The sequence below is a fragment of the Streptomyces fragilis genome, assembly GCF_003112515.1.
Classification (GTDB): Bacteria; Actinomycetota; Actinomycetes; order Streptomycetales; family Streptomycetaceae; genus Streptomyces; species Streptomyces fragilis.
This window is the reverse complement of sequence record NZ_BEVZ01000008.1, coordinates 57,672-171,323: the sequence shown is the minus strand read 5'-3', so window position 1 is coordinate 171,323 and position 113,652 is coordinate 57,672. Positions and strand designations below refer to the sequence as shown.

Annotated in this window: 96 protein-coding genes and 4 tRNA genes (2 of these 100 running past the window's edge); 39 read left to right on the top strand and 61 right to left on the bottom strand. The window is 72.7% G+C overall.

The annotated features are described in order from the left end of the window. On the bottom strand, positions 1-1,826 hold the 5' portion of the coding sequence (locus tag Sfr03f_RS25315; protein ID WP_108956443.1) for a DUF6049 family protein. It extends 517 nt beyond the left edge of the window; only the first 1,826 of its 2,343 coding nucleotides appear in the window; the start codon lies at positions 1,824-1,826; the stop codon falls past the left edge of the window. 257 nt (positions 1,827-2,083) lie between these two features. Between Sfr03f_RS25315 and Sfr03f_RS25310 the strand changes: the two genes are divergently transcribed. Next, the gene (locus tag Sfr03f_RS25310) at positions 2,084-3,526 is read left to right on the top strand and encodes a CCA tRNA nucleotidyltransferase (RefSeq protein WP_108956440.1); all 1,443 of its coding nucleotides are present in this window, start codon (positions 2,084-2,086) and stop codon (positions 3,524-3,526) included. A 108-nt stretch (positions 3,527-3,634) separates the two neighbouring features. On the opposite strand, the gene Sfr03f_RS25305 is transcribed toward Sfr03f_RS25310, so the two are convergent. The 3 genes from Sfr03f_RS25305 to Sfr03f_RS25295 all read right to left on the bottom strand — a co-directional run bounded on the left by Sfr03f_RS25305 (position 3,635) and on the right by Sfr03f_RS25295 (position 6,871). Then, positions 3,635-4,945: an MFS transporter gene (locus Sfr03f_RS25305; RefSeq protein WP_108956439.1), complete on the bottom strand. Its 1,311-nt coding sequence runs from the start codon at positions 4,943-4,945 to the stop codon at positions 3,635-3,637. A 118-nt stretch (positions 4,946-5,063) separates the two neighbouring features. After that, the gene (locus Sfr03f_RS25300; protein WP_108956437.1) at positions 5,064-6,146 is read right to left on the bottom strand and encodes an inositol-3-phosphate synthase; all 1,083 of its coding nucleotides are present in this window, start codon (positions 6,144-6,146) and stop codon (positions 5,064-5,066) included. Between the two features lie 41 nt (positions 6,147-6,187). Continuing rightward, on the bottom strand, positions 6,188-6,871 hold the full coding sequence (locus tag Sfr03f_RS25295; protein ID WP_108956435.1) for a PadR family transcriptional regulator: 684 nt from the start codon (positions 6,869-6,871) through the stop codon (positions 6,188-6,190). A 373-nt stretch (positions 6,872-7,244) separates the two neighbouring features. Here Sfr03f_RS25295 and Sfr03f_RS25290 point away from each other — a divergent pair, with 373 nt between their 5' ends. Together Sfr03f_RS25290 and Sfr03f_RS25285 are read left to right on the top strand one after the other, a co-directional pair. Continuing rightward, positions 7,245-9,902, top strand: coding sequence for a transglycosylase domain-containing protein (locus Sfr03f_RS25290; protein WP_108956433.1), 2,658 nt, complete (start codon positions 7,245-7,247; stop codon positions 9,900-9,902). A 98-nt stretch (positions 9,903-10,000) separates the two neighbouring features. Further along, positions 10,001-11,656: a glycosyltransferase family 87 protein gene (locus Sfr03f_RS25285; RefSeq protein ID WP_108956431.1), complete on the top strand. Its 1,656-nt coding sequence runs from the start codon at positions 10,001-10,003 to the stop codon at positions 11,654-11,656. A 16-nt stretch (positions 11,657-11,672) separates the two neighbouring features. Here Sfr03f_RS25285 and Sfr03f_RS25280 read toward each other — a convergent pair whose 3' ends face one another. The 3 genes from Sfr03f_RS25280 to Sfr03f_RS25270 form a co-directional block, all read right to left on the bottom strand. Further along, positions 11,673-12,704 (bottom strand): alanine racemase, encoded by a 1,032-nt coding sequence (locus Sfr03f_RS25280; protein WP_108956429.1) that lies wholly within the window; start codon positions 12,702-12,704, stop codon positions 11,673-11,675. Positions 12,705-12,804: 100 nt separating this feature from the next. After that, on the bottom strand, positions 12,805-13,926 hold the full coding sequence (locus Sfr03f_RS25275; protein ID WP_108956427.1) for a lipid II:glycine glycyltransferase FemX: 1,122 nt from the start codon (positions 13,924-13,926) through the stop codon (positions 12,805-12,807). A gap of 209 nt (positions 13,927-14,135) precedes the next feature. Next, on the bottom strand, positions 14,136-14,462 hold the full coding sequence (locus Sfr03f_RS25270) for a hypothetical protein (RefSeq protein WP_108956425.1): 327 nt from the start codon (positions 14,460-14,462) through the stop codon (positions 14,136-14,138). A gap of 266 nt (positions 14,463-14,728) precedes the next feature. On the opposite strand from Sfr03f_RS25270, the gene rpsF reads away from it, so the two are divergent. The 4 genes from rpsF to rplI all read left to right on the top strand — a co-directional run bounded on the left by rpsF (position 14,729) and on the right by rplI (position 16,434). Beyond that, complete coding sequence (gene rpsF, locus Sfr03f_RS25265) at positions 14,729-15,019, top strand: 30S ribosomal protein S6 (protein WP_023548633.1); 291 nt, start codon at positions 14,729-14,731, stop codon at positions 15,017-15,019. A 77-nt stretch (positions 15,020-15,096) separates the two neighbouring features. Further along, complete coding sequence (locus Sfr03f_RS25260; protein ID WP_108956423.1) at positions 15,097-15,687, top strand: single-stranded DNA-binding protein; 591 nt, start codon at positions 15,097-15,099, stop codon at positions 15,685-15,687. Positions 15,688-15,732: 45 nt separating this feature from the next. Further along, on the top strand, positions 15,733-15,969 hold the full coding sequence (gene rpsR / locus Sfr03f_RS25255; RefSeq protein WP_006381652.1) for a 30S ribosomal protein S18: 237 nt from the start codon (positions 15,733-15,735) through the stop codon (positions 15,967-15,969). Positions 15,970-15,987: 18 nt separating this feature from the next. After that, on the top strand, positions 15,988-16,434 hold the full coding sequence (rplI, locus tag Sfr03f_RS25250) for a 50S ribosomal protein L9 (RefSeq protein WP_108956422.1): 447 nt from the start codon (positions 15,988-15,990) through the stop codon (positions 16,432-16,434). A 187-nt stretch (positions 16,435-16,621) separates the two neighbouring features. Here the strand turns inward: rplI and Sfr03f_RS25245 are convergent, their stop codons facing one another. Beyond that, a complete protein-coding gene (locus Sfr03f_RS25245; RefSeq protein WP_108956420.1) occupies positions 16,622-17,959 on the bottom strand; it encodes an MATE family efflux transporter in 1,338 nt (445 codons plus the stop codon). A 471-nt stretch (positions 17,960-18,430) separates the two neighbouring features. Here Sfr03f_RS25245 and dnaB point away from each other — a divergent pair, with 471 nt between their 5' ends. Next, positions 18,431-19,912 (top strand): replicative DNA helicase, encoded by a 1,482-nt coding sequence (gene dnaB / locus Sfr03f_RS25240; RefSeq protein ID WP_108956418.1) that lies wholly within the window; start codon positions 18,431-18,433, stop codon positions 19,910-19,912. 84 nt (positions 19,913-19,996) lie between these two features. On the opposite strand, the gene Sfr03f_RS25235 is transcribed toward dnaB, so the two are convergent. Further along, positions 19,997-20,560: a dihydrofolate reductase family protein gene (locus Sfr03f_RS25235; RefSeq protein ID WP_108956416.1), complete on the bottom strand. Its 564-nt coding sequence runs from the start codon at positions 20,558-20,560 to the stop codon at positions 19,997-19,999. 136 nt (positions 20,561-20,696) lie between these two features. Further along, a complete protein-coding gene (locus tag Sfr03f_RS25230; protein WP_108956414.1) occupies positions 20,697-21,923 on the bottom strand; it encodes a GNAT family N-acetyltransferase in 1,227 nt (408 codons plus the stop codon). Positions 21,924-22,066: 143 nt separating this feature from the next. On the opposite strand from Sfr03f_RS25230, the gene Sfr03f_RS25225 reads away from it, so the two are divergent. Further along, the gene (locus tag Sfr03f_RS25225) at positions 22,067-23,488 is read left to right on the top strand and encodes a serine hydrolase domain-containing protein (RefSeq protein WP_108956411.1); all 1,422 of its coding nucleotides are present in this window, start codon (positions 22,067-22,069) and stop codon (positions 23,486-23,488) included. Here the strand turns inward: Sfr03f_RS25225 and Sfr03f_RS25220 are convergent. The 5 genes from Sfr03f_RS25220 to Sfr03f_RS25200 form a co-directional block, all read right to left on the bottom strand. Continuing rightward, the gene (locus Sfr03f_RS25220) at positions 23,472-23,924 is read right to left on the bottom strand and encodes a GNAT family N-acetyltransferase (protein ID WP_108956410.1); all 453 of its coding nucleotides are present in this window, start codon (positions 23,922-23,924) and stop codon (positions 23,472-23,474) included. The two genes, Sfr03f_RS25225 and Sfr03f_RS25220, sit on opposite strands and share 17 nt — an antisense overlap. 39 nt (positions 23,925-23,963) lie before the next feature. Then, complete coding sequence (locus Sfr03f_RS25215) at positions 23,964-24,446, bottom strand: NUDIX domain-containing protein (RefSeq protein ID WP_108956408.1); 483 nt, start codon at positions 24,444-24,446, stop codon at positions 23,964-23,966. A 71-nt stretch (positions 24,447-24,517) separates the two neighbouring features. Further along, positions 24,518-25,429 carry a LysR family transcriptional regulator gene (locus Sfr03f_RS25210; protein WP_108956406.1) on the bottom strand — a complete coding sequence of 304 codons (912 nt, stop codon included), beginning with the start codon at positions 25,427-25,429 and terminating at the stop codon, positions 24,518-24,520. 290 nt (positions 25,430-25,719) lie between these two features. Next, positions 25,720-26,925, bottom strand: a complete 1,206-nt coding sequence (locus tag Sfr03f_RS25205) for a cystathionine gamma-lyase (protein WP_108956404.1) — start codon at positions 26,923-26,925, stop codon at positions 25,720-25,722. Between the two features lie 292 nt (positions 26,926-27,217). Then, on the bottom strand, positions 27,218-27,595 hold the full coding sequence (locus Sfr03f_RS25200) for a phage holin family protein (RefSeq protein ID WP_108956402.1): 378 nt from the start codon (positions 27,593-27,595) through the stop codon (positions 27,218-27,220). 60 nt (positions 27,596-27,655) lie between these two features. On the opposite strand from Sfr03f_RS25200, the gene Sfr03f_RS25195 reads away from it, so the two are divergent. From Sfr03f_RS25195 to Sfr03f_RS25180, 4 genes are all read left to right on the top strand, one after another. Next, on the top strand, positions 27,656-27,973 hold the full coding sequence (locus Sfr03f_RS25195; RefSeq protein WP_108956401.1) for a cupin domain-containing protein: 318 nt from the start codon (positions 27,656-27,658) through the stop codon (positions 27,971-27,973). A gap of 161 nt (positions 27,974-28,134) precedes the next feature. Next, on the top strand, positions 28,135-28,356 hold the full coding sequence (locus Sfr03f_RS25190; protein ID WP_108956399.1) for a DUF5326 family protein: 222 nt from the start codon (positions 28,135-28,137) through the stop codon (positions 28,354-28,356). Positions 28,357-28,541: 185 nt separating this feature from the next. After that, a complete protein-coding gene (locus tag Sfr03f_RS25185) occupies positions 28,542-29,441 on the top strand; it encodes an IclR family transcriptional regulator (protein ID WP_245967747.1) in 900 nt (299 codons plus the stop codon). 101 nt (positions 29,442-29,542) lie between these two features. After that, the gene (locus tag Sfr03f_RS25180) at positions 29,543-29,980 is read left to right on the top strand and encodes an SsgA family sporulation/cell division regulator (RefSeq protein WP_108956397.1); all 438 of its coding nucleotides are present in this window, start codon (positions 29,543-29,545) and stop codon (positions 29,978-29,980) included. Between the two features lie 143 nt (positions 29,981-30,123). Here the strand turns inward: Sfr03f_RS25180 and Sfr03f_RS25175 are convergent, their stop codons facing one another. Continuing rightward, the gene (locus Sfr03f_RS25175; protein ID WP_435841898.1) at positions 30,124-31,737 is read right to left on the bottom strand and encodes a YibE/F family protein; all 1,614 of its coding nucleotides are present in this window, start codon (positions 31,735-31,737) and stop codon (positions 30,124-30,126) included. A gap of 248 nt (positions 31,738-31,985) precedes the next feature. Between Sfr03f_RS25175 and thiC the strand changes: the two genes are divergently transcribed. After that, positions 31,986-33,773, top strand: a complete 1,788-nt coding sequence (thiC, locus tag Sfr03f_RS25170) for a phosphomethylpyrimidine synthase ThiC (RefSeq protein WP_108956393.1) — start codon at positions 31,986-31,988, stop codon at positions 33,771-33,773. Positions 33,774-33,968: 195 nt separating this feature from the next. On the opposite strand, the gene Sfr03f_RS25165 is transcribed toward thiC, so the two are convergent. The 3 genes from Sfr03f_RS25165 to Sfr03f_RS25155 form a co-directional block, all read right to left on the bottom strand. Further along, on the bottom strand, positions 33,969-34,781 hold the full coding sequence (locus tag Sfr03f_RS25165) for a hypothetical protein (protein ID WP_245967746.1): 813 nt from the start codon (positions 34,779-34,781) through the stop codon (positions 33,969-33,971). Positions 34,782-35,039: 258 nt separating this feature from the next. After that, the gene (locus Sfr03f_RS25160) at positions 35,040-36,179 is read right to left on the bottom strand and encodes a metallophosphoesterase (RefSeq protein WP_281262851.1); all 1,140 of its coding nucleotides are present in this window, start codon (positions 36,177-36,179) and stop codon (positions 35,040-35,042) included. Between the two features lie 444 nt (positions 36,180-36,623). Next, complete coding sequence (locus Sfr03f_RS25155; protein WP_108956388.1) at positions 36,624-37,736, bottom strand: LacI family DNA-binding transcriptional regulator; 1,113 nt, start codon at positions 37,734-37,736, stop codon at positions 36,624-36,626. A gap of 396 nt (positions 37,737-38,132) precedes the next feature. On the opposite strand from Sfr03f_RS25155, the gene hisC reads away from it, so the two are divergent. The 5 genes from hisC to Sfr03f_RS25130 all read left to right on the top strand — a co-directional run bounded on the left by hisC (position 38,133) and on the right by Sfr03f_RS25130 (position 47,267). Further along, the gene (gene hisC / locus Sfr03f_RS25150; protein ID WP_108956386.1) at positions 38,133-39,212 is read left to right on the top strand and encodes a histidinol-phosphate transaminase; all 1,080 of its coding nucleotides are present in this window, start codon (positions 38,133-38,135) and stop codon (positions 39,210-39,212) included. A 301-nt stretch (positions 39,213-39,513) separates the two neighbouring features. Beyond that, positions 39,514-41,025 carry a cytochrome ubiquinol oxidase subunit I gene (locus Sfr03f_RS25145; RefSeq protein WP_108956384.1) on the top strand — a complete coding sequence of 504 codons (1,512 nt, stop codon included), beginning with the start codon at positions 39,514-39,516 and terminating at the stop codon, positions 41,023-41,025. A gap of 19 nt (positions 41,026-41,044) precedes the next feature. Continuing rightward, complete coding sequence (gene cydB, locus Sfr03f_RS25140) at positions 41,045-42,052, top strand: cytochrome d ubiquinol oxidase subunit II (protein WP_108956381.1); 1,008 nt, start codon at positions 41,045-41,047, stop codon at positions 42,050-42,052. Between the two features lie 15 nt (positions 42,053-42,067). Continuing rightward, positions 42,068-45,985, top strand: a complete 3,918-nt coding sequence (gene cydD / locus Sfr03f_RS25135) for a thiol reductant ABC exporter subunit CydD (protein WP_108956380.1) — start codon at positions 42,068-42,070, stop codon at positions 45,983-45,985. 217 nt (positions 45,986-46,202) lie between these two features. Continuing rightward, entirely contained in the window at positions 46,203-47,267 is a 1,065-nt protein-coding gene (locus Sfr03f_RS25130) for a M23 family metallopeptidase (protein WP_108956645.1), read from the top strand. A gap of 161 nt (positions 47,268-47,428) precedes the next feature. Here the strand turns inward: Sfr03f_RS25130 and Sfr03f_RS25125 are convergent, their stop codons facing one another. The 3 genes from Sfr03f_RS25125 to Sfr03f_RS25115 form a co-directional block, all read right to left on the bottom strand. Then, complete coding sequence (locus Sfr03f_RS25125; protein ID WP_108956378.1) at positions 47,429-48,319, bottom strand: Cof-type HAD-IIB family hydrolase; 891 nt, start codon at positions 48,317-48,319, stop codon at positions 47,429-47,431. Between the two features lie 117 nt (positions 48,320-48,436). Further along, entirely contained in the window at positions 48,437-49,339 is a 903-nt protein-coding gene (locus Sfr03f_RS25120) for an LLM class flavin-dependent oxidoreductase (protein WP_108956376.1), read from the bottom strand. A 51-nt stretch (positions 49,340-49,390) separates the two neighbouring features. Beyond that, on the bottom strand, positions 49,391-49,936 hold the full coding sequence (locus Sfr03f_RS25115; protein WP_108956644.1) for an RNA 2'-phosphotransferase: 546 nt from the start codon (positions 49,934-49,936) through the stop codon (positions 49,391-49,393). Positions 49,937-50,267: 331 nt separating this feature from the next. Between Sfr03f_RS25115 and Sfr03f_RS25110 the strand changes: the two genes are divergently transcribed. The 5 genes from Sfr03f_RS25110 to Sfr03f_RS25090 all read left to right on the top strand — a co-directional run bounded on the left by Sfr03f_RS25110 (position 50,268) and on the right by Sfr03f_RS25090 (position 54,133). Further along, on the top strand, positions 50,268-51,203 hold the full coding sequence (locus tag Sfr03f_RS25110) for an ABC transporter ATP-binding protein (protein ID WP_108956642.1): 936 nt from the start codon (positions 50,268-50,270) through the stop codon (positions 51,201-51,203). After that, positions 51,190-52,128, top strand: a complete 939-nt coding sequence (locus tag Sfr03f_RS25105; RefSeq protein WP_245967745.1) for an ABC transporter permease — start codon at positions 51,190-51,192, stop codon at positions 52,126-52,128. Before Sfr03f_RS25110 ends, Sfr03f_RS25105 begins: the two co-directional genes overlap by 14 nt. Then, the gene (locus Sfr03f_RS25100) at positions 52,125-53,036 is read left to right on the top strand and encodes an ABC transporter ATP-binding protein (RefSeq protein ID WP_108956374.1); all 912 of its coding nucleotides are present in this window, start codon (positions 52,125-52,127) and stop codon (positions 53,034-53,036) included. Before Sfr03f_RS25105 ends, Sfr03f_RS25100 begins: the two co-directional genes overlap by 4 nt. 76 nt (positions 53,037-53,112) lie before the next feature. Further along, positions 53,113-53,793, top strand: coding sequence for an ABC transporter permease subunit (locus Sfr03f_RS25095; RefSeq protein ID WP_245967762.1), 681 nt, complete (start codon positions 53,113-53,115; stop codon positions 53,791-53,793). Positions 53,794-53,908: 115 nt separating this feature from the next. Further along, a complete protein-coding gene (locus Sfr03f_RS25090) occupies positions 53,909-54,133 on the top strand; it encodes an SGM_3592 family protein (protein WP_108956373.1) in 225 nt (74 codons plus the stop codon). A 336-nt stretch (positions 54,134-54,469) separates the two neighbouring features. Here the strand turns inward: Sfr03f_RS25090 and Sfr03f_RS25085 are convergent, their stop codons facing one another. The 9 genes from Sfr03f_RS25085 to Sfr03f_RS25045 all read right to left on the bottom strand — a co-directional run bounded on the left by Sfr03f_RS25085 (position 54,470) and on the right by Sfr03f_RS25045 (position 64,623). After that, entirely contained in the window at positions 54,470-55,306 is an 837-nt protein-coding gene (locus tag Sfr03f_RS25085) for an HAD family hydrolase (protein ID WP_108956371.1), read from the bottom strand. Continuing rightward, positions 55,303-56,583, bottom strand: coding sequence for a serine--tRNA ligase (gene serS, locus Sfr03f_RS25080; RefSeq protein ID WP_108956369.1), 1,281 nt, complete (start codon positions 56,581-56,583; stop codon positions 55,303-55,305). The genes Sfr03f_RS25085 and serS overlap by 4 nt, the downstream gene beginning before the upstream one ends. A gap of 418 nt (positions 56,584-57,001) precedes the next feature. Continuing rightward, positions 57,002-57,949, bottom strand: coding sequence for a prephenate dehydratase (pheA, locus tag Sfr03f_RS25075; protein ID WP_108956367.1), 948 nt, complete (start codon positions 57,947-57,949; stop codon positions 57,002-57,004). Positions 57,950-58,017: 68 nt separating this feature from the next. Next, complete coding sequence (gene efeB / locus Sfr03f_RS25070) at positions 58,018-59,349, bottom strand: iron uptake transporter deferrochelatase/peroxidase subunit (protein ID WP_108956365.1); 1,332 nt, start codon at positions 59,347-59,349, stop codon at positions 58,018-58,020. An 8-nt stretch (positions 59,350-59,357) separates the two neighbouring features. Then, positions 59,358-61,475 (bottom strand): copper resistance CopC/CopD family protein, encoded by a 2,118-nt coding sequence (locus tag Sfr03f_RS25065; RefSeq protein ID WP_108956641.1) that lies wholly within the window; start codon positions 61,473-61,475, stop codon positions 59,358-59,360. Positions 61,476-61,565: 90 nt separating this feature from the next. Beyond that, positions 61,566-62,075 (bottom strand): copper chaperone PCu(A)C, encoded by a 510-nt coding sequence (locus Sfr03f_RS25060; protein ID WP_372514194.1) that lies wholly within the window; start codon positions 62,073-62,075, stop codon positions 61,566-61,568. Next, on the bottom strand, positions 62,072-62,716 hold the full coding sequence (locus Sfr03f_RS25055; protein ID WP_108956363.1) for an SCO family protein: 645 nt from the start codon (positions 62,714-62,716) through the stop codon (positions 62,072-62,074). The genes Sfr03f_RS25060 and Sfr03f_RS25055 overlap by 4 nt, the downstream gene beginning before the upstream one ends. A gap of 102 nt (positions 62,717-62,818) precedes the next feature. Further along, positions 62,819-63,586 carry a YcnI family copper-binding membrane protein gene (locus Sfr03f_RS25050; RefSeq protein WP_108956361.1) on the bottom strand — a complete coding sequence of 256 codons (768 nt, stop codon included), beginning with the start codon at positions 63,584-63,586 and terminating at the stop codon, positions 62,819-62,821. Positions 63,587-63,747: 161 nt separating this feature from the next. Further along, positions 63,748-64,623: a hypothetical protein gene (locus Sfr03f_RS25045; protein ID WP_108956359.1), complete on the bottom strand. Its 876-nt coding sequence runs from the start codon at positions 64,621-64,623 to the stop codon at positions 63,748-63,750. Positions 64,624-64,803: 180 nt separating this feature from the next. On the opposite strand from Sfr03f_RS25045, the gene Sfr03f_RS25040 reads away from it, so the two are divergent. Then, complete coding sequence (locus tag Sfr03f_RS25040) at positions 64,804-65,253, top strand: ATP-binding protein (RefSeq protein ID WP_108956357.1); 450 nt, start codon at positions 64,804-64,806, stop codon at positions 65,251-65,253. A gap of 92 nt (positions 65,254-65,345) precedes the next feature. Here Sfr03f_RS25040 and Sfr03f_RS25035 read toward each other — a convergent pair whose 3' ends face one another. After that, positions 65,346-66,803, bottom strand: coding sequence for an aminopeptidase P family protein (locus tag Sfr03f_RS25035; protein ID WP_108956355.1), 1,458 nt, complete (start codon positions 66,801-66,803; stop codon positions 65,346-65,348). A gap of 161 nt (positions 66,804-66,964) precedes the next feature. Further along, positions 66,965-68,491, bottom strand: a complete 1,527-nt coding sequence (locus Sfr03f_RS25030; RefSeq protein ID WP_245967744.1) for a PP2C family protein-serine/threonine phosphatase — start codon at positions 68,489-68,491, stop codon at positions 66,965-66,967. A gap of 628 nt (positions 68,492-69,119) precedes the next feature. Between Sfr03f_RS25030 and Sfr03f_RS25025 the strand changes: the two genes are divergently transcribed. Beyond that, entirely contained in the window at positions 69,120-69,863 is a 744-nt protein-coding gene (locus tag Sfr03f_RS25025) for a bifunctional DNA primase/polymerase (RefSeq protein ID WP_108956352.1), read from the top strand. A 215-nt stretch (positions 69,864-70,078) separates the two neighbouring features. Here Sfr03f_RS25025 and Sfr03f_RS25020 read toward each other — a convergent pair whose 3' ends face one another. From Sfr03f_RS25020 to Sfr03f_RS25010, 3 genes are all read right to left on the bottom strand, one after another. Then, entirely contained in the window at positions 70,079-71,059 is a 981-nt protein-coding gene (locus Sfr03f_RS25020; RefSeq protein ID WP_108956350.1) for a DUF5926 family protein, read from the bottom strand. 174 nt (positions 71,060-71,233) lie between these two features. Beyond that, positions 71,234-71,881 (bottom strand): ATP-binding protein, encoded by a 648-nt coding sequence (locus Sfr03f_RS25015; RefSeq protein ID WP_108956348.1) that lies wholly within the window; start codon positions 71,879-71,881, stop codon positions 71,234-71,236. A gap of 85 nt (positions 71,882-71,966) precedes the next feature. Continuing rightward, complete coding sequence (locus Sfr03f_RS25010; protein ID WP_108956347.1) at positions 71,967-72,794, bottom strand: glycerophosphodiester phosphodiesterase; 828 nt, start codon at positions 72,792-72,794, stop codon at positions 71,967-71,969. A 269-nt stretch (positions 72,795-73,063) separates the two neighbouring features. Here Sfr03f_RS25010 and Sfr03f_RS25005 point away from each other — a divergent pair, with 269 nt between their 5' ends. Further along, positions 73,064-74,584: a S1C family serine protease gene (locus Sfr03f_RS25005; RefSeq protein ID WP_108956345.1), complete on the top strand. Its 1,521-nt coding sequence runs from the start codon at positions 73,064-73,066 to the stop codon at positions 74,582-74,584. 61 nt (positions 74,585-74,645) lie between these two features. After that, a tRNA-Ser gene (locus Sfr03f_RS25000) sits at positions 74,646-74,732 on the top strand. 122 nt (positions 74,733-74,854) lie between these two features. Here Sfr03f_RS25000 and Sfr03f_RS24995 read toward each other — a convergent pair. Further along, positions 74,855-76,246, bottom strand: coding sequence for an FAD-binding oxidoreductase (locus Sfr03f_RS24995; RefSeq protein WP_108956343.1), 1,392 nt, complete (start codon positions 76,244-76,246; stop codon positions 74,855-74,857). A 1,379-nt stretch (positions 76,247-77,625) separates the two neighbouring features. Here Sfr03f_RS24995 and Sfr03f_RS24990 point away from each other — a divergent pair. Further along, positions 77,626-78,165, top strand: coding sequence for a SigE family RNA polymerase sigma factor (locus Sfr03f_RS24990; RefSeq protein WP_108956341.1), 540 nt, complete (start codon positions 77,626-77,628; stop codon positions 78,163-78,165). Between the two features lie 80 nt (positions 78,166-78,245). Next, positions 78,246-79,904 carry a long-chain fatty acid--CoA ligase gene (locus Sfr03f_RS24985; protein WP_108956339.1) on the top strand — a complete coding sequence of 553 codons (1,659 nt, stop codon included), beginning with the start codon at positions 78,246-78,248 and terminating at the stop codon, positions 79,902-79,904. A 161-nt stretch (positions 79,905-80,065) separates the two neighbouring features. Here Sfr03f_RS24985 and Sfr03f_RS24980 read toward each other — a convergent pair whose 3' ends face one another. Together Sfr03f_RS24980 and Sfr03f_RS24975 are read right to left on the bottom strand one after the other, a co-directional pair. Continuing rightward, entirely contained in the window at positions 80,066-84,976 is a 4,911-nt protein-coding gene (locus tag Sfr03f_RS24980) for a hybrid sensor histidine kinase/response regulator (RefSeq protein ID WP_245967743.1), read from the bottom strand. Positions 84,977-85,196: 220 nt separating this feature from the next. Beyond that, the gene (locus Sfr03f_RS24975) at positions 85,197-85,784 is read right to left on the bottom strand and encodes a subtilase-type protease inhibitor (RefSeq protein WP_170145152.1); all 588 of its coding nucleotides are present in this window, start codon (positions 85,782-85,784) and stop codon (positions 85,197-85,199) included. 203 nt (positions 85,785-85,987) lie between these two features. On the opposite strand from Sfr03f_RS24975, the gene Sfr03f_RS24970 reads away from it, so the two are divergent. Beyond that, positions 85,988-86,078 (top strand) — tRNA-Ser (locus tag Sfr03f_RS24970). 324 nt (positions 86,079-86,402) lie between these two features. Then, positions 86,403-86,475, top strand: a tRNA-Arg gene (locus Sfr03f_RS24965). Positions 86,476-86,604: 129 nt separating this feature from the next. Here the strand turns inward: Sfr03f_RS24965 and Sfr03f_RS24960 are convergent. Beyond that, on the bottom strand, positions 86,605-87,183 hold the full coding sequence (locus Sfr03f_RS24960; RefSeq protein ID WP_108956336.1) for a hypothetical protein: 579 nt from the start codon (positions 87,181-87,183) through the stop codon (positions 86,605-86,607). A gap of 143 nt (positions 87,184-87,326) precedes the next feature. Between Sfr03f_RS24960 and Sfr03f_RS24955 the strand changes: the two genes are divergently transcribed. Together Sfr03f_RS24955 and Sfr03f_RS24950 are read left to right on the top strand one after the other, a co-directional pair. Next, positions 87,327-88,313 carry an NAD(P)-dependent oxidoreductase gene (locus Sfr03f_RS24955; RefSeq protein WP_108956334.1) on the top strand — a complete coding sequence of 329 codons (987 nt, stop codon included), beginning with the start codon at positions 87,327-87,329 and terminating at the stop codon, positions 88,311-88,313. 50 nt (positions 88,314-88,363) lie between these two features. After that, entirely contained in the window at positions 88,364-89,194 is an 831-nt protein-coding gene (locus tag Sfr03f_RS24950; RefSeq protein WP_245967742.1) for a DUF2797 domain-containing protein, read from the top strand. Between the two features lie 217 nt (positions 89,195-89,411). Here Sfr03f_RS24950 and Sfr03f_RS24945 read toward each other — a convergent pair whose 3' ends face one another. From Sfr03f_RS24945 to Sfr03f_RS24930, 4 genes are all read right to left on the bottom strand, one after another. Then, the gene (locus Sfr03f_RS24945; protein WP_108956332.1) at positions 89,412-89,885 is read right to left on the bottom strand and encodes a PPOX class F420-dependent oxidoreductase; all 474 of its coding nucleotides are present in this window, start codon (positions 89,883-89,885) and stop codon (positions 89,412-89,414) included. An 84-nt stretch (positions 89,886-89,969) separates the two neighbouring features. Then, positions 89,970-90,791, bottom strand: coding sequence for a YceI family protein (locus Sfr03f_RS24940; RefSeq protein ID WP_108956330.1), 822 nt, complete (start codon positions 90,789-90,791; stop codon positions 89,970-89,972). A 115-nt stretch (positions 90,792-90,906) separates the two neighbouring features. Then, positions 90,907-93,315, bottom strand: coding sequence for an MFS transporter (locus Sfr03f_RS24935; protein WP_108956637.1), 2,409 nt, complete (start codon positions 93,313-93,315; stop codon positions 90,907-90,909). 121 nt (positions 93,316-93,436) lie between these two features. Next, on the bottom strand, positions 93,437-93,901 hold the full coding sequence (locus Sfr03f_RS24930; protein WP_108956328.1) for a MarR family winged helix-turn-helix transcriptional regulator: 465 nt from the start codon (positions 93,899-93,901) through the stop codon (positions 93,437-93,439). A 409-nt stretch (positions 93,902-94,310) separates the two neighbouring features. On the opposite strand from Sfr03f_RS24930, the gene Sfr03f_RS24925 reads away from it, so the two are divergent. After that, positions 94,311-94,508: a hypothetical protein gene (locus tag Sfr03f_RS24925; RefSeq protein WP_108956326.1), complete on the top strand. Its 198-nt coding sequence runs from the start codon at positions 94,311-94,313 to the stop codon at positions 94,506-94,508. A 134-nt stretch (positions 94,509-94,642) separates the two neighbouring features. On the opposite strand, the gene Sfr03f_RS24920 is transcribed toward Sfr03f_RS24925, so the two are convergent. From Sfr03f_RS24920 to Sfr03f_RS24880, 8 genes are all read right to left on the bottom strand, one after another. Next, a complete protein-coding gene (locus Sfr03f_RS24920) occupies positions 94,643-95,530 on the bottom strand; it encodes an RNA polymerase sigma factor SigF (protein WP_108956324.1) in 888 nt (295 codons plus the stop codon). Between the two features lie 243 nt (positions 95,531-95,773). Beyond that, positions 95,774-96,862, bottom strand: a complete 1,089-nt coding sequence (locus Sfr03f_RS24915) for an RNA polymerase sigma factor SigF (RefSeq protein WP_245967741.1) — start codon at positions 96,860-96,862, stop codon at positions 95,774-95,776. Between the two features lie 225 nt (positions 96,863-97,087). Then, positions 97,088-97,381: a Dabb family protein gene (locus Sfr03f_RS24905; protein WP_108956322.1), complete on the bottom strand. Its 294-nt coding sequence runs from the start codon at positions 97,379-97,381 to the stop codon at positions 97,088-97,090. Positions 97,382-97,421: 40 nt separating this feature from the next. Continuing rightward, positions 97,422-97,604: a hypothetical protein gene (locus Sfr03f_RS24900; RefSeq protein ID WP_108956320.1), complete on the bottom strand. Its 183-nt coding sequence runs from the start codon at positions 97,602-97,604 to the stop codon at positions 97,422-97,424. 168 nt (positions 97,605-97,772) lie between these two features. Beyond that, positions 97,773-97,857, bottom strand: a tRNA-Ser gene (locus Sfr03f_RS24895). 98 nt (positions 97,858-97,955) lie between these two features. Next, positions 97,956-98,387 (bottom strand): tRNA adenosine(34) deaminase TadA, encoded by a 432-nt coding sequence (gene tadA, locus Sfr03f_RS24890; protein ID WP_108956636.1) that lies wholly within the window; start codon positions 98,385-98,387, stop codon positions 97,956-97,958. A 117-nt stretch (positions 98,388-98,504) separates the two neighbouring features. Then, positions 98,505-99,068: a tRNA adenosine deaminase-associated protein gene (locus Sfr03f_RS24885; protein WP_108956318.1), complete on the bottom strand. Its 564-nt coding sequence runs from the start codon at positions 99,066-99,068 to the stop codon at positions 98,505-98,507. Between the two features lie 197 nt (positions 99,069-99,265). After that, positions 99,266-100,222: a hypothetical protein gene (locus Sfr03f_RS24880; RefSeq protein ID WP_108956316.1), complete on the bottom strand. Its 957-nt coding sequence runs from the start codon at positions 100,220-100,222 to the stop codon at positions 99,266-99,268. A gap of 149 nt (positions 100,223-100,371) precedes the next feature. Here Sfr03f_RS24880 and upp point away from each other — a divergent pair, with 149 nt between their 5' ends. After that, positions 100,372-101,007, top strand: a complete 636-nt coding sequence (gene upp / locus Sfr03f_RS24875) for a uracil phosphoribosyltransferase (protein ID WP_108956315.1) — start codon at positions 100,372-100,374, stop codon at positions 101,005-101,007. Positions 101,008-101,138: 131 nt separating this feature from the next. Here upp and Sfr03f_RS24870 read toward each other — a convergent pair whose 3' ends face one another. The 5 genes from Sfr03f_RS24870 to Sfr03f_RS24850 form a co-directional block, all read right to left on the bottom strand. Continuing rightward, positions 101,139-101,771: a LytR C-terminal domain-containing protein gene (locus tag Sfr03f_RS24870; protein WP_108956313.1), complete on the bottom strand. Its 633-nt coding sequence runs from the start codon at positions 101,769-101,771 to the stop codon at positions 101,139-101,141. 116 nt (positions 101,772-101,887) lie between these two features. Beyond that, positions 101,888-102,184 (bottom strand): type II toxin-antitoxin system VapB family antitoxin, encoded by a 297-nt coding sequence (locus tag Sfr03f_RS24865; protein ID WP_108956311.1) that lies wholly within the window; start codon positions 102,182-102,184, stop codon positions 101,888-101,890. Positions 102,185-102,663: 479 nt separating this feature from the next. Beyond that, positions 102,664-103,260, bottom strand: coding sequence for an HhH-GPD-type base excision DNA repair protein (locus tag Sfr03f_RS24860; RefSeq protein ID WP_108956309.1), 597 nt, complete (start codon positions 103,258-103,260; stop codon positions 102,664-102,666). Positions 103,261-103,491: 231 nt separating this feature from the next. Beyond that, positions 103,492-104,748, bottom strand: a complete 1,257-nt coding sequence (locus Sfr03f_RS24855; protein ID WP_108956307.1) for a cation:proton antiporter — start codon at positions 104,746-104,748, stop codon at positions 103,492-103,494. A gap of 4 nt (positions 104,749-104,752) precedes the next feature. Further along, positions 104,753-105,238: a cation:proton antiporter regulatory subunit gene (locus Sfr03f_RS24850; protein ID WP_108956305.1), complete on the bottom strand. Its 486-nt coding sequence runs from the start codon at positions 105,236-105,238 to the stop codon at positions 104,753-104,755. A 207-nt stretch (positions 105,239-105,445) separates the two neighbouring features. On the opposite strand from Sfr03f_RS24850, the gene Sfr03f_RS30390 reads away from it, so the two are divergent. Further along, entirely contained in the window at positions 105,446-105,787 is a 342-nt protein-coding gene (locus Sfr03f_RS30390) for a hypothetical protein (RefSeq protein WP_159105731.1), read from the top strand. A gap of 44 nt (positions 105,788-105,831) precedes the next feature. On the opposite strand, the gene Sfr03f_RS24840 is transcribed toward Sfr03f_RS30390, so the two are convergent. The 3 genes from Sfr03f_RS24840 to Sfr03f_RS24830 all read right to left on the bottom strand — a co-directional run bounded on the left by Sfr03f_RS24840 (position 105,832) and on the right by Sfr03f_RS24830 (position 109,018). After that, entirely contained in the window at positions 105,832-107,274 is a 1,443-nt protein-coding gene (locus tag Sfr03f_RS24840; RefSeq protein WP_108956303.1) for an FG-GAP and VCBS repeat-containing protein, read from the bottom strand. Between the two features lie 224 nt (positions 107,275-107,498). Then, positions 107,499-108,368: an AraC family transcriptional regulator gene (locus Sfr03f_RS24835; RefSeq protein ID WP_170145151.1), complete on the bottom strand. Its 870-nt coding sequence runs from the start codon at positions 108,366-108,368 to the stop codon at positions 107,499-107,501. 92 nt (positions 108,369-108,460) lie between these two features. After that, a complete protein-coding gene (locus Sfr03f_RS24830; protein ID WP_108956299.1) occupies positions 108,461-109,018 on the bottom strand; it encodes a helix-turn-helix domain-containing protein in 558 nt (185 codons plus the stop codon). A gap of 75 nt (positions 109,019-109,093) precedes the next feature. Here Sfr03f_RS24830 and Sfr03f_RS24825 point away from each other — a divergent pair, with 75 nt between their 5' ends. Next, entirely contained in the window at positions 109,094-110,743 is a 1,650-nt protein-coding gene (locus tag Sfr03f_RS24825) for a bifunctional NAD(P)/FAD-dependent oxidoreductase/class I SAM-dependent methyltransferase (RefSeq protein WP_108956297.1), read from the top strand. 210 nt (positions 110,744-110,953) lie between these two features. Then, entirely contained in the window at positions 110,954-111,883 is a 930-nt protein-coding gene (locus Sfr03f_RS24820) for a calcium-binding protein (protein WP_108956295.1), read from the top strand. Between the two features lie 158 nt (positions 111,884-112,041). On the opposite strand, the gene Sfr03f_RS24815 is transcribed toward Sfr03f_RS24820, so the two are convergent. After that, a protein-coding gene (locus tag Sfr03f_RS24815) for a SpoIIE family protein phosphatase (RefSeq protein WP_245967739.1) crosses the window boundary here: on the bottom strand, positions 112,042-113,652 show its 3' portion. 438 nt of this gene lie beyond the right edge of the window; 1,611 of the gene's 2,049 nt are visible here — the last part of the coding sequence; its start codon lies off the right edge, out of view; its stop codon occupies positions 112,042-112,044.

Genomic DNA, 113,652 nt, shown 5'->3' with positions numbered 1-113,652 from the left:
CTGTGGCCGGAGAGCTTGGTCTCCGACTTGTCGATCAGCCACACACGATCGGCGAGGTCGTCCAGGTAGGCCTTGACATCGGCACGGTAGTCGCCCGCCGCACCTGCGTGTCCCCGCCAGGAGACCGACATCGCGCGGTTCATGGCCCGGCCGAAGGGGGTCACCACCCGTCCCTTCGCGCTGAGGATGACCTTGAAGCTGTCGAGCTTGTCCTGCGTCCGTGCGATCTGCTCGAAGGCCTCCCGGGGGAGTTCCTTCTTGCGCAGCGCGGAGGGGTAGGCGGAGCGAGGCGGCACCGTGGAGGAGGCGCGCGGATCGGGATCCGCCCCCGCGGTCTCGGACAGTGCCTGCGGCAGGGACCAGGACCCGTCCCGGAGGGCGGTCAGTGCCTCGGCCATGGTCTGGGCCTGGGCCGCGGACGGGGTGCGCTGCGGAGCGACGAGGATGCTGCGCTCCCGGTTGGTCTGCTGGGTGATCGCGAGACTCTGGCCGAGGAACTGCTGCACGGCCAGGGTGGAGTTCTCGGCCCGGGACAGGTCGCCCTGGAAGGCGGTCGACAGCCAGGCGTCGGCCACCACGGCGGTGGTGCCGCCGCCGATGGGGCGGGCGGCGGAGGGGGTGTACGACAGGCCGTCCTTGAGGCTGTCGCTGCGCGTGATCACCTTGTCGGCGCCGGCCGAGGTGGCCACGTTCTTGATCGCGGGGTCGAGCGCGCCGTCGACAGGCCAGGCGTACTCCGTGGAGGCGTCCACGTGGAGGACGGTCCGCACGGTCAGGGCGGCCACGTCGGTGGCGCTCTTGAGCTGGTTCAGGGTGCCGCTGACGTTGCGGCCGTTGTGTGCGATGGAGGCCAGGTCCGGGTCCCCGTACGGCAGGGCGACGACCTCTTCGTCCTTGACCGCGGCGATGAGCTTGGACAGCCAGCGGGCGGCATCCTTCTGGTGGGCGCCGCGGACCTCGCGGCCGTCCTCCGTCTTCACCTCGTAGGCGGTGTCCGCCATCGCGTCGACCGTGGCCAGCAGGTCCGGGTCCACCACCCAGGTGATGTCCAGCTCGTCGCCCAGGGAGACCATGCGGTCCAGGCGCCCACCGGGTGCGATCTCCTTGCCCAGGGAGTCGTTGAGGAACATCGGGGATCGGTCGTCGGAGGCCGTCTCGGCGGTCATGCTGACCTCCGAGGTCAACGGCCACAGGAAGGTCGTCCGGGTGGCCGTCCGGGTGTCCGGCTGCCAGGGCAGGACGGTCCGCCGGATGCCGAGCACCTGCTCCGCCCACGGCTGCTCCGCGGTCAGACCCGAGACCGAGGCGCCGAACTGGTAGACCCCCGCCTCGCCCAGGCCCAGCTCGTCGGCGGGGACCGTGATGGTGAAGACCTGCGAGACCTTCGGCTCGAGCCGCTCGAACCCGGCGGTGTACTTGCCGCCGACCGCGTTGCCGTCCACACCGGCCTGGAACGTGGTGAGCCGGGAGACGTTGTCGATGGCCGAGCGGGTCCCCAGAGCCCGCCCCAGCCGGAGGTCCACCCGAGCCTCGGTGATCGGCTTGCTGGTGGTGTTGGTGACGGTGCCCGACACGGTCAGCGTGTCGCCCTCGGACAGGACGCCGGGCGTCACCTTGTTCAGCGCGACCGTGACAGGACCGGAGGCGGCCTCGGCGGCCTTCGCGGTGGTCGGCGCGCTCGCCGGCGCCGCTGCCGCCTCCTCGGCGGAGGGCAGGAGGAAGAAGCCGGCCAGCAGAGGCGCCCCGGCCAGCACTGCGCCGGTGCGCCGCAACCACCGGCGGCCAGGTGAGGAACTCATCCCCTGGAAGTCTGCCGCCTGGGCCACGCGCTCGTCCGTCCCTCGTCGTCGGTGGTGGTCTTCGGTACCGGATTCTCGGCTGCCGGTCGTGCGCGACCGGTCGCGGATCGTGCCGCTCGTCGGCGCCTGTCCGAGTGTGCGTCCAGGCATGGTAACGAGGTGCGAGGAGCAGATGCGCCACGGACCGCTCCAGCACGATCAAGCTCACTGTGGGGACCGTCACCCGGGCGCCCGGAAATTACCGGCGAGCGGCGCCGGGGCCGGGCCACGTAGTCTTTTCTGTTGTGCCGAACGCCAACGAAGACAAGTCCAGTGCCCTGAGCCAGGCCGAGAGCCTCGCGGTCAGCGAGCTGCTCCGCGTGGCCCCCGTCGCCGATGACCTAGGACGCCGCTTCCAGGACGCGGGGTTCCGCCTCGCCCTGGTCGGCGGATCGGTACGGGACGCCCTGCTGGGGAGGCTGGGCAACGATCTGGACTTCACCACCGACGCCCGCCCCGAGGACGTTCTGAAGATCGTCCGGCCGTGGGCCGAGGCCGTCTGGGAAGTGGGCATCGCCTTCGGCACCGTGGGCTGCCAGAAGGACGGCTACCAGATCGAGGTCACCACCTACCGCTCGGAGGCGTACGACCGCACCTCCCGCAAGCCGGAGGTGTCGTACGGCGACTCCATCGAGCAGGACCTGGTGCGGCGTGACTTCACGGTCAACGCCATGGCGCTCGCGCTTCCGGAGCAGGTGTTCATCGACCCGCACGGTGGTCGGGAGGACCTGGCACGCCGGGTGCTGCGCACGCCGGGCACCCCGGAGGAGTCCTTCTCCGACGACCCGCTGCGCATGATGCGGGCCGCGCGCTTCGCGGCGCAGCTGGACTTCGACGTGGCGCCCGAGGTGGTCGCCGCGATGACCGACATGGCCGGCCGGATCGAGATCGTCTCGGCCGAGCGGGTCCGGGACGAGCTGAACAAGCTGATCCTCTCCGCGCGGCCACGCAAGGGCCTCACGCTGCTGGTGGACACCGGTCTGGCCGGCCATGTGCTGCCCGAGCTTCCGGCGTTGCGCCTGGAGCGGGACGAACACCACCGGCACAAGGACGTCTACGACCACACGCTGATCGTCCTGGAGCAGGCCATCGACCTGGAGGAGGACGGTCCCGACCTGACGCTCCGGCTCTCCGCGCTGCTCCATGACATCGGCAAGCCGCGTACGCGCCGGTTCGAGGAGGACGGCAGGGTCTCCTTCCACCACCACGAGGTGGTGGGCGCCAAGATGACCAAGAAGCGCATGACGGCGCTGAAGTACCCGAACGAGATGGTCAGCAACGTCTCCCGCCTGGTCGAGCTCCACCTCCGCTTCCACGGATACGGGACCGGCGAGTGGACGGACTCCGCCGTGCGCCGCTACGTGCGGGACGCCGGCCCTCTCTTGGACCGCCTGCACAAGCTGACGCGCTCGGACTGCACCACCCGGAACAAGAAGAAGGCAGCCGCGCTGTCGCGTGCCTACGACGGTCTGGAGGAGCGGATCGCCCAGCTGCAGGAGCAGGAGGAGCTGGACTCGATCCGTCCGGACCTCGACGGCAACCAGATCATGGCAACCCTGGGCGTCGGCCCGGGACCGGTGATCGGTCAGGCCTACAAGTTCCTGCTGGAGCTTCGCCTCGAGAACGGACCGATGGAGCACGACGCCGCCGTGGCGGCGCTCAAGGAATGGTGGGCGGGCCAGGGCTGAGCAGGCCCGACCTCTGGCGATGCGATGTTTCACGTGAAACATCCGTCTCCAGCGGTCGGTGGGCCGACGGTGGATTGATGGGCGACGTTTCACGTGAAACGTCGCCCATCACGCGTTCGAAGGCCGGTTCCTGTCCGGCACCCGGTCGGCGAACCGGAGGAGGACCAATGTGGTGAGGCCGTAGAGCGCCGCCACGGTGAGGACCAAGGGGAGGGAACGGCCGTCGTGCGGCAGCATCAGTGCCGCCAGCCCGGCCGCGGCGACGAACGCCACGTTGAAGAGGACGTCGTACAGGGAGAAGATGCGGCCCCTGAACCTGTCCTCGGTGTGGGACTGCACCACCGTGTCGGTCGAGATCTTCGCCCCTTGAGTGACGAGTCCCAGCACGAAGGCGGCCACCATGACGGACGCCGGCCGGAACGGCAGAACCAGCGCCGGTGCGAGCACCGTGGCACTTCCGGCGCAGATCGTCATCCAGCGCATCGGTCCCAGCCGGCCGGCCATCGAGGGCGTGATCACCGCGGCGACGAAGAAGCCGGCCCCCGAGACCGCGACCGCCACCCCCAGCAGGGCCAATCCGTCCCGGGTTCCTCCCGCGGTCGTCTCGTCGTTCCACGTGTGGCGGCAGAGCATGAGCACCATCACCGTCTGCGCGCCGTAGCAGAAGCGCATCAGTGTCATCGCCACCAGCGCCCAGGCCGCCTGCCGTCTGTCGGGTGCCGCCAGGTGCCGCAGACCGTCGGCCAGCCCACGAGCGGTGCCGCTGACCGCCTGGAGCATCTTCGGGGCGGTGACCCCGTCCCGGTCCGGACCCAGCAGGGAGGGCGCCATGCGGAGGGAGGCGAGTGCGGCACAGAGGTAGAGGGCGGCACCCAGCAACACCACCACGGCGTCCGAGTCCGCTCCGGCCAGACGGACCACGAAGGCCAGACCGCCTCCGAGGGTGGCTGCCAGGGTGCCCGCGGTGGGAGTGAGGGAGTTCGCCGTGACCAGCCGCTCACCGTCGACGACCCGGGGCAGGGCGGCCGAGAGGCCGGCCAGGACGAAGCGGTTGACCGCCGTCACGCACAGCGCGGAAGCGTAGAACAGCGGCCCGGGTGCACCGCCCAGCATGAGGAACGCGGTCGCCAGGGCGAGCAGTGCGCGCAGCAGGCTGCCGAACAGCAGGACCTGACGGCGGCGCCAGCGGTCGAGGAGAACCCCGGCGAACGGGCCGACGAACGAGTACGGAAGGAGCAGCACGGCCATGGCGGAGGCGATGGCCGCCGCTGAGGTCTGCTGCTCGGGGGAGAAGACCACGTAGGTGGCGAGGGCCACCTGATAGACGCCGTCCGCCGCCTGCGAGAGCAGTCGTACACCGAGCAGGCGTCGGAAGTCCCGCAGGCGGAGCAGGACGGACAGGTCGCGTACAGCGGACATGGCGCTCAGCCTCACATACGCAGGGCCGGGAACGGGGGGAGGGGCCCCGGGCGACATGCCCGGGGCCCCTCCTGAGTCCCTGTGGTGCTCCCGCCGGCCTGCGGCGAGGGGACGGGTGTCAGCGCTCGACCTCACCCGCGATGAACTTCTCGACGTTGGCGCGGGCCTCGTCGTCGAAGTACTGGACCGGCGGGGACTTCATGAAGTAGCTCGACGCGGAAAGGATCGGGCCACCGATGCCCCGGTCCTTGGCGATCTTCGCAGCGCGCAGGGCGTCGATGATGACACCCGCCGAGTTCGGGGAGTCCCAGACCTCGAGCTTGTACTCCAGGTTCAGCGGGACGTCACCGAAGGCGCGGCCCTCGAGACGGACGTAGGCCCACTTGCGGTCGTCCAGCCAGGCCACGTAGTCGGACGGGCCGATGTGGACGTTCTTCTCGCCGAGGTCCCGGTCGGGGATCTGGGAGGTGACGGCCTGCGTCTTGGAGATCTTCTTCGACTCGAGGCGGTCGCGCTCGAGCATGTTCTTGAAGTCCATGTTGCCGCCGACGTTCAGCTGCATGGTGCGGTCCAGGACGACGCCGCGGTCCTCGAACAGCTTCGCCATCACACGGTGCGTGATGGTGGCGCCGACCTGGGACTTGATGTCGTCACCGACGATCGGCACACCGGCCTCGGTGAACTTGTCCGCCCACTCCTTGGTGCCGGCGATGAAGACCGGAAGGGCGTTGACGAAGGCGACCTTGGCGTCGATGGCGCACTGGGCGTAGAAGCGGGCCGCGTCCTCGGAGCCGACGGGCAGGTAGCAGACCAGCACGTCGACCTGCTGGTCCTTGAGGACCTGGACGACGTCGACCGGCTCCTCGGCGGACTCCTCGATGGTCTCGCGGTAGTACTTGCCGAGGCCGTCGAGGGTGTGACCACGCTGGACCGTGACACCGGTACGCGGCACGTCGCAGATCTTGATGGTGTTGTTCTCGGAGGCGCCGATGGCGTCGGCGAGGTCGAGACCGACCTTCTTGGTGTCGACGTCGAAGGCCGCGACGAACTCCACGTCACGGACGTGGTAGTCGCCGAACTGGACGTGCATCAGGCCAGGCACCTTGGACGCCGGGTCGGCGTCCTTGTAGTACTCGACGCCCTGCACCAGCGAGGCGGCGCAGTTGCCCACGCCGACGATGGCTACGCGAACCGAACCCATTGCGGTGGCTCCCTGTGTGTACTCGGTGAAACCCTGTGGCTTCACGTGTTGTTGTCTTCGGGCGTCTCGGGCGGGGTGTCGACCCCACGCCGGGTCTGGCCGCCCGTCGCTCCGGATGACGTGTCCTGCTGAGCGGAACCCGAGGACGGCGACCGCTTCTGGTCACGTCCGGCCCGCTCGCTCTCGATGAGCTCGTTCAGCCAGCGCACTTCGCGCTCCACGGACTCCATGCCGTGGCGCTGGAGCTCAAGGGTGTAGTCGTCGAGGCGTTCCCGCGTGCGCGCGAACGAGGCGCGCATCTTCTCCAGGCGCTCCTCGAGACGGCTGCGGCGGCCTTCCAGCACTCGCATGCGCACGTCCCGGGAGGTCTGCCCGAAGAAGGCGAACCGGGCCGCGAACGTCTCGTCCTCGTACGAGTCCGGTCCGGTCTGCGAGAGCAGCTCCTCGAACCGCTCCTTACCTTCCGCCGTCAGCCGGTAGACGATCTTGGCGCGGCGCCCGGTGAGGGGAGCGGCCAGGGCGTCCACGGGTTCGGCCGAAGGCTCCTCGATCAACCAGCCGTTTGCGACCAGCGTCTTGAGGCATGGGTAGAGGGTTCCGTAACTGAAGGCGCGGAATACGCCCAACGATGTGTTGAGCCGTTTGCGCAGCTCGTAGCCGTGCATCGGGGACTCGCGGAGCAGACCGAGAACGGCGAACTCGAGGATTCCGGCACGCCGGCTCATCGTCGCCTCCTCTCTGCCGCGGACTGTCGGGTCGGCAGTTTATGTTCCCCCGATGTATCGAGTCGATACATCCGAACGATAGGTCCGCCTCGGGCGGCGTACAAGGGCGGCCTCGGTGAGCGGCGTCACATCGCCGATTCAGGTGGTAGCGCTATGCGTTGTTCGTACGTGAGAACCCGATTTGGCGCTGTTCGGCGATGCGTAGTCTGTGCGGCATGCAATCCGCCGGGAACCAAGTGACGTCCGTGATACGTCAACGTCCCAGGTGTAGTACGGCTGATCGAGTGACCGTCGGCCGTACGTCGGGGGGACCGGAAACCAGCCGCTGTTTCCAGGCGCTCATGTGTGCGCCTGCCCGAGGAGTAATCGTTCGATGAGCGAGCACCGTCGCAAACCGCCACAGCCGCAGGGAGGCGGACGTGCCGCGGCCCGACGCGCCCAGTCCGGTTCGTCCTCCGGCCGCCGCGCGGCTCCGAGAGGAGCCACCGGCTCCTCCGCCGGCTCGTACTACGGGCCTGAGGCGGAAGAGCGTCCGTACGGCGGCCGAGCGGAGGCCCGCCGGGCCGCGCAGAGGTCCGGTGGGGCCGGAGGGTCCGGAGGGAGTCGCCGCAGGGCGGCCCCGGCACCGGAGGGCAGGCGCGGCCGCACCGGGCCCAAGGACCGCTTCATCGACTACCCGCGTGCGGGGAAGTACGGCGCAGCACGGTGGGTGCCGTCGTGGCGCCTGGTCACCGGCGCGTTCGTCGCCTTCTTCGCCAGTCTGTTGCTGGTCGGCGGCATCGGGTACGCCATGGTGGAGGTCCCCGACCAGGACAAGGCCGCGCTGGCGGAGACCAACGTCTACTACTGGGCCGACGGGTCCCAGATGGCGTCCACGGGCGGTGGCACCACCCGCCAGAACGTGGAGATCGACGACATCCAGCCGACGCTGCGCGACGCGGTGATCGCCGCCGAGAACGCGTCCTTCGAGGACGATCGGGGCGTCGACCCGATGGGCATCGCCCGGGCGCTCTTCAACATGGCCAAGGGCGACGAGGTGCAGGGTGGTTCGACCATCACCCAGCAGTTCGTGAAGAACACCTACCTGGACCAGAGTCAGACGCTGACCCGGAAGTTCAAGGAGCTGTTCATCTCCATAAAGGTCGGCTCGAAGATGTCGAAGGACCAGATCCTCGCGGGCTACCTGAACACCGCCTACTACGGGCGGAACGCCTACGGTGTCCAGGCGGCCTCCCTGGCGTACTTCGGCAAGGAGGCCAAGGCGCTCAGCCCGGAGGAGTGCGTCTTCCTGGCGGCGGTGCTCAAGGGGCCGAACCTCTACAGCCCGGACGGCGGATCAGGTGACAACGCGACTCCGGAGGCGAACCGCAAGCGCGCCGAGCTGCGGTGGAGCTGGATCCTGAAGCGCATGGTCGAGGTCGGCCGGATGACGCCGGAGGAGCGGAGCAAGATCGGCGACTTCCCCGAGCTCGAGAAGCGCAAGATGTCCGACCTCACGGGGCAGAAGGGCTACCTGGTCGACATCGCGAAGACGTACGTGGCCAAGAAGGCCGACATCTCCGCCGACGAGCTGGACAAGCGGGGTGGGTACAAGATCTACACCACCTTCGACAAGGACCGTGTGCGGGAGCTGGAGAAGGCCGTCCAGAAGTCCCGCAAGACACTGCTGGACGAGAAGGCCCGTCCGAAGACCGACACCCACGTGCAGTTCGGTGGCGCCTCCATCGACCCCGACACCGGGGCCATCGTGGCTGTCTACGGTGGTGACGGCTTCGACAAGAACCACTTCACCAACAACGCCAACACCTCGGGCGTGCCGGTCGGCTCGACCTGGAAGCCTTTCGTGCTGGCGTCGGCCATGGAGTACGGCACGATCCACACCAATGGAGAGCCGCTGTCGCCGCAGAGCCTCTACCAGGGCAACGACGGAACAGTGATCACGGACCAGAGCGGCAAACCGCTGCTGAACGACAAGAACCAGCCGTTCAAGCAGGCGAACGAGGGCCCCACGCCCTGGGGCATGATCACGCTCGAGAAGGCCATGGAGCAGTCGGTCAACGTGCCGTTCGTCCAGCTGGGCATCGATGTGGGGCTGGACAAGACCCGGGAGACGGCCAAGCGGCTGGGCATCCTCGAGAGCAGCTTCGACACCGGCAACCTGGACACCGCCTCGTTCTCGCTGGGCACCTCCACGCCGAGCGCGATCCGCATGGCAGACGCCTACGCGGGCTTCGCTTCCTCCGGCAAGCACTACGAGCCCTTCTCGGTGACGAAGGTCGAGGACGGCGAGGGCGTCGCGCTCCCCGGGTTCGCGCCGCCGAAGAAGAAGAAGGGTCTCGATCCGGAGGTCGCGGACAACGTGACCAAGGTGCTGGAGAACGTGGTCCAGAACGGTACGGCCAAGGCGCTCGCGGATCTTCCGTTCCCGAACGCCGGCAAGACCGGAACCACCGACGAGAACAAGTCCGCCTGGTACGTCGGCTACACCTCGGAACTCTCCACGGCCGTGGCGATGTTCCGGACCAACCCGAAGGACAAGGAACTCCTCTCCATGAACGGAGTGGGCGGTCTCACCTCCATCCACGGTGGTGACATCCCCGCCGACGTGTGGAAGGAGTACATGTCCATCGCCATGAAGGACAAGGACTACAAGCCGAAGCCCTTCCCGGAGCCGGCGCCGCTGGGGACGGTCTACAACCCCTCCCCGAGCCCGGAGCCGAGCCCCTCGCAGTCCGCGCCGGAGGAGGACGAGGAGAAGGACGACAAGCCGGAGCCCAGCAAGCCTGCCGAGCCCTCCAACACCTGCCAGCCGCTGGACTTCGAGTGCATGACCGCCGGTGGCAACACCACCGACGGCCAGACCACCGACGGCGGAACCTTCGGCGGAACGGACAACGGGGGCACCACTACCGGGACGACGACCGACGGTACGACCGGCGGTGAGACCGATACCGGCACGGTGAGCGAAGGAACGGTCTTCGGCAACACCAACACCGGTGGCGGAAACGGAAGAGGCGGAACCACCGGATAGCGCCGGAATCGGGCGTCACGTCCGTTTCACGTGAAACACGGGCCGCCGCACCTGCGGGTGCGGCGGCCCTCGCCCTTTTCCGGCGCGGGTACGGCAGGATGTGCGCCATGCCGAGCGCAGAGACGATGCACGAGAGCACTCCCGAGCCCGGGACCGGAGCCACCGTGGCGCGGGTCGCGACGGAGCCCGTGGCACCGACCCGCGAGGACCCGGTGGCCGCGTCGGGCAGCGCCTTCCTGGGCGGTCCCCTGGGCCGGCACGCGCTGACCGGCGCCTCCTGGTGGTCGCCGGTACGCGTCGTGGTGCTGGTGGCGATGGTGGTCTTCGCCCTGGGGCTGATCCAGAAGGCGCCCTGCTACAACGGAGGCTGGTTCTTCGGCGCCGGGGCCCAGTACACCCATGCCTGTTACTCCGACATCCCGCACCTGTACCACGCACGCGGTTTCGCCGAAGGGCTGATCCCGTACTTCGACCGGCTGCCCGGCGACATGGAGTACCTCGAATATCCGGTGCTCACCGGCCTCTTCATGCAGGTCGCCGCCTGGCTGACCCCTGACGGCGGCAGCTACCAGGACCTCGGGCAGAACTACTGGATGGTCAACGCCGGCATGCTGATGGTGTGCGCCGCGGTGATCGCCGTCTGCACCGTCCGTACCCATGCCCGGCGGCCCTGGGACGGCCTGCTGGTGGCTCTGGCGCCGGCCTTCGCGCTGACCGCCACCATCAACTGGGATCTCCTGGCGGTCGCCCTGACGTCCGCGGCGATGCTGATGTGGGCGCGGTCCCGGCCGCTGGCGTTCGGCGTCCTGCTCGGTCTGGCCACCGCGGCGAAGCTCTACCCGGTCTTCCTGCTGGTGCCGCTGCTGGCTCTGTGCTGGCGCGCCGGACGCCTCCGGGCGTACGGGGTCGCGGTCGCCGGTGCGGCGGGAGCCTGGCTGCTGGTGAACCTGCCGGTGATGGTCCTCTCCTTCGAGGGCTGGTCGAAGTTCTACCGCTTCAGTCAGGAGCGCTCGGTCGACTTCGGTTCCTTCTGGCTGATCCTGGACCAGCGCACCGACCTGAACCTCGCGCCGGCGGTGGTGAACCCGATCGCCCTCGTCCTGACCGTCGCGGCGCTCGCCGGTGGGGTGGCGCTGGTCGTGGCCGCGCCCCGGCGGCCGCGTTTCGCCCAGCTGGCCTTCCTGGCCGTCGCCGCGTTCATCCTGACCAACAAGGTCTACTCGCCGCAGTACGTGCTCTGGCTGGTCCCCCTGGCCGCCCTGGCGCGCCCGCGGTGGCGCGACTTCCTGATCTGGCAGGCCTGCGAGGTCACGTACTACCTGGGCATCTGGATGTACCTCGCGTTCACCAGCGGGGGCGACAAGGCGAAAGGGCTCCCCCTGGAGGGGTACCAGTTCGCGATCGTCGTCCACCTGGTGGGGACGCTCTTTCTCTGTGCCATGGTCGTCCGCGACATCCTGCACCCGAAGGCGGATCCGGTGCGGCGGTCGGGCGACGACGATCCCTCGGGCGGCGTGCTGGACGGGGCGCCCGACGTCGTGGCCCTCCCCCGCCGATCGGGGCCGTCGGACGAGCAGGGACCCGAGGGCCACGACGACACGGAGGGATCCGGCGAGCCCGGTGCCACCGGCGACGGGGACGACACCCGCGGCGACGCGGGCGCCTGGGGCGACGTGGACGGTGAGGACCCCTGGAAGTACCGCGGCGGCCCTCTCCGGAAGGAGAAGGCCGCCGGGGGGCGGAACGAGGACTGAGGACGCCGTAGGCCGCTCAGTTGTCCACGAGGCGGTCGAACTGGGTGGTCGTGTGGCGCAGGTGGGCGACGAGCTCGTCGCCCACCGTGGGCTCGGGGGCGTCCGCCGGGACGAAGAGGATGGACACCTGCATGTGCGGCGGCTCGGCGAACCACCGCTGCTTGCCGGCCCACACGAAGGGCGAAAGGTTGCGGTTGACCGTCGCCAGGCCGGCCCGGGCCACGCCCTTGGCCCGCGGCATCACCCCGTGCAGCGCCTTCGGCGCCTCCAGGCCGACGCCGTGCGAGGTGCCACCGGCCACGACCACCAGGTAGCCGTCGGAGGCGGCCTTCTGCTGGCGGTAGCCGAACCGGTCCCCCTTGGAGACCCGCGTGACGTCGAGGACGGCACCGCGGTACTCGGTCGCCTCGTGGTCACCGAGCCACAGCCGGGTCCCGATCCGCGCGCGGAAGCGCGTCTGCGGGAACTGCTGCTGCAGCCGGGCGAGTTCGTCCGCCTTGAGGTGGCTGACGAACATGGTGTGCAGCGGCAGGCGGGCGGCCCGGAGGCGGTCCATCCACCCGATGACCTCCTCGACGGCATCCGAGCCGTCGGTGCGGTCCAGGGGGAGGTGGAGGGCGAAGCCCTCCAGCCGGACGTTCTCTATGGCGGCGTGCAGCTGCGAGAGCTCCGCCTCGCTGACGCCGTGGCGCTTCATCGAGGACATCACCTCGATGACCACCCGCGCCCCCACGAGGCCGTAGACCCCGTCCACCGAGGAGACCGACCGGATGACCCGGTCGGGCAGCGGGACCGGCTCCTCGCCGCGCCGGAAGGGCGTCAGGACGAGCAGGTCACCGCCGAACCAGTCCTTGAGCTTGGCCGCCTCGTAGGTGGTGCCGGTGGCGAGGATGTCGGACCCCAGCCGGGTCGCCTCCTCGGCCAGGCGCTCGTGACCGAAGCCGTAACCGTTCCCCTTGCAGACCGGGACGAGGCCGGGGAACGAATCCTGCACGTGCTTGTGGTGTGCCCGCCAGCGCGCGGTGTCGACGTACAGCGTGAGCGCCATGGCCGGTCCGGACCCTTTCTCGTGGCTTCGGATGAAGGTGTGGAGCGTCGGGGCCGCACGCGGCGGCCTCAGCTGACTATGGAAGCAAACACCGCGGAGGTCAGCGGCGCGACATGTAGATGTCGAGAGCCTTGTGGAGCAGCTTGTTGAGCGGGAAGTCCCACTCGCCCAGGTACTCCGCCGCTTGGCCGCCGGTGCCCACCTTGAACTGGATGAGGCCGAAGAGGTGGTCCGTCTCGTCGAGCGAGTCGGAGATGCCCCGCAGGTCGTAGACGGTGGCGCCCAGGGCGTAGGCGTCCCGGAGCATCCGCCACTGCATGGCGTTGGAGGGGCGGAACTCACGGCCGATGTTGTCCGAGGCGCCGTAGGAGTACCAGACGTGCCCGCCGACGATCAGCATGGTCGCCGCGGAGAGGTTCACCCCGTCCTTGCGGGCGAAGTACAGCCGCATGCGGTTGGGGTCCTCGGCGTTGAGCGCCGTCCACATGCGCTGGAAGTAGGAGAGCGGACGCGGCCGGAAGTGGTCGCGGACGGCGGTGATCTCGTAGAGCCGCTGCCACTCCTCCAGGTCCTCGTAGCCGCCCTGCACGACCTCCACGCCGGCCTTCTCGGCCTTCTTGATGTTGCGGCGCCAGAGCTGGTTGAAGTTCTTGTGCACGTCCTCCAGGGACCGGTTCTCGAGCGGCACCTGATAGACGTACCGGGGCTGCACGTCACCGAAGCCGGCGCCGCCGTCCTCGCCCTGCTGCCAGCCCATGCGACGCAGCTTGTCGGCGACCTCGAAGGCGCGCGGCTCGATGAAGTCGGGCTCGATGTCCCGCAGCCGCTTCACCTCGGTGTCCTGGATGCCCTTCTTGATGGAAGGGGCTTCCCAACGGCGGATGATCACCGGCGGGCCCATCTTCACCGAGAAGGCGCCCTGGGCCTTCAGGTGGGCCAGCATGGGCTCCAGCCAGTCGGTCAGGTTGGGGGCGAACCAGTTGATGACCGGGCCTTCGGGCAGGTAGGCCAGGTAGCGCTTGATCTTGGGGAGCTGCCGGTACAGGACCAGACCGGCGCCGACCAGCTCTCCGGTGCGGTCGTCGAACCAGCCGAGGTTCTCCGAGCGCCACTCGGCCTTCACATCCGCCCACGCCGGTACCTGCATGTGGCTCGCCGAGGGCAGACTCTGGATGTATGCCAGATGCTGTTCTCGGCTGATCGTCCTCAGGGTCAGGCTCATTCGGGGCGCTCCTCGGGCTGGCGTGTCCCCACATGTAGGGGCTCCGGCTCTCGCGCCGAAGCCTACTGTGCCAGCCGAACGTACTGACGGACACGTACGCGGTCCGCCCCGGTCCGGGGGCCGGCTGAGCCGGCGCGGACCGGGGCGGACGGGACGGGCGGAGGACGGACGGGGGAACGGCGGGGCAACCTGGGGCCGGTCCGACGGCCCTACGAACCGATCCCGCCGAAGAGGCCTCCGTGGGACATGCCCAGGAGCAGTCCGAGGGCGCAGGCGCCGATGCCGACGATCAGCCCGAACCGCTCCCGGGTGGTCGCCGAGATGAACTGGCCGGCTCCGCCCGTGATGATGCCGATCAGTCCCGCCCATGAGGTGAGCAGGTGCAGATGGTGGAACCCGGCGGTCGCCAGGGCCACCACACCGAGCACCAGGGTGATGCCGAGCAGGGCGTTCACCTTGGGGTGGGGCCTGTGATCGGTGGCGAAGAGGGACCCGTGAATGGTGGGCCGCGGCTGCGAACGCGTTGTCTGTGCCATGAGCACCTCCCGACGGAAGCGGCGCATCCTAGACGGCGAGTACCCGATATGTACGGGATCGACGCCATTCGCGCACGGATTTCAGCCGGAAGCCGGTGTGCGGGTAGTCTGTACCGTCTGCACCGGTGTCTGCCCACGTCAGGTCAGGAAGGCATCCATCCCGACTGTCAGTGGGGCCCGATACCGTTGCTCACGTAACACCACGCATACAACCCTCCTGCCACGGATCGACCGTGGCCGCTGAGTCCAAAGGAGGTGGGTTCCACATGCGTCACTACGAGGTGATGGTCATCCTCGACCCCGATCTGGAGGAGCGCGCTGTCGCCCCCCTGATCGAGAACTTCCTCTCCGTCGTCCGTGAGGGCAACGGAAAGGTCGAGAAGGTCGACACCTGGGGCCGTCGTCGTCTCGCGTACGAGATCAAGAAGAAGCCCGAGGGCATCTACTCGGTCATCGACCTGCAGGCCGAGCCTGCGGTCGTCAAGGAGCTCGACCGCCAGATGAACCTGAACGAGTCGGTCCTCCGGACCAAGGTCCTCCGTCCCGAGATGCACTGAGCCTGCCGGCTCGGTCGATCCCGGGAATCGAGTAGCACCACCAGCAACCAGCAGCTAACCCGCTGAGAGGTTCCCCCATGGCAGGCGAGACCGTCATCACGGTCGTCGGCAATCTCGTCGACGACCCCGAGCTGCGCTTCACCGCGTCTGGTGCGCCGGTCGCGAACTTCCGAGTCGCGTCCACCCCCCGCACCTTCGACCGGCAGACCAACGAGTGGAAGGACGGCGAGAGCCTGTTCCTGAGCTGCTCGGTCTGGCGGCAGACGGCGGAGCACGTCGCGGAGTCCCTCACGAAGGGCATGCGCGTGATCGTCCAGGGCCGCCTCAAGCAGCGGTCCTACGACGACAACCAGGGCGTCAGGCGGACGGTCTACGAGCTGGACGTCGAGGAAGTCGGCCCCAGCCTGCGCAGCGCCACTGCCAAGGTCACCAAGGCCGCCGGAGGCGGCGGCGGTGCCCGCGGCGGCCAGGGCGGTTACGGCGGCGGTGGCGGCCAGGGTGGCGGCGGCTGGGGCGGAGGCCCCGGCGGCGGTCAGCAGGGTGGCGGCTCCCAGCCTGCCGACCCGTGGGCGTCCGGCGGTGCTCCCGCCGGTGGCCAGGGCGGCGGCGGCTGGGGCGGCAACCAGGGCGGTTCCGGCGGTGGCTACTCGGACGAGCCCCCCTTCTAGGGCGGACTCGTCACCCACACTTCTTGATCACACAGGAGAATCACCATGGCGAAGCCGCCTGTGCGCAAGCCGAAGAAGAAGGTCTGCGCGTTCTGCAAGGACAAGGTCCAGTACGTGGACTACAAGGACACGAACATGCTGCGGAAGTTCATTTCCGACCGCGGCAAGATCCGTGCCCGCCGCGTGACCGGCAACTGCACGCAGCACCAGCGTGACGTCGCCACGGCCGTGAAGAACAGCCGTGAGATGGCGCTGCTGCCCTACACGTCCACCGCGCGATAAGGGAAGGGTGACCGAAAAATGAAGATCATCCTCACCCACGAGGTCTCCGGCCTCGGCGCTGCCGGCGACGTCGTCGACGTCAAGGACGGCTACGCTCGCAACTACCTGATCCCGCGGAACTTCGCGATCCGCTGGACCAAGGGTGGCGAGAAGGACGTGGCGCAGATCCGCCGCGCCCGCAAGATCCACGAGATCCAGACCATCGAGCAGGCCAACGCCATCAAGGCGCAGCTCGAGGGCACCAAGGTCCGTCTGGCCGTTCGCTCCGGCGACGCCGGTCGTCTCTTCGGCTCCGTCACCCCGGCCGACATCGCGTCCGCGATCAAGGCTTCCGGTGGCCCCGAGGTCGACAAGCGCCGCATCGAGCTGGGCGCCCCGATCAAGACCCTCGGCTCGCACGAGACCTCGGTGCGTCTGCACCCCGAGGTTGCCGCGAAGGTCAGCGTCGAGGTCGTCTCTGCCTGAGCTTCGGCTCGGGTCTGAGCCTTCGGCTCGGGTCTGAGCCTTCGGCTCGGCATCACTGAGAAGGGCCGCACCCTCTGGGTGCGGCCCTTCTTGGCTGTCCGCCTTCTTTGGCTGTCCGGTCCGTCCCGTGCGCCGTGTTTCACGTGAAACCGTCCGTGCGGCAGAGTCGGCGTGGAGGTTCCGTCCGTCAGCGGACGGCCCCGGTCACGAGCCAGTGGCCGGACCGCGCGCGCCACCACAGCGTCGCCATGCGCACCGTCATCATCAGCGTCATGGCGCCCCAGAGTGCGGTGAGACCTCCTCCGACGGAGGGCACCAGCAGCGCGACGGGCGTGAAGACAGCGAGCGTCAGGATCATGGCCCAGGCCAGGTACGGGCCGTCTCCCGCGCCCATCAGGACACCGTCGAGCACGAAGACGACCCCGCTCAGCGGCTGCGACACCGCGACGACGAGAAGGGCGGGAAGCGCCGCGTGCCACACCGCGGTGTCGCCCGTGAACATGGGCAGCAGCAGGGGCCGAGCCAGCACCACCAGCAGGCCCAAGGCGATGCCGACGGCGATCCCCCACTCGACCATGCGGCGGCAGGCTGCCCGGGCTCCGTCGGTGTCACCGGCCCCGAGGTAGCGTCCGATGATGGCCTGTCCGGCGATCGCGATGGCGTCGAGGGCGAAGGCCAACAAGCTCCACAGGGACAGGACGATCTGGTGGGCGGCCACGTCCGCGTCGCCCAGCCGGGCGGCGACCGCGGTGGCGATCATCAGGATGGCGCGGAGGGAGAGTGTCCGGACCAGCAGCGGGACACCGGCCTGTGCCGATGCGCGGATGCCCGCGGCGTCCGGGCGGAGCGACGCTCCGTGGCGACGGGCTCCGCGCACGACCACCACCAGGTAGACGGCCGCCATGCCGCACTGGGCGATCACCGTGCCCCATGCGGAGCCGGCGATCCCGAGGTCGAGGCCGTAGACCAGCAGGACGTTGAGGACCGCGTTGGCCACGAAGCCGGCGACGGCGACGCGAAGAGGGGTCTTGGTGTCCTGAAGTCCCCGTAGGACGCCGGTCGCCGCCAGGACGATCAGCATCGGGGGGATGCCGAGCGAGGAGATGCGCAAGTACGTCACCGCGTAGGGGGCGGCGGTGTCCGAGGCCCCGAACAGGTCGATCAGCGCCGGAGCGGTGGGCAGTACCGCGACGATCACCGCGCAGCCCAGCAGGATCGCCAGCCAGATGCCGTCCATGCCCTGGCGTATGGCGGCGCCGAGTTCACCGGCGCCGACTCGCCGGGCCACCGCGGCCGTGGTGGCGTAGGCCAGGAAGACGAAGATGCTGACCGCCGTGGTCAGCAGTGCCGAGGCCACGCCCAGCCCGGCCAGTTGGGCGGTGCCGAGGTGTCCGACGATGGCGCTGTCCGCGAGGATGAAAAGAGGTTCGGCCACCAGGGCGCCGAAGGCCGGGAGCGCCAGCGCGATGATCTCGCGATCGTGTCGGCGTCGGCTCGGGAGGCCGGTCGCGGAAGCCTGTGTCATGAGCACCAATCTAATCGTCCACAGGTAAGTGGTGCAATGCTGATGGGCCTCTTACTTCTTGCCGGGCGACGTGTGTTCTCGCACAGCGTTCCGGTAGATCTTGGCCCGGCGGCCGAATTTTTTCTTCTGCACAACCCGTGCATCGCGTTGCCGCAGGTCAGAGGGGCAACCCGGGGAAGGCTGCGGGCTTGTTCACAGCGCTGTCCACCGACTCGTGCACAGGTTTCCGGGGGTTGTCCACAGCATACGGCCGTTCTTCCACATGGCCTGTGGATAACCAGATTGGCTGAAGGTGCCCGCGGGCTTAGCGTGGTGCGGTGCCCGCCCTCTGTGGCCTGTGAGATTCCACCACGAAACCGGCGTCCGACGCCGGTGCCGACGTGGGCTGCGGGCAGCTCGATCTGTCAGAGCCGTGCCGTACAACTGAGAGGCACGGCGAGGTCCGCGCGGCGGACGGGAGGAGGTCGCTCGGTGAGCATTTCCGAGCCCTTGGACGACCCCTGGGCCGAGAGCGGTCCCAGTGATCGTCTGCCCGCCTCGCGCCGTCGTGAGGACTCCGGTCCGGGCCGCTCCGGCGGCCGTGGCGGCCGTTCCGGTGACGGGAGGTGGGACGAGCAGGAGGTCTCCCCCTTCGAGCGCGTGCCCCCGCAGGACCTCGACGCCGAGCAGTCCGTGCTCGGCGGCATGCTGCTGTCCAAGGACGCCATCGCCGACGTGGTGGAGGTGCTCAAGGGACACGACTTCTACAAGCCCGCCCACGAGCTGATCTACCAGGCGATCCTCGACATCTACGCCAAGGGCGAGCCGGCCGACCCGATCACCATCGCCGCCGAGCTGACCAAGCGGGGCGAGATCAACAAGGTGGGCGGCGCCGCCTACCTGCACACCCTGGTGCAGACGGTCCCCACCGCGGCCAACGCCGAGTACTACGCGGAGATCGTCCACGAGCGCGCGGTGCTGCGGCGCCTGGTCGAGGCCGGCACCCGGATCACCCAGATGGGGTACGCGGCCGACGACGACGTCGACGAGATCGTCAACCGGGCCCAGGCCGAGATCTACGCCGTCACCGAGCAGCGCACCAGCGAGGACTACCTGCCGCTCGGCGACATCATGGAGGGCGCGCTCGACGAGATCGAGGCGATCGGCTCCCGCAGCGGGGAGATGACCGGGGTGCCCACCGGCTTCACCGACTTCGACGCCCTCACCAACGGCCTGCACCCCGGTCAGATGATCGTCATCGCGGCCCGTCCCGCGATGGGCAAGTCGACGCTGGCGCTGGACTTCGCCCGAGCGGCGTCGATCAAGAACCAGCTGCCCAGCGTCATCTTCTCCCTGGAGATGGGCCGCAACGAGATCGCCATGCGTCTGCTGTCCGCCGAGGCGCGGGTGGCCCTGCACCACATGCGCTCCGGCACCATGACCGACGACGACTGGACGCGTCTTGCCCGCCGGATGCCCGACGTCTCCGCCGCACCCCTTTACATCGACGACTCCCCCAACCTGTCGATGATGGAGATCCGCGCCAAGTGCCGCCGGCTCAAGCAGCGCAACGACATCAAGCTGGTCGTCATCGACTACCTCCAGCTGATGCAGTCCGGCGGCTCCAAGCGCGCCGAGAACCGCCAGCAGGAGGTCTCGGACATGTCCCGTAACCTCAAGCTGCTGGCCAAGGAGCTGGAGATCCCGGTCATCGCGCTCTCCCAGCTGAACCGAGGGCCCGAGCAGCGCACCGACAAGAAGCCGATGGTCTCCGACCTGCGTGAGTCCGGCTCCATCGAGCAGGACGCCGACATGGTCATCCTGCTGCACCGCGAGGACGCCTACGAGAAGGAGTCACCGCGCGCCGGTGAGGCCGACCTGATCGTGGCCAAGCACCGTAACGGCCCGACGGCCACCATCACCGTGGCCTTCCAGGGCCACTACTCGCGCTTCGTGGACATGGCGCAGAGCTGACCGGTTTCCAGGGGCCCCGGCGGTCGAGGCGCGCGGTCCCGCCGTCGAGGCGGGCGTCCCGGGCGGGCGCCTCGCGTGACGGGCTCAGCGCCTCGTCTCGTACCTGGTGAGGACCACGCCGCAGGGAAGCGTCCGGGTCTCCACCAGATTCAGGTTCACCCAGCTGTCCAGCGCGGTGAAGAACGGTGTGCCGCCGCCCACCAGCACCGGCGCGGTGGCCAGGACGTACTCGTCGATCAGCCCGGCCCGCATGGCCGCACCGGCGAGCGTCGCGCCGCCGATGTCCATCGGGCCGCCGTCCTCGGCCTTGAGCCGGGTGATCTCGGCGACCGCGTCGCCGGTGACCAGGCGGGTGTTCCAGTCGGCCTCGTCGATCGTCGAGGAGAACACCACCTTCGCCATGTCCCGCCAGCGGCGCCCGAACTCGATCTCCGCCGGGGTGGCGTCGGGCCGCTGGTCGACGGTCGGCCAGTAAGGGGTCATCGTGTGCCACAGCTTGCGCCCGTACAGCGACAGCTCGGTCGCCCGCAACTGGTCGGACCAGAACTGGAAGAGCTCGTCGCTCGGCACGCTCCAGCCGATGTCGTCGCCGGGCGCGGCGATGTAGCCGTCCAGGGACAGGTTCATGCCGTAGATCAGTTTCCGCATGGCGCCAGCCTTTCGTGAGTCGGCCCCACGCGTACGGACCGACGCGGCGCGGAAATCTCATCGGTGCGCTCCGGGCCCGTCTCCGGTCCTGGTGCTCGACCGCCCCGCCTCGGATCCGTCGGCCGTCAGCCGGCGGTCAGAACCAGTGCAGGCAGTGCGGCGTGCGCTCGGCGCGGAAGAGCGCGTCGGCGAGTTCGGCGGCGCCCGGACGGTGGGACGTGATGTGCCCGGCCCGCACCAGCGTGCTCGGCAGGGTCCCGCCCAGGTAGACCGAGCCCAGGTCGCTGACGTCCAGGGACAGGTCGGGCGCCTGGCTCGTCGGGGCGCAGTCGGCCTTGCCGCCCTGGACGGTCAGCCGGTAGCGGCCGTGCTCGCCGAGCCAGGGATCGTCCACCTCGAGGACCAGCTCGCCGTCGCCCGACCAGCCCCGTGCGGTCAGCGCGCGCGGAATGTCGAGCAGCCGCACCCACAGCCAGTCCGTGCTGTCCCCCAGCTCGCCGGCCCGGTAGTCGGTGAACTGCCAGCGCAGCGGATGACCGGGCGGAAGGTGCTTGAAGACCACCTTCTCCACCAGGTCGTGCCCGAGCACGAACCGGGCCAGGGCGGTGAAGGCCGCGTCGTCGACGGTGATCGTCTCGTCGACCGTCAGGGTCCGGTCCTTGTCGACGGAGTAGCTCGCGTACCCGTCGGCCACGCCGTCGGCGTCCCGGTGGACGGCGATGTACCGCGGGGCCCGTGCGATCGGCGGCTGGCCCGCGCCCAGGCTCCACCAGCGGTGCGGGCGCGACAGGGCGCCGGGCTGTGTGCGGCGGTACCGGTCGTAGATCTCCTCCAGGAGGTCGCCGCACTCGGCCCGCCGCAGCACCTCGACCGATCCGGCGCGGGGCGCGGCCCCGCCGCCGGTTTCCTCGGCGCGCGGCCGGGCCAATGCCGCCCGGTGGCGGTCGACCGTCATCCTCTGCGTGTAGGTCGCCGGACCGTAGCCGAAGCGCCGGTAGATCACCGCCTCGGAGGACAGGAGCACCGAGAGGATGTCGCCCTCCTCGCGCAGGTCGGCGAGCTGGCGCCGCATCATGGCGCTGAGGACGCCCTGCCGTCGGTGCGTGGGCAGGACGCCGACCGCGGTCACTCCGGGCGCCGGCACCAGGGCGCCGCCCGGCAGGGTGAGTTCCAGGGAGTAGGCGCCGGCGGTGCCGACGGGCCGCCCGTCGTCCGTGACGGCGAGCAGGGAGCGGTCCATCTCGAACGCCGACCACCAGGCGCCGTCGCCCTCCGCCGGGGTCTCGCGCTCCATGGCGAAGGCAGTGAGGGTGGTGTCGACGAAGACGTCGAAATCCTGGGCGGTCGTGGAACGGATCTCCATCGCTGGCTGTGCCTCCCCGGCGTCCGGCACCACGGCGTGTGGGCCCGCCACAGTGCAACGCGAAGGCATGGCCAGGTCAAACCATTTACCGCCGGGCAGAACCGTGGTCGCCCGGCCCCGAGCAGGTCTGGTGCACTGGGGTCATGACGACACCTCAGGATGAGAACGCCCTGCTGCCCGCCACCCGGCGGGCCCTGCTGCACCGCATCGCGGTCGCCCAGAACGAGGGGCGGACGCCGTCGCTCACCGCGGCGGTCGCCCGGGGCGGCGAGATCGTGTGGACCGGTGCGCGCACCTCGGTGGACGGGCACGCCCCCGACGGCGACGTCCAGTACCGGATCGGATCGATCACCAAGACCTTCGTCGCGGTCCTGGTGATGCGGCTGCGCGACGAAGGGCTTCTCTCGCTGCAGGACCCCCTGGAGAAGCACCTTCCCGGCACCTCGGCGGGCGCGGCCACCGTCGCCCAGTTGCTGGCCCACACCGCGGGCCTTGCCGCCGAGGCGCCCGCGCCCTGGTGGGAGCGGACGCCTGGCTCGCTGCGCCCCGAACTGGCCGACGTGCTCGGCGACAACCCCGGACTCCATCCGGGCGGACGCAGGTTCCACTACTCCAACCCCGGTTACACGCTGCTGGGCGCGCTGGTGGAGGAGCTGCGGCAGGATCCCTGGGACCGGGTGCTGCGCCGCGAGGTTCTGGAACCGCTCGGCCTGCACCGCACCGGCCCGGACCCGGTGGCCCCGTTCGCCGGCGGCTGGGCCGTCCACCCGTGGGCCGACGTGCTGCTCCCCGAACAGGTCGAGGACCTGGGCCGGATGGCGCCGGCGGGGCAGCTCTGGTCGACCAGCACCGACCTGGCGCGCTTCGCCCTCTTCCTGGCCCGCGGCGACGACCGGGTGCTGAGCGCCGCCTCGCTGGCCGAGATGCGCACCCCCGCCGCGCCGCCGGAACCGGGTGACCTGGCATCCGGATACGGCTACGGACTGGGGATGCAGATCCAGTACTGGGGCGAGCGTCAGGTGGTCGGTCACTCCGGATCGGTCCCCGGGTATCTGGCCAACCTGTCCCTGTCCGTCGCGGACGACGTGGCCGCCGTGGTCCTCGTGAACAGCATCTCCGGGGTCCCCATCGCGACGCTGGGCGCCGACCTGGTGCGCATCGTCGCGGAGGCGGAGCCCCGCATCCCCGAACCGTGGCGTCCCCTGCCGGAGGTCGATCCGGCGACGCTCGCGCTGGCCGGCCCCTGGTACTGGGGGACCCAGGCGTTCGTCCTGCGTCTGGCCCCGGAGGGTGGCGTCTCCCTCGATCCGCTGGCGGCCGGCGGTCCCCGCAGGTCGCGCTTCCGGGCGGCCGGGGACGACGCCTGGACCGGCCTGGACGGTTACTACGCGGGGGAGACCCTGCGGGCCGTCCGCCGCTCCGACGGCACCGTGAGCCACCTCGACCTCGGGTCGTTCGTCTTCACCCGCACCCCTTACGACCCCGCCGCCCCCGTGCCGGGCGGCGTGGACGAAGGCGGCTGGCGCGGGCTGAAGCAGGGGGACGAGCTCACAGCTGGAGCTTGAAGCCGATGTGTGAGGCGGTGAAGCCGAGGCGCTCGTAGAACCTGCGGGCATCGGTCCGGGTGGCGTCGGAGGTCAGCTGCACCAGTTGGCAGCCCTGCCGCCCGGATTCCTCGATCGCCCACCGGACGAGGTGCGTGCCCAGCCCGCTGCCCCGCTCGTCGGCGTGCACCCGGACGCCCTCGATGACCGACCGGATGGTCCCGCGGCGCGACAGGCCGGGGATCACCGTCAGCTGGAGGGTGCCGACGACCGTGCCGGAGCGCTCGGCCACCACGAGGTGCTGGTTCGGGTCCGCAGCCAGCCTCTCGAAGGCCGCCAGATAGGGGTCCAGATCGTCCGGCGTCTCGCGGAGGGCGCCCAAGGGGTCGTCCGCGTACAGGGCGACGAGGGCGGGTACGTCGTCCGTCCGGGCCGGACGTATCGAAAGATCACTCATGACCGCACCCTAGGCCTGCTCCGGCCGCGCAGAGCACGGTCACACGAGATCGGCGGCGTGCAGGGCGCGGACGCCCTCGATGTTGCCGTCCAGATAGTGCCGCAGTGAGAGCGGCACGAGGTGGACGGAGGCAATCCCGACGCGGGTGAAGGGCACGCGCACGATCTCGTACTCCCCGGCAGGCTCCTCCACCTCGGGACCGTGACGGAGGGAGGGGTCCATCGACTCCAGCCGGCAGACGAAGAAGTGCTGGATCTTGACGCCGGTGGACGCCTCGTCCGGTCCGATGTGTTCCACGGTGTCCACGAAGCAGGGGATGACGCCGGAGATCTTGGCGCCGAGCTCCTCGTCCACCTCGCGGTGGAGCGCCTCGACGACCGTGGCGTCCTCGGGCTCCACACCGCCGCCCGGGGTGACCCAGTAGGGATCGACACCAGGCTTGGTGCGCTTGATCAGGATGAGGTCGTCACCGTCCAGGAGAACGGCTCGGGCGGTGCGCTTGACCACGGGGCGGACGGTCATGGGGGAAATCTGGCCCGAGATGTTCCACGTGAAACATCGCTCGGGGTCCATTCGCCGCTGGGGCTCCTCCCTCAGGACCACGCCGCTGCGGCCCGCTGCAGGTGCTCCTGCGCCCGGCCGATGTGCGGAAGGCCGAGTGTGCCGGTGCGCGCCACGAGGAAGTACGTCCGCAGCGGGGGCACGGCGGGTTCGTACGGGACGACCAGCGAGCCCCGCCCCAGGGCGGCGGCGCAGAGGTACCGCGGCAGGACGGCGAGGCCGGCGCCGCGCTCGGCGCAGGCGAGAACCGCCCGCAGGTCCGGCACCACGACCGCCCCGGAGGCCGCCGCGGGGGCGGCGTCGAAGACCGCGGCCCAGTAGCGCGAGACGAACGGCAGCGACTCGTGGACCTCGACCACGGGGAGCCGGTCCAACCGGGCCAGGACGTCCGCCGGACGGTCCCGGCCGCCGGGGGCCGTCTCGGCCACCCAGGCCGGGGCGGCGACCAGGACGTGCTCCTCGTCGCACAGCGGGGTGGAGCTCAGCAGTGATCCGCGAGGGCGGGCGGTGGTGACGGAGAGGTCGTAATGGCCGGCAGCCAGGCCCTCCAGGACCTCCTCGTCGTTGCCGAAGGAGGCGCGCAGCGGCTGCGTCAGGCCGTCGTCATCGGTGAGGCCCACCAGGGCGGGCAGGACCCGCTCGGCGAGGAACTCCGGCGGTCCGGACAGGTGGAGGGTGCGCGGTGCGCCGTCGTCGCCTCCCGCCTCGGCTATCTCGACCAGCGCGTCGAGGTGGGGAGCGGCCCGGTGGGCCAGCTCGTCGCCGATGGCGGTGGGCACGACCCCGCGTGCCCTTCTCAGGAAGAGAGGGCGGCCGAGCTGACGCTCCAGCGTGCGGATCTGGGAGGTGACAGCGGGCTGGGAGAGGCCGAGCAGAGCGGCCGCGCGCGTGAAGGACCCGGCTCGGTGCACCGCCACGAAGGTGCGGAGCAAGGCCAGATCCATGAACGCCCCCTCGGCTTACCGCCCCTCGGCTTGCCGCCCCTCGGTTTCCCCGCCCTCTCGGTTTCCCGGGGGCGGTACGGACCGGGCCGTCGGCGGCCCGTCGACCGGGTCCTACTATAAATATGTCGATAGGTCCCTGTCGCTCCCGTGATTGGACACTGACACAGAGTCAACTAGCCTTGGTCGCGCGGTGCGACCGGGTGGTCGCACGGCGGGCAGGCGGCCCGGTCCGAGCCACGAGGGGGGAGGCTCGGACCGGGCCCTTCGCGCTCCTGACCGGAGCGTCGTCCTCAGTGCCCCGCGGTCGTGCCCGCCGCCTTGTCGAGGGCCCGCAGCACGTCCGCCAGCAGGTCGTCCGGGTCCTCGGCGCCCACCGAGAGACGGATGAAGCCCTCCGGCACCGCGTCCCCGCCCCAGCGCCCCCGCCGCTCGGCGCTGGAACGCACACCGCCGAAGCTGGTCGCCTCGTCCACGAGCCGCAGCGACTCCAGGAACCGCTCCGCGTGCGCGCGGCCGGGGAGGGCGAAGGAGACCACGCTGCCGAACCGGCGCATCTGCCGCGAGGCCACGGCGTGGGACGGGTCGTCCGGGAGGCCGGGGTAGCGCAGGTCGCCGACCTCGGGGCGCTCCTTGAGGGCGCGGGCGAGGGTGAGGGCGGTGGCGGCCTGCCGGTCCACCCGCATCTGCAGGGTGGAGATCGAGCGGTGGGCCAGCCAGGCCTCCATCGGGCCCGCGATCACACCGGCGATCTTCCGCCAGCGTCGCACCGCGTCCATGGCCTCGCCGCGGGCGCCGGTCACATAGCCGAGCAGCACGTCACCGTGGCCGGTCAGCTGCTTGGTCCCGCTGGCCACCGAGAAGTCGGCACCCAGTTCCAGCGGCCGCTGGCCGAGCGGCGTGGCCAAGGTGTTGTCGACGGCGACCAGGATGCCCCGGGCGTGCGCCTCCTCGGCGAGCCGGCGCACGTCGCAGACGTCCAGGCCGGGGTTGGAGGGCGTCTCGATCCACAGCAGCCGGGCGTCGTCGAGCACCTCCAGCTGTGCGTCCCCGCCGGTCGGCGCGGTGCGCACCTCGACGCCGAAGGCCTCCAGCTGGGCCCGGACCAGGGGGAACACCTGGTAGCCGTCGCTGGGCAGGACCACCGTGTCGCCGGAACGCAGCTGGGAGAAGAGCACCGCGGAGATCGCGCCCATGCCGGAGGGGAAGACCAGCGTCTCCACGTCCTCCCTGCCGGGAGCCTCGAGCTCGCCGATGGCGTTCTCCAGCAGCGTCCAGGTGGGGTTCTCGTCCCGCCCGTAGGTGTACGGGCCGGTGGGTTCGCCCGGGAGGTGGAAGTGGGCGGCGAACACCGGACCGGGGAGCGTCGGCTCGTACTTCACCGGTTCCGGCAGGCCGGCGCGGACCGCCCGGGTGCCGTCACCGGTCGCGGAGTGCGTCGTGCCCGTGCCGTCGGCCTCGGCGCCCTGTCCTGGGGTGTGCGCGGCGGAGTCGTTCATACGGCCCGTCCTTCCTGGTGCTCACGTCCGGTGGCGGCCGGAGGGCCCGCCGCCCCCCACTGTCTCAGGGCGGTCGGCCGGACGGACGGAGGGGTGGCGGAACGGGCAGGTCAGGGACGTGTCGGCGTCTCACGTAGCGGACGGAGGGCGGCCTGCGGCGGTCGGCGATGGCCCGCGGTGTCCGGCGGTGGTCCGCGGTGCTCGGCGGCGGTTCGACGGTGATCCGCAGTGCTCGGCGGTGGCCCAGGGCGGCCCAGGTCGTGTGGGGCGGCCTGGGCGGCCCGGGCCGGGGTCAGTCGTTGTCGGGGAGGATCAGGTCGAGGGCCCAGGAGACCACCGAGATGACCAGGCCGCCCAGGACCGCGGTCCAGAACCCCTCGACGTGGAAGCTCAGGTCGAGCTCCCCGGCGATCCAGGAGGTGAGCAGCAGCATCAGGGCGTTGACCACCAGCGTGATCAGACCGAGGGTGAGAATGAAGAGCGGGAGCGTCAACAGCTTGACGACCGGCTTCACCAGCAGGTTGACCAGGCCGAAGATCAGGGCCACCAGGATCAGCGTCCAGGCCTTCCTGCCGGTGCTGCCGCCCTCCAGACTGATCTTGTCGATCAGCCACACGGCCACCGCCAGGGCTCCCGCGTTGGCGAGCGTCTTGACTAGGAAATTCATCATGTATCTGATCGTGGCAGAAGAGATCGATGCGGGTCCTGGACCCAGGGGGCGAGCGGGACGATGAAGGCTTTCCGGCTGGACGAACTCGAGGCGGAACGGGCCGCCAACGACGGCGCGTACCTGCAGTTCCTGCGCGAGCGGCACATGTCGGTGGGGCTCTACGCGCTGGACGCCGGCGCCCAGGACCCGCAGCAGCCGCACCACCAGGACGAGGTGTACTTCGTGGTGAGCGGGCGCGGCTGGATCACCGTGGGGACCGAGACCACGGAGGTGGCGCGCGGCAGCGTGGTCTACGTGCCGGCCGGGGTCCCGCACAAGTTCCACCACATCAGCGAGGACCTCAGGGTGATGGTGGTCTTCTCGCCGCCGGAGGGGTGACCGAGGGCTTCGGCCGAGGGTCGCGGGACCCCGTCCCCTAGGGGTGCGGTCAGGGGGGAACGGGGGTGCCCGGAGCCCCTGCACCCGCCGGTGCGCGCCTAGCATCGATGACGTGGCGCCCGACCCGCGGCGCCCGACGTGGACGGAAAAGGGGCTGGGCGATGCGTGAGATCCTCGCGGACGTGCCGTGGTGGGTGAAGTGGGTCGCGATCCCGGTGATCGCGCTGGCGGTGTTCGGCGGCTTCCTCCTGAGCCTGCTCGGCTTCCTGGTGCACCTGCTGTTCAAGGTGCTGCTGTTCGTGGCGCTGGTGGGAGGCCTGATCTTCCTGGTCCGGAAGTTCACCGGCTCCTCCTCGTCCTCGTCCTCCGACGGGAAGTGGTGAGCGCGCCCGGCGCGCAAGGGGCGGATCCCTCGTGAGGGGGAAGCTTCGCCCGCGGGGTGTATGCGGCAGGTGACGGACCGTTAGAGTCCGGAACTCGACGTGGGGGAGCCAGAGCCCCCGCGGGCGGCCTGCACATCCCCCGTGTTTCCCCGGCACGGGCAGCCCTCGCGCTCCGGGAGTGACCCTTGGCCACGGCCGACACCGCGTCCGCCTCGCGACGCACCCCATCGGTGCCCGTCCAGCCCACCCAGGCGGGCCACGCGCCCGCCGGCTCCGCGAAGGAGCGCCCGGGCAGAGGCAGAGCGGCCGAGGGTGCGGGAAGACCGCGCCAGGGCCAGCCGGCCACGCTGATCGGATCGGTCCAGCGGGCGATGCGCCTGCTGGAGACCGTGGCCGCGCACGAGCAGGGCGCGCCGGCGAAACAGCTGGCCCGGCAGACCGGGCTCGCGCTCCCGACCACCTACCACCTGCTGCGCACCCTCGTCCACGAGGGCTACCTGCGGCGCGACAGCGGTCTCTTCCACCTCGGAGACGCCGCCGAGCGGCTGAGCCGCAGGATGGCCCGGCAGAAACGTCGCGGCGCGGTCTCCGAGGCGCTGGCCCACTGGCACCAGGCCGTGGGCGCCCCGCTGTACTGCGCCCGCTACCGCGACGGGGAGATCGAGGTCGTCGGCGTCGCGGACTCCGAGGAGAGCCCGGCGGTCGGCGAGTGGGCCGACTTCCGGGCCACCGGGCACGCGCACGCCATCGGGCAGTGCCTGCTCTCCCAGCTCGACGAGGACGCCCGCCGGGACCACCTGACGCGTTATCCGGTACAGCGGCTGACCCCGTACACCGTCGAGGACGAGCACGTCCTGCTGCGGCGTTTGGCGGCCTGCCGCCATGGGGAGCCAGTGATCGAGCGTCAGGAGTACGCGCTGGGCACGGTGTGCGCCGCGATCCCCGTCCGGATCGGCACCCTCGTCGCCGCGGTGGCCGTCTCCCTCCCCGCCCAGCAGGCCGACGGCCTGCTCCCGGCGGCCCGTCGGCTGCAGGCCGAGATGGGGCGTGAACCCGGTGTCCTGGCCCTGTCTTTCAGTATCTGAAAAATCACTCCTTGTGATTCGCCGTGTACGTTCAGCAAGATGGCGCGCAGGGTCAGCAGGATGAGTCCCGGACAACCCGAGGACAAAAGACGGGGTAGGCGATGCGCGAGTCGGTGCAGGCAGAGGTCATGATGAACTTTCTCGTCTCGGACGAGCTCTCGTTCCGCATTCCGGTCGAGCTGCGCTACGAGACCTCTGATCCGTTCGCCGTGCGACTGACCTTTCACCTTCCTGGTGACGCGCCGGTGACCTGGGCCTTCGGTCGGGAGCTGCTGATCGACGGGGTGGGGCGGCCCTGCGGGGACGGTGACGTCAGGGTGTCGCCCGCCGACCCCGACATGCTGGGCGAGGTGCTGATCCGGCTCCAGGTGGGCCGCGACCAGGCGCTGTTCCGCTCCGGAGCCGCTCCGCTGGTGGCGTTCCTGGACCGGACGGACAAGCTGGTGCCGCTCGGCCAGGAGGGCGCCCTGGCCGACTTCGACGCCCACCTCGACGAGGCGCTGGACCGGATCCTGGCCGAGGAACAGAGCGCCGGCTGACCCGCCCGCCGCAGCCGGCCCCGATCCGGTGAAGGAACGCTTCGGCCCGGCGGCCGGAGTCCGGGTGGCCCTGACCCGCCTCCCGGGCACCGGAAGCCGAAGCCCGTGCCGCACCTGCGACACGGACCTCACGTCCGGTGACGTCAGCGGCGGCGGCGACGCCCGCGGCTGCCGCGTCCCCGTCCGCCCGCCTGCAGGCCGCCTCGGCCGTCGGGGGCGGGGCGGTCGGCAGCGACCACCAGGGCGGCCAGCGCGGTGGTCACCGGCACCGAGGCCACCAGGCCGATGGAACCGATCAGGGTGCGCACGATCTCCTGGGCCACCAGCTCGCTGTTGGCGACCGCGCCCACACTGCTCCGGGCGATCGAGAAGAGCAGCAGCAACGGCAGCGCGGCGCCCGCGTAGGCGAGCACCAGGGTGTTGACCACCGAGGCGATGTGGTCCCGGCCGATGCGCAGACCGGCGCGGTAGAGGCCGCGCGGCCCCAGCGAGGGGTTGGCCTCGTGGAGCTCCCAGACCGCCGAGGTCTGGGTGACGGTCACGTCGTCCAGGACGCCCAGCGAGCCGATGATGATCCCGGCCAGCAGCAGGCCGCTCATGTCGATCTGCGGGTAGAGGCCGTGGATCAGGCCGGTGTTGTCGTCGGTGTTGCCGGTCAGGTCGCCCCAGTCGATGAAGACCGAGCCCAGGACGCCGATCAGCAGCAACGACACCAGGGTGCCCAGGACCGCCACCGAGGTCCTGGCCGACAGGCCGTGGCACAGGTAGAGCGCGATCAGCATGATGGCGCTGGACCCGACCACCGCGACCACCAGCGGATTCGATCCCTGGAGGATGGCGGGCAGGATGAACAGGGTGAGGACCAGGAAGCTCACCGCCAGCGCGATCAGCGCCATCAGGCCCCGCAACCGGCCCACGACCACCACGGCCACCGCGAAGATGCCCGCCAGCAGGGCGAGCGGGAACTTCCGGTCCATGTCCATGACCGAGTACTGCAGTTCCTTCGGCGCCGACGGCTCGTAGGCGACGATCACCGAGTCGCCCTCCGCCAACTGCCGGGACTGGTCCTTCTGCACCGTCTCGGTGAAGGTGTGGCCCTCGTCCTTCCCGGAGTCGATGCGCACCGTGGCCAGGGAGCACTCCTGGCCCTTCTGGTTCTGCTGTCCGCAGGGGGTCTTCTCCACCCGGGTGACGGTGCCCTGCTCGGTGTGCCGGTCGAAGCCCACACCGGAGCGCTCGTGGTCGGGCGCCCCGCCGGGCCACAGGACCAGCAGGCCGACGGCGACGGCGGCGGCGAACGGCACCAGGACGGCGGCGATGATCCTCCGCAGCCGGCGGGAGGCCGGTGCGGCGGGCCCGTGCGCGTGACTGTGCCCGTGCCCCCCGCCGGAGCCGTGCCCGTGTCCTCCACCGTCGGCACCGGATCCCCCGCGGGAACCATGCCCGTGTCCTCCGCCGCCGTGTCCGTCGCCGGAACCGGATCCCCCGCCGGAGCCGTGCCCGGATCCCCCGCCGGAGCCGTGCCCGGATCCCCCGCCGGAGCCGGAGCCGGAGCCGGAGCCGGAGCCGTGCTCGTGCCCGTGTCCGCCGGGATCCGGCCGCGTGCCGGGAGCGGAGCCGCCGCCGGCCGGAGACCCGTAGCCGGGTGGCGGCCCGTAGGCGGGACCACCGCCATGACCGGGTCCGGTGCCGTGCGCGTGGCCGGGCGGCATGCGAGGACCGGTGGGGGGACGCGGCGATTCGGGAGGCGGTTGCATGGAGCTCACGGACAGATCATCCCAAGAGTGGCAGGGGCCTACTGTTCACCGCGCCCGGCGAGACGCTAGCGTGGGGCCACCTTTGCACACGCGGGAGCTCGGAGCACCGGGCTGAGAGGACGCTGACCTCCGCACCGCCCCTGATCCGGGGCGGGCAGACGATGTTTCACGGGAAACATCGCCACGGAGACCGCTGCGTCGACCGCCGAACCTGTTACCGGGTAATGCCGGCGTAGGGAGTAGGTCTCATGACCGACAAGGACGCACGCACGCCTGCTCGTTGGCACAAGAGCTATGTCGAGGGCTCCCGCCCCGACATCCGCGTGCCGATGCGGCAGGTCCACCTCACCAATGGCCGTTCGGTGTCGCTGTACGACACCTCCGGCCCGTACACCGACCCGGCGGCGGCCACCGACGTCCGCCGCGGCCTGCCGCCACTGCGGCAGCACTGGATCGTCGCCCGGGGGGACACCGAGGAGTATCCGGGCCGCCCGGTCCGGCCCGAGGACGACGGGATCCGCCACACCTCACCACGTGGCGGCCTGCGGAACCTGGACGCGGTGTTCCCGGGAGCGCCGCGGCTTCCCCGGCGCAGCCGGGAGGGCGGTCCGGTCACCCAGCTCGCCTACGCGCGGCGCGGGGAGGTCACGCCGGAGATGGAGTTCGTCGCCCTCCGGGAGAACGTCTCCCCCGAAGTGGTGCGCGAGGAGATCGCGGCGGGCCGGGCGGTACTGCCCGCCAACGTGAACCACCCGGAGATCGAGCCGATGATCATCGGCAAGCGGTTCCTGGTGAAGGTCAACGCCAACATCGGCAACTCGGCGGTGACCTCCTCGATCGAGGAGGAGGTGGAGAAGATGACCTGGGCGACCCGCTGGGGCGCCGACACGGTGATGGACCTCTCCACGGGCCGCAACATCCACACCACGCGGGAGTGGGTGCTGCGCAACTCGCCCGTGCCCATCGGCACCGTGCCGCTCTACCAGGCGCTGGAGAAGGTGGAGGGCCGGGCCGAGGAGCTGACCTGGGAGATCTACCGGGACACGGTGATCGAGCAGGCCGAGCAGGGCGTGGACTACATGACGGTCCACGCCGGGGTCCGGCTGGCGTACGTGCCGCTGACGGCCGGGCGGAAGACGGGCATCGTCTCCCGGGGCGGGTCCATCATGGCCGCCTGGTGCCTGGCCCACCACAAGGAGAGCTTCCTCTACGAGAACTTCGAGGAACTGAGCGAGATCCTCGCCGCGTACGACGTCACCTACTCGCTGGGCGACGGCCTGCGTCCGGGGTCGATCGCCGACGCCAACGACGAGGCGCAGTTCGCCGAGTTGCGCACCCTCGGGGAACTCGGCCGCGTCGCCAGGCGGTGCGGGGTGCAGACGATGATCGAGGGCCCGGGACACGTCCCCATGCACAAGATCAAGGAGAACATCGACCTCCAGCAGGAGATCTGTGACGAGGCGCCGTTCTACACCTTGGGTCCGCTGACCACGGACATCGCTCCGGGCTACGACCACATCACCTCGGGGATCGGCGCGGCGATGATCGCCTGGTGGGGCACGGCGATGCTCTGCTACGTGACGCCCAAGGAGCACCTGGGCCTGCCCGACCGTGACGACGTCAAGACGGGCGTGATCACCTACAAGATCGCCGCCCACGCCGCGGACCTGGCCAAGGGGCACCCGGGCGCCCAGGAGTGGGACGACGCGCTCTCCGACGCACGGTTCGAGTTCCGGTGGGAGGACCAGTTCGACCTTTCCCTGGACCCGGTCACGGCGCGGGAGTTCCACGACGAGACGCTGCCGGCCGAGCCGGCGAAGACGGCCCACTTCTGCTCCATGTGCGGGCCGAAGTTCTGCTCGATGCGGATCAGCCGGGACATCAACGAGCGGTTCGGCGGCGACGCGGCCGCGGGTTCGCCGGAGGAGATCGCCGAGGGGATGCTCCAGAAGTCCAAGGAGTTCGCGGCACGTGGCAACCAGGTCTACGTGCCGCTGACCGAACGGCCCGAGCAGTTCGAGACCGCGGCGGACTGAGCGTGGACCGGCACGGCGGCGCGCTGCGGCGGACCGGCGCGGCGGATCGAACGCCGACCGGCGCGGCGGACCGAACGCCGACCGGCGCGGCGGACCGAACGCCGACCGGCGCGGCGGCCCGGGCGCGGACCGGTGCGCCGGCGTGCCCCGCCGGCCGGGCGCCTGCGCGCGCCCGGCCGGCGGATCCGCGGTACCTCAGGTGTTGCGGCGGTCCCGGCTGGAGAAGTCGGGGCTGCTGTAGCCCGGGCTGCTGAAGCGGGGGCTGGTCATCCGGCCCGGCTCCCGGCGGGCGCCGGACCGGCCGTCCTGGTCACCCGGCGCCGGCAGCGGTCCGCCCGCCGGGGCGACCCGGGGGGCGGAGGCCGACGCCTTCTCCAGGAAGGGCTGGAGGCCGCGCTCGCGCAGAGCCTCCAGCCACTCCAGGCGGGCCCGTTCCAGGTCCGCGTCCCGCCGGTGCCGGGGCTGCACGTGGTAGGCCCGGGCGCCGTTGCGCAGGGCGGTGACCAGCAGTCCGGCCGCGGCGGTCAGCAGGCCTCCGGCGGCCAGCGCCCCGAACACCCACCCGGCGGTCAACAGGGTCCGTGCCATCGCCGGTTCCGGGGTGAACATCTTCAGCAGGTAGCCGATCAGCAGCAGCACGACCGCCGACGCTCCCGCCAGCAGCGGAGCCAGGACGACGGCCACCGCGCCCGCGCCGGGACCGGAGGCGTCGGCCTCCCGCGGCGCGGAGTTCTCCACGCCGCCGGATTCCGGCTCCCCGGCCGAGTCGGCCAGGCGCCGCAGGCCGTCGCGGAGGTCGAGGTAGTGGCCGTACTCGGCGGCCGCCCCCTGGAGGATCTCGTCGGCGCCGGCCAGGGCGAGCGTGCGCAGCTGCTCGGTGTTCGGCCGCCCGGTGAGCGTCGCCGGGTCGTTGTCGCGCGGGGTCGAGCGCAGCACCTCTTCCAGGGCTCGCTCGAAATCGGGGCGGTCCTCGTTCCGCAGGTGCTGCGGGTGGCTGGTCATGTGCATCCCCCGATGCTCCGTAGGGCTGTGGCTCGGCATGCCGACGAGCCGTCTGGCTGGGACGGAGGGGAGCCTGCTACGGATAGTCCGATGGTAGTGCCGCGGCGGCGGGTGATGACAAGGGGAATTCCGGGAGTTTCCCGGTTTCCTGCCGGATCCGCGCCGGATCCGGCAGGAAATGCGGCGTATGAACTCCCTCGATGTACAGGGGAGTTGATCACTCATCGTGATCAGCAGCCGGGGAGCGGCGGCGGGTGCGCGACGTCAGGCGACCGGCAGGCGGCGCACCAGGAGGGTGCCGGCCATGGTGACGCCACCGTCCATGGCGACGGCCAGGCCGTCGGCGTAGATGTGCGGCCCGTCGATCGGTGAGCGCCCCGAGCCGGATTCGCCGTCCTCCGAGCCGGCCTCGCCCGTGAGGTACGGGATCGGGCTGTGGCCGTGCACGATCCGCGTGCCGCCGTAGGCGTCGAGGAGCTCGCGGGCGGCGTCCACGCCACCGGAGTCGCGGAAGGCGAACCGCTTGGTGAACTTGCGGAAGAGGTCCCACACCTCGTCCGGGTCGTTGCGGGTCAGCGTCTCCCGGACGGTGTCGTTGACCTCCTCGATGGAGGCGCCGAACTCCAGGTACGCGGTGGTGTCGGAGTGGACCAGCAGGTGCCCGTCGACCTCCTCCATGGCGGCCAGCCGGGACATCCACTGCAGGTGGTGGTCGCGCAGGCGGTCCATGTCCGCCGCCTGACCCCCGTTGAGCAGCCAGGCGGCCTGGAAGGTGGCGGTGCCCGCACCGGAGTTGACGGGCGTGTCGCCGTACCGCTTGGCACCGAGCAGGAGGAGCTCGTGGTTGCCGAGCAGCGCCTTGCAGTAGCCGCCCGCGGCCGCCGCCTCGGCCGACAGCCGCATCACGAGATCGATCACGCCGATCCCGTCGGGGCCCCGGTCGGTGAAGTCGCCGAGGAACCACAGCCGGGTGTTGCCGGCCGACCATTCGCCGCTCTCGTCGACGATGCCCTGCTCGTGCAGTGCGTCGAGGAGTTCGTCGAGGTAGCCGTGGACGTCGCCGACGACGTAGAGCGGCCCGGGGGCGGGCTGCCCGGCGGCCGTCGCCTCCGCGGGGCCGGCGGCGGGGGACGGGATGAGCTGCAGCGTGTCGCCGCGGCGGATCACCGGGAGGTCCCGCTCGGTGGGGGTGTACTCGTCGGCGCCGTGGCCGGGGATGTCCTCGGGGGGCACCGAACCGGGGTGCGGTTCCGCCGGAGGCGCGGCGGAGACCGGCGGCACGGGAGGAGGCGGGCTCCCCGCCGCGGTGTGCGGAACGGGTTCGTGGACGTATGCGGGCACCCGGAAGTCGCGCAGCGTCGCCGTGCGCTCCACCTCGGGTCCCCGACCGGCCCCCTGAGTCATCGACCCCTCCACCATCGCGCCGCGTCTGCACCGCATCGGACTGCCTGGTGGCAGCGGCCCGCGGTGCCGTGCGCCCATCATAGGAACGCGGATCGTGCCGTGGGACGACCCAGGGGTGGTGAATCCTGCGGCGCGAGAGGATGACGGACGGGATTTCGGCCGAATCGCACGGTGTGCGCCGGTTGACGCCCCCTGCGGCGGCCGCCGTCCGCCTCGGACCGGGTCCGTCTCCGCGACCGCTCCGCGCTCACCCCACCTGCCTTCCGCCGGGCCACTCCCACCGCGCGCACCGCGTGCGGTCGGCGTCCGCCCCGGCCACCCCTGCCGCACCGGGTGCCGCCGCCCGCTCCTGCTCCGCCCGCCTGCTCCGCCCGACTTTGCTTCCGCCCGCCTCCGCTTCGGCTCGCCGTGGGGCGAGGGGCCGGAGCGGAGGCCGACGGCGTGTCAGCCGGCGCCGGCCGCGCGCGGAGGGCTCACGGTGGTGCGGGCCGGACGTCGCTGGGATGACGCGCGGACGATCAGCTCCGTCGGTATCACCTGCTCGACCGGCTGGTCCGAGGCGACGCCCTCGATGGCGTCGATCAGCAGCTGGACCACCGCCGTGCCGATGCGGCGCGGCTTGAGGGAGAGCGTGGTGATCGGCGGCTCGGTGGCGGCGTAGACCGAGGACTCGCTGCAGCACACCAGCAGCAGGTCCTCCGGCACCCGCAACCCGTACCGCCGGGCGGCCGCCAGCAGGTCCGTGCCGTTGGGGTCGAACAGGCCGTACACCGCGTCCGGACGGTCCGGGCGGGCCAGCAGCCGGTCGGCGGCGACCGCGCCCGCGCAGGGGTCGTGAGCCGGGTAGGCCTCGTAGACCGGGTCCTGGCCGACGCGCTCGCACCAGCGGAGGTAGGCGGTGGTCGACAGCCGGGTGTAGGTGTCCGTGCTGGTGCCGGTGAGCAGACCGATGCGGCGGGCGCCGGCCGCCGCGAGGTGGTCCAGGATGCCCATCACGGCGGCCTCGTGGTCGTTGTCCACCCAGGCCGTCACCGGAAGGGTGCCGTCGGGGCGGCCGTCGGAGACCACCGGTAAACCCTGCCGGGCCAGCTCGGTGACGACCGGATCGTGGTCCGAGGGGTCGATGACCACCGTCCCGTCCAGCGCCACGTTGGACCACACGTCGTGGCGTGAGGTCGCGGGCAGGATGACCAGGGCGTACCCGCGGTCCAGCGCCGCCGACGAGGCCGCCCGCGCCATCTCGGCGAAGTACGCGAACTCCGTGAAGGTGAAAGGTTCATCCCCGTACGTGGTCACGGTCAGGCCGATCAGGCCGGACTTCCCCGTACGGAGGGTTCGGGCCGCGGCCGAGGGGCGGTAACCGAGACGGTCGGCCACCTCACGGACATGGCGGCGGGTGGCATCGGGCAGTCGGCCCTTGCCGTTGAGGGCGTCGGAGACGGTCGTGATGGAGACTCCGGCCGCGGCGGCGACGTCGCGGATCCCTGCCCGGCCCGGTCGGCTGCCCCGGCGGCTGATCTCCGCCCGGTTCACCTGGTGCTTCCCTGCTGCTGTCATGGCGAGCCGATAGTAGGGCTCGAAAGGCAGGCTGGGCCGGATGCATATGCGCCCGTTGACAGGGACGATTCTCCATGGTCATGTGGGCGTAATCACCTTAGAAATCAAGGTGATTGAGTCGCGAAGTCGAGGGACCAGGCCTCTCGGCGGGTGCATGCAATGTGCACCGGAAGGGACCCGCCCCGGCCGCAACTCACCTTCACGGGTGATGCGCGCCAGGGCGCGAGCCACCGGCGCGCGTGATTCTCCGGGTTGCGCCCCTGGTGACCCCGCGGGTTGTTCCGGTGCCCCGGACCGATTCGGCCGTGCCGGTCCCGCGACGGCGGGAGGCTCTTAGGGTGATAGCCATCGGTGCCGTCGGCGCATGAGCCGCCGGCCGTCATGAGGAGGACTGCGGTGAGCGAGACGACCCCCAAACTGCGTGCCGAGCTGGAGGGAGTGCCCTCCTACAAGCCGGGCCGCCCGGCCACGGGAACGGGCCCGGTCGCCTACAAGCTGTCCTCCAATGAGAACCCCTACCCGCCGCTGCCCGGCGTGATGGAGAGCGTGGTGGCCGCCGCCGCCTCCTTCAACCGGTACCCGGACATGGCCTGCACCGGTCTGACCGAGGAGCTGGCGGAGCGCTTCGGGGTGCCGGCCTCGCACGTGGCCACCGGCACGGGCTCGGTGGGCGTCGCCCAGCAGCTGCTGCAGGCCACCAGCGGCCCCGGTGACGAGGTGATCTACGCCTGGCGCTCCTTCGAGGCCTACCCGATCATCACCCGGATCAGCGGTGCCACGCCCGTGCAGGTCCCGCTCACCCCGGGCGACGTGCACGACCTCGACGCGATGGCCGCCGCGATCACCGACCGCACCCGGCTGATCTTCGTCTGCAACCCCAACAACCCCACCGGCACCGTGGTGCGCCGGGCCGAGCTGGAGCGCTTCCTGGACCGGGTGCCGAGCGACGTGTTGGTGGTGCTGGACGAGGCGTACCGCGAGTTCATCCGGGACACGGACGTGCCGGACGGCGTGGAGCTCTACCGGGACCGCCCCAACGTCTGCGTGCTGCGCACCTTCTCCAAGGCGTACGGCCTGGCGGGCCTGCGCGTCGGTTTCGCGATCGCCCACGAGCCGGTGGCGGCCGCGCTGCGCAAGACGGCCGTGCCGTTCGGTGTCAGCCAGCTGGCGCAGGACGCGGCGGTCGCCTCGCTGCGCGCGGAGGACGAGCTGCTGGGCCGGGTCGGCTCCCTGGTGTGCGAGCGCATCCGGGTGGTCGCGGCCCTGCGCGAGCAGGGATGGACCGTGCCGGACACCGAGGCGAACTTCGTCTGGCTGCGGCTGGGCGAGCGGACCATGGACTTCGCCGCGGTCTGTGAGCAGGCGGGCGTGGTGATCCGCCCGTTCGCCGGGGAGGGCGTGCGGGTCACCATCGGGGAGACCGAGGCGAACGACCTCTTCGTCAAGACGGCGGAGGACTTCCGCCGCTCCCTCTGATCCCGGTCCGGTCCGCGAACCGGACGTGCCGCGGCCCGGTGGCCCCTTAGGGAGCCGCCGGGCCGTCGTCGTTCCCGGCGCCCGGCGGAGAGGGGCGCGAGCGTGGAGCGGAGCGTGGGCGAGGGGCGGGTTTCGGCCGGTCCGGGCCGTTAGGGGGGACCCCCCTGTACGGCCGTTCGACCTACATGCTGATAATAGCTTGTGAATGTGAACGCTTTCACAAGCGCGCATGTTCATCCCCCCATGTGCGGATCTGGTGGACCAAAACTCCGCCTCGAGGCACCGCTGTGAAGGAGAACACGTGGACCTCGCCCTGGCACCCGAGACACTCGCCCGTTGGCAGTTCGGCATCACGACCGTCTACCACTTCCTCTTCGTCCCGCTGACGATCTCGCTGGCCGCGCTCACGGCCGGCCTGCAGACGGCCTGGGTCCGCTCGGGCAACGAGAAGTACCTCAGGGCCACCAAGTTCTGGGGCAAGCTCTTCCTGATCAACATCGCACTGGGCGTGGTCACCGGCCTGGTGCAGGAGTTCCAGTTCGGCATGAACTGGTCCGCCTACTCCCGCTTCGTGGGTGACGTCTTCGGAGCGCCGCTGGCCTTCGAGGCGCTGATCGCCTTCTTCTTCGAGTCGACCTTCATCGGGCTGTGGATCTTCGGCTGGGACAAGCTGCCGAAGAGGATCCACCTCGCCTGCATCTGGATGGTGGCGGTCGGCACCGTCCTCTCCGCGTACTTCATCCTGGCGGCGAACTCCTGGATGCAGCACCCGGTCGGCTACCGGATCAACGAGGCCAAGGGCCGCGCCGAGCTCACCGACTTCTGGCTGGTGCTGACCCAGAACACCACGCTCGCCCAGGTCTTCCACAGCCTGGCCGCCGCCTTCCTGACCGGTGGCGCCTTCATGGTCGGCATCGCCGCCTTCCACCTGGCCCGCGGCCGGCACATCGCGGAGATGCGCACCTCGCTGCGGATGGGTCTGGTGACGGTGGCGGTCGGCGGCCTGCTGACCGCGGTCAGCGGCGACGTGCTCGGCAAGGTGATGTTCGAGCAGCAGCCGATGAAGATGGCGGCCGCCGAGGCGCTGTGGGAGGGCGAACGCGGAGCCCCGTTCTCGCTCTTCGCCTACGGGGACGTCGACAAGGGCCACAACACGGTGGCCATCGAGATTCCCGGCCTGCTCTCCTACCTCGCCGACTCGGACCTGGACCACTACGTGCCGGGCATCAACGACATCAACCAGGAGATGCAGGAGAAGTACGGACCCGGCGACTACCGCCCCAACATCCCGGTCGCCTTCTGGAGCTTCCGCTGGATGATCGGCTTCGGCATGGCCTCGCTCGGGGTGGGCGTGCTCGGACTCTGGCTCACCCGCAAGAGGTTCCTGCTCCCCCAGCACCTGCGGACCGGCGAGGACGAGGTGCCGCGCCTGGTCCTGCTGCCGCGCGGCACGGTCCTCGGCCCCCGGGCGACCCGGCTGTTCTGGCAAGTGGCGACCTGGACCATGGCGTTCCCGCTGATCGCGAACGCCTGGGGCTGGATCTTCACCGAGATGGGCCGCCAGCCCTGGGTGGTGTTCGGCGTCTTCCAGACCCGTGACGCCGTCTCCCCCGGCGTCGGCCAGGGCGAGGTGCTCGCCTCGATGCTCCTCTTCACGGTGGTCTACGCGGCGCTCGCCGTCGTCGAGGTGAAGCTGCTCGTGAAGTACGTGAAGGCCGGCCCGCCCGAACTCACCGAGGCCGACCTCAACCCGCCCACCCGGATCGGCGGCGACCCGCAGGACGCCGACCGGCCGATGGCCTTCTCGTACTAGCAGGCAGGAGTCGCCTCGCATGGAACTTCAACTGCACGACGTCTGGTTCGTCCTGATCGCCGTCCTGTGGACCGGCTACTTCTTCCTGGAGGGCTTCGACTTCGGGATCGGCGTGCTCACCCGGCTGCTGGCTCGGGACCGGACCGAGAAGCGGGTGCTGATCAACACCATCGGCCCGGTCTGGGACGGCAACGAAGTCTGGTTGGTGACCGCCGCCGGCGCCACCTTCGCCGCCTTTCCCGAGTGGTACGCCACGCTCTTCTCCGGGTTCTACCTGCCCCTGCTGGTGGTCCTGCTCTGCCTGATCCTGCGCGGAGTGGCCTTCGAGTACCGGGTGAAGCGGTCCGGTGAGCAGTGGCAGCGCAACTGGGAGTCGGTCATCTTCTGGACCTCGCTGCTGCTCGCCACCCTGTGGGGCGTGATCTTCGGCAACATCGTCCGCGGCCTGCGGATCGACCGGGACCTGGAGTACGTGGGCACCCTGGGCGACCTGCTGAACCCGTACGCCCTGCTGGGCGGAGTGACGACCCTCGCGCTGTTCACCTTCCACGGGTCGGTCTTCGCCGCGCTGAAGACCGAGGGGGAGATCAGGGACCGGGCGCGGCGAATGGCGCTGCGGCTGGGCGCCGTCACCGCCGTGCCGCTGGCCTGCTTCCTGCTCTGGACGCTGCTCCTGCGGGGTGAGGCCCCGAGCCTGGTGGCCGCCGTTCTCACCCTGTCCGCCCTGGCCGCCGCGGTGCTCGCCGGACGGGCCGGCCGGGAGGGCTGGTCGTTCGTCTTCTCCGGTCTCGGTGTGGTGGGGCTGGTGGCGGTGTTCTTCCTGGCGCTGTTCCCGGACGTCATGCCCTCCACGCTGGACGAGAGCTGGAGCCTCACGGTCACCAACGCCTCCTCCAGCCCCTACACCCTGAAGATCATGACCTGGTGCGCGCTGGCGGCCACGCCCGTGGTGCTGCTCTACCAGTCGTGGACCTACTGGGTGTTCCGCAAGCGGATCGGCACACGGCACATCGCCGTGAGCCACTGACGGACGAGGTTTCACGTGAAACCGGTGGACCCCCGGCTGGTGCGCTACGCGCGCGCCACCCGCTTCTTCCTGGCCGCGGTGGTGGCCCTGGGCCTGCTCGGGGCAGGACTGGTCGTCGCCCAGGCGACACTGATCGCCGAGGTGGTGGTCGGCGTCTTCCAACGAGGCCTGACGACCGGAGAGCTGGGAACCCCCCTGCTGGCACTGGCCGCCGTCGCCTGCGGGCGGGGGCTGGTCGCCTGGCTGACCGGGCTCGTCGCCCACCGGGCGAGTGCGGCGGTCAAGTCCGAGCTCCGGGGGCGGTTGCTGGCACGGACAGCCGCCCTCGGTCCCGCCTGGCTGGACGGGCAGCGCACCGGGTCGCTGGTGAACCTGGCGACCCGGGGCGTGGACGCCCTGGACGACTACTTCGCGCGGTACCTGCCCCAGCTGGGACTGGCCGTGGTGGTGCCGGTGGTGGTGCTGGCCCGGATCGTCACGGGCGACTGGGTCTCCGCGGCGATCATCGTGGCGACCCTGCCGCTGATCCCGCTGTTCATGGCGCTGATCGGATGGGCCACCGAGGCCCACACCGCACGGCAGTGGCGGTTGCTGTCGCGCCTCTCCGGCCACTTCCTCGACGTGGTCGCCGGGCTCCCGACCCTGAAGGTGTTCGGGCGGGCGAAGGCGCAGGCGGAGTCGATCCGCCGGATCACCGAGGAGTACCGGCGGGCCACCCTGCGCACGCTGCGGATCGCCTTCCTCTCCTCGTTCGCGCTCGAGTTGTTGGCCACCCTGTCGGTGGCGCTGGTGGCGGTCACCATCGGCATGCGGCTCGTCCACGGGGAACTGGATCTTCACACCGGGCTGGTGGTGCTGGTCCTCGCGCCCGAGGCGTACCTGCCGCTGCGGCAGGTGGGGACGCAGTACCACGCGGCGGCGGAAGGCCTCGCCGCCGCGGAAGAGGTGTTCGAGACGCTGGAAACGCCGCTGCCGGTGGCGGGGGACCGGGCGGTGCCGGCGGACACCACGATCACGTTCGAGGACGTCGCGGTGCGGTACCCGGGCCGCTCGGAGGACGCCGTCGCGGACGTCTCGTTCACGGTGGAGCGCGGAGCGGCGGTCGCGCTCACGGGACCCAGCGGCGCGGGCAAGTCCACGCTGCTGCGGGTGCTGCTCGGCTTCACCCAGCCCGCACGGGGGCGGGTGCGGGTGGGCGGCGTGGACCTCGCGGAGATCGACCCGCAGGCCTGGCGGTCGCGGATCGCCTGGGTGCCGCAGCGGCCCCACCTGTTCGCGGCGAGCGTGGCGGAGAACGTGCGGCTGGCACGGCCCGGTGCCGACGACGCCGAGGTGCGGCGGGCGCTTGCGGACGCCGGGGCGCTGGACTTCGTGGACGCCCTGCCGGACGGGACCGGCACGATGCTGGGGGAGGACGGCGCGGGACTGTCGGCGGGGCAGCGTCAGCGGATCGCGCTGGCCCGCGCCTTCCTGGCCGACCGGCCGGTGCTGCTGCTCGACGAGCCGACGGCCGCGTTGGACGGGGCGACGGAGGCGGAGGTCACCGAGGCGGTGCGGCGCCTCGCGGTGGGCCGGACGGTTCTGCTGGTGGTCCACCGGCCCGCACTGCTGGCGGTGGCGGACCGCGTCATCCGGCTGGCGGGGCCGTCCGCGGCGACCGCGGCGAGGAGTGACGTCCGGAGTGGCCCGGGTCCCGTGCCCGGGCCACTTCTGGAGCCCGAAAGCGCCACCGGAGCCGTGCCCGGGCCGGACCGGGTGTCCGCACGCGGTGCGGCGCTCGATGCCGGGGCGGGCTCCGTGGCTGACTCCCTGCCAGGCACGGTCTCGGCAGTGGAGCTCGGGCTCGTGTCCGGGCAGATGGGCCACGTGCGGGCCACCCCGGTGAACGGTGCCGTGCACCCTGCGGGGGCCGAACCGGCGACCTTCGCCGGCGGCGGTCCGGTGGCCGGTGCCGAGGTGCCTGCCGGGGCCGACCCGCTGAGCCGTGCGGTGGCCCCGGTGAACGGTGCTGCCGCCGGACCGGTGGCCGGAGCGGACGGCGGCGCTGGGGCCGCCGGCGTGGGCGGGGTGGTGATCGAGGACAGCACGCGTCCCGAGATCCCGGAGACCCCCGTTGGTGGGCGCGGCGTGCTGCGGCGGGTGCGAGGGCTGTCGGGGGCGCGGCGGGGGCGGCTCGGGGTGGCCCTGCTGCTGGGGAGCCTCGCACTGGGCAGCGCCGTGGGGCTGATGGCGACCTCCGGCTGGCTGATCTCCCGTGCCTCCGAGATGCCGCCCGTGCTGCACCTGATGCTCGCGGTGACCGCGACCCGCGCCTTCGGGATGGGCCGTGCCGTCTTCCGGTACGCCGAGCGACTGGTCTCCCACGACGCCGTGCTGCGGATGCTCGCCGACACCCGGGTCGCGGTCTTCGCACGGCTGGAGCGGCTGGCCCCCGCCGGGCTGCGCGGCGCGCGCAGGGGCGATCTCCTGTCCCGCCTGGTCACCGACGTGGACGCCCTGCAGGACTACTGGCTGCGGTGGCTGCTGCCCGTCGGCGCGGCCCTGACCGTCTCGGCGGGCTCCGTGGCGTTCACCGCCTGGCTGCTGCCCGAGGCGGGCGCCGTCCTGGCCGTGGGGCTGCTGGCGGCCGGGGCCGGTGTCCCGCTGCTGACCGCTGCGGTGGCCCGGCGGGCGGAGGCACGACTGGCGCCGGCCCGGGGCGAGCTGGCCACCCGGGTGACCGACCTGCTGACCGGCACCGCCGAGTCCACGGTGGCCGGCGCGCTGCCCGCCCGGCTCGCCGCCACCCGCACGGCCGACGCCGTGCTGACCCGGATCACCGCGCGCACCTCGTCCGCGAGCGCCCTGGGCGACGGGCTGGTCTCGCTGCTCGGCGGTCTCACCGTCGCCGCGTCCGCGCTGGTCGCCGTCCCCGCGGTGAACGCGGGAAGGCTGGACGGGCTGCTCACCGCGGTGGTGGTACTGACCCCCCTCGCCGCTTTCGAAGCCGTGCTGGGGCTGCCGCTCGCCGCGCAGTACCGGCAGCGGGTGCGGCGCGGTGCCGAACGGGTCTTCGACGTGCTGGACGCGCCGGATCCCGTGCGGGAGCCCGAGCGGCCGCGCCCGGCTCCGGAATCCCCGTTCCCCCTCGTGGTGCGCGGCCTGTCGGCCCGTCACCCGGGGCAGGCCCGGGCCGCGTTGAGCGAGGTTGACCTGGTGCTGGAGCCGGGACGCCGGGTGGCCGTGGTGGGAGCGTCCGGCGCGGGCAAGACCACCCTCGCCCAGGTGCTGCTGCGCTTCCTCGAGCCCGAGGCGGGTTCCTGCACCCTCGCGGGGGTCGACATCCGCGAACTGGACGGCGACCAGGTGCGCCGGGCGGTGGGGCTCTGTGCCCAGGACGCCCACCTCTTCGACAGCAGCGTCCGGGAGAACCTGCTGATCGGACGGAAGGACGCCACCGACACGGAACTCCGGGCGATGCTCGACCGGGTCGGGCTGCTGGAGTGGGCGGGCGCCCTCCCCGAGGGCCTGGACACCCTGATCGGGGAGCACGGCGCACGGCTCTCCGGGGGCCAGCACCGCCGGCTCGCCCTGGCGCGGGCGCTGCTGGCGGACTTCCCCGTCCTGGTGCTGGACGAGCCCACCGAGCACCTGGACCTGCCGACCGCCGACGCCCTCACCGCGGACCTGCTGTCCGCCACGGAGGTCTCCGCCGCCGAGGGACGGTCCACCGTGCTCATCACGCACCGCACCGCGGGCCTGGAGGCGGTGGACGAGGTGCTGGTCCTGGACCGTGGACGGGTGGTGCAGCGGGGGACGTACGCGGATCTCGCGGCGGTCCCCGGCCCGTTCCGCGGGATGGTGGAGCGTGAGGAGGAGGCGGCGCTCCTCACCACCCGGCCCGCGGGTCCTGCCGGCCCGGCGCCTCGGACCCTGGCCCGGGCGGCGGGCTGACCCTCGGGCCTCGGCGGCGCGCGGTTCGGTGGTCCTGGTCCGGCGGCGTGCGGTTCAGGAGTCCCGGTTCGGCGGCGTGCGGTTCAGGGCCCTGGTCCGGTGGCGCGCGGGGCAGGTCCCCCGGCTGCCGCAGAGGTTCCCCCGGGTGCCGTACGGGTTCCCCCGGCCGTACGTCTCCGGCGGGCCAGGTGCGGGTGACGCCGCCAGCATCGCTGACATGCCCTCACCTCGCCGCGCTCTCCCGCTGGTTCCGGTCCTGCTGTGCACCCTGGCCGCGCTGGCCGTGCCACGCGCCGCCGCCGAGGAAGGGAGGGGACTCGCCGGTCCACCGGACGACGGCGGCCTCAGTACGCGGGTGGCGCGGCTGCACCGGGAGGCGGCCCGGGCCACCGACCGGTACGAGGCCGACGCCCGCCGGTTGGTGCAGGAGCGGGCGCGGGCCGGGAAGCTGGACCGGCTGCTGGCCCGCAAGCGCCAGGAGGCCCAGGTGATCCGGGAGGACGTCGGCCGGTACGCCCGGGCCCAGTACCGGGCGGGCGGCGGCCTGCCGGTCACCGCGCAGATCCTGCTCTCCGGGGACGCGCGGTCACTGATGGCCGGTCAGCGGGCGCTCTGGAACGCGGACCTCGCCCTGCAGAACGTGATCGACCGGAGCCGGCGGGCCGAGCGGCGACTCGCCGAGGAGCGCCGGAAGGCAGAGGAACGGCGGCGTCGGCTGGAGAAGCACTCGGCCGAACTGGACGGGACGCGGCAGCGGATCCGGAGCACCCTGGAGGAGGCGCAGGCACTGCTGCAGAGCCGGGCGGACGCCTCGGTCGCCGCCGGCTCGTGCCGGGGGCCGGTGCGGCTGGAGCAGCCGGGCCCGCCGACTCCGGGGACCTGGGTGGCGCCGGTCGAGGAGTACGCGCTGTCCGCCGGGTTCGGCCAGGGAGGAGTCCGGTGGGCGAGCCGGCACACGGGGCAGGACTTCGCGGTGCCGATCGGCACGCCGGTCCGCGCGGTGGGCGAGGGCCGGGTGGTCAGGGTGTCCTGCGGCGGCCCCTTCGGGATCGAGGTGGTGCTCGAGCACCCCGGCGGGTTCTTCACCCAGTACGCGCACCTGGCCGCGGTCACCGTCGACCAGGGGCAGCGGGTGGCGGCCGGACAGTGGATCGCCCAGTCGGGGACCAGCGGCAACTCCACCGGGCCGCACCTGCACTTCGAGGTGCGCGTCACGCCCCGCTCGGGATCGGCACTCGACCCCGTCCCCTGGCTGGCCTCCCACGGAGTGCCGCTCGGCTGAGGCCCACGCCGGACCCCGGGCCACGGCAGGGGTGGACGGCAGGGCAGCGGCCACGGCAGGGGTGGACCGAGGGGCAGCGGCCCAAGGGAGGACGGCGGGGCAGCGGCTGCAGCAGGGCGGCCACAGCAGGTGGCTACGCCAGCCCGGCCACGCCAGGCCCGCTACGCCAGGGTGGCGAGGATCTCCTCGATGACCAGCGCGACCCCGTCCTCGTTGTTGCCCGCGGTCTGCCGCCCGGCGGCGCGCAGCGCGTCCGGGTGGGCGTTGCCCATGGCGTAGGCCCGTCCGGCCCAGGTCAGCATCTCGACGTCGTTGGGCATGTCGCCGAAGGCGACCACCTCCTCGGGGGAGATGCCCCGCTCGGCACAGCACAGGGCGAGCGTGCTGGCCTTGGAGACGCCGGGACCGCTGATCTCCAGCAGGGCGCTGGGGCTGGAGCGGGTGACCGTGACCCGCTCGCCGAGCGCGGTGCGGGCCAGGCCGAGGAAGGCGTCCGGCTCGAGATCGTGGTGGAAGGCCAGCAGCTTGAGCACCGGCAGGGAGGCCGTGACACCACCGGGCGCCAGCAGTTCCTCCGCATCCCCGTAGGAGTCGGGCTCCTCCACGAAGATGCGCGGGTAGGCGCGCTCCTGGTGGAAGGCGTAGGTCTGCTCGACGGCGAAGAGCGTGCCCGGCACCGTCTCGCGCAGCAGCCGGACGGTCTCCCTGGCGTTGGCGTGGCCGACCTCGCGGACCTTGGCGAAGCGGTGGCGTCCCGGACCCTCGTGCAGGTCGACGACGGCGGCCCCGTTGCCGCAGATGGCCAGCCCGTGTCCCTGCAGGTGGTCGGCGACGACCTCCATCCAGCGAGCGGGCCGGCCGGTCACGAAGAAGACCTCGAGACCTGCCTCCTCTGCGGCCGCCAGCGCGGCCACCGTGCGGGGCGACACCGACTTGTCGTCCCGCAGCAGCGTGCCGTCGAGATCCGTGGCGATCAGCCGGGGCGGAACTGCAGCGTGGGCCCGGGTCGCGGGCGCTTCGAGAGCTGAGGTCACCCCGCCATTCTCGCGCATATGCCAGCACGTGCGTGCGGGTGCCCGCACATTTGAGTGAGAATCGACCCCTGAATGATCGGTTCCCCCGCATATGTCGGGTAGGCCGGGCGTCGCAGCAGCGGCTGCGGCTCGCGGTCAGCTCAATTGCGCCGGTGCCTCGGTGGCGATGCGCTCGAAGGTCTTCTCGTCGACGTCGAACTCCGAGTCGGGGATCGGCATGTGGATCACCAGCTCGTCGAAGCCCAGCTCGGCGTGGCGGCCGGCGAAGTCCACGAAGGCGTCGACGGACTCCAGGGGAGCGTTGCGGTCCGGGGTGAACCCGGTGAGCAGTACCTTGCCGAGCTCCGTGACGTCCCGGCCGATTGCCGCACAGGCGTCCGCCAGCCGTTCGGTCTGACGGCGGATGGCGGCCACCGAGTCCTCCGGAGTGCCTGTCTCGAAGATCGCCGGGTCGCCCGTGGTCACCCAGGCCTGGCCGTGGCGCGCGGCCAGCTTCATCCCGCGCGGCCCGGTGGCCGCCACCGCGAAGGGCAGGCGGGGGCGCTGGACGCAGCCCGGGATGTTGCGGGCCTCGTGCGCCGAGTAGTGGTCACCTGTGTAGGAGACCGAGTCCTGGGTGAGCAGGCGGTCCAGCAGCGGGACGAACTCGGCCAGCCGGTCGGCCCGCTCCCGCGGCGTCCAGGGGTCCTGGCCCAGCGCGGTGGCGTCGAAGCCGGTGCCTCCGGCGCCGATGCCCAGGGTGATGCGGCCGCCGGAGATGTCGTCCAGGGAGATCAGTTCCTTCGCCAGGGTCACCGGGTGCCGGAAGTTGGGCGAGCTGACCAGGGTGCCCAGACGGATTCGCGAGGTGGCGGTGGCGGCGGCGGTCAGCGTGGGCACGGCCCCGAACCACGGGCCGTCCCGGAAGGTGCGCCAGGACAGGTGGTCGTACGTGTAGGCGGTGGAGAAACCGAGTTCCTCGGCGCGTTCCCAGGAAGCTCTTCCACCCTCCTGCCAGCGGCGGTACGGCAGGATCACGGTGCTCAGGCGCATGCTCATGGTGCGAGCCTACGGCGGGGCGTTTCACGTGAAACATCCCACCTGCGCACTTCACCCCTGCTGGAGCCGCAGGTACTCCGGTGGGACGGAGCGGGTCAGCCAGACGCCGTTGGCGCTCACCCGGAAGACATGGCCGTCCCGGTGCATCGCCCCTGCGTCGACCGTCAGCACGAGAGGCCGGCCCCGGCGGGCGCCCACCCGGGTGGCGGTCTCCCGGTCCACCGAGAGATGGACGTCATGGCGGGCCATGGGGCGCAGCCCTTCGGTGCGGATCGCCTCCAGGGACCGGGCGACGGTGCCGTGGTAGAGGTACGGCGGTGGTACGGCCGCCTCCAGCCCGAGGTCCACCTCCACGGTGTGGCCCTGACTGGCACGGATCCGGGTGCCCTCCACGGCGAAGCGCCGCTTGTCGTTGGCCGCCACCGCGTGGTCGAGCTCGGCCCGGCTGATGGGGAAGCCGTGGGCCTCGGCCGCCGCCAGCAGGGCGTCGATCTCCACCCAGCCGCCGGGGTCGAGGGTGATGCCGATCCGGTCGGGCTGATGGCGCAGGTGCCGGGAGAGGTATTTGGAGACCTTCACCATGCGCCGGTCGTCGATGCCGGCGTTTTCCTGAGAGGTGTTCATGTGGCCCAAGTCTCAGGCATCGGGCGTTTGATCCACAGCGAATTACGGTTCTCCACAGGATTGGGGGACCAGCCTGTGGACAACTCCGCCGCGATACGGACGGCGCGACCTCACCACGCCACCGGCCCCCGAGGGCGGGCCACGGCCCCTGCAGCACAGCCCCTCCGGCTCACCCGTCGCCCGGCTCCCGTCTCAGCTCCGGGGTGGACCCTTACGCGTCCCCTACATCTTGAGGGTGAGCCGGGCACGCCCCACGGGAGGACGACGTGCCCATGCCCACGCCCCTACCGTCAGGGCCGTGACTGTGATCCTGACCGAAAGCCTGAGCAAGCGGTTCCCCCGGGTGACCGCCCTCGACCGGCTCACCCTGGACATCGGTTCCGGGGTGACCGGCCTGGTCGGCGCCAACGGAGCCGGCAAATCGACCCTGATCAAGATCCTGCTGGGTCTCTCCCCCGCGTCGGAGGGACGGGCCGAGGTGCTGGGCATGGACGTCCGCGCCGAGGGCCCCGCCATCCGCGCCCGGGTCGGCTACATGCCGGAACACGACTGCCTGCCCCCGGACGTCTCGGCCACCGAGTTCGTCGTCCACATGGCGCGCATGTCGGGTCTGCCGTCGGCCGCCGCCCGTGAGCGGACCGCCGACACCCTGCGTCACGTCGGTCTCTACGAGGAGCGCTACCGGCCCATCGGCGGCTACTCCACCGGCATGAAGCAGCGGGTCAAGCTCGCCCAGGCGCTGGTCCACGACCCGGACCTGGTGCTGCTCGACGAGCCCACCAACGGTCTCGACCCGGCCGGCCGGGACGACATGCTGGGCCTGATCCGGCGGATCCATACCGACTTCGGCATATCGGTGCTGGTCACCTCCCATCTGCTGGGGGAACTGGAGCGCACCTGCGACCACGTCGTCGTGATCGACGGCGGCTCGCTGCTGCAGTCCAGTTCGACCACCGACTTCACCCGCTCCACCGCGGTCCTCGCGGTGGAGGTCACCGACAGCGACGAGCACCCGAACGGCATCGAGGCCCTCCGCAAGGCCCTGGACGCACGGGGCGTGCGCACCGAGGACGGCGGCGCCGGCCTCCCTGGGGCGGGCCGCATCCTGCTCCTCACCGCGGACGGCGACGACACCTACGACCTGGTCCGCGACACCGTCGCCGGGCTCGGACTCGGACTGGTGCGCATGGAGCAGCGCCGGCACCACATCTCGGAGGTCTTCCGCCATGACGACCGATAGCCTCACGCCGTCCGGCTCCCCGGACAGGTCACGGCCGGGCGACGGCGCCGCGCCCGAGAGCCGGATCCACGACATCGGCTACCGCGGCTACGACGGACCCCGCCTGGGCCGCTCCTACGCCCGCCGCTCACTGTTCGCGCAGTCCCTGCGCGGCGCCTTCGGCCTCGGCCGCTCCGCGCGCTCCAAGATCGTGCCGGTGATCATCACCGCCGTCATGGCGCTGCCGGCGGTGATCGCGGTGGCGACCACCATGATCACCGGCAGCGAGGAACTGCCCATCCCCTACGTCGAGTACGCGGTCGGCTTCGACATGGTGATCGCCCTGTTCCTCGCCGCCCAGGCGCCCCAGGCGGTCTCGCTGGACCTGAGGTACCGGACCATGCCGCTGTACTTCTCCCGCCCCATCGAGACCTCCGACTACGTCCGGGCCAAGTACGCGGCGATGGCCTCGGCGGTCTTCGTGCTCACCTCGCTGCCCCTGGTGCTCCTCTACGCGGGCGCGCTGCTGGCGAAGCTGGACTTCACGGACCAGACGACCGGCTTCGCCCAGGGGCTCGCCGGCGCCGCCGTGCTCTCCCTGCTGCACTCGGCCGTCGCCCTGCTGGTCGCCGCCCTCACGCCGCGCCGCGGCTTCGGCGTGGCCGCGGTGATCGCCGTGATGACCCTGTCCTTCACCGCCGTCACGGCGCTGCAGGTCGCCGCGGAGGAGAGCGGGGCCCAAGGCGCCGTGAACTGGATCGGCCTCTTCTCGCCGAGCAGCCTCATCTACGGCCTCCAGCACGCCTTCCTCGACGCCGAGGGCCCCTTCCCGGGCAACACCGGGCCGTCCACCGCCCAGGGCGTCGTCTACCTGCTGGCCGTCGTCGCGCTGATCGCCGGCTGCTACGCCCTTCTGATCCGCCGCTACCGAAAGGCCGGGCTGTGACCACCATCAAGCTCGACCACGTCTCCCGCTGGTTCGGCAACGTGGTCGCCGTCAACGACATCACCATGGACGTCGGCCCGGGCGTCACCGGTCTGCTGGGGCCGAACGGAGCGGGGAAGTCCACCCTCATCAACATGATGGCGGGGTTCCTCTCCCCCTCGGCCGGGACGGTCACCCTCGACGGCAGGCCGGTCTGGCGCAACGAGGACATCTACCGGGAGATCGGCATCGTCCCCGAACGCGAGGCGATGTACGACTTCCTGACCGGCCGTGAGTTCGTCGTGGCCAACGCCGAGCTGCACGGTCTGGGTGATGCCGAGGCACAGCGCGCCCTGGCCCTGGTGGAGATGGAGTACGCCCAGGACCGCCGGATCGGCACCTACTCCAAGGGCATGCGGCAGCGCGTGAAGATGGCGTCCGCGCTGGTGCACGGGCCCTCGGTGCTGCTGCTCGACGAGCCGTTCAACGGGATGGACCCGCGCCAGCGGATGCAGCTGATGGAGGTGCTGCGCCGCATGGGGGCCGAGGGCCGCACCGTGCTGTTCTCCTCCCACATCCTGGAGGAGGTCGAGCAGGTGGCCTCGCACATCGAGGTGGTGGTCGCCGGACGCCACGCGGCCAGCGGCGACTTCCGCTCCATCCGCCGCCTGATGACCGACCGCCCGCACCGCTACCTGGTGCGCTCCAGCGACGACCGGGCCCTGGCCGCGGCGCTGATCGGCGACCCGTCGACGTCGGGCATCGAGGTGGACGCCGCCGAGGACGCGCTGCTGATCCAGGCGGCCGACTTCGGCCGGTTCACCGCACTGCTGCCCAGGGTGGCCCGCGACCACGGCATCCGGCTCTACACGGTGTCGCCGTCCGACGAGTCCCTCGAGTCCGTCTTCTCGTACCTTGTCGCGGCCTAGCGACACAGCGGCCCAGGAGGCCCTCACGATGTCCACAGCCTTCCATCCCACGGTGGCCCGGCTCACCTAGCGGGCCCTGCTCGGCCGGCGCCGCGCCCTCGTCCTCGGCAGTCTGCCGCTGCTGCTCGTGGTGATCTCCGTCGTGGTGCGGCTCATGGCCGGCGCCGACCCGCAGAGCGCGGTCAACGTGCTCGGCGGCTTCGCCCTGGCCGCCATGGTGCCGATCGTCGGCGTGATCGCCGGCACCGGGGCGATCGGTCCCGAGATCGACGACGGTTCGGTGATGTACCTGCTCAGCAAGCCGGTGAAGCGGCGCACCGTGCTGCTCACCAAGCTGGTCGTCGCGATCGCGGTGACGATGGTCTTCTCGGCCGTCCCCACCCTGGTGTCCGCGCTGATCCTGGCGGGCACGGCGGACGGGGTCGCCGTCGCCTACACGGTCGCCGCCCTGGTCGCCTCGGTGGCCTACGCCTCGCTCTTCCTGATGCTGGGCACGATCACGCGTCACGCGGTGGTCGTCGGTCTGGTCTACGCACTGGTCTGGGAGGCGCTGCTCGGCTCCTTCGTGCCGGGGGCGCGGTCCCTGAGCGTCCAGCAGTGGGCGCTGGCGGTCGGCGGTGACCTGGCCGAGGGGAAGCTGGTCACCTCCGAGGTCACCACGGTCACCGGCGCGGTGCTGCTGGTCGTGGTCACCGTGCTGGCCGCCTGGTACGGGGCACGCCGCCTGCGCACGCTGACCCCCGCCACCGAGGAGTGAGGCCCGCGCGCCCTCCGCTACGGGGCGCTGTCGGCGTCGATCTCCTCGAACAGGATTCCGGATCCCCTTCCGCCCGGGCACACTGGGCGTGAGGGGATCCGGGAGGTACGGGGAGATGGCGGAGCCTGACGGGACGGCGGGTCCACAGGACTGGGACGAGGTCGTCCTGGACGAGGACTTCGTCCGCGGCGCGACGGTCCAGGAGCCGTCGGGCCGGGCCAGGATGCTGGCGGCGCGGTGGCGGCGGGAGCCGCCGGAGCCGGAGCCGTGGCGCACGGACCGGCCCCCGGCGGGCTGGTTCTGGAGCAAGGCGCGCCGCCGCAGGTGGCGGCGGAGGTGATCCGCCCGGCGCGGTCCGCCGCCCGCTGACGCGGTGGCGGAGGCCACCCGCTAATTCGGTGGCGGAGCGGGCCCGCGTGGAGGCACAGTGGGGTGTCACGCCGGACATGTCCGGCGTGACGTGGTCCGGGAGCGGGGACGGGGAGGAAAGGCCCCGGCCCCCGGCTGGGCAGGCCCGCGCCGGCGCCGGTGGGATTCGTTACCCCACCGCGTGCGTGCTGCTGGGAGCCGCCCGGGGCGGCCGCTTCGAGCGCGCGGGAACACAGCCCCGCGCGGGCCGCCCCACCCGGGACCACCCCTGCGCACCCGCCGTCGGCGCCCTCCGCGGCGCGGCCGGTCAGCGGGCGAGGAGACGTTCCAGGACGACGGCGATGCCGTCCGCGTCGTTGGACGTGGTGACCTCGTCCGCGACCGCCTTGACCTCGTCGTGGGCGTCGGCCATGGCCACACCCCAGGACGCCCACCGGAACATCGGTATGTCGTTGGGCATGTCCCCGAACGCGATGGTCTCGGCGGCCTTCACGCCCAGCCGGCGGGCCGCCACCGACAGCCCCGTGGCCTTGCTCAGGCCCAGCGGCAGCAGCTCCACGATCCCCGCGCCGGCCATCACCACGGTGACGAACCCGCCGGCGATCCGCTGGGCCGCCTCGGTGAGCTCGTCGTCGCCCATGGTGGGGTGCTGGATGTAGAGCTTGCTCAGCGGCGCCGCCCACAGGTCGGCGGGGTCGGTGAGCGGCTCGGCCGGCAGGTGGCCCACCGACCGGTAGCCGGGGGAGACCAGGACCTCACCGTCGAGCCCGTCCCGGGCCACCGCGACGAACAGCGGCCCCGTCTCCGCCTCGATCTTGGCGAGCGCCAGCTCGGCGATCCTGCGGTCCAGGGTGACCGAGGTCAGCAGCCGTCCCGCGCCCGCGTCGTAGACCTGGCCGCCCTGGCTGCACACGGCGATGCCCCGGTACCCCAGGTCGTCGAGCACGTCACGGGTCCACGGCACGCCGCGCCCGGTCACCACGATGTGGGCCGCGCCCGCCGCGGCGGCGGCGGCGAGCGCGTCACGGGTGCGCCCGGAGATCGTGTCGTCGGAACGCAGCAGCGTCCCGTCGAGGTCGGTCGCGATCAGCCGGTAGGGGAAGGGCGAGGGGGACGAGTGGGGGGACGAGGGGGAGGGCGTCACTTGGCCACCGGCTCGAAGACCTCACGGCCTCCGAGGTAGGGGCGCAGGACCTCGGGCACGCGCACCGAGCCGTCCGCCTGCTGGTGGTTCTCCAGGATCGCGACGATGGTGCGCGGCACCGCGCAGAGCGTGCCGTTGAGCGTGGCCAGCGGGCGGGTGCCCTGCCCGTCGCGCAGACGGATCTGCAGGCGGCGGGCCTGGAACTCGGTGCAGTCCGAGGTCGACGTCAGCTCGCGGTACTTGCCCTGGGTCGGGATCCACGCCTCGCAGTCGTACTTGCGGGCGGCCGAGGAGCCGAGGTCACCGGTGGCGACGTCGATCACCCGGAACGGCAGCTCGAGCGAGGTCAGCCACTGCTTCTCCCACTCCAGCAGGCGCTGGTGCTCGGCCTGCGAGTCCTCCGGGGCGACGTAGGAGAACATCTCCACCTTGTCGAACTGGTGGACGCGGAAGATGCCGCGGGTGTCCTTGCCGTGCGAACCGGCCTCACGGCGGAAGCAGGGCGAGAAGCCGGCGTAGCGCAGCGGAAGGCGGTCGGCGTCCAGGATCTCGTCCATGTGGTACGCGGCGAGCGCCACCTCGGAGGTGCCGACCAGGTACAGGTCGTCCTCCGGCAGGTGGTAGACGTCCTGGCCGGAGCCCTGGCTCAGGTAACCGGTGCCGGCCATCGACTGCGGGCGCACCAGCGCCGGGGTCAGCATCGGGGTGAAGCCGGCCGCGGTGGCCTGGGCCATCGCGGCGTTGACCAGGGCCAGCTCCAGCAGGGCGCCGACGCCGGTGAGGAAGTAGAAGCGCGAACCGGAGACCTTGGCGCCGCGCTCCACGTCGATGGCGCCCAGCAGGCGGCCGAGCTCCAGGTGGTCGCGGGGCTCGAAGCCCTCGGCCGCGAAGTCGCGGATCTCGCCGTGGGTCTCGCGGGTGACGAAGTCCTCCTCGCCGCCGACCGGGACCTCGGGGTGCACCAGGTTGCCCAGCTGGAGGAGGAGCCGCTGGGTCTCCTCGGCGGCCTCGTCGCGCTGGGCGTCGGCGGCCTTCACGTCGGCGGCGAGCGTGCCGGCCCGCTTCAGGAGTTCGGCCTTCTCCTCGCCGGACGCCTTGCCGATCAGCTTGCCGAGCGACTTCTGCTCGTTGCGCAGTTCGTCGAAGCGGACGCCGGACGACCTGCGCCGCTCGTCGGCGGAGAGCAGGGCGTCGACGAGCGCGACGTCCTCTCCACGGGCGCGCTGCGAGGCGCGCACACGGTCAGGGTCCTCACGGAGCAGGCGAAGGTCAATCACGGGACCAGGCTACCGGTGCGCGCGCGGCGGTCACGACCCAGTATTCCCGGGTGTCCGGACGGCGGCGGAGCGTCAGGTTGTCCACAGAAATGCACAGCCTCGGACGCGGGTTATCCACAGGGCGCGGGCCCCATCTGTGGACAACGGAGTTGGGCACTCCGAATGGGTGCCGGGATGGCCCGATCCCCTGCGAAATGGGGCTCAGGAGGAGTAATGCAGACACTTTCGAGTGAAAAGAGGGGAGGTCGATGAGAGATTCCGCGGGAAAGGGTGAATGAGGCAAGGTTGCCCGTAACTCGGCCGGGAAGATCCGGGAAGAGCGATTTGTCGACGGCAACCCGTATTGACATCGACTTGTCCCCAACTCGCGCACCGGCACCCCGATCCGCCTGTGGACAAGACCTGTGGATAACTCGCGTCAGTCCGGGAAACGCCCGTCCTGGCACCGGGCCACCCACTCCGCCGCCGCGACGAACTCCGCGTCGGTGGTGCCGGACAGCGGGCTCGGCAGCGCGTCGGAGGCGGCGTCGGTGATGTCGGCGCGGGGATAGGAACCCAGGTAGCGCACCTTGAGGCAGGACCGCTTGAGCCCCATCAGGCTTTCCGCGACCCGCCGTTCCGAGATATGGCCCTCCGCGTCGATGGCGAAGCAGTAGTTGCCGATTCCCTCACCGGTGGGGCGGGACTGCAGCAGCATCAGGTTGACGCCCCGGACGGCGAACTCACCCAGCAGGTCGCGCAGCCCGCCGGGGTGGTCGTCACGCTGCCAGATCACCACCGACGTCTTGTCCGCGCCGGTGGGAGCGGCCGGCCGCGCGGGGCGGCCGACCAGCACGAAACGGGTCTGCGCGTTGTCCGCGTCGTGGATGCCCGTCTCCAGCGGAACCAGGCCGTACCGGGCGGCGGCGAACTCGCCGGCGAAGGCCGCGTCGTACCGGCCCTCCTGCACCAGCCGGGCGCCGTCGGCGTTGGAGGCGGCGGACTCCCAGAGCGCGTCCGGGAGGTGGGCCTTCATCCAGTTCCTGACCTGCGCCTGTGCGGCGGGATGGGCGGTCACGGTCTTGACGTCCTCCAGCCGGGTGCCCGGCCGGACCAGCAGCGCGAAGGTGATCGAGAGGAGCACCTCGCGGTAGATCATCAGCGGCTCGCCCGAGACCAGTTCGTCCAGCGTGGTGGTGATCCCGCCCTCGACGGAGTTCTCGATCGGCACGAACGCCGCCTCGGCCTCCCCGGCGCGTACGGCGTCCAGCGCGGCCGGCACGGAGACCATGGGAAGGAGTTCCCGGGTGGCCGTCTCGGGCAGGGTGCGCAGGGCGACTTCGGTGAAGGTGCCTTCGGGGCCGAGATAGGCGTACGTCGCGGGCATGCGACCCACAGTAGTCCTCGCGGCGGCCGGGCCAGGCCCGGTCCGGATGACGGACCCCGGTCCCGTCCTCAGCCCTCCAGCAGTGCCTGCCCCACGTACTCCCCCTCCGCGGCCCCGCCCGGCACCGCGTAGAGGCCGCTGGCCTCGTGACGGATGAAGGCGGAGAGCGCGTCCCCACGGTCCAGCTTGCGCTGCACCGGCACGAACCCGCGCAGCGGATCGGCCTGCCAGCTGACGAAGAGCAGGCCGGCGTCGGGTGCGCCGTCGCCGGTGAAGCCGTCGTGGAAGGAGAACGGCCGCCGCAGCATGGCGGCTCCGCCGTTCTGGTCGGGGCGGGTGATCCGGGCGTGGGCGTTCATCGGCACCACCGGACTGCCGGAGGCGTCCAGCTTCTCCAGGTCCATCTCCGTGGTCTCGCCCCCGCCGCTGAGCGGGGCGCCGTCGGACTTGCGGCGGCCTATCACCGCTTCCTGGTCCCGCAGGGGAAGCCGCTCCCAGTCGTCCAGCAGCATGCGGATGCGGCGCACCACGGCATAGGAGCCGTGCGCCATCCACGCGGGCTCTCCCCCGGCGGGAACGAAGACCCGCTGGTCGAAGTCGGCGTCGGCCGGCTTCGGGTTGTTGGTTCCGTCCACCTGGCCCATCAGGTTGCGCGCGGTCGCGGGGCGCGCGGTGGCGCCCGGCGACCGGTTGAAGCCGCTCATGTGCCAGCGGACCCGGGCCGCCTCTCCGGCCTCCTTCTGCAGGGCCCGCAGGGCGTGGAACGCCACGGGGCCGTCGTCGGCGCCGACCTGCACCCACAGGTCCCCGTCGCTGCTGGTCCTGTCCAGACGGTCGCTCGAGAAGGCGGGCAGCGGGTCCAGGGCGGCCGGACGCTGCTTCTCCAGACCGGTCCGGCCGAAGAAACTGTGGCCGAAGCCGATGGTGACGGTCAGGCCCGAAGGGCCCGCGTCCCGCGACACCGCGGTGTCCTGGTGCGGCGCAGGCCGTCCGGCCATCAGTCGTTCGGCCACCTCGGACCAGCGGCGGAGCAGCGCCGCGGCTTCCCGACGGCCTGCGCCCGGGGCCAGGTCGAAGGCGATCAGGTGACCGTGCGCCTGCGCCGGCTGGAGGATGCCCGGCTGATGTTTCACGTGAAACTGCGCCCGGTTCGCGCCGAGGGCGGTCAGGGGAGCGACGTCGGGCGTCTCCGGGGCCGTCGCGCGCCCGGCCGTGTAGCCGGCGGCCACGCCGCCGGCGCCCAGCAGCAGGCCGGTGGCGCCGGCGGTGCCGAGCAGCCGCCGGCGCGAGGGTGCGGCAGGGAGCTGCTCGGCGGTGCCGGCGTCCGGGCCGCCGGCCGCGGGCCCGGACCGCGGGCCCGGCAGCAGGTCGGAGCGGTGGTCGGAACGGGGGTCGTGCATCTGGTTCGTCAGCCGATCTTCACGTTCTTGTCGACGGTCACCTGGTCGATGTCGGAGGTCCGCACGGTGACCGACACCTTCCACTCGCCCGCCATGGGGATCTGGACGCCCGCCGTCGACCAGTGGCCGGTCGACATGTGCTTGGGGAACACCGGCAGCGGGCCGACGTTCTTGGACTCCAGGGTGAGCGCCACCTTGAGCTCCGGGAGGTCGTACGGGGCTCCGTAGGAGTGCTCGGCGTAGACGTGCAGCGTGTTCTCGCCGACCTGGGCCGGGACGAACTCGAGCCGGACCACGCCTTCGCCGTCCTTGCCGCCGGTGTCGAAGGGCAACTCGACGGTGACGGTGCCCGTGGGTGCCAGCAGCGAGGCGGACGCCGCCCGTGCCTGCTGTTCGGTGCGGCCGGGCTCGGCCCCGGTGAGCGCGGTGGTCACGGCCAGGACGACGACGGCCACCGCGACCTCGGCGAGGACGGAACGGCGCAGCCCGGCGCGCGGGGCGTCGGCGTCGCGTTCCTTGCGGCGGCGGGCGGTCTCGACGGCCGCGCGCTGGCGGGCCAGTTGTTCCGCGCGGCGCGGGTCGGCGTCGTCGTCCCCGTCACCGCCGCCCGTCTTCCGGGCGGGCGCCTCACCGGACAGATGGGCCACCGCGGCGGCGGCTCCGGCGGACCCCACGGCAGCGGCGGCGCTCGCGGCACCCACGGAGCCCATGGTGCTGGTGGCCCCCAGCTCGCCGGCGGCCTCCCCGGCACCGGCCCGCACCCCCGGCGCGTCCGCGACGGCGGCCCCGGTGGTCCCGGCGGCCCCGGCCTCCGCCGTGCGGCCGCCCTCGGCGGCACGCTGCTCGGTACCGCCCACCTCGGCGTCGGCGTCGTCGTTGGCGTCGTCGTTGGCGTCGGCCGCCTCGGCGCCCTCGGTGGTCCCCGCCGCCGTGGCACCTGCGGCCCCCGTGTCGTCGAGTCGCCGGGTCCAGCGGCGGGATATCCAGGCGATCCCGACCAGCAGGGCCACCAGTCCCGCCTTGACGAGCAGGAGGCGCCCGTAGGACGTGCTGGTGAGCGCGTCCCAGGAGCCGACCTGGCGCCAGGACTGGTAGACGCCGGTGACCGCCAGAGCCACCACGGAGCAGAACGCCACCCGAGAGAAGCGGTGCACCGCGGCCCGCTCCACCGTGATCTCCGCCGAACGCCGGTACAGCGCGACCAGCAGCGCGGTGAGCCCGCCCAGCCACAGCGCCACGGCGAGCAGGTGGATCACGTCCGCAGGCATGGCGATGCCCGGCTGGAGCCCCGCCGAGGCGTGCTCCGACAGGGCCCAGGTGGCCGCGAGGCCCGCGGCGACGACCACGCCGCCCACCGTCAGGCCGAAGGACAGGTCCCGCTTCTCCGCGCCGTCCTCGCGCCGCTGGTACGTGCCGAAGAGGACCGCCACGAACAGCGCGGCCACCGCGAGCAGCAGCAGACGGCAGACCAGCGCCGCTCCGGTGCTGCTCCGCAGCACCTGGGCGAGGAGGCCCATGTCCGCGACGTCGCCCAGCTTCCCGGAGCCGACGTACGCGCCCCGCAGGAGCAGCAGCGCCAGCGTCCCGACGGTGAGGGCGAGCCAGCCGCCCACCACCAGCCGCTGCAGCGCGCGCACCCCGGCGCCCCGCCGCCAGCAGATCAGCACGAAGGCCGCGCCGCCGACCAGCACGGTGAACCCGGCGTAGGAGACGTAGCGCGCCACGTCGTACAGGGTGCCCACGAGCCCGCCGCCCGCGGACTGCTCGGGCAGGTCCACGGAGGTCTGGGAGGGGGCGCCCACCGAGTAGGTGTAGGCGCCGGCGACCGGGTGGCTGTCCTCGGACACCACCTGGTAGGCCACCGTGAAGGTGCCGAAGGGCAGGCCCTGGTGCAGCTTCACCCGCACGCTGGTCCCGTCGACGGTCGGCGCCTTGCCGGTGTCCACGCGGTTGCCCTCGGGGTCGAGCACCCGGACGGAGTCGGCGGAGACGGCGACCTTCTCGGAGAAGGTGAGCGTCACCTGCTCGGGAGCGCTGTTGACCACCGCCCCCTGCCTGGGGTCGCTGCCGGTGAGCGCGGCGTGCGCCGACGCCGGACCCGCCCCGGCCAGCAGCAGCCCGGCCATGGTGAGCAGCAGTGCCAGAACACGTGCGATCCGCGGTCCTGCGGTGGTCGCCGCGCGGGGCGCGATGGTCGGCGTCACGGTGGTCCCTCCCTAGTGCCGGTGGTGCGACGGTGTGTAGGTGGCCGATCGGACCGGCATGTCGACCGTGACCGGGTCGGCGTCCTCGAAGCGGAGCTCGACGGTGACCGTGTCGCCCTTCACCGGCCGCCGGGTCAGGGCCTCGAACATCAGGTGCGTGCCGCCGGACTCGAGCGTCAGCCGCCCGCCGGCGGGCACGTCGACGGATGCGGCGGGACGCATGGTCCCGTCGACCGTCTCGTGCACGGTGACCCGGGCGGCCAGGTCGCTGGAGACCCCGGTGAGTCGGGCCGGCCGGTCGCCGTCGTTGACGACGGTCAGGAAGCCGGCGGCCAGCTCGTCGGTGACCGGCTGGGGCATGTAGGCGCCCTCGACGGTGACGTCGGGGCCGTCCTGGCCCCCGCAGGCCGACAGCGGCAGGGCGAGCGCGGCGACGGCGGCGAGCGCCAGGCGGCGGCCGCGTGCCGCGTGCCGGCGGGCCGTGTGCCCGCGGGCCGGACGCCCGGGACCGGGGCGGGTCACGGGTTCTCGCCCTTGATCAGCTCGGGCAGGTCGGCGGACCAGTCGGCGACGGTGGCGTCCTCGCCGTAGAGCACGTACCCCTGGTCCGTCTTCGGGGAGAAGGCGATCACCTGGGTGCCGTGGGTGGAGATGTAGGTGCCGTCCTTCTTCTCGACGGGCTTCTCGACGGAGATGCCGACGGTCCGCGCACCGGCCTGGATGGTCGCGAAGTCGCCGGTCAGACCGACGATGTCGGCGTCGATGCCCTTGAGCCAGGAGCCGAGCTCCGCGGGGGTGTCGCGGCCGGGGTCGGTGGTGACGAAGACGACGCGCAGCTCGTCCTGCTGCGCCTCGGGGAGCGACTTCTTGGCGACGGCCAGGTTGTTCATCGTCAGCGGGCAGATGTCGGGGCAGTGGGTGTAGCCGAAGTAGATCAGCGTCGGCCTGCCCTTCGTCTGCTCGCGGAGGTCGAACTCCTTGCCGTCGGTGTCGGTGAGCACCAGGTCGGGCTTCTCGAACGGCGTGTCCAGGACGGTGGCCGCCTTGTCGTCGGGAGCCACCTCGCTCACCGTGGTGCTCGGCTCGTCGGAGCCGGACGTGCAGGCGGAGAGGGTGAGGGCGGCGGCGAGCAGGGCGGCCGCGGTGAACTTCTTCGTGCGCATGGAGTCTCGTGTCCCGTGGTGGACCCGGACGCCGCCGGGACGCGTTCGCACGCGCCCCGGCGACGGCCGTAGGGCTGGATGGGTCGGTCAGGTGTACGGAGGTCAGGCCGTGCGACGGCGGGCCAGGACGCCGAAGGCGACGCCGGCGACGCCCACGACGATGCCCACCACGCCCAGTACACGGGCGGTGGTGTCCGTGCTGTGGGAGGCGGCGTGCGTCTCGTGGTCGTCCGTGCCGTCGGAGTGGCCGGCCCGCTCGCCCTTGGCCCCGCTGCCGGAGGCGGCCTGGTCCTTCTTCTTGTCGCCGTGGCCGTGGCCGTCCTCGGCTGCGGCGGAGAGCGCGAGCACCGGGGCGGGGCTGTCGGGCTCCTCCTGGCCCTCCTCCTGGAGCTCGATCCAGCGTACGACCTCGCCGTTCGAGTACGTCTGGAGCGCCTTGAAGACGAGCTCGTCGGCGTCCTCGGGCAGCGGGCCGACCGAGACGGGGAACTTCTGGAAGAAGCCGGGCGAGATGCCGCCCTTCTTCTTGTCCTCGGCGGTCCAGACGACCTTGGTGACGGCCTCGTCGACCTGACGGCCGTGCAGGTCGAGCGGCTTGTCGAGCTTGCTCCTGGTCACCTTCACGTCCCAGCCCTGGACGGGCTGCGGCATCACGGAGGCCAGCGGGTGGTCCGCCGGGAAGTTGACCTCGAGCTTGGTGGTCGAGGCGTCGTCGCGCTCGTTGGGAACCTTGAACGCCACGGTGGCGTAGCCGCCCTTGGCCGCGGCGCCCTCCGGCTGCACGCTGACGTGGGCGAAGGACGGGGACGAGAGCAGCAGGACGGACGCGCCGGCCGCGGCGACGGCGGCGGCGATACGGGATGCCTTCACGGGCACACTCCACTTCCGGATTCACACGGTGGATTCGGTCGGACGGCGCGCAGGGCGCGCCGGGCCGCGTGACGGCGGCGTCCGGCCCGGAATCCGGCATCACGGAAGGCCCTGCCGACGGGATCGGCAGGCCGTGCGCGGCAACGGAGAGGGGCGTCGCGTCAGGCGGCGAGAGCGAGGGCGGGGACGGAGGCGGGCGGGCCCCGCCTGATCACCGTGTGCTGGAGGGGCGCGGTGGAGGGCGCCGGGACATCGTCGAGGACGGAGCCCGACGGGACCCGCGGACGCTCGTGGGCGCCGGGCAGGCCTGCGTGGAGGACCCGTACCAGTGCCAGGGCGGCGAGCAGCGGCCGCAGCACCGTCGGCCGGGCGGCCAGGTCCTGTCCGGCGATCCGCATGAGCCGCAGCAGCGCCAGGTCGCCGCGGCGCAGCAGCCAGCCCGCGGCCAGCCCGGCCAGCGCGTGACCGAGCAGCATCGGCAGCGACGGCAGCACGCTGAGCCAGGCGTCGGAGGGGCCGGTGTGCGGGTGGCCGTAGCCGCCGCCGGCGCTCAGCCGGGCGAATTCCGCGAGATCGCGGCCGAGCCCGGCGTCGACCAGTATCTGCCGGGCCTCCTCCGCGGTCAGCCGGTTCGCCCCGCAGACGATGCGGGAGGCGCGGTCCACCACCGCCGCCGTGTCGACGGCGCCGTGGCCGCCGGCCGCCACGTCCGTGACGCCGCCGTGCCGGGCGGCGGCGCCGGACTGCGGGCCCAGGGCGAAGAGGGTGTGCAGGACCAGCTGGCAGGCCACCAGGAGCCCGGTGATCCGGGGCAGCGAACGGTTCCGCTCCCGCCCGGCGAGCGGCAGGGCGGCCGCCAGGACGAGGAGGAAGCCCGCGGCCCAGGTCCACCAGGAGGGGACGGCGGGGTGCGAGGCCGAGGACGCGAGGACGTGCCCTCCTCCGGCCAGCACGACGCAGACCGCGGCGAAGGCCGCGGCCCTCGGGTACCGGAGGTCGTCCCCGGTGTGCGCCGTGCGCTGGTGGAGGGCAGTCATGGCGGCCCCATCATCCCACTCGTCGCTCCGGCATCACAGACCAGGTCCGATATGCGCCGAGTGCCGCCATTCGGCCTGCCGCCGGATGGGTGTTCTCACGTCGAACGGGCGCTTAGGGACGGGGAGTAAGGGCAATACGTATCGGTATGTCGAGCCGAGCCGCCGCCTGGAGGCAGGAGCATGAGCATCTTGTGGTCACTCCAACTGCGGCGTGAGGCTGCCAGCGTTCCCTTCGCCCGGCGTCTGCTGCTCGGGGCGATGGAGACGGCGGGAGTGGACCCGGACATCTGCTACGACCTGTCCGTGGCGCTCAGCGAGGCCTGCGCGAACGCGGTGGAGCACGGTGGGCACGGCGCCGGCGCAACCGCGGACTACCAGATCACGGCCTACATGGACGGCGAGCGGTGCCGGATCGAGGTCTCGGACTCCGGCCCCGGCTTCGGGGAGGGCGCGGCCCGCCGGGTCGTCCCGGACCCCGGCGCGGAGGCGGAGAGCGGCCGCGGCCTGATGCTGATCCGGAAGCTGGCCGACCACGTCCGCGTCGAGAACCTGCCCGGCGCGGGCGGGGCGGTCGTCAGCTTCGACAAGCTGCTCAAGTGGCGGGAGAACGCGCCCCTCACCGCGGTCTGAGACCGCCGTCGCGGCGCGCACCGTCGGGGATCCCCCACCGGACGACGGGTCCCTGTGCCGCCCCGCGGGGCGGCACAGGGACCCGTGACGGATCAGGCGCCGAGGTCCGCCATCCAGGCCTCGACGTCCTCGGAGCGGCGCGGGAGGGCGGCCGACAGGTTCCGGTTGCCGTCCTCGGTGACGAGGATGTCGTCCTCGATCCGCACGCCGATGCCGCGGTACTCCTCGGGCACGGTGAGGTCGTCGGCCTGGAAGTAGAGGCCCGGCTCGACGGTCAGGCACATGCCCGGCTCGAGCGTGCCCCCGACGTAGGTCTCGGTGCGGGCGGCCGCGCAGTCGTGGACGTCCATGCCGAGCATGTGCCCGGTGCCGTGCAGGGTCCAGCGGCGCTGCAGACCGAGCTCCAGGACGCGCTCCACCGGACCCTCGACGAGGCCCCACTCGACCAGCTTCTCGGCCAGCACGCGCTGCGCCGCGTCGTGGAAGTCGCGGTACTTGGCACCCGGCCTGACCGCGGCGATGCCGGCCTCCTGGGCCTCGTACACCGCGTCGTAGATCTTGCGCTGGACGTCGGTGAAGCGGCCGTCGACCGGGAGGGTCCGGGTGACGTCGGCCGTGTAGTACGTGTGCGTCTCCACGCCGGCGTCGAGCAGCAGCAGGTCGCCGGAGCGGACCGGGCCGTCGTTGCGGACCCAGTGCAGGGTGCAGGCGTGCGGGCCGGAGGCGGCGATGGTGCCGTAGCCGACGTCGTTGCCCTCGACGCGGGCGCGCAGGAAGAAGGTGCCCTCGACGTACCGCTCCGAGGTGGCCTTGGCCTGGTCGAGGACCTTCACCACGTCCTCGAAGCCGCGGACGGTGGAGTCGACGGCCTTCTGCAGCTCGCCGACCTCGAACTCGTCCTTGACCAGACGCATCTCGGAGAGGAAGACCCGCAGTTCCTCGTCGCGCTCGGCGGTGACCTTGTCGGTCAGCGCCGCCTCGATGCCGGCGTCGTAGCCGCGCACCACGCGCACCGGACCGGTGGCCTCGCGCAGCGCACCGGCCAGTTCGCGCACGTCGGAGCAGGGGATGCCGTACAGCAGCTCGGCCTCGGAGAGCGAGTGGCGGCGGCCGACCCACAGCTCGCCCTGGCCGGAGAGCCAGAACTCGCCGTTCTCGCGGTCGGAGCGCGGCAGCAGGTAGAGCGTGGCGTTGTGCCCGTCCGAGGCCGGCTCCATGACCAGGACGCCGTCCTCGGTCTGGTTGCCGGTGAGGTAGGCGTACTCCACCGAGGAGCGGAAGGCGTACTCGGTGTCGTTGGAACGCGTCTTGAGGTTGCCGGCGGGGACGACCAGGCGCTCGCCCGGGAAGCGGGCGGAGAGCGCGGCGCGGCGGCGGGCGGTCTCCTCCGCCTGAGCGATCGGCTCCAGGTCGCGCAGTTCGGTGTCGGCCCAGCCGGTCCGCATGTTCTCGGCGAGCTCGTCGGACACGCCCGGGTACAGGCCGTTCTTGCGCTGCTTGATCGGCTCTTCGGCTTCGGTGTCCGGGGTCTCCGGCAGCTCTTCCGCCACGTCGTCCTCCTCGATGTACTGATGTATGCACCATCGTACGTTTCGAGGGTGGACGGCCCCAGGGGCGGAAGCGGCCCGGTACGCGTGGTCACGGTCCGCGACGCAGGGCAGTCGCCGTCCGGTGTGCGCTCCGGGCGGCGGGGCGGGAGGGCCGGGGGCGGTCAGTCGAAGCGGGCGGCGAGGAGCACCACGTCGTCCGTGCCGTCCGCCGCGTCCCGCCCGTCCGGCAGCACCGCCCGCAGCACGTGGTCGGCGACCGTCTCCGGATCGCCGCGCAGCCGCCGGGGGACGCCCGCCGCGGCCCGGTGGAGCCGGGCGAACGCCCGGTCGACGGGTTCGCCGGTGCGGCGCAGCAGGCCGTCGGTCCACAGCAGCACCGTCTCGCCGGGGTCCAGGCGGACCTCGGCGCCCGGTGCCTCCCAGCAGCCGAGCATGCCCAGCGGGGCGGAGACCCCGGTCTCGACGAACTCGGCCCGCCGGTCGCCGATCACCAGCGGCGGGTTGTGCCCCGCCCCGGCCAGGGTCATGCGGCGCCCGCCGGGCCGGCAGTGCGCGAACAGGGCGGTGGCCGGGCAGCCGGGCTCGGTGAGGCGGAGCAGCAGCTCCAGGTCGGACAGGACGGCGACCGGGTCCTCGCCCTCCATCACCGCGTAGGCGCGCAGCGCGGCCCGCAGCCGGCCCATCGCGGCCACGGCGCGCGGTCCCGATCCGGCGACCGAGCCGACCGCCAGTCCGAGCGCCCCCTCGGGCAGCGGCAGCGCGTCGTACCAGTCGCCGCCGCCGAGCGGCCCGGTGCGGTGCCGCACGGCCAGGCGCACGCCGGGCATCGCGGGGAGGCGGGAGGGGAGGAGGCCCTCGGTGAGCGAGGCCAGGCGGGCGCGGGCGCGGTCCACCTCCAGCAGGCGGGCCAGGTGGTCGGCGGCCAGGCCGAGGTAGTGGGAGGCCGTGCGGCGCTCGGCCGGGCCGGGGACGGCGGGCCCGTCGAACAGCCAGACCGCGGCGCCGAGCCGGGATCCGTCGTGCGGGTCCAGGGCGTGGGCGTAGGTGGCCGCGTAGCCCAGCCGGTCCGCCACCTCGCGGTGGCGCGGGGTGAGGCCGTCCTCGGCGGTCAGGGCCTCGCGGGCCACCTCGGTCAGTGAGGGGTCCGCGGTCAGGGGGGCCTGCGGACGGTCGGCGGCCGGCACGGTCTCCAGCTGTCCGAGCTCCTCGTGGGTCAGGCCGAGGCCCACCGGGGTGTGCGGGCCGTACGCCCCGCTCGGGCCGTACGCCCCGGGCGGCCCGTCCTGGTCGAGCACCGCCAGCCCCCGCCGGGCGCCGAGCAGGCGGGCCCCGGCGTGCAGGATCTCGCGCAGCGCGTCACGGACGGTGCCGGTGCGCACCAGGCAGCGGGTGAGGTCGTGCAGCGAGGCCAGGTCGGCGATGCGGCCGGCCAGCCGGTCCTCGAGGAGGGTGCGGGGCTCCGTGCAGTGCCGCGCGGCCGCGGGGCGGGCGGGAGCGTCGGGAGCGGCGCCGGCCCGTGGGGGCGGTGTGCACGAGGGCGTTCCGGCCACGGGAGGCACTGTGGAGGACGCGGGGGCGGAGGAGGGCACGAGTGAATCGAATCCGGCCACTTTCGGCGGGTGAGGGGCGCTCATGGCGTCCGGCTTACGGGCCGGTGCGTAGCGTGCAAAAGCATCGCAAACCCCCATGTGGTTCCGCGCAGCCGACGGTCCCCCCACAACTAACGGACTGATCACGAGATGTCCAGTATTGTCCTGTCCGTGGCGTCGTTTTCCCTGGGGGTCCTTCCGGCGCCTCCCCGGTGAGCTTCTGGGGCGCGAGGTGCCGCAGAGGCGGACGGGAACGCGAGGAGATCTGTCCGGAAAGCGCCGTGGTCCGGTGGGGGTGCGGTCGTATAGGGATGCGCCCCGCGGCGCGTCACCCCGGAGTTGCGGGGTACCTACTGGTGAGAGAGCCGGAGGTGTGGAGCGGGCCGCGTGGAACCCGGTGACCGCTCTCCCGCGTGCTGTTGGTCGACGGCCGAACCGGTGTCCGGAAGTGGCATGGCCGCGGTGATCGCCGCGGCGAGCAACACGAAACACCGTACGTGCGCAACCGACGTGACGAGGAACGGCGAAACGCAACTTCGCCACCCCGCGCCATGCCCATGCTGGTGATGGGCGCACCACGGCCGCGGAGCAGCAGACGCTCGGCTCGTGCTCCCTGCCCGACAAGGGTCGGTGAAGCGCCGCAAGTACGTACGCAGTGCAGTGATCGACACATGGTGTGAAGTGGTCCTCGGTGTTGCCAGCGTGCAACGGAAAGGAACGAGCGCCCATGCGCGAGATCCTCGGAAAGCGACGCAGGCTTCTGTCGCTCCTGTCCGGTCTGCTCCCCGGGAGCGGCCCGGCCTCCCCGGGCCGTCGCCCGGCCGACGGGAGCGTGACCGGCGCCGGCCGGCCGGCCTTCACGGCCGCGACGGCCGAGGCGGCCGCCGGATTCGCCCGCTGGGGGTGGCGGGTTCTCCCCGCCGTGGCGCCCGGTCCGCAGGGGCACGGGGGATGCGCCTGCCCCGACGCGGACTGCGCGTCCCCGGGAGCCCACCCCTTCGACCCCGCCCTGCCGGCGGCGACCCACGACGCGCGGATGGTGCGGTGGTGGTGGGCCAACCGGCCGGCCGCGCCGGTGCTGCTGGCCACGGGGGAGGGCGAGGGACCCAGCGCGGTGAGTCTTCCCGCGGTGGCCGGCGCCCGTGCGGTGGCGGAGCTGGAGCGCGAGGGCGTGCGGCTCGGTCCGGTCGTCGCCTCGCCCACCCGGTGGGCGCTGCTGGTGCGGCCGTACTCGCTGGAGCGGCTGGGCGAGCTCCTCTACGCCCAGGACATGGTGCCCGGTTCGCTGCGGTTCCACGGTCAGGGGGGCTATCTCGTGCTGCCGCCGTCGGTCACCGGCCAGGGGCGCGTCCGCTGGGTGCGTGAGCCGGAACCGGGCGACGCCGCGCCGTGGCTGCCGGACGTGGAGCGGGTGGTCGGCACGGCGGTGACCGCGCTGACCCGGCCCGAAGTCGGCGCGCCGGACGCCTGAGCGCGTCCGCGCGGCCGGTGCCCCCGAGGGGACGCCGAGAGGGGCGCCGAGGGGGCCGCACATGCGAAGACCCGGTTGCTGGCGACGGGGGATGCACCAGCAACCGGGCTACTTGCACGTTAACAAGAGATCGGCCGTTGGCAAATTCGGTCGCGGCCCTTTCGGCCGTCCCCGGATGTGCCCCGGAAGACCCTTGTGACGCGGCCCGAAAACCGTCAGCTCAGCGTCACCTGGCGGTTCGTCAGGCCCCCGCGCGCGCGGCGCTCGTCGGCCGTCAGCGGGGTGTCGTCGGACAGCGCGGCGGCCAGTCGCTCGGCGAACTCGGCGGCCGGCTTCTCGACGTCCTCGGCGGTGACCCCGGTCGGCAGGTCCCACACCGGGACGACCAGGCCGTGGGCGCGGAACGAGCCCACCAGGCGGGTGCCTTCGCCGAGGTCGGTCCGGCGCGCGGCGTGCAGCCGGGCGAGGGCGTCCAGCAGGCGCTCCTCGTCGTGCGGCATGACCCAGCGCAGGTGGTTCTTCTCCGGCGTCTCGCACCAGTAGGCCGCGTCCACGCCCGTCAGCTTGACGGTCGGCACGGCCGCCTCGTTGGCCCGCTCCAGCGAGGCCTTGACGTCGGCGGTGGCGGCGGACGCGTCCGGCACCCAGAACTCGAAGCCGGAGTGCACCACCGGCTCGAACGGGGCGTCCGCGTCCAGCAGGTCCTGCAGGCGCGGGCCGTCGGCCGGCGCGCGGCGGCCGGGCACCGGGTTGCCCGGCTCGGTCTCCAGCGCCTGCGTCAGCACGTCGGCCAGGTCACGGCTGAGGTCGCCGGAGGAGGTGTCGTTCTGCAGGCCGACCAGCACCGAGCCGTCGTCGCGGCGCAGCGCGGGCCACGCCATCGGCAGCACCGTGGCCAGCGTGACCGAGGGGACGCCCTCGGGCAGTCCGCCCTTGAGGGTCAGCTCGACCGTCGCGGCGGGCACCAGCTCGCGCAGCGCGACCCAGTCGCACTCGCCCGGCAGGCCCTCGAACGGACGCTGCACCAGCTCGGTCACCGCCTGCGCGGCGGCCCGGCCGTGGCAGGCCTTGTAGCGGCGGCCACTGCCGCACGGGCAGGGTTCGCGGGCGCCGACGACCGGGAGGTTCCCGTCGTCGACCTGGGATCCGGCCGCGCGCTGCGGGCGCGCGCCCTTCGTCTGACGCTTCTTGGCCATGCGGTGTCTCCCGGGTACGGCTGGGCTGCTCGTGCTTCGGCCGCGAGCCTAGCCGCTCCCCGGCCCGCAACCGCCGCCGACGGCGCGTCACCACGCCCGCCCGGCCCGGCTCTCGGCCGTGCGTGCCATATGCCACTGGTCGACGCGCGTAGCACGTGACCGTGGCGGGACCCCTCATGGCAGACCGTCGAAGGGGTCCGGGAAGACGAGGTCGAGGTCGGCCAGCTGGGCCACCGCCGGCACCCGTGGCGCGGCCACCCGCGCGGCGAAGTCCTCGCGGTGACGCCCGGCGTCCGGGTCGTGCACGTCGCGGTGGACGACCACCCAGACCGTGACCTCGCCGGAGATCCCGTCCCGCACGCCCCAGTCGTCGGCCAGGGAGGTGATGATGTTCAGCCCCCGGCCGCCGTGCGCCGTCACGGACGGCGTCGCCGGGCGGGGGCGGGTCGGGCCGCCGCCGTCGGTGACCTCCACGGTCAGCCGGCCGCCCGGATCGATCCGCCAGGTCACCCGCACCTGCCCGTCCGCGCCGCCGCTCAGCGGCCGCCCGTGCTTGCAGGCGTTGCTCAGCAGTTCCGACAGGATCAGCACCGTGTCGTCGACCACCGGATCGGGCACCCCGCCACGGCGGAGCTCGTCGCGCACCCGATGTCTTGCCCGGCCCACGCCGGCCGGCCCGTGCGGAACGGACATGCTCGACGACGTGGGCACCTCCTGTGCCACCATCAACGCCACCCCCGAGACCTCCTTCGCCCCACGCCAGGGTGTGAATGCCCCCTTGATCTGCGGCGGAAACCGCCGGGACCGCCCGGCGGGACGCATTCACCCCCACCGGCGACACGCCGGATGCGCCGGTGCACTCCCGGAAAGGGCCCGGCAGCGGGGGCGGCGGACCCGTGGCAGGGGGTCAGCGGCCGAGCTGGCGCAGCACCGCGTGCGGCCGGTTGGTGATCACGGCGTCCACCCCGAGTGAGGCGCAGAGCTCCACGTCCGAGGGCTCGTCGACGGTCCAGACGTGCACCCGGTGACCCGCCCGCCGCAGCCGCTCGACGTACGAGGGGTGGGAGCGCACGATGCGGATCGAAGGGCCGGCGATGCCCACGCCGGCCGGCAGCCGCCCGTCACGGAGCCGGGGGGAGACGAACTGCATCAGGTAGACGGTCGGCAGGGCCGGCGAGGCGGCGTGGATCCGGTGCAGCGACCGGGCCGAGAAGCTCATGATCCGGACCCGGGACTCCTCGGGGGTCTCCGGCGCGTCCAGGCCGAAGCGCTTGAGCAGCATCAGCAGCCGTTCCTCGACCTGCCCGGCCCAGCGGGTCGGGTGCTTGGTCTCCACGGCCAGCTCCACGCGCCGCCCGGCGTCGCTGACCAGCTCCAGCAGGCGCTCCAGGGTGAGCACCGAGGTGGCTTCGCGGTCCTCCGGCCGGTGCTCCCACTCGGGGGCCTCCGGGCGGCCGTGCCACTGCTCCGGGTTCTTCCAGGAGCCGAAGTCCAGGGCGGCCAGGTCCGCCAGCTCCAGCGCCGAGACGGCGCCCCGGCCGTTGGAGGTGCGGTTGACGCGGCGGTCGTGGACGCAGACCAGATGGCCGTCGGCGGTGAGACGCACGTCGCACTCGAGCGCGTCCGCTCCGTCCTCGATGGCCTTCCGGTACGCGGCGAGGGTGTGTTCGGGTGCGTCCTCGGAGGCGCCGCGGTGGGCGACGACCTGGATGCGCCGCTGCGTTGCGTTCGTCACCGCGACATGGTGCCACCCCGGGCGGGCGGCCGGGGAGCCGGTGGGGAGACGGTGGCGAGGACGGCCGCGGACCTGGGGACGGAGCGTCCTGGACGGTCATTTGGTGCGCGTGCCGGATCTGGGCGGATTGTCCGTAGTAAACAATGTCCGGGCACGACGGCGTACGGCTTATCGTGCTCTGACGCCCTGTGGGAAAAGCTGATGGACGGATGCCACACATCCCGCCCGTACACCAGCCCGTACACCAGCCTGGATCGAGGAGAAGAGCTGTGAGCAGCGAGAACGAGGGCACTGCGGTTCCGCCGGTTCCGTCCGCCCCGCCGGCGACGGGGGAGACTCCCGCTGCTCCTCCGGCAGCCGCGCCGCCCGTCCCGCCCGTGCCCTCGGCGCCGCCCGCGGCGAGCGCCCCGACCGAGCAGCTGCCGCCGGTGCCGGCCGAGCAGCCGGACCCGGCCGCCGCCTCCGGTTCCGGTTACGCGCAGCCGCAGCCGTCACACGCCCATGCACAGGCCCAGGCCCAGGCCCAGCAGCCGTACGCGGCCGCCGCGCAGTCCGGTGCCCCCGGGGCGGAGCCGGCCGGCGCCTGGCCGCCGCCCGCGGCCCCCGGCGCCCCCGGTGCTCCCGGTGCTCCCGGCGGTTACGGCACCGACGTCTGGGGCGCACCCCTGCAGCAGCCGGCCCCCAAGCCCCGCCGCGGCGGTCGCGGCCTGATCACCGCCGTGATCGTGGCGGCGCTGGTGGCCGGCGGCGTCGGCGGCGGCATCGGCTTCAGCCTCGCCGACTCGTCCGGCCCGGGCAGCTCGACCGTGGTCTCTGCGGGCGGCGGCAGCGTGCAGCGTGCCCCCGACTCGGTGGCCGGCGTGGCCGCCTCCGCGCTGCCCAGCACCGTCACCATCGACGCCCAGAACTCGGGCGGCGAGGGCGGCACCGGCACCGGCTTCGTCTTCGACACCGAGGGCCACATCGTCACCAACAACCACGTCGTGGCCGAGGCCGTCGACAGCGGCAAGGTCACCGCGACCTTCCCGGACGGCAAGAAGTACGACGCCGAGGTGGTCGGCCACGCCCAGGGCTACGACGTCGCGGTCATCAAGCTGAAGAACGCGCCGGACAACCTGAAGCCGCTGCCGCTGGGCGACTCCGAGAAGGTGGCGGTCGGTGACCCGACCATCGCCATCGGCGCCCCGTTCGGCCTGTCCAACACGGTGACGACCGGCATCATCAGCGCCAAGAACCGCCCGGTGGCCTCCAGCGACGGCGGCGCGGGCAGCAAGGCCTCGTACATGAGTGCCCTGCAGACCGACGCCTCCATCAACCCCGGCAACTCCGGTGGCCCGCTGCTGAACGCGGACGGCGCCGTGATCGGCATCAACTCCGCGATCCAGTCCGCCGGCGACGGCTTCGGCTCCGGCCAGGCCGGCTCCATCGGCCTCGGTTTCGCCATCCCGATCAACCAGGCCAAGTTCGTCGCCCAGGAGCTCATCAAGACCGGCAAGCCGGTGTACGCCAAGATCGGCGCCTCGGTCACCATGACGGAGGGCGAGGGCGGCGCCCGCATCATCGGCGACAGCGGCACCGCCGTCGAGCGGGGCGGCCCGGCCGACAAGGCCGGCCTGGAGCCGGGCGACCTGATCACCCGCTTCGACGACAAGGCCATCGACAGCGGCCCGGCCCTGATCGGCGAGATCTGGACCCACAAGCCGGGCGACACGGTGAAGCTCACCTTCGAGCGCGACGGCAAGGAGCGCACGGTCGAACTGACCCTCGGCTCCCGCACCGGCGACAACTGACCTGACAACCCCCCTCACGGACCCGTTACTCTTGTCCCCGCGCCGGGCTCGCCCGACGCGGGGAGGCGTGCCCGAGCGGCCGAAGGGAACGGTCTTGAAAACCGTCGTGGCAGCGATGTCACCGTGGGTTCAAATCCCACCGCCTCCGCGCTGAGAACAGCGGAACGGCCCCTGACCGGGATGTCGGTCGGGGGCCGTTCGCGTGTCCGGCCACCGTGACAGCCTGCTGTCCGGGAGGCCCCCTGCGGCTCTCGTGGGTCGGACGTGCCGTCAGGCGGCGGTCGCCGGGGCGATGTTGTGGTTCGACTGGAAGAAGTTGTACGGGTCGTAGGCGCGCTTGACGTCGGCCAGCCGGTCGTAGTTGCCCCGGTAGGTGGACCGGACGTGGTCGGGACCCGCCGCCTCCCACAGGAAGTTGACGTAGGCGCCGCCCATGGAGTGCGGGTGCAGGTCGCTCCAGTAGTCGACGCACCACTGCCGGATCAGGTCCGCGTTGGCCGGGTCGGGGTCGATGCCGCTGATGACCGCGGACCAGACGGCGTCCCGGTACGCCCAGGCGGTGGCCTCGGAGCCGACCCGGTGCGCCGCTCCGTCCACCGGATACAGGTGCATGGTCGACAGGGCCGTGGGGATGGCACTGCCGTACCTCTCGTGCACCTCGGCCGCCTCGTCGGAGATGGTGTCGAAGAAGTCCCCTCGCCAGTACCACTGGAGGCCTTCGGGAATCAGGGGGTCGAACATGCTCTGCAGGACCGGGTAGGGCATGGGCGCGGCGAAGTGGAAGGCCGGCGGCGCAGGTTCGTCGACCGCCGACCGCAGCTCCTCCAGCGTGTTCCGTTCCAGGTCACCGCTGTAGCACCACACCACCACGGCCATCTTCCGCCCGTGGATCGGTTCCGGGAACGGAGGCACCGGCGGGATGTTCATGACCGCGAAGAAGCCGTTGAGGTCCTCCGGCGCCGACGGCAGGAACTCGCGGTACCACCGCAGGACGTCGGTCGTGCGGTCGATCGGCCACACCGTGATGGCGGTCCCGACCGTGTGCACCGGGTGCAGGCGGAAGGTGAACGAGGTGACGACGCCGAAGTTGCCGCCTCCGCCGCGCAGCGCCCAGAACAGGTCGGGGTGGTTCTCCTCCGTCGCGGTGACGGCCCTGCCGTCGGCCAGGATCACGTCCGCGGCGATCAGGCTGTCGACGGTCAGTCCGTACGCGCGCGTCAGATGTCCGTGCCCGCCGCCCAGGGTGAGACCGCCCAGGCCGGTGCTCGACACGTTCCCGGCCGGGATGCCGAGGCCGAAGGTGTGCGTCGCGTGGTCCAGGTCGCCCAGGAGGCTGCCCCCGCCCGCCTGAGCGATCCTCGCCTCGGCGTCCACGCGCACCCAGCGCATCGGGGTCAGGTCCAGGGTGATCCCGCCGTCGATCACCGAGGCGCCAGGGGCGCTGTGGCCACCGCCGCGTACCGCCAGATCGGTGCCCGTCTCCTGGGCGTAGGCGAGGGTGGCCCGCACATCCGCTGCGTCGACGCAGCGCACGACTGCGGCCGGACGCCGGTCGATCATCCCGTTGTACACGCGGCGGGCCTCGTCGTAGTCCGCGTTGCCAGGCGTGACGGCACGCCCCCGCAGGGCCGTGCGCAGGCCGTCGAGCGCCGTTGCGTCCATTGCGCTCACGATCGAACACTCCTCGGGACAAGGCGGTTCGACGGGAGTCGGCGCACGGTCGTCGGTCTCCGTGGGCACGCGTCCGGGCAACCCGCGGCCCCCTGCCCGTCCTGTCGTTCTCGTCGTTCCGTGCGGCCACGTCCGCGACCGTCTCCCCTGGTGGGAGGCGTCGTGCCAGGCCGGTGCGGGCGTCCCGCCCGACGTGCCCTCCTCTCCAGTGTGACGCAGGTCACTATGCGCGGCGAGTGGTGGAAGGAGTTTTGCCGGAGTGTGTCCGGCGAGGGGGTTTATCGACAAGACGTCACGCTTGCGAGCGAACCGGCGGTGCGGGACGGTTTGCCCGGCGTGGGGTGGGCATGTCTCGGGTCGAGGAACGCAGTAGCGGGACGGTCCGGTCAACCGCCCCGTCCGAAGGGCCGGTTCGCCGGCCCGGAGGGAAACAGCCCTTCTCGTGACTCGGTGTTCGTGTCGGCCCACCCACAAAGGAGGAACCAGATGGCATCCATCCGCACGGCCCGCGCACGCAGCGCGGTGGCGCGCGGCGGCGGTCCCCCGGTGGGCGAGCGGCCCACCCACGGGATCCGGAACTACCAGGGAGGTCTGTGGTGAGCGGACCGCGGCCGCCGGAGCGCTAGGGCCCGGCGGTCGCGGAAGGAGCGTGCTTCATGGGGATGCCCGTGCGCGCGGCGGCGGATCGACGCCGTCGCGCGCACGGGTGCGTTTACGGGGGTTCCGGGGGCTTTCAGGCTTCCCGGGGTCGGGCCGAAGCGTGTCGTCCCCCCCTCCGGAGCCGCTCCCGGGCCGGGCGGGCCGACCCCCGGCCGTTCCCGGGCGGTCCCCGGACCCTGCCCGGGCCCCCGGACCCGTCCGGAGCTGTCCCGGGCTCCCGGGCCCGTCCGGAGCTGACCTGGGCCTCCGGGCCCGCCTGGAGCTGACCTGGGCCTCCGGACCCGCCTGGAGCTGACCTGGGCCTCCGGACCCGCCTGGAGCTGTCCCGGGCCTCCGGACCCGCCTGGAGCTGTCCCGGGCCTCCGGACCCGTCCGGAGCTGTCCCGGGCTCCCGGGCCCGTCCGGAGGTGACCTGGGCTCCCGGGCCCGTCCGGAGCTGACCTGGGCTCCCGGGCCCGTCCGGAGCTGTCTCGGGCCTCCGGGCCCGTCCGAAGCCGACCCGGGCCGCGGGTCGGTCACCCGCTGCGGCGCCGGGGCCCGCGCCGATCCGTCCGGCACCTCGGCCGCCCCCGGGCTCACCCCAGGGGGAAACCCCGAGGTCGCCTCGCTCTCCAGGAGGTGCGGGCACCGCCCCTCTCCGACCTGCGGGGGACCCCGTCCGGTCCCTGCGGCCGATCCGCCCACGCCCCGTCGCTCCTAGCGTGGGAGGCATGACAGCCAGGACGGCACCGCCACCGCCGCGTGCGACCTCCTACGCCTCCTTCGCGTCGTACGTCCAGGCCCGCCGGCCGGTGCTGCTGCGCACCGCCCGGTCGCTGACCAACGACCCCTTGGACGCGGAGGACCTGCTCCAGACCGCCCTCGCCCGCACCTACGTCCACTGGGACCGGATCGCCGACCACGGCGCCCTCGACGGCTACGTCCGCCGTGCCCTGGTGAACACCCGCACCTCCCAGTGGCGTCGCCGCCGCGTCGAGGAGCTCCCCAGCGACACCCTGCCCGAGCCCCGCGAGCACGCCGCCGCGCCGGCCGACCCGGCCGAGCGGCAGGCCACCCGCGACGCCCTGTGGCGCGCGGTGCTGCGTCTCCCCGACCGCCAGCGCGCCATCGTCGTGCTCCGCTACTACGAGGACCTGAGCGAGGCCCGCACCGCCGAACTGCTCGGCGTCTCGGTGGGCACGGTGAAGTCGGCACTGTCCCGCGCCCTGGTCAAGCTGCGCGAAGACCCCGAATTGCCTCTCGCCAGGTAGTGACGGGAGCGCCTCCACCTGTGCAGAATCACCGGAAACTTACCCACGCGTAATGACGCGCGTTCCTCGGGGAGGCACCGGTGCAGAGCACGATGCAGGACGTCGAGCTGACGGTCTCGCGAATCCTGGCCCACGGCACGACCGTCCACGGTCGTTCGGAGGTCATCACCTGGACGGGCGAGGGGGCGCCCGAGCGCCGCACCTTCGCCGAGGTGGGCCGCCGGGCCGCCCAGCTCGCCCACGCCCTGCGCGACGACCTCGGCGTCCGCGGCGACGACCGGGTCGCCACCCTGATGTGGAACAACAGTGCCCACGTCGAGGCCTACTTCGCCATCCCGTCGATGGGCGCGGTGCTGCACACCCTCAACCTGCGCCTGCCCGCCGAGCAGCTGGCCTGGATCGTCAACCACGCCGCCGACAAGGTGGTCCTCGTCAACGGCACCCTGCTGCCGCTGCTCGCCCCGCTGCTGCCGCAGCTGCCCACCGTCGAGCACATCGTGGTGTCCGGCCCCGGCGACCTCTCCCTGCTCGACGGGGCGGGCGCCCAGGTCCACGAGTACGAGGCGCTGCTCGCCGGGAAGCCGGAGAGCTACGACTGGCCGCGGCTGGACGAACGCCAGGCCGCCGCCATGTGCTACACCTCCGGCACCACCGGCGACCCCAAGGGCGTCGTCTACTCCCACCGCTCGATATACCTGCACTCCATGCAGGTCAACATGAGCCAGTCGATGGCGCTGACGGACAGCGACACCTCCCTGGTCGTCGTCCCGCAGTTCCACGTCAACGCCTGGGGCATCCCGCACGCCACCTTCATGACCGGCGTCAACATGCTGATGCCGGACCGCTTCCTGCAGCCCGCCCCGCTCGCCGAGATGATCGAGACGGTCCGCCCCACCCACGCCGCCGCCGTCCCCACCATCTGGCAGGGCCTGCTCGCCGAGCTCAAGGCCAGGCCGCGTGACGTCTCCACGCTCACCCAGGTCACCATCGGCGGCGCCGCCTGCCCGCCCGCGCTGATGAAGTCCTTCGACGAGTTCGGCATGCGGGTCGTCCACGCCTGGGGCATGACCGAGACCTCCCCGCTCGGCACGGTGGCCCGCCCGCCGGCCCACGTGGCGCCGGGCTCCGAGGAGGAGTTCGCCTACCGCACCACCCAGGGCCGCTTCCCCGCCGGCGTCGAGGCCCGCCTGACCGGCCCGAACGGCGAGCGCCTGCCCTGGGACGGCGAGTCGGCCGGCGAGCTGGAGGTGCGCGGCCCGTGGATCGCCGGCGCGTACTACAACGGTCCGGACGGCGCACCGCTGCGGCCGGACGACAAGTTCAGCGAGGACGGCTGGCTGAAGACGGGCGACGTCGGCGTGATCGACCCGGACGGCTTCCTGACCCTGACGGACCGGGCGAAGGACGTCATCAAGTCCGGTGGCGAGTGGATCTCCTCCGTGGAACTGGAGAACGCGCTGATGGGGCACCCGCAGGTCGCCGAGGCCGCCGTGGTGGCGGTGCCGGACGACAAGTGGGGCGAGCGCCCGCTGGCCGCGGTGGTCCTCGAGGAGGGCGCGGAGACCGGGTTCGACGAGCTGCGCGAGTTCCTCGGCGCGGAGGGCGGCATCGCCAAGTGGCAGCTGCCGGAGCGCTGGACGCGGGTCGCGGCGGTGCCCAAGACGAGTGTCGGCAAGTTCGACAAGAAGGTCATCCGCCGGCAGTACGCGGAGGGTGAGCTGGACGTGACCACGATCTGACGCCCGTATCCGGGTGGGGGAGGGGCGCTTCGCGGTGACGCCGCGGGGCGCCCCTCTTCGTGTCGTCGGCCGCCGCGTGCCGTCGGTCGGTGACACGTGGCGGGCGGGGCCGTCAGCGGGCGCGGCCCGTCAGCGGGTGCCGGTCGGTGCGGGCGGGGCCGTCAGTTGGTGCCGATGCGTGCCAGCAGGTCGACCAGGCGGTCCTGCACCTCGTCCTCGGTGGAGCGCTCGGCCAGGAACAGCACCGACTCCCCCGACGCCAGCGCCGGCAACGCGTGCGGTTCCACCGGCGCCGTGTAGACGACCAGCGGGGTGCGGCTGAGGCGGCCGTTGGCGCGCAGCCAGTCGAGGATGCCGGCCCGGCGCCGGTCCATCCGCATCAGGTCCATCACCACCAGGTTGGGCAGCATCTGCGCGGCCACCGCCGCCGCCTGGCCGTCGTCCACGGCCCGCCCGACCTGCATGCCGCGCCGCTCGAGCGAGGCGGTCATCGCCAGGGCGACCTCGTCGCGCCCCTCGATCAGCAGCACCCGGGGCGGGTGCTGGTCGCTGTCCCTGGGGGCCAGCGCCTTGAAGAGCACGGCCGGGTCGGCGCCGTACGCCTCCTCACGGAGCGCGTGCGCCAGCCCCGCGGTCACCATGACCGGGACCTCGGCGGCGACCGCGGCCTCGCGCAGCGACTGCAGGGCGGTCCGGGTGATCGGGCCGGTCAGCGGGTCGACGAAGAGCGCGGCGGGGAACGCGGCGATCTGCGCGTCCACCTCCTCGCGGGAGTTGACCACCACCGGCCGGTAGCCGCGGTCGCTGAGCGCCTGCCGGGTGGTCGGGTCCGGGGCGGGCCAGACCAGCAGGCGGCGCGGGTTGTCCAGGGGCTCCGGCGGCAGCTCGTCGTCCATCGGACGCGGCTGCGGCTGGTCCGAGACCTCGACCGCCCCGCCCGGACCGTCCAGCGGCTCGGGACCCTCGGCGGCGTCGGCGTCCGGCGCGCCGATGGCGTAGGACCGGCCCACGCTGGTGTCGGACACCGCGCCCGGCCGGGGAGCCGGGGCCGCGGGCCGGGGCAGTCCGGCGGACGGCACCGGGGGCAGCGCCGGGACGCCGCCCGCGGTGGCGCCGGGGGTCGGCGTAGGCGTGCCCGGGGCCGGCGTCGCGGTGGGCTCGGCCTCGGCGGCACGGTTGCCCAGCTTGCGTCGACGGCCGTTCGAGCCCGGGTTGACCGGCGGCGGGGTCTGCTGGCCCTGCCCCGGACGGCGGGCGAACGGGACGCCCTGCCCGAGGGTGCGCACGCTGAAGGCGCGGCCCTGCGTGCTGTTGGTGCTGTCGCCCGGGGGCTCCACGGCGGGTGCCGCGGGCGCGGCGGGCGTCGGCGTCGTGGGCTGGGCCGGAGCCGGAGCCGGGGCTGGGGGCTGGGGTTGGGCCTGCGGCTGCGCCGGGGCCGGCGGCGGCGTGGCCGTCGACTCGGCGGGCAGCGGCTGGGCCAGCCGGGGCTGCGGCGGGGGCACCGGCTGTGAAGCCGGGGGCTGCACCTGGGGCTGCGACTGAGGCCGCGACTGGGGCTGCGCCTGTCCCGGGGCCTGTCCCGGGGCCTGTGCCGGGGTCTGTGCCTGCGGCATCGCGGGGCCGGTCCCCGGCGCGGGGGTGGGCGGTACGGGGACGGCCGTGCCTTGCGGGGCCACCGGGGTCACACCCGGTGCGGGCTGGGCCTCGGCGGCCGCAGCGGACTGCTGCTGGGCCGGGGCGGCCTGGGGGGCCTGCGGCGCGGGGGCGCCGGGAACCGCGGCACCGGGCCAGACCGGGGCGGGGCCGGGCACCTGGGCCATTTCCGCGCCGGCCGGCGCCTGCGAGGCCACCGGCTGGGGGACGTTCTGCGGACCGCCCTGCGGCGGGACCGTGGCCATCGGCGCGGGAACCGGCTGTACGGCGATCGGCTGCTGGGCCGGCACGGTGACCGGCTGTCCGGGCACGGGCGGCTGTGCGGCGGCGGGCTGCGCGGCCGCCGCGGCAGGGGCGGTCCCCTGCGCGGGCACCGGCGCGCCCTGCTGCCCGGCCGCCGGAAGCCCCGGGGGCACCGGCTGCGGCGCGCCACCCGGCTGGGGCACGGGCTGCCCGGGCACCGGCTGGGGCACGACACCGGGCTGCCCGACGGCACCGGGCTGGGGTGCGGCACCCGGCAGAGGCACCGGCTGCATCCCGGGCGGGGGCACCGGCTGCCCCCCGGGCGGCGGAACGGGCTGCGTCCCCGGCTGGACAGGCTGAGCGGGCTGAGCGGGCTGGGGACCCCCCTGCGGCACCTGAGGCACCACCGGGGGAACCACCTGCGGCCCCGGCTGAGGAACGGCCTGCAGTCCCGGTGGCGCAACGGCCTGCAGCCCCGGCTGCACGACCTCCTGCGCCGCACCGGCACCGACCGCCCCCACACCGGCCGCACCGGCCACGGCCGCACCGCCCGCACCGGCCGCACCGGCCAGGTCGGACCCCGCACCATCGGTGGCGCGGTCCGCGTCGGCCGGCGGCAGCGCGAACGGCGAGCGCGGCGCGGCCTCCTGGGCCGCGGCCCTCGCCTCGGCGGCGGCCATCGCACGACGCCGCCGCCCGGACGGCTGCGCGGCCTGCGCCTGGGCGTCCTGGCCGGCGTCGGCCCCCGCCGCCGGCAGCGCGGCGGGCAAGGCCGGCGCGCCCTGCGCCTCGGGTGCGCGGCCGCCCGCGGGCACCGGCACGCCCTGCGGCGGCACCGTCCCGCCGAGTCCCACGGCGCTTGCCGCGGCGCCCGCCGCGTGCTCGGCGGCCGTCACGATCGCGCCGGTCGGCAGCGACTGCGCGGTGGTGCCGGGCTGCCCGGTGCGCTCCACGGCCGCGCCGTTCCCCTCCGGGCTCGGCCGCCCGCGTCGCCGACGACCCGTGCCGGCCGCCGCCGGGGCCGCCGCACCGGGCTCCTGGGCACCCGCCGGCTGCTGCGCCGGAAGCGCGACGTCCGCCGAGTCCTCCGCCGCGGCGGCACGTCGGCGCCGCCGCCCGGTCGGCACGGCGCCGGGAGCCTGCTCGGCACCGGACGCCGGGGCAGCCGGGGACGCCGAAACCGCGGGGGCCGGGGACGCCGAAGCCGCGGGGACCGCCGCATCCGCCGCAGAACCCGCCGCCGGGTCCGCGGTCGCGTCCGGCCGCGAGGTGTCGTCGAGGAAGGCGTCCACCGAGGAACGCCGCGCACGCCGCCGCCCGGTACCGCCGCCCGGCGCCGCCTCGGGAGCCGGCGCCGCCTCCGGAGCCGCGACCGCCGGGGCGGGGGCCGGGACCTCGACGACGCCCGCGCCGGTCCCCAGCGGCACCTCCAGCACGAAGGCGCTGCCGCTCATCCCCGGTACCTCGTGCGTCTGCAGCACGCCGCCGTGGGCGCGGACGATGCCCTGCACGATCGGGCCGTGGACCGGGTCGCCGCCGGAGTAGGGGCCGCGCACCTCGATGCGCACCACCTCGCCGCGCTGGGCGGCGGCCACGACCACCGTGTTGTCCATGTAACCGCCCGTGGACACGGGCGCGTTGCCGGTCGCGTCCACCCCGGCGACGTCCGCCACCAGGTGTGCCAGCGCGGTGGCCAGGCGCTGCGGGTCGACCTCCGCCTCGATGGGCGGCGCGTGCACGGCGAACTGCACCCGGCCGGGGCCGATCAGCTCCACCGCACCGTCGACGCCCGCCGCGACGACCGCGTCCAGCATCACCTTGGCGCGGTGCAGTTCGTCGCCGCCCGCGGCCAGGGACTGGTAGCCGAGCACGTTGTCGATCAGCTGGGTGATCCGGGAGTAGCCCGCCGACAGGTGGTGCAGCACCTGGTTGGCCTCCGGCCACAGCTGGCCGGCGTCGTCCGCCGCGAGGACGGACAGCTCGCGGCGCAGCTCGTCCAGCGGGCCGCGCAGCGATCCGCCCAGCAGCCCCAGCAGCTGCTCGTGGCGGGCGGCCAGCTCGTCGAAGCGGTCCTTCTCCCGCTCGGCGAGCGAGGCGTAGCGCTCCTCGGCGTCGGCCGTGGCCTCCTCGAGCCGCTCGGTGAGCTCGCGGACCTTCTCGGCGCCGGTCGCGGTGAGCTCGCGGACCTCCTCCGCGTGGGCCTCGGTGAGCTTGCGGATCTCCTCGGCGTGCGACTCGGTGAGCTCCTCGACCTCGCCGACGTGCTGCTGGCGCAGCGAGGTCAGCTCGGAGGCGTGCTCCTCGGAGAGCTTCTCCAGCTCCTCCTCGTGCCGCTTCTCGGCGTCCTCGCGCTCCTTGACCAGGTTGTCGAAGGGCCGCCGGTCGGTGAACGTCATCACCGCGCCGACCAGTTGGTCGCCGTCGCGCACCGGGGCCGTGGTCAGGTCGACCGGCACCTTGTCGCCGCCACGGGACCACAGCACCTGCCCGCGCACCCGGTGCTTGCGCCCGGAGCGCAGGGTGTCGGCGAGCGGGGACTCCTCGTACGGGAAGGGGGTGCCGTCGGGGCGCGAGTGGAGGATCAGCTCGTGCAGCTCACGGCCGCCGAGGTCGCTCGCCCGGTAACCCAGGATCTGCGCGGCCGCCGGGTTCACCAGCACGACGCGGCCGTCGGTGTCGGTGCCGACCACGCCCTCCGCGGCGGCCCGCAGGATCATCTCGGTCTGCCGCTGCGAGCGGGCGAGTTCGGCCTCGGTGTCGACGGTGCCGGTGAGGTCGCGGACGACCAGCATCAGCAGCTCGTCGCCGGTGTACGCGGGGGTGTGGCCGTCGTGGGCCTGGCCGCCGTTCTCCAGGCCGGCGCTGGTGACCTCGACCGGGAACTCGCTGCCGTCGGTGCGGCGGGCGATCATCCGGGTGGGCTTCGTCCGGGTCCCGGGCTGGAGGGAGTCGCCCGGCCGTCGCATCGACCCGGGGATCAGCCGGGAGTCGAACTCCGGGAGCAGGTCGAGCAGTCCGCGGCCCACCAGGGCGGTGCCGGGCGTCTCGAAGGCGTCCAGGGCGATGGTGTTGGCGTTGACGACGGTGCCGTTGGCATTGACCAGGACCAGCGCGTCGGGCAGCGCGTCCAGTATGGCTGCGAGGCGAGCAGCGCCTCGGGATGGCCTGCTGCTCACGAGACGCATTCCTCCCTGTTACCGCACCGTGCTGACCGTGTGGGCCATCTTGCCAACCGGCCCGGCACGTGTCACGGGCAGAGTCTACGGGCACCGGGCGCCCCGGCGGCCCAGGATGAGAGGGACGTCGCACGAGAGGTTGACGCGAGGTGCGGGGGAGATGTGGAGCCCGACCCTCCTCTTCCTGGGCCTTCCGGGAGCTTCCGTGGAGCCCTCGTGGTTACCGTGCGGCCCGGATCTCGGGGAGGACCGGCACCATCGCGTCCCAGCGCGCGGTGCGGCAGCCGTCGTGCCGGTCGTACGCCGCGTTCACCCGGCGTCCGTCCCACCATCCGGTGATCCGCGCGGTGGCCGGGCCGCCGTCCATCATCGTGCAGAACGCCTGCGGTGCGGACGGGGCGAACGGGTCCCGGGGGCCGGCCGGACCCTCGGGCCCCGCGCCGTGGACGGGCCCGGTGAAGCCGCCGGGACCCGCGGGCGCCGGACGGGTGGGGCGGGTCAGCTGGTCGAGCCGGGCGCAGGCGGCCGCCGCGTCCGGGTGGTCGCCGCCACGGGGGTGGCAGTCGAGCCGGTACCTGCCGTCCAGGCCCTTCCCCGCGTGCTGGACGGTGACGGTCAGCCGGTCCCGCAGTTCGTGGTCCCCGAGCGGCGAACCGACGGCCGGGGCCGGGGCGGCGGCGAGAGCCGCGAGGGCGGCGACGGTGACGGCGGCCAGGGGCGGCCGGGCGGCGGCGCGAGCGGGTCGAGTGGAGTGGGCGGATCGAGTGGAGGGGGCGGGGTGGGCGGAGTGAGCGGTGGAGTGCGACATGCCCTGCTCAACGCGGGAGGACCCCTCCCGGTAGCGGTCCGGTGCCCCGGTCCGGAGCCCGCCCGGGGCCGAATCCTCCGGCGCGCCGAAAGCCCTTTGCCCTGCGGGCCACGCGCCTAGTACCGTGGGGGCCAATTGGTGACCGGGCGCTCGTCTGTGTCATCATCTGCACACACCACTCGCGCTTGCGCGAGAGCTGTGCTGGAGGCGTCGCCTAGTCCGGTCTATGGCGCCGCACTGCTAATGCGGTTTGGGCTTTACGGTCCATCGAGGGTTCAAATCCCTCCGCCTCCGCATCTCTCGGGCCCCTGTTCCTCGAACAGGGGCCCGAGGTGTTTCCGCGGCTCCGTCTCCGCGCCCGCAGGGGAGGCACGCGTCCTCGACGCGCCTGCGCTGCCCCTTTCGGTCCGTCCGGGCCGCGCTCTGTCCGGCCGCACCCCTTGACGAGCGGCCCGACCCTCGGTGCGAAGGGCGGACCCGGGCGCACGCGTTTCGACGTTTCCGCAGGTCAGACAGGGTGTGCCGAATGGATTTCACATGTCGGCGGCAGTCATGTAATGTTCTTCCTGTCGCCGGGACGGGCCGAAAGGAACCGAAACGGAGACAACAACAAAACAAGCACTCGTAGCTTAACGGATAGAGCATCTGACTACGGATCAGAAGGTTGCAGGTTCGAATCCTGCCGAGTGCACACAGGTGAGAGGCCCCGGGAGATGATCCCGGGGCCTCTTGCGTTGCCTGTACAGCAGCGAAGTACAGCAACCGCGTCAGCCGGGGCGGGCGTGCGGCACCGGTGAACGGGGAGGTCGCGGGTGGGCTGTCACCGGGAGCAGGACGGCTCGGGGTTCCAGTCCGGGTCGTCGCAGCCGGAGGACGACCACCTGCCGTCGGACCACGGGTCGTCGGTGCTGTCGGTGTAGATCTCCAGCGCGCCGTGCGGCGTGACGCGGTAGTACTCGCGGACCGGGTCGCCCTCGACGGTGAGGGCGGTGACCTTCAGTTCGGCGCCCTCGTCGCGGTCGTGTGCGCGGCGCAGGCAGCCGATCTCCCGCTTCGCCCGGCTCCCGAGTTCCTGGCCCTGCGCCAAGGTGACGTCACCGCAGCTCCGGTACGGGTCCCGCGCCTCGAAGCGGGCCTTCTGCGGGTCGTGCGTGACGACCAGGAGCGCGGCGCAGACCAGGCAGAGCAACGTCCCCACGGTGGTCCAGCCGATCGCCGCCCGGCGGACCCGGCGCGCGGCGGTCGGGGTGTCGCCGAGAGGGTGCCGCCGGCGGAGGCGGGCCCGTGCGCGGGCGGAGCCCCGACGGGTGAAGAGGCGGACGCCGAGGACGGTCGCGGCCAGCCCCGCAGCCAGGACGCACAGGACGACGGTGACCGACGGTGCCGAGACGCTGATCATCGGCTGATCGTCCTGGCTCCGGGCAGGCGGGTCAACGGGTTCGGCGAAGTCGGGCCGGAGGAGGACGACGGCCGGGCCATAGTGGGGGACGGGGTACCGCCGCAGGGGCCCCGGACAGGTTCACCGCACAGGGAGCTGACGTCATGACGCAAACGCGCACCGTGGCCGTGCTGGGCACCGGGATCATGGGGGCCGCGATGGCCCGCAACATCGCCCGGGCCGGGCACGTCCTGCGGGTGTGGAACCGCAGCCGGGAGAAGGCGGAGCCGCTGGCCGCGGACGGGGCGCACGTCGCCGGGACGCCGGCCGAGGCCGTCGAGGGCGCGGACGTGGTCGTCACCATGCTGTACGACGGCGCCGCCGCGCTGGAGGTGATGCGGCAGGCGGCCCCCGGCCTGCGGGCCGGCGCCGCGTGGGTGCAGGCCACCACCGCCGGGCTGGAGGCGCTTCCGGAGCTGGCGGAGTTCGCCGGGAAGCACGGCCTGGTGTTCTTCGACGCGCCGGTGCTCGGCACCCGGCAGCCCGCCGAGGAGGGTGCGTTGACGGTGATCGCCGCCGGTCCGGTCGCGGAGCGGGAGCGGGTGACGCCCGTGTTCGACGCCGTCGGTGTGCGCACGGTGTGGGCCGGGGAGGACGGCGCGCAGGGCGGTGCGACGCGGCTGAAGCTGGTGGCCAACAGCTGGGTGCTGGCGGTGACCGGTGCGGCCGGCGAGGCGCTGGCCCTGGCCAAGGGGCTGGGAGTCGGTCCGGAGACGTTCCTGGACCTCATCGCGGGTGGCCCGCTCGACATGGCCTACCTGCGGCTCAAGGCCGGAATGATCATGGAGGACCGGCTGACTCCGGCCTCCTTCGCGGCGGAGACCGCGGCCAAGGACGCGCGGCTGATCGTGGAGGCGGGGGAGCGGCACGGCGTGCGGCTGGACGTCGCCGGAGCGAGCGCCGAGCGGTTCCGCCGCGTCGTCGAGCAGGGGCGCGGGCGGCAGGACATGGCCGCCGCGTACTGGGCCAGCTTCGACGCGAACGGGGCCGGGCCCGGCGTCGAGGACGGGCACGGGGCAGAGGACGGGGGCGGACCGTCCGACGGCGGAGCGTCCGGGCGCGCGCAGGGGCACGAGGGGCAGGCGTCCTGACCGCGCGGGGCTGGCGGAGCGAAGGGCTGCGCTGGACGGCGGAGGGCCCGTTGCTGCGGTGGAAGGGCGGCCGGGAGAGCGCGCTCCCGCCGGGGAAGCGGGTGGTCCTCGCGGTGCCGGGCGACGCGGTCCGCCGCTGTGTCGGCGCCCGCGGCAACGCCTGCCCGGTGGCGGCGGAGGTGCCCGGCCGGTCGGGGTCGGCGCGCTGCGAGGAGTGCGCGCGGCTGGAGCGGGCCCATTCGGTGGCCGCGGACACCCGGGCCGACGACCCGCAGCCGTACCACGTCTACCTGGCCTGGTTCGGTCCCGGCATGACCAAGGTGGGCATCACCGCCCTGCGGCGCGGGTCCGGCCGGCTGCTGGAACAGGGGGCGGTGACGTTCACCTGGCTGGGGCGCGGGCCGCTGATGGCGGCGCGCAGGACGGAGGAACTGCTGCGGGCGGCGCTGCGGGTGCCGGACCGGATCCCGTACGACGCCAAGCGGGCGGTGCGGGCGGCGCTGCCGTCGGCGCCCGGCGAACGGGCGGCGGAGGTCGCCGCGTTGCACGCGCGGGCGTCGGAGCTGCCGGGGTGGCCGGAGGCGCTGGAGCGGGAGCCGCTGGAGGTGGTGGACCACGCGGCGGTGTTCGGGCTCGAGGGACTGCCGCCGGCGGCCGGGACGGTGCGCGAACTGGTGCCCGGCGGTGCGGTGGAGGGGACGCTGCTGGCGGCCGCCGGGCCGGACCTGCACCTGCGGACCGGTCGGGGCGTGGTGGTGCTGGACACCCGGCTGCTGCCGGGCTGGCCGCTCACCGCCGCCCCGGAGGACGGCGCGGGGCTCCCCCTCCCGCTGAAGCCCCCGCCCCAGGCCCCGGCCCAACCCCAGCCGGGCCTGTTCTGAACCGCCGGGGGATCCGCCCGCCCCAGGCCCCGGCCCAACCCCAGCCGGGCCTGTTCTGAACCGCGGGGGATCCGCCTGCCCCAGGCCGCGGCCCCGGCCCAGCCGGGCTTGTTCTGAACCGCCGGTGACCCGTCTGTCGGTGGCCGGGTGCCGACCGCAGGTGACCCGGTGTCGGCGCCGCCGGGCACCAGGTGGGCCACCCGCCCCGGCGGACGGGTCAGTCCTGCTCCGCCAGGCGGGCCGGGAAGCCGCCGGTGGCGACCGGTCCCCAGGACACCGGGGTGACCCGGATGATCGACTTCCCCTGCTTCAGCATCGCCGCCCGGTACTCGTCCCAGTCCGGGTGCTCCCCCGCGATGTTCCGGTAGTACTCCACCAGCGGCTCCACCGAGTCCGGCGCGTCGATCACCTCCGCGGTGCCGTCGACCTGTACCCACGGGCCGTTCCAGTCGTCGCTGAGGACGAGGACGGAGACCCGCTCGTCGCGCTTGGCGTTGCGGGTCTTGGCCCGCTCCGGGTAGGTCGAGATCACGATGCGCCCGGAGTCGTCGACCCCGCAGGTCAGCGGCGAGCCCTGCGGGCCGCCGTCGCCGCGGCGGGTGAGCAGGATCGCGCGGTGGCGGGGACGGACGAAGTCCAGCAGCTCCTCGAGGGAGACGGCGGTGTTGGTCGCGATGTTCTTCGGTGCCATGTCCCGCAGCCTAGGGGCCGCGCGCGCCGTCCGCCCCGCACGCCCCGCCCGTCCCGCACGCATCGCCCGTGCCCGGAGGGGGCGTCAGGCGGCAGGCAACTCCGTGCCCCGCACCGCCTGGACGTCCAGCTCCACCCGCAGCGTGGTGCCGATGGCGGCGATGCCGGCCTGGACGATCTGGTTGTAGTTCATCGCGAAGTCCTCCCGCCGGAGCTCGGCGGTGGCCCGGAAGGCGGCGCGGGTGCCGCCCCACGGGTCGGCGCCGGTGCCGAGGTGGCTGAGGGACAGGTCGACCGGGCGGACCAGGCCGCGCATGGTCAGCTCCCCGTGCACCGTCCAGCGGTCGGCGCCTGCCGGGGTCAGACCGTGGGACCGGTAGGTGATCTCCGGGTACTTCTCGACGAAGAGGAAGTCCTCGGAACGCAGGTGCTCGTCGCGCACGCGGTTGCCGGTGTCGATCGAGGCGGCGGCGATCACGGCGTCCACCCGCGAGCGGGCGACGTCGCCGGCCGCGATCTCCACGGTGCCGGCGAACTCGGTGAACCGGCCGCGCACGCTGGAGATGCCCAGGTGCTGGGCGACCGCGCCGACCGTGGAGTGCGCCGGGTCGACGGTCCAGGGGCCGGGCGGCAGAAGCTCCTCCCCGCCCTGCCGGGCCAGGGTGACGGTGCCGACCTCGGCGTGCCCGGAGGCGGTGACGATGGCACTGGCGGCCACCGGGGCGTAGCCGACGGCGGTGACGATCACCGTGTAGGAGCCCGGTGCCAGGGCGGAGCCGTCCCGTACCACGCCCTCGGTGTCGGCCTCGGCGCGCAGCGTCTGGGCGCCGTGGGCGTCGGTCAGCGTGACGACCGCGTGCGACACGGCCCATCCGTCCCGCGTACGGACTCGTGCGGTCAAAGCCATCCCGTCATCTCCCTGTAAACGCTTACAAATTGGCCATGAAGAGGCATACGGAGGAAAAGAGGGCCGGCCGGTGGCGGAGCTCCCTCAGGGAGCCCCCGCCACCGGCCGTGAGCGTCTACTCGCCCGAGTGGGCGAGCTCGATGACGTGGTCCTCGACGTCCTGCCGGACGGCCAGGGTGGTGGCCACCGGCGGGTAGCCCGTGGCGATCACGGTGTAGTCGCCGCTGTCCAGGTCGGCGAAGGCGTACACGCCGTCCTCACCGGTGGTGGCGGTGGAGACCACGTTGCCGGCCGCGTCCAGGAGCGTGACCCGGGCGTTCGCCAGCGGGCCGTACGGCGAGCGCACGACACCCCTGAGCTGCGACCCCGCCTCCAGCGCGGCCTCCACCCGGGTGACCCCGGTGGTGGCCACCTGGACCGGCAGGGCGCTCGGCCGGAAGCCGGCGGCGTTGACCGCGACGGTGACGTCGCCGGGGACCACCGCGGCGAAGGCGAACTCGCCCGCCTCGTCGGTGGCGCCGGTGGCGATCAAGTCGCCCCGCACGTCCGTGACGATCACCATGGCGCCCACCACCGGCTCGCCGGTGGCCGCCGCGCGGACGACGCCGGTCAGGCCGCTGGTGCCGCTCAGCAGGATGTCGTACGCCAGCGGCTCACCGTTCACGGTGACCGTGGAGGCCTGCGGCTGGAAGCCGTCGGCGGAGGCGATCAGCACGTACGAGCCGACGCCGGGGGCGTCCACCGCGTAGGCGCCGTCGGCCTGGGCGATGGCCCGGCCCAGCTGGCGTCCCTCGAGCGAGATCAGCGTGACCGCGGCGTGCGGCAGCGGAGCGCCCTCGCCGTTGCGGACGTGGCCGTGCACCGGGAGGCCGGCCCGCTCCACCGCGGTCGTGGCGGCCACCGCGGTGGCGGTGGCGGCGGCGACGGCCCCGGTGGACGGGGCGGCGTGCTTCGGGCCGGCCGCGGCCGGGACCTCGGCGGTGGCCTCGTCGGCCGCGGTCGCACCGGAGGTCTCGTCCAGCGCGGAGTGCGTCTTCAGCGGGACCTCCTTGATGAACAGCGTCAGGAGGAACGCGACCAGCGCGATCGGCGCGGCGAACAGGAAGACGTCGGCGATGCCGTGGCCGTAGGCGCTCTCCATCAGCTCGCGGATCGGACCGGGCAGCGACTGGACGTCCGGGATGGAGTCGCTCGCGGAGGCCGAGCCCATCGCCTTGGCGTACCGCGGCGGCAGGTCGGCGATGCCGTCCTTGACGTAGTCGGTGACCCGGTTGCCCAGGACCGCGCCGAAGGCCGAGACGCCCACCGCGCCGCCCAGCGAGCGGAAGAAGTTGGCGACCGAGCTGGCCGAGCCGAGGTCGCTGGGGGCGACCTGGTTCTGCGCGGCGAGCAGCAGGTTCTGCATCATCATGCCGACGCCCACACCCATCACGGCCATGAAGACCGCGACGTGCCAGTACGGGGTGTCGTAGCGGATGGTGCCGAGCAGGCCCAGGCCCGCGGCGAGCAGGAAGCCGCCGGAGACCAGCCAGGCCTTCCACTTGCCGGTGCGGGTGATCAGGTTGCCGGAGACGGTGGAGGAGACGAACAGGCCGGCGATCATCGGGATGGTCAGCACGCCGGACATGGTCGGCGACTCGCCGCGCGCCAGCTGGAAGTACTGGGCGAAGAAGATCGTGCCGGCGAACATGCCGACACCCACGAAGAGCGAGGCGAACGCGGAGAGCGTGACGGTGCGGTTGCGGAACAGCCGCAGCGGGATGATCGGCTCGGACACCTTGGACTCGACGAACAGGAAGAGCAGCGCGAGGGCGATCGAGCCGCCCACCATCGCGTAGGTCTGCCAGGAGACCCACTCGTACTTGTCGCCGGCGAAGGTGACCCAGAGCAGGATCAGGCAGGTCGCGGCGGCGACCAGGGTGGCGCCCAGCCAGTCGACCTTGACCTTGCGCTTGATCACGGGCAGGTGCAGCGTCTTCTGCAGCACGATCAGGGCGACCACGGCGAACGGAATGCCGACGTAGAAGCACCAGCGCCAGCCCAGCGACTCGCTGTCGGTGATGACACCGCCCAGCAGCGGACCGCCCACGGTTGCGACCGCGAACACCGCGCCGAGGTAGCCGGCGTACTTCCCGCGTTCACGCGGAGAAATGATGGACGCCAGGATCACCTGGGACAGCGCCGCGAGGCCACCGCCGCCGATGCCCTGGAAGACGCGGAAGGCGATCAGCGTCTCGGGGTTCTGCGAGAAGCCCGCTCCGGCCGAGGCCACCACGAAGATGACCAGGGCTATCTGGATCAGCAGCTTCTTGCTGAAGAGGTCGGCGAGCTTGCCCCACAGCGGGGTGGACGCCGTCATCGCCAGCAGGGAGGAGGTGATCACCCAGGTGTAGGCGGACTGGCCGCCGCCCAGGTCCGCGATGATCCGCGGCATCGCGTTGCTCACGATCGTGGACGAGATCATCGCCACGAACATGCCGAGCATGAGGCCCGACAGGGCCTCCAAGATCTGCCGGTGCGTCATCTGGACGCCGCCGGAGGTCCCTCCCCCGTGCTCGGCGTTGGCCCGCACACCGGCTGGTGTGGTGGTTGCCATACGTTTCCCTTTGTTCACTGGGTGGTCTGTCTGGTCTGTCTGGTCTGTCTCAGGAACGGTCGTGGTGGTGCACGGCCGTGGTCCGACGGCAGTCGCCGAAGCTCTGCCGGAAGCGCGTCATCAGCTCGGTGAGGCGGGCGACGTCCTCGTCGCTCCAGTCCCCGAGCCGTTCGGAGAGCAACGCGGTCGAGCGCAGCGACAGGTCGGTGAGCCGGTCACGGCCCGTGTCGCTGAGACGCAGCAGGCGGGACCGCTTGTCGTCCGGGTCGGGCAGTCGTTCCACCCATCCCTGGTCGGCGACGTGCGAGACGTGCCTGCTGCACACGGAGATGTCCACCGCGAGCAGCTCCGCGAGCCGGCTCAGACGCATGTCCCCGTGACGGTCGAGCAGCGTCAGGACGGCGGCCGACCCGGGCGGACACTCGGGCGGCAGCCGGCGTGCCAGCTCCCGCTTGACGGCCCCGACGGCGCTGAGCTGCCGCAGCAGCTCCTCGAACTGCGCCTGCCTGGCCATCCAACCTCCTGGAACCGCCGTCGATCGTTGCGTATACCAACCGTAAGAAGGTTGGTTGCAGTAGGCAAACGAAAACGGTGTGCGGTACATCAAAACTTGGCAAAGGCAAGTATTGGCGAAAGTGAAGGTTAGGTAAGAGCGCAGGTCAGGGCGCGGGCGGTCGGTCGGGAGGGTCGGCGGAGGGGCCCGAGAAGGAGCCACGGTGGAGCCCGGGAGGTCTGCGGAGGAGTCCGGGAGGGAGTCGCGGAGGAGTCCGGGAGGGAGTCGCGGAGGAGGGTGACGGGCTCGGGGCGCCGTGTGGGTGGTCCGGGGGCGGGCCGGGAACGCCCGGCGGTGGTTCCGGGCGGTTTCGGCACCGGTTCCGGCCTGCACTTGGGCCGGGCCCCCGCCATTCGCTAGGGTCCTGGCCATGGCTAACACCCAGGGCCCCCAGGGCAATTACGACCCGGCCGGCAGCACCCAGATGTTCCGCGCGTTCGTCGACGAGGAGCCGCAGGCGCGTCAGCCGCAGGCGGCCTCCGCGGGAGGACCCCGGATCGGCGTGATCATCGGCATCGTCGCCGTCGTGGCGGTCGTCGCCGCGGTGGCGTGGCTGGCGCTCGCCTGACACGCTCGGCGCGCCCCGGGCCCTGCCCGGAGCGCGGACGGACGACGCCGGCCGCCGGAACCACAGGGTTCCGGCGGCCTGGCGTCCGTCGTTCCGTGCCCGCTCGAGCGGCGACCGCCCCGCGGGCGGGCGGGTCAGTCCGCGATCAGGCCCTCGCGCAGCTGCGCCAGGGTGCGGGTCAGCAGCCGGGAGACGTGCATCTGGGAGATGCCGACCTCCTCACCGATCTGCGACTGGGTCATGTTCGCGAAGAAGCGCAGCGTGATGATCCGGCGCTCCCGCGGGGGCAGCTTGGCCAGCAGCGGCTTGAGGGACTCCCGGTACTCGACGCCCTCCAGCGCGGTGTCCTCGTAGCCGAGGCGGTCGGCCAGCGATCCCTCGCCGCCGTCGTCCTCCGGGGCCGGGGAGTCCAGCGAGGAGGCGGTGTAGGCGTTGCCCACCGCGAGGCCGTCGACCACGTCCTCCTCGGAGACGCCGAGGACCGCGGCGAGCTCCGAGACGGTGGGCGAGCGGTCCAGCTTCTGGGAGAGCTCGTCGCCGGCCTTGGTGAGGGCCAGGCGCAGCTCCTGCAGACGGCGCGGGACGCGCACCGACCAGGAGGTGTCACGGAAGAAGCGCTTGATCTCGCCCACGACCGTCGGCATCGCGAAGGTCGGGAACTCCACGCCGCGCTCGCAGTCGAACCGGTCGATCGCCTTGATCAGCCCGATGGTGCCGACCTGGACGATGTCCTCCATCGGCTCGTTGCGGCTGCGGAAGCGGGCCGCGGCGTAGCGCACGAGGGGGAGGTTCAGCTCGATCAGGGTGTCCCGGACGTAGGCGCGCTCCGGGCTGTTCTCGTCGAGCGAGGCGAGCCGCAGGAACAGGGAGCGGGACAGCGTGCGGGTGTCGATGACGGCCGGGGCGGCGGCGGGCGCCGGGACCGGCGCTTCGTCGAGGCCCGGGACATTGTCGAGCGCGTCGGGCGCGGACGCGCTCTTCGTGAGCGTGAGCACCTTCGAGCTGCCCTGGTCTGCGGACATGCCACCCCCTTTTGGGTCGCGGACGGTCGCGGCCGGCGCTCCGTCGGGGAGCGCAGCCCTCACCTGAATACCGGAGCCTGGGTCCCGGCAAACACGCTTCCCGAAGAATGTCACAAGTCGGCAACGCGCTGTAGTGACTTGTCGACATGTGACCGGCGAATAGGCGCAGCACAGAGGCCGTATGACGGCACGTCACGGCTCAACGAGGCACAGGGGGGCGCACCGTCGAATCCCTCGTGGGGATTATGCCTCGATCCTGTTTGCGGAACGCAGCCGTTGGAAGGATCGGGCCAGCAACCGTGACACGTGCATCTGGGAGACGCCCAGCTCGGCGCTGATCTGCGACTGCGTGAGGTTGTTGTAGTAGCGCAGCAGCAGGATGCGCTGTTCCCGCTCGGGGAGCTGGACCAGCAGGTGACGGACCAGGTCGCGGTGCTCGACGCCGTCCAGCGCGGGGTCCTCGTAGCCGAGCCGGTCCAGCAGGCCGGGCATGCCGTCGCCCTCCTGGGCGGCCTCCAGCGAGGTCGCGTGGTAGGAACGGCCGGCCTCGATGCAGGTGAGGACCTCCTCCTCGGAGATGCGCAGCCGCTCGGCGATCTCGGAGGTGGTCGGGGAGCGGCCGAAGGCGGTGGTGAGGTCCTCGGTGGCGGCGTTCACCTGTACCCACAGCTCGTGCAGACGGCGCGGGACGTGCACGGTGCGGACGTTGTCGCGGAAGTACCGCTTGATCTCGCCCACCACGGTGGGCATCGCGAAGGTGGGGAACTGGACGCCGCGGTCCGGGTCGAACCGGTCGATCGCGTTGATCAGCCCGATGGTGCCGACCTGGACGACGTCCTCCATCGGCTCGTTGCGGCTGCGGAAGCGGGCGGCGGCGTAGCGGACCAGGGGGAGGTTGGCCTCGATCAGGGCGCCGCGGACCCGGTCGTGCTCGGGGGTGCCCGGCTGGAGCTGCTTGAGCTGCCCGAACAGCACCTGCGTCAGCGCCCTGGTGTCCGCGCCCCGGGTGCCGCGGGGGCGCTCGGTACGCGGGGCACTCTCGACGGCGCCCCCGGCGGGACCGTCGGCGGGACGGTCGGTGAGGCCGTCGGCGGCGTCCTCGGCCGTGCGGTCGGCGTTGTGCTCGGGCGTGCGGTCGGGAGCGTGCCCGGTCGTGCGGTCGGGAGCGTGCCCGGGCGTGCGGTCGGCGTTGTGCTCCGGCGTGCGGTCACAGGCGTGCTCGGTGGGGCTGTCGGCCACGTGCCCGGTGGGGCGGCCGGCGCGTTCCAGGCACTCCACGGTCGTGGAGCGGTCGGTGCTCCCGGCGCGTGGCGCGGGTTCCTGGGACGGCACGGGAGGCGCAGTACTGGCCGGCACGGTCAACTCCACCTCGTCATCGATCAACTCATCCGTCAAAAGCGGTCATAGCATCACAAGACGGAACAGGGGGCGCAAGCACCTGCCCCCTGCCGTGTTGGCGGCGAAGCGGGGCGCCGACGGGACCGGGAGGCCGTGTCCCGAACGCGAAGGAGCCCCCCGCCGAGCTCGGCGAGGGGCCCCGGAAGTGATCCGGAACGGTCAGAATTCGTAGTCGGCGATCACCCAGGTGGCGAACTCGCGCCACAGCGCGACGCCGGCCTGGTGCTCCGGGTGCTCGACGTAGGCGCGCAGCGCCTCGGCGTCCTCGACCGCGGAGTTGATGGCGAAGTCGTAGGCGATGGGCCGGTCGCTGACGTTCCAGCCGCACTCCCAGAACCGCAGCTCCGGAATCTTCTCCCCGAGCGAGGCGAAGATCCGCGCCCCCTCGACGACCCGCGGGTCGTCCCGCACGACGCCGTCGTTGAGCTTGAAGAGGACCAGGTGGCGGATCACGGGGACTCCCGGGTGCACGGGGGCCTCGGGGCGCCCGCCGTCAGCTGCTGCTGCCGCCCCGCGCGATCCAGGTCATGAAATCGCCGATGGCGGAGGCCGCCGCGGAGATGCCCTCGAAGCCCATCTCGACATAACCGGCAGCGGTGTGGGGGTCGGTGATGATCACGTACAGCGCGAACACCACGACGATGCCCAGCCCTATCGTCTTCGCGTTCGCCGCCATCGCGGTCCCTCCCCCGTCAGCCATCCGGCCTGCTGCCGCGGGGAGTCTAACCGTGCGGCCCCGCACGCACACAAGTACCGGCGTCCCCAGGGGGCACACACCGGACCCGCGCGGGACGTGCGGGCGAACGCACGAAGGGCCCCGCCGTACGGCGGGGCCCTTCCAGAGCGGTAGCGGAGGGATTTGAACCCTCGGTGACTTGCGCCACACTCGCTTTCGAGGCGAGCTCCTTCGGCCGCTCGGACACGCTACCGAGGGAGACTTTACATCACGGCGGCCGCTGGCAGAAATCGGTTCCGCGGCCGGGGCCGTGGAGGAACCCGGCAGGGTCCGGCGGGGTGTCCGGGGAGCTCAGCGGGCGCGGAAGAAGTCCGTGAGCAGGCGGGCGCAGTCGTCGGCGAGGACGCCCTCGATCACCTCGGGGCGGTGGTTGAGGCGGCGGTCGCGGACCAGGTCCCACAGGGAGCCGGCGGCGCCGGCCTTCTCGTCGCGGGCGCCGTAGACGACCCGGTCGACGCGTGACTGCACCAGTGCCCCCGCGCACATCACGCAGGGCTCCAGGGTCACCACCAGCGTGCAGCCGGGCAACCGCCACTCACCCCGGGCGGCCGCGGCGCGGCGCAGCGCCAGGATCTCGGCGTGGGCGGTGGGGTCGCCGGTGGCCTCGCGCTCGTTGTGGGCGACGGAGAGCACCGTGACGCCGTCGGGGGCGAGCACGAGGGCGCCCACCGGGACGTCGCCCCCCGGCAGCGCGGCCCGTGCCTGGTCCAGGGCACGGCGCATGACGGACCGCCAGGGGTCGCGCACGGGGTCGGGGGCGGGGCCGGTGCCTGTGGCACGGATCCGCCCCGCGCCCGGAAGGGGGCGCGGGGCGGTCGGGTCGTTGGTCACACGGGGACGTTAGCGGACCGTCTCCAGGACCTCGGAGGCGCCGAGGGTCTCGGCGATGGTGTTGAGCGCGCCGTCCGGCACCAGGGAACGGAGCTCCTTCTCGCTCACGCCGAGGTCCTCGAGGACCTCGGCGTCGCCGACCGGCCCGTGCGGCACGAAGCCGCCCGGGCCGGTAGCGGCACCGTCGTCGTTGTCGTGGTCGTCGGATGCGCCGGCCGTCGCGAGCGGCTCACCGTCCTCGGTGCCGTCCAGGTCCAGCGCGTCCAGGTCGGTGGTGTCGTCCTCCTCCGGATCGCGGCCGAGCACGTCGTCGGTGAGCAGGATCTCCCCGTAGGAGCTGCGGCGGGCGGCCGCGGCGTTCGACACGTAGATGCGAGGGTCGTCCTCGCCGTCCACGCGCACGACGCCGAACCAGGCGTCCTCCTGTTCGATCAGCACCAGCACCGTGTCGTCGTCGGGCGAGGCTTCGCGGGCCAGGTCGGCCAGGTCCGCCAGGGTCTCCACATCGTCGAGCTCCGTGTCGCTCGCTTCCCACCCGTCTTCGGTGCGCGCGAGCAGTGCGGCGAAGTACACCGTGACTCTCCCACTGGTCATAGGTGTGCCGGTTGGGGGTCCCCCCGGCGGGGTCGCGGGCGGGGACCGAGGTCCCGCCCACTCGGAATCGTGGCAGAAACCTCGCGCTCAGGGGATGTCTTCGACCGCCTGTGTCTGGCTCTTTTGCCCGGGATCTGCCCCGGAGCCCTTCGCGCGCCCGGCGCGTCGTGGTGCGCCTACCAGCGGAAGGTGCGCATGCGCATGGCGTGGCGCAGGCGTGCCGCCTTGGCGCGGCGGGGCTGCACGCGGGCGCGCAGTTCGCGCGCCTCGGCCAGGTCGCGCAGGAACTGGGCCCGTCGGCGGCGCCGCTCCTCGTCCGTCTCCGGGGGCCTCACCGGACGGGGCGGGGGCGGCGGCTCGGAGCTGCTGCGGCGCGGGGCGCCGGACGGGGGGATGAACCCGGCGGCCGGCCCCGGCCCGGTCCCGAGCACGGTCCGTGCCACGGCCCGGCCCTCGGTGCGCGGCTCCGCGGCGCGGGCGGCGGAACGGGACCCCGTCCCCGCCTGCGCCCCGGCCCCGGCCTCGGAGGCGCGGGAGCCGGCGGGGGAACCGGAACCGGTGCGGGGCGCGGTGGCGGCCCTGGCCCGGGAGGCGGTGCGGGGTGCGGAGTCGGCCGCGGGAGACGACCCGGCGGCGCGGGCCCCGGCCCCGGCCTTGGCGCGGGCGCCGGTGCGCGGCCCGATTGTGGTGGCGGTGCGTGGCTCGGCGGCCGCCTTGCCGGTGCGGGGTTCGGTGGTGGCCTTGCTGCGGGGGGCGGGGCGGGCTGCACCCCCTGGCTCGGCGGCGGTCTTGCCGGTGCGGGACCCGGTGTCGGCTGCGGTGAGGGTGCCGGTGCGGGGTTCGGTGGTGGCCTTGGCCCGGGGTGCGGGACGCGCGCCGGGCCGGGGTGCGGGGCTGGGCTCGGCGGCGGTCTTGCCGGTGCGGGACCCGGTGTCTGCTGCCGTGCGGGCGCCGGGGCGGGGTTCGGCGGCGGCCTTGGTGCGGCTCTTCGCGCGGGCGCCGGTACGGGGTGCGGGGCGGGGTTCGGCGGGGGAGTCGGCGCCGGTTCCGGGCTCACCGGCCCGGGACCTCTTCGCCTCGTCCCGCTGCGGCCGCCGTCGGGGCGCCTGCTGTCGGGGACTGCGGTCGGGCACAGCGTCACCACCCCGGTCCGGTCTGTCCGTGTTCCCTCCACCTTCCCTCGGTCGGCGGATTCGATGCCGCCCGGACGAGGCGGACGTGCCCCCGGCGGGGACCGGACGGCCTGGTGGGTGGGGTCCTCGCGCCCGGTTACTGTGGAGCAATGCGTCTCCACGTCGTCGACCACCCGCTGGTCGCCCACAAGCTCTCGACCCTGCGCGACCGGCGCACCGATTCCGCGACCTTCCGTCGGCTCGCCGACGAGCTCGTCACCCTGCTGGCCTACGAGGCCACCCGTGACGTGCGCACCGAGCAGGTCGAGATCGAGACCCCGGTGGCCACCACCACCGGTACCCGGCTGTCCCACCCGCGCCCCCTGGTGGTGCCGATCCTCCGGGCCGGCCTCGGCATGCTCGACGGCATGGTCCGGCTGCTGCCGACCGCCGAGGTGGGCTTCCTGGGCATGGTGCGCAACGAGGAGACGCTGACCGCCTCCACCTACGCCACCCGGATGCCGGAGGACCTCTCCGGCCGCCAGGTGTACGTGCTGGACCCGATGCTGGCCACCGGCGGCACGCTGGTCGCCGCCATCCGCGAGCTGATCGACCGCGGCGCCGACGACGTGACGGCCGTAGTGCTGCTGGCCGCGCCGGAGGGCGTGGAGGTCATGGAGCGCGAGCTGGCGAACGTGCCGGTCACCGTGGTGACCGCCTCCGTCGACGAGCGGCTCAACGAGAACGGCTACATCGTCCCGGGCCTCGGCGACGCGGGCGACCGCATGTACGGCGCCGCGGAGTAACGCTTCCCCGCAGCGTGACGGGAAGACCTCGCCCCTCGGGGCGAGGTCTTCTCACGTCACGGACGCGAAGGCGGGGCCGCGGCGCGGACCGGCGGGGCCTGCAGGGAGGGCCGGCGGGACGGATGCGGGGCTCAGCAGCCCTTGCGCGTGGCCTCGGGGGCCGGAGCGGGCGCGGTGAGCGTGGTGAGCGCCTTGTCGGCGTCGCCCGGCGCGGAGAGGTCCTTGAACGCGTCGCCGATGATCAGGTCCACCACCGGCGTCTTCGCCTTCCCGTCCGGCTTGCGCGCCGGGTCCGGCCGGACCTCGGCCCCGGCCAGCTGGGTGCCCAGCACCGGCAGCACGGTGTCGGCCGCCTCCGGGCCGCCCAGCAGCAGTCCGGTGGCCTTCACCTTCTTGTCGTACTCCTTCGGCGCGTTGCCCACCTCGCCGATCCGGAAGCCGCGCTTCTTCAGCTCGTCGGCGGTCTTCTTGGCCAGGCCCTCGCGGGTGGTCGCGTTGAGGACGTTGACGGTGATGCCGTCGGGCCGCGGGTAGACCTTCGCGGGGGTCGGCGAAGCGCTCGGGCGGGCGGCGCACCGCGCGCCCGCGCCGGCCGCGGAGGCCTGGTCACCGCCGGTGAAGACGTCGATGAGCTGCAGCGTGCCCCAGCCGAGGAGCCCCAGCAGGGCCACGGGGAGCGCGGTCAGCGCGACGATTCGGCGGCGCTTCTTCGGCCGGCGCATGCGGGGGTAGGTCTTCCCCGTCACGCGGTACCGGCCGCCCATGCCGGGTGGGGTCAGCATGCTCATGAGCGCAGCGTAGTGCGCCCGGCCGAGGATGCCTACAAGACGATCATCATCCTGGCGGGAGACAACCCGAAAGGGGCAACAGCCTGCGCCGATCAGTCCATTTCCAGCACACGGGCGTGCAGGATCTGACGCTGCTGGAGGGCGGCACGGACCGCGCGGTGCAGGCCGTCCTCCAGGTAGAGGTCGCCCCGCCACTTCACGACGTGCGCGAAGAGGTCGCCGTAGAAGGTGGAGTCCTCGGCGAGCAAGGTCTCCAGGTCGAGCTGGCCCTTGGTCGTCACGAGCTGATCGAGGCGGACCGGGCGCGGTGCGACGTCCGCCCACTGCCGGGTGCTTTCCCGGCCGTGATCGGGGTACGGCCGGCCGTTTCCGATGCGCTTGAAGATCACACGGAAAGCCTACCGGGGATGGTGCGCTCGGCGCAGCCACGTAACCCGAACCGGCCACCTCCGGGCCACGCCGCGACCCCGCCCCGTCACCGCGCCGCCCGCATCTCCGGCCCCGCGCTGTGTGCCCGGGGCACAGTGCCGTACCCGCCCTGTGCGGCGCCGTACCGCGGTGCCTGCGCGTCGGGGCGCCCGCGTGCCGCGGCGCCCGCACGTGCCGCCGTGCCCGCCCTTGCCGTGGCGTAGTGCTGCCGTGCTCGCCGTGCCGTGGCGCAAATACGGCCGTGCCCGCACCGGTCGCCGTGCCCGCACGTGCCGTTGCGCCGTGGCACGGTGGCAGCCCCTGCTGTGGCGTGTTGCCGTCGTGTCCGCACGGGTCGCCGTGCTGACCCGTGCCGTGGCGCGGTGCCGGGGTGTCCGTCCGTGACACCGAGGCGGCACGGCGCTGTGCTGCCGGGGGCGGCCGGGGGCGGCCGGCCCGGTTACTTCGCCTTGGCGGCCTTCGCCGCCTTCGCCGCCGCCTTCATCTCCTGCTTGTGGGCGCGGACCTTCACCAGGGAGTCGGGGCCGGTGATGTCGGCGACCGAGCGGAAGGAGCCCTCCTCCCCGTACGAGCCCGCCGCCTCGCGCCACCCCTGGGGGCGGACCTCCAGTTGCTTGCCGAGCAGCGCCAGGAAGATCTGCGCCTTCTGCGCGCCGAAGCCGGGAAGCTCCTTGAGCCGCTTCAGCAGCTCCTTGCCGTCCGTGACGCCCCGCCAGACCGCCTCGGCGTCCCCGTCGTAGTGCTCCACCAGGTACTGGCAGAGCTGCTGGATGCGCCCGGCCATCGAACCGGGATAGCGGTGCACGGCCGGCTTCTCGGAGAGCAGCGCGGCGAAGGCGTCGGGGTCCTGCGCGGCGATCTCGTGGGCGTCCAGGTCCTGCGCGCCCATCCGGTCGGCGATGGTGCGCGGGCCCTTGAACGCCCACTCCATCGGCACCTGCTGGTCCAGCAGCATGCCGACCAGCGCGGCGAGGGGGCTGCGGCCGAGCAGCTCGTCGGCCGGAGGGTCCTGGGCGAGGCGGAGGGTGACGTCCATGCCCCGATGATCCCGCGCCCGCCGCCGTCCCGCTCCCCGGCCCCCGCCACCTCGCCGTCTTCCGCTCTGCCCCGGACACGCGGCCCCACCTGGACGTCGGGTCCGGGCACGACCTTCCGCTTCCGCGTGGCTCCGCCCCCTCCCGGCCCCCGCCCGGGCCGACGGCTCCTGACGCCCCGGCCGTGCCCGGGCCGGTTCCTGATGCCACCAGGCCGGCCCGGGCCGGCCGCGTCAGGAGCGCTCGGCCGGTTCCGTCTCCCGCGGCTCCACGCCGGACGCGTCCCCGGCGGACGGGGCGCTCACCCCCGTGGAGGCGGCACGACGCCGGGCCGTCGCCCGGGTGAGGGCGAGCGCCACCGGCTGGGTGTACCGCGCGGTGAGCGGTCCGACGATCACCAGGATCAGCACGTACGCCGTGGCCAGCGGCCCCAGCCTCGGCTCGATGCCCGAGGTGACCGCCAGCCCCGCGATCACGATGGAGAACTCGCCGCGCGCCACCAGCGTCCCGCCGGCGCGCCAGCGCCCGTTGACCGAGATGCCCGCGCGCCGGGCCGCCCAGTAACCGGTGGCGATCTTGCTGAGCGCGGTGACCACGGCCAGCGCCAGCGCCGGCAGCAGCACCGGCGGAATCGCCGCCGGGTCGGTGTGCAGGCCGAAGAAGACGAAGAACACGGCGGCGAACAGGTCCCGCAGCGGCGACAGCAGGTGGTGCGCGCCCTCCGCGACCTCGCCGGACAGGGCGATGCCCACCAGGAACGCGCCGACCGCAGCCGACACCTGGAGCTGCTGGGCGATGCCCGCGACCAGCAGGGTCAGCCCCAGCACCACCAGCAGCAGCTTCTCCGGGTCCTGGTGCGAGACGAACCGGGAGATGTGCCGGCCGAAGCGGACCGCCAGGAAGAGCACCAGTCCGGCGACGCCCAGCGCGATCGCCAGCGTCACGCTGCCGGCGGCGAGGCCGGTGCCGGCCAGCAGGGCGGTGATGATCGGCAGGTACACGGCCATCGAGAGGTCCTCGAGGACCAGGATGCTCAGAATCACCGGGGTCTCCCGGTTGCCCACCCGTCCGAGGTCGTTCAGCACCTTGGCGATGACACCGGAGGAGGAGATCCAGGTGACGCCCGCCAGGACCACCGCGGCCACCGGGCCCCAGCCCAGCAGCAGCGCCATCGCGGCGCCCGGGAGTGCGTTGAGCGCCATGTCGACGAGGCCGGCCGGGTACTGCGTCTTGAGGTTGGAGACCAGGTCGGAGGCGGTGTACTCGAGCCCCAGCATCAGCAGGAGCAGGATGACGCCGATCTCCGCCCCGATCGCCACGAACTCCTCGCTGGCGCCCAGCGGCAGCAGCCCGCCTTCGCCGAAGGCGAGTCCGGCCAGCAGGTAGAGGGGGATCGGGGAGAACTGGAAGCGCCCGGCGAAGCGGCCGAGAAGGCCGAGGCCGAGGATGATGGCGCCGAATTCGATGAGGAACGTCGCGGTCGAATGCACCCGATCAGTCCTGCTCGAGTATCGCCGCGGCGGCTTCCACGCCTTCGCGGGTGCCGATCACGATCAGGATGTCGCCGCCCGCGAGGCGGAAGGCCGGCGTCGGCGAGGGAATCGCCTCGGCGCGGCGCATCACGGCGACGATCGACGCGCCGGTGCGCGTCCGGATCTGCGTGTCGCCGAGCAGCCGGCCGTTCCAGCGCGCCGTGCCGGAGAGTTCGATGCGCTCGGCGACCAGGCCCAGGTCGCTGCCGGAGAGCAGGCTGGGGCTGTGGTGGTCCGGGGCCAGCGCGTCGATCAGGGCCTGCGACTCGCCGGCGGTCAGGTGCACCGACATCTCGGCGGCGTCCGGGTCGTCCTGGCCGTAGGCGGTGATCGTGCGGCTGCCGTCGCGCTGGGCCACCACCGAGAGGCACCGGCGTTCGCGCGTCGTCATGTCGTACCGCACTCCGATGCCCGGCAGGGGCGTACTGCTGAGGCGTGGAATTCCCACCGCGATCCCTTTCGCTGTATCCCGCCCTGGTTTGCGCCGAGCGGTATGTGTAATGCGCAGGTAAAGCCCGCTCCGCCACAGTAGGCGACCGGGAACGCTGCGTCGGCGTCGGCGGGTCGTGGGCTCCGTCACCGTCCGGCACGGCCTGCGGGCACGACGGTGCCCGTGGTGAGGCCGAGACCGCCGTGGGGAGGCCCGCACCATGCAATGACCGCGCCGGCCGGGCTGGTCGCGCAGGCCCGGCGGGTCGGGCTGGCCGCGCCGGCCGGGTTGGTCGCGCAGGCCCGGCGGGTCGCGCTGGTCGCGCAGGCCCGGCGGGTCGCGCTGGTGGCGCTGGTGGGGCTGGTCGGGCCGACCGCGGTGACGCCGCTCGGCCGGGACGCGCTGGGGATGGTCACGCGGGCGGCGGGTTCGCCGGCTTCCGTACTCCCCGGGCTCGGGCCGGGCCGGGTCACGGTGGTCACCGCCCCGCGGACCCCTGGGCGCGGGGCGTTCGTGCTGCGGCTGTCCCGTGACCGGCGGAAGCCGCCGGTCACGGTCGCCGGGTGAGCGCGGACGTCCCGCGTGGGAGTCCGGGAACCCCTACGGCACGACTACGAGAACATCCAGGTGCCGAGGTCGCTGTACGACTGCTTGAGCGAGGACACCGTGTACGACTTCGAACCGGTGCCCGTGGTGCCGGTGGAGGAGCCCTTCAGCATCTGCACCATGCCGAGGGTCTCGCCGGCCCACTCCACCGTGCCCACCATCAGGTCGGCCCGGCCGTCACGGGTGTAGTCCGTCAGCTTGAGCGTGAAGCCGAAGCGGTCGTCCTTCTCGACGGCCCCGGCGACACCCGAGGTGCCCTGGTCGTAGGCCTTCGCCCCGGTTCCGGAGAGACCGCCCGCCCGGCCGAGCAGGACGGTGACCGCGCCGCCGTCGCGCATGCCCGCCAGGTCCTCGCCCGGGCTGCCGACGGCGAGGTCCGCGTAGCCGTCGCCGTTCACGTCGCCGGCCGCCACGGAGTAGCCGAACATGTCGTCCGTCTCCACCGCGCCGGGCACCCCGGAGGTGTCCTGGGTGAACTTCACCGGCTTGCGCGCGCTGTTCGGCCCGTTCGCGCCGCCGTACTGCACGGCCACGTACCCGCTGTTGTCGTCGGTGTACTCCCCGCCGCGGCCGACGGCGAGGTCGCCGAAACCGTCCTTGTCGAAGTCGCCGATGGCGGTGGTGAGCGGTCCCGGGCCGGGGGAGTCCGGGGTGGCCTCCGGGACGACCACCGCGGCCGCGCGGGTGGCGAAGCCGCTGCCGCCGCGGTGGTAGTAGGCCCGCAGGTTGATGTCCTCCTGGTCGACGCCCAGGATGTACAGGTCGGTCGCGGCGTCCCCGTCCACCTTGCCCGCCGCCAGGCGCATCACGTACGGGTAGATGTAGCTGCCGCCCAGCGACTGGGAGCCGCCGTGCCCGCCGGCCCGGGTGAAGGGTCCCTTGAGCAGTACGGCGGCCGCGCGGCTGTCGCTGCTCGCGACGAGGTCCGCGTCGCCGTCGCCGTCGAAGTCGCCGGTCACGACCTCACGGCCGAAGGAGTCACCGGAGCCGGCGTACTCGGGGGCGATCGGCGAGTGGTACACCGTGCCGGACCCGAGACCCGAGGCGCCGCCCCACACGACGGTGAGCCCGCCGGCGATCTGGAGGTCGCCGACGGCCTCGCCGGGTGAGGCGACGACCAGGTCGGCGTACCCGTCGCGGTCGAGGTCGGCGCTGGTGACGCTCTCGCCCCAGCCGTCGCCCTCCTCCACGGAACCCGGGATGCCGGCCGAGTTCTGGTGGATCGTCTGCACCTTCGTCCCCGGCCCGGAGGAGGTGCCGTACACCACGGTGATCCGGTAGTCCTTGCCGTACCGTCCGCCGGCCAGGACGAGGTCGCGGTAGCCGTCCCCGTTGAAGTCGTCGGCGAGCTTGGCCGGCGCCGCCGAGGCGGGGGCGGCGGTGAGCAGCGGCCCGGTGAGGGCCGCGGCGAGGACCGCCGCGACAGCGGCGGTGCGAGTGGGACGCAACGGGGCTCCAGTGTCTGCGCGTGAACAAAGAGGTGTGCTTACCGCCCCTTCGACTCGCGACCCCACCCGATGGTTGTACGCCCCACCGTCACCGCCGCGGCGGTCCCCACCGCACCGCCCGCTGTGCCCCTCACCCCACCGTCACCCCGGCCCGACCGGCAGCCGTCACGGGGCCCGCGCCCGACGGCCGGCCGTCACGCGGACCCGCGCCCGACCGCCGGCCGTCACGCCGGCTCGACCGGCAGCCAGAGCTCGCAGCTCGCGGTGGAGAAGTCGTCCGCCAGCTCCAGGACCGCGACGATCGACGGCCCCGGCCGCAGCCGCCACGGGTTGGACGGGAACCACTCGGTCGCCGTCGCCGCCCAGGTGCTCTGCAGCGCCTGCGGGTACGCACCCGCGCTGGGGAACACCGCCCACGTGCCGGCCTGCGCCTCGAGGACGTCGAGGTCCTCGGGCACCGGCGCCTCCGGGGGCACGGCCACCCCGTGCAGGTAGGTGAGCTCAGTGCCTTCCGCCGCGTCCTGCGCCACGTCGTCGGTGACCTGGAGCAGGCCCCGCGGCTCCGTCGCGCTCAGCGCCTTCAGCCGCCCGTGCTCCTCCGTCGGCAGGGAGGCGATGTGCCGCTGGATGTGCGGGTTGACGCCCTGGTGGATCAACGGCACGCGGGCGGCGTGCCCGACCAGCCGGAACGCGGGACGGTCGGTGATGCGGGTGTCCATGGGGGTGCTCCCTTCGACGCTCAGGCGGAACCTGAGCTGCGGTTGTGTCCGGAGGGGGCCTCCGTCGCGGCGCACCTCACCGGGCGCCGCGCCGTGCACGGCGCGGAACGCCCGGCCGAACGCCTCGGCCGACCCGTACCCGTGCCGCACCGCGATGCCCAGCAGGTCCTCCCCGCCCCGGACGACGTCCGCCGCGGCGACCGTCATGCGCCGCCGCCGCACGTACTCCGACAGCGGCATGCCGGCCAGCGACGAGAACATCCGCCGCAGGTGGTACTCCGTGGTGCCGGACCGCCGGGCCAGCGCCCCGACGTCGAGCTCCTCCGCGAGGTGCTCCTCGACCAGGTCGACCAGCTTGTTGAGCGCCGCGATCACGAGGCCTCCTTCCGTCCACGACCCTCGCAGGACCCGGGCGTCCCGCACCCGACCACCGCGGACCGATCCGGTCATCCAGCGACCCCGGCGGCTCACTGGTGCACGTGCGCGCGCTGCCCGTCCCGGTCGAACACCATGAGCAGCTCGGCGGGACCGTCCAGGGCCGTGATCGCGTGCGGGACCATCGTCGCGAACTCCGCTGCCTCCCCCGTGCCGACGTCGATCTGCCGCTCGCCCAGCCACAGACGCACCCGCCCCTCCAGCACGAGGAACCAGTCGTGGCCCGGGTGCATCCGCTGGCACGGCGGGGTGTCGGACGGCTCGAGGCGCATCTTCATCGCGACCGTGCGCCCGTCCGGACGGCTCAGCGGCCACGTCGTCCGGGTGCCGCTGCTGTGCGCGACCGGCCGGATCACGACGTCGTCGTCCGTGGGCGCCTCGAAGAGCACGTCCAGACTCATCTGCAGGGCGTTGGCCAGCGGCACCAGCACATCGAGGCTGAGCGTGCGTTTGCCCGTCTCGACACGGCTGATGGTCGACGGGCTGAGGTTCGTGCGTGCGGCCAGCTCGTCCAGGGAGTACCCCAGGGTGGTGCGCATGCTCCTCAGGCGCGAGCGCGCCAGGGCTTCGATGTCGGCGACTGCGTTCATGGGCCCATCCTCCAGCATCTTGCGAATTGTGCAAGTGTGTTTGCGGTAGACGCCGGGCCCAGTACGGTCGATTTCATGAGCGAGCACCCCACCCACGGTCAGGACCAGGCCTCGTCCGCGCCCACCGGGCAGGCCGGCCACACCGCGCCCCGCACCACCGAGCGTCACTGCGACGTCGCCGTGATCGGCGGCTCGGCCGCCGGTCTCGCCGCCGCCCTGCAACTCTCCCGCCAGCGGCGCGGCGTCGTCGTGGTCGACGACGGCACCCCGCGCAACGCCCCCGCCGCGCACATGCACGGCTACCTGGGGCACGAGGGCGCCGCGCCCGGCGAGCTGATGGAGATCGGGCGCGCGGAGGTGCGCGCCCACGGCGGGGAGGTGCTCCCCGGCCGGGTCGTGGGGGTGCACCGTCGCGACGACGGCCGGTTCCGGCTCGACCTCACCGGTGGACACGCGCTGGTGGCCCGTCGCGTCCTCGCCGCGACCGGCCTGTCCGACGAACTCCCCGCGATCGACGGCGTCGCCGAGGGCTGGGGGCGCGGCGTGATCCACTGCCCGTTCTGCCACGGCTTCGAGGTGCGCGACCAGCGCCTGGTGCAGATCGTCACGCACCCCCTGGGGCTCCACCCGACCCCGCTGTTCCGGCACCTGACCGACCGGCTGACCGTCGTGCTGCACGAGCCGGCCGGGCTCGACGAGGGCGCGGTCGACGCGCTCGCCGCCTCCGGCGTCGCGATCGAGCGCAGCGAGGTGCGGCGGGTCCTCACCGGGCCGGACGGCGAGGTGTCCGGGGTCGAGCTCGGCGACGGCCGCGTCCTGGAGGCCGACGCCGTCGTGGTCGGCTCGCGCTTCAGGGCACGCGTCGACGTGCTGGCCGGGTGCGGGCTCACCGCCACCCCGCACCCGACCGGCGCCGGCGACGTCCTCGCCGTCGACGCGCGCGGTGAGACCGCCGTACCGGGGGTCTACGCGGCCGGCAACGTCACCGATCCGAGCCTGCAGGTGCTGCCGTCGGCCGCCCAGGGCAGCCAGGTCGGCGCCATGATCGCGTTCAGTCTCGCCGAGGAGGATCTGCGCGCCGCCGCCAGGCGCTCGGGCGAGGAGGCCGACTGGGACCACCGCTACGGGGGTCCCGACCGGGCCTGGAGCGGCAACCCCAACGGCACGCTCGTCCACGAGGTCGCTTCCCTGGCCCCGGGCCGCGCACTCGACGTCGGCACCGGCGAAGGCGCCGACGCCCTGTGGCTGGCCGAGCGCGGCTGGAAGGTGACCGCCACCGACATCTCCGGCAACGCGCTCGCCAGGGTCCGCGCCGAGGCCGAGCACCGCGGGCTCACGGTCGCCCTCGTCCGCGGCGACGTCAACGACCCCGCGCCCTTCGGTGCCGAGACCTTCGACCTGGTCTCCCTGCAGTACGGCTCGTTCAAGCGCACCCCCGACCGGCGAGGCCTGCGCAGCCTGCTCGCCGCCGTCGCCCCCGGCGGTACCCTCCTGGTCGTCCACCACGACCTCACCTCACTGCACGACCCGGTGGACGTGGCGACCGGGACCCGGATGTACGACCCGGAGGCGTTCGTCGGAGTCGACGAGATCGCCGCCGCGCTCGCCGCGGATCCCGGCGCCTGGCACGTCGAGACCCACGAGACGCGCCGACGCCCCCCTGGCGCGGTCAGCACCCACCACGTCAGCGACGTCGTGCTGCGCGCGGTCCGACGCACGGCCTGAGCGACGAGACGCGCGGCGGGTTCCGGCGGGGCGTCCGCCCCGTCGGCCGAGGGGGGGTGATGCGCCTCACACGCCCCAACTGCCGCGTGCGTACAACCAATTCACCGCTTCGTCGATCAAGACTGTGCGGCCGTGACGGCCGTGCGTGATGCGGGTCCGCCCGTCCGCGACCCGCATCCGCCCGTCGACAGTCGACAACGGAGCCTCTTCATGTCCCAGCACGCCAGCAAGAAGTTCACGTCCGGCAGGAAGGTGACCCTGGGCGTCGGCGCCCTGGCCGCCTCCGGGCTCGCCCTCGGCCTGCTCGGCGCTCCGTCCGCGATGGCGGGCGAGACCGGCGCGGCCGGAGCGCTGAAGCAGAGCAGGGCCGCGGCCGCGGACGCGTCGGCGGCGAAGGCCGCCGCGCCCAAGGGCCTCACCGCGAGCAGCACCGCCGCCGCCTCCACCACCGTCTCCGGCGTCTCCGTCAACGGCGGCAACAGCGCGAGCGTCGGGACGACGAACACGCAGACGATCACCGTGAAGTGGAAGGTCAGCGGCGGGTCGACGCTCTACGGCAGCCACGCGTCGATCTGGCGCGGCACCGACCTCGAGGACGGACTGGAGCAGTTCATGACCTCCGAGGAGTTCAACGCGGACATCGACCCCTGCGTCCAGTCCGGCACCACCACGTTCAACTGCACGGCGACCTTCAGGATCGACCCCCAGTACGACCTGACGAACGCGGACGCCGGAGCCTGGAAGATCTCCCTCTGGGCGTTCACCGACGCGGACACCGACGTGGACACCGACAACGCCAAGACCTGGTACCTCAAGCGCCTGTCCCGGCTGAGCACCGACGCGGCCCCCGAGCCCGTCGCCAAGGGCAAGACGATCACGATCACCGGCACGCTGACGCGCGCCAACTGGGACACCCACAAGTACGCGGGCTACACCCAGCAGACCGTCCGTCTCCAGGAGCGTTCCCTGACCGGCTCGTACGCCACCACCAGCAGCCACAGCACCGGCACCGGCAGCCAGGCGGGCGTCGAGAAGCAGACGCGCACCGCCACCACCGACCGCTGCTACCGCTACAAGTTCGAGGGCACCACCACCACGCCGCCGGTCACCGCCACCGGTGACTGCGTGGACGTGCGCTGATCCCACCCACCTGGCCGGCCCGGACCCGCTGACGCGGTCCGGGCCGGCCCGCGTGCGGTCCCACCGGACCACGCGACGACGAGAGCCCCGACCGGAATCCGGTCGGGGCTCTCGTCCGCCCTGGCGGGCGAGCACGGAGCATGCAAGCGCCCGGGACGTCACCTCGTGGTGCGGAGAAGCAGAAGGGCGATGTCGTCGTGGCCGGGGGCGGAGCGTTCGGCGTGACGGATGAGGTCGTCGGCGAGGTCGTCCAGGTCCTGGCACGGGGCCTGCGCGAGGTGCCGGGCGAGTGCGTCGGTGGTCTCGTCGATGTCGGTGCCGGGGATCTCCACGAGCCCGTCGGTGTACAGGACGAGCACGGAGCCGGGCGGGAGGGGGATGTCGGTCGTGGGGTAGTCGTTGTCGGGGTCGATGCCGAGAAGCAGTCCCGGTCGCGGGCGCAGCACGTCGGTGTGTCCGTCGGGGTGGCGCAGCAGGGGTGGGGGGTGGCCGGCGCTGGCGAGGCGGACGCGGTGGTGGGCCAGGTCGAGATTGGCGATCAGGCAGCTGGCGAACAGGCCGGGGTCGAGGTCGGTGAGGAGCCGGTTGGTGCGGCTGAGGAGCTCGCCGGGGGACGTGCCGACGGTGGCGTGGGCGTGGACCGCGGTGCGGACCTGGCCCATCAGGGCCGCAGCGGTGGCGTTGTGGCCCTGGACGTCGCCGATCGCCGCCGTGGCGGTCGGGGGAACCTGGATGAGGTCGTAGAAGTCGCCGCCGATGTCCATCCCCCTCCCGCCGGGCCGATAGCGCGCCACGGCTTCCAGGCCGTCGATGCGGGGCAGCGTGCGGGGCAGCAGGGAGCTCTGCAGGCTGTGGGCGAGTGCGTGTTTGGTGTCGTAGAGGAGAGCGCGGTCCAGGGCCTCGGCGATCAGTCCGGTGACGGAGGTGAGCAGAGCGCGTCTGGCCGGGAGGAAAGGGCGGGGCTCGTCGAAGGAGAGGACGAGGGAACCGATGCGGCGGCCGGAGACGGTCAGGGGAAGGAAGGCCCAGGCGTTTCTCGACTCGGGACGGGGAGCGTCGGGAAAGGCCCGCTGCAGGTCGCCGGAGGTGGAGAAGAAGATGGCTTCACCGGTGAGCAGGGCACGCGTGGTCGGGGTGTCGGCCGCGAGGCTCGTGTCGTCGACACGGCTGAGGAACTCGGCGCTGTAGCCCTGTTGCCCGATGATGTGCAGGCGGCCCTCGTCCGCGCTCATGAGGACCATGCCCTGGGCCTCGAACGCGGGCACGATCTGTTCGCGGATCGCGTTGGCCACGTCCCGCACGCTCAGCGCTTCGGTGAGTGTGGTCGCCAGGTGCATCAGGTGGTAGAGCGCCATCGCATCGGTGTGTTTGCCGGACAGGGGAGCCGGCACGGTCTCCACCGGCTGCGCGGTGGGTGCGATGTGGACGCTGATGCCGCTGTCGTCGGGATAGAGGTCGAAGCGAAGTGGTCTGTCCGGAGGACGTACCGCGGTGAACGAGGTGGGCCGGCGGGTGACGACCGCAGCCCGGTAGCTGTCTCCGGAGACCGGGTTGTGCAACCACGGCAGCACCTCGAACGGACGGGCACCCGTCAGGGACACGCCGTCGGCGCCCACGAGATCGAGCGCGACGGAGTTGATGTAGGTGATCCGTCCCTCGAGATCCAGGGCGCAGCAGCCGAAGGGGAGCCGCTCGACGCATCGGAGTGCCGCCGAGGCCCACGCGTGCTCGACCTCCTTGCCCGCCGGGAGGAGATGGACGGGTTCGGC

What these genes read in the sequence shown, in the direction of transcription:
- Sfr03f_RS25090 (WP_108956373.1), top strand. Translation starts at nt 53,909, where the DNA reads ATGGCGGAGCCTGACGGGACGGCGGGTCCACAGGACTGGGACGAGGTC.
- Sfr03f_RS24825 (WP_108956297.1), top strand. Translation starts at nt 109,094, where the DNA reads ATGAGCGAGCACCCCACCCACGGTCAGGACCAGGCCTCGTCCGCGCCC.
- Sfr03f_RS25160 (WP_281262851.1), bottom strand. Translation starts at nt 36,179, where the DNA reads ATGACTCAGGGGGCCGGTCGGGGACCCGAGGTGGAGCGCACGGCGACG.
- Sfr03f_RS25030 (WP_245967744.1), bottom strand. Translation starts at nt 68,491, where the DNA reads ATGGGGGTTTGCGATGCTTTTGCACGCTACGCACCGGCCCGTAAGCCG.
- efeB (WP_108956365.1), bottom strand. Translation starts at nt 59,349, where the DNA reads ATGCACGACCCCCGTTCCGACCACCGCTCCGACCTGCTGCCGGGCCCG.
- Sfr03f_RS25235 (WP_108956416.1), bottom strand. Translation starts at nt 20,560, where the DNA reads ATGCGGAAACTGATCTACGGCATGAACCTGTCCCTGGACGGCTACATC.
- Sfr03f_RS24960 (WP_108956336.1), bottom strand. Translation starts at nt 87,183, where the DNA reads ATGATCAGCGTCTCGGCACCGTCGGTCACCGTCGTCCTGTGCGTCCTG.
- Sfr03f_RS25130 (WP_108956645.1), top strand. Translation starts at nt 46,203, where the DNA reads ATGCCCTCACCTCGCCGCGCTCTCCCGCTGGTTCCGGTCCTGCTGTGC.
- Sfr03f_RS25285 (WP_108956431.1), top strand. Translation starts at nt 10,001, where the DNA reads ATGTGCGCCATGCCGAGCGCAGAGACGATGCACGAGAGCACTCCCGAG.
- Sfr03f_RS25295 (WP_108956435.1), bottom strand. Translation starts at nt 6,871, where the DNA reads ATGAGCCGGCGTGCCGGAATCCTCGAGTTCGCCGTTCTCGGTCTGCTC.
- Sfr03f_RS25230 (WP_108956414.1), bottom strand. Translation starts at nt 21,923, where the DNA reads ATGGAGATCCGTTCCACGACCGCCCAGGATTTCGACGTCTTCGTCGAC.
- Sfr03f_RS24830 (WP_108956299.1), bottom strand. Translation starts at nt 109,018, where the DNA reads ATGAACGCAGTCGCCGACATCGAAGCCCTGGCGCGCTCGCGCCTGAGG.
- Sfr03f_RS25305 (WP_108956439.1), bottom strand. Translation starts at nt 4,945, where the DNA reads ATGTCCGCTGTACGCGACCTGTCCGTCCTGCTCCGCCTGCGGGACTTC.
- rpsF (WP_023548633.1), top strand. Translation starts at nt 14,729, where the DNA reads ATGCGTCACTACGAGGTGATGGTCATCCTCGACCCCGATCTGGAGGAG.
- Sfr03f_RS25290 (WP_108956433.1), top strand. Translation starts at nt 7,245, where the DNA reads ATGAGCGAGCACCGTCGCAAACCGCCACAGCCGCAGGGAGGCGGACGT.
- Sfr03f_RS24920 (WP_108956324.1), bottom strand. Translation starts at nt 95,530, where the DNA reads ATGTCCGCAGACCAGGGCAGCTCGAAGGTGCTCACGCTCACGAAGAGC.
- Sfr03f_RS25205 (WP_108956404.1), bottom strand. Translation starts at nt 26,925, where the DNA reads ATGAACGACTCCGCCGCGCACACCCCAGGACAGGGCGCCGAGGCCGAC.
- Sfr03f_RS24995 (WP_108956343.1), bottom strand. Translation starts at nt 76,246, where the DNA reads ATGGACGCAACGGCGCTCGACGGCCTGCGCACGGCCCTGCGGGGGCGT.
- Sfr03f_RS25245 (WP_108956420.1), bottom strand. Translation starts at nt 17,959, where the DNA reads ATGACACAGGCTTCCGCGACCGGCCTCCCGAGCCGACGCCGACACGAT.
- Sfr03f_RS25180 (WP_108956397.1), top strand. Translation starts at nt 29,543, where the DNA reads ATGCGCGAGTCGGTGCAGGCAGAGGTCATGATGAACTTTCTCGTCTCG.
- Sfr03f_RS24900 (WP_108956320.1), bottom strand. Translation starts at nt 97,604, where the DNA reads ATGGCGGCGAACGCGAAGACGATAGGGCTGGGCATCGTCGTGGTGTTC.
- Sfr03f_RS25040 (WP_108956357.1), top strand. Translation starts at nt 64,804, where the DNA reads ATGAGCATCTTGTGGTCACTCCAACTGCGGCGTGAGGCTGCCAGCGTT.
- Sfr03f_RS25120 (WP_108956376.1), bottom strand. Translation starts at nt 49,339, where the DNA reads ATGAGCATGCGCCTGAGCACCGTGATCCTGCCGTACCGCCGCTGGCAG.
- Sfr03f_RS25275 (WP_108956427.1), bottom strand. Translation starts at nt 13,926, where the DNA reads ATGAGCCTGACCCTGAGGACGATCAGCCGAGAACAGCATCTGGCATAC.
- Sfr03f_RS25015 (WP_108956348.1), bottom strand. Translation starts at nt 71,881, where the DNA reads ATGCGTCCCGCCGGGCGGTCCCGGCGGTTTCCGCCGCAGATCAAGGGG.
- Sfr03f_RS25260 (WP_108956423.1), top strand. Translation starts at nt 15,097, where the DNA reads ATGGCAGGCGAGACCGTCATCACGGTCGTCGGCAATCTCGTCGACGAC.
- rpsR (WP_006381652.1), top strand. Translation starts at nt 15,733, where the DNA reads ATGGCGAAGCCGCCTGTGCGCAAGCCGAAGAAGAAGGTCTGCGCGTTC.
- Sfr03f_RS25225 (WP_108956411.1), top strand. Translation starts at nt 22,067, where the DNA reads ATGACGACACCTCAGGATGAGAACGCCCTGCTGCCCGCCACCCGGCGG.
- Sfr03f_RS25105 (WP_245967745.1), top strand. Translation starts at nt 51,190, where the DNA reads ATGACGACCGATAGCCTCACGCCGTCCGGCTCCCCGGACAGGTCACGG.
- Sfr03f_RS25020 (WP_108956350.1), bottom strand. Translation starts at nt 71,059, where the DNA reads ATGGCCAAGAAGCGTCAGACGAAGGGCGCGCGCCCGCAGCGCGCGGCC.
- thiC (WP_108956393.1), top strand. Translation starts at nt 31,986, where the DNA reads ATGACCGACAAGGACGCACGCACGCCTGCTCGTTGGCACAAGAGCTAT.
- Sfr03f_RS25200 (WP_108956402.1), bottom strand. Translation starts at nt 27,595, where the DNA reads ATGATGAATTTCCTAGTCAAGACGCTCGCCAACGCGGGAGCCCTGGCG.
- Sfr03f_RS24870 (WP_108956313.1), bottom strand. Translation starts at nt 101,771, where the DNA reads ATGGGCGGCCGGTACCGCGTGACGGGGAAGACCTACCCCCGCATGCGC.
- tadA (WP_108956636.1), bottom strand. Translation starts at nt 98,387, where the DNA reads ATGCGCCGTGCCCTGGACCAGGCACGGGCCGCGCTGCCGGGGGGCGAC.
- Sfr03f_RS25195 (WP_108956401.1), top strand. Translation starts at nt 27,656, where the DNA reads ATGAAGGCTTTCCGGCTGGACGAACTCGAGGCGGAACGGGCCGCCAAC.
- Sfr03f_RS25165 (WP_245967746.1), bottom strand. Translation starts at nt 34,781, where the DNA reads ATGCACATGACCAGCCACCCGCAGCACCTGCGGAACGAGGACCGCCCC.
- Sfr03f_RS25155 (WP_108956388.1), bottom strand. Translation starts at nt 37,736, where the DNA reads ATGACAGCAGCAGGGAAGCACCAGGTGAACCGGGCGGAGATCAGCCGC.
- Sfr03f_RS25300 (WP_108956437.1), bottom strand. Translation starts at nt 6,146, where the DNA reads ATGGGTTCGGTTCGCGTAGCCATCGTCGGCGTGGGCAACTGCGCCGCC.
- cydB (WP_108956381.1), top strand. Translation starts at nt 41,045, where the DNA reads ATGGAACTTCAACTGCACGACGTCTGGTTCGTCCTGATCGCCGTCCTG.
- Sfr03f_RS25215 (WP_108956408.1), bottom strand. Translation starts at nt 24,446, where the DNA reads ATGACCGTCCGCCCCGTGGTCAAGCGCACCGCCCGAGCCGTTCTCCTG.
- Sfr03f_RS25270 (WP_108956425.1), bottom strand. Translation starts at nt 14,462, where the DNA reads ATGGCACAGACAACGCGTTCGCAGCCGCGGCCCACCATTCACGGGTCC.
- Sfr03f_RS25175 (WP_435841898.1), bottom strand. Translation starts at nt 31,737, where the DNA reads ATGCAACCGCCTCCCGAATCGCCGCGTCCCCCCACCGGTCCTCGCATG.
- rplI (WP_108956422.1), top strand. Translation starts at nt 15,988, where the DNA reads ATGAAGATCATCCTCACCCACGAGGTCTCCGGCCTCGGCGCTGCCGGC.
- Sfr03f_RS24945 (WP_108956332.1), bottom strand. Translation starts at nt 89,885, where the DNA reads ATGGCACCGAAGAACATCGCGACCAACACCGCCGTCTCCCTCGAGGAG.
- Sfr03f_RS25190 (WP_108956399.1), top strand. Translation starts at nt 28,135, where the DNA reads ATGCGTGAGATCCTCGCGGACGTGCCGTGGTGGGTGAAGTGGGTCGCG.
- Sfr03f_RS25280 (WP_108956429.1), bottom strand. Translation starts at nt 12,704, where the DNA reads ATGGCGCTCACGCTGTACGTCGACACCGCGCGCTGGCGGGCACACCAC.
- Sfr03f_RS30390 (WP_159105731.1), top strand. Translation starts at nt 105,446, where the DNA reads ATGACCGCGCCGGCCGGGCTGGTCGCGCAGGCCCGGCGGGTCGGGCTG.
- Sfr03f_RS25125 (WP_108956378.1), bottom strand. Translation starts at nt 48,319, where the DNA reads ATGCGCGAGAATGGCGGGGTGACCTCAGCTCTCGAAGCGCCCGCGACC.
- Sfr03f_RS25220 (WP_108956410.1), bottom strand. Translation starts at nt 23,924, where the DNA reads ATGAGTGATCTTTCGATACGTCCGGCCCGGACGGACGACGTACCCGCC.
- Sfr03f_RS24975 (WP_170145152.1), bottom strand. Translation starts at nt 85,784, where the DNA reads ATGTCGCACTCCACCGCTCACTCCGCCCACCCCGCCCCCTCCACTCGA.
- upp (WP_108956315.1), top strand. Translation starts at nt 100,372, where the DNA reads ATGCGTCTCCACGTCGTCGACCACCCGCTGGTCGCCCACAAGCTCTCG.
- Sfr03f_RS24955 (WP_108956334.1), top strand. Translation starts at nt 87,327, where the DNA reads ATGACGCAAACGCGCACCGTGGCCGTGCTGGGCACCGGGATCATGGGG.
- Sfr03f_RS25065 (WP_108956641.1), bottom strand. Translation starts at nt 61,475, where the DNA reads ATGGCCGGGCTGCTGCTGGCCGGGGCGGGTCCGGCGTCGGCGCACGCC.
- Sfr03f_RS24860 (WP_108956309.1), bottom strand. Translation starts at nt 103,260, where the DNA reads ATGGACGTCACCCTCCGCCTCGCCCAGGACCCTCCGGCCGACGAGCTG.
- Sfr03f_RS24930 (WP_108956328.1), bottom strand. Translation starts at nt 93,901, where the DNA reads ATGGCCAGGCAGGCGCAGTTCGAGGAGCTGCTGCGGCAGCTCAGCGCC.
- Sfr03f_RS24940 (WP_108956330.1), bottom strand. Translation starts at nt 90,791, where the DNA reads ATGGCTTTGACCGCACGAGTCCGTACGCGGGACGGATGGGCCGTGTCG.
- pheA (WP_108956367.1), bottom strand. Translation starts at nt 57,949, where the DNA reads ATGCCCGCGACGTACGCCTATCTCGGCCCCGAAGGCACCTTCACCGAA.
- Sfr03f_RS25210 (WP_108956406.1), bottom strand. Translation starts at nt 25,429, where the DNA reads ATGGATCTGGCCTTGCTCCGCACCTTCGTGGCGGTGCACCGAGCCGGG.
- Sfr03f_RS24820 (WP_108956295.1), top strand. Translation starts at nt 110,954, where the DNA reads ATGTCCCAGCACGCCAGCAAGAAGTTCACGTCCGGCAGGAAGGTGACC.
- Sfr03f_RS25045 (WP_108956359.1), bottom strand. Translation starts at nt 64,623, where the DNA reads ATGACTGCCCTCCACCAGCGCACGGCGCACACCGGGGACGACCTCCGG.
- Sfr03f_RS24925 (WP_108956326.1), top strand. Translation starts at nt 94,311, where the DNA reads ATGGCTAACACCCAGGGCCCCCAGGGCAATTACGACCCGGCCGGCAGC.
- Sfr03f_RS25025 (WP_108956352.1), top strand. Translation starts at nt 69,120, where the DNA reads ATGCGCGAGATCCTCGGAAAGCGACGCAGGCTTCTGTCGCTCCTGTCC.
- Sfr03f_RS24935 (WP_108956637.1), bottom strand. Translation starts at nt 93,315, where the DNA reads ATGACGCACCGGCAGATCTTGGAGGCCCTGTCGGGCCTCATGCTCGGC.
- Sfr03f_RS24990 (WP_108956341.1), top strand. Translation starts at nt 77,626, where the DNA reads ATGACAGCCAGGACGGCACCGCCACCGCCGCGTGCGACCTCCTACGCC.
- Sfr03f_RS25055 (WP_108956363.1), bottom strand. Translation starts at nt 62,716, where the DNA reads ATGCGCACGAAGAAGTTCACCGCGGCCGCCCTGCTCGCCGCCGCCCTC.